Origin of the sequence: Citrobacter sp. Cpo126 (assembly GCF_030332445.1) — a bacterium.
Lineage (GTDB): Bacteria > Pseudomonadota > Gammaproteobacteria > Enterobacterales > Enterobacteriaceae > Citrobacter > Citrobacter portucalensis.
The window spans coordinates 113547-228889 of sequence record NZ_JAOWHT010000032.1; the positions used below are offsets into that span (position 1 = coordinate 113547).

Here is a 115343-nt window from a genome sequence, read left to right on the forward strand (position 1 = left end):
CCCTTGCCGGAAGAACTCATTACCGGCTTCACAATGCAGGGATAGCCGATTTCGGCAACGGCTTCACGAAATCGTGTTTCGGTGTCTGCAAAACGGAAAGATGATGTGGGTAAAGACAATTCTTCGGCTGCGAGGCGACGGATTCCTTCCCGGTTCATGGTCAGTTGGGTCGCTCGTGCGCAAGGCACAACGTGTTGACCTTCCTGTTCCAGTTTGATCAGCATATCCGTGGCAATCGCCTCTATTTCCGGCACGATGTAATGTGGTTTTTCACGTTCGACAAGCTGGCGTAATGCCTCGCCATCCAGCATGTTAATTACGTAGGAGCGATGGGCAACGTGCATGGCTGGCGCGTCGGGGTAACGATCCACGGCAATGACTTCCACACCCAGGCGTTGGCATTCAATCGCCACTTCTTTACCCAGTTCACCTGAACCTAATAACATCACTCGCGTTGCTGCGGGACGCAGCGCTGTGCCTAATAACGTCATAAATTAATCCCCTGTTTTATCTGGGCGCAGTATATACGAAAACGTTTGCGTCTGTCTTTATTACCAGGTTGATTTCAGGGCTTAAAAAGAATATACTGTACATAAATACAGGTAATTTAAGAGGCTGCAAAAATGGCGGTTGAAGTTAAATACGTAGTCATTCGGGAAGGTGAGGAAAAAATGTCGTTTACCAGCAAAAAGGAAGCCGATGCGTATGACAAAATGCTGGATACAGCAGATCTGCTCGACACATGGCTGGAGCAATCGCCGGTAGCGCTCGAAGACGAGCAGCGTGAAGCGCTTTCCCTGTGGCTGGCTGAGCAAAAAGATGTGCTGAGCGCCATTCTGAAAAACGGCAAGCTGCCTTCGCCACAGGCTGTCGAAAACGATGCACACACTGAGGATGATACTCAGGCTGCCTGAAACGACTTGCGCTCCTGACGTTTTGTACCATGCTTTTCCCTGAATCATTGTGCAATCCCTGACGTAATTTCACGTTGCCGCAGGCAACCTGAAGGATGAAGGGGAGATTAAGGAGAAAAGAATGTATAAAAAAAGAGCGTTATTGAGCCTGCTGTTATTGTCTGCCAGCGTATCGGTATTTGCGGCAAATATGGAAAGCAAGAATGTTCAGTTCCCCAAGTGCGAAGGACTGGATGCTGACGGTATTGCGGCAAGCGTGAAACGTGACTATCAGCAAAATCGCATCGCGCGCTGGGCTGACGATCAAAAACTCGTCGGGCAAGCCGACCCTGTCGCCTGGGTCAACACGCCCGATATTACGGGCAAAGACGGGAAATGGTCAGTTCCCCTGACGGTTCGCGGTAAAAGCGCGGATATTCACTATCAGGTAAAAGTCGACTGCAAAGCCGGAACGGCGGAATATCAGCCGCAGTAACTCAGGTATTTGCACATCTTTTGATGACCTGAACACTTCCTGACATCCCCTCGGGTACGCTTTGATGATTATTCGTCTGTACTTGAGGGGCAAAATGGCTAATTGGCTGAATCAACTACAATCTCTTCTTGGGCAAAAAGGATCCTCCACGTCATCTTCTGGCGAGCAAGGGCTGAGTAAACTTCTGGTTCCAGGCGCGTTAGGCGGTCTGGCAGGATTACTGGTTGCCAACAAATCTTCACGTAAATTACTGAGTAAATACGGCACCAGCGCGCTTCTGGTGGGCGGCGGTGCGGTTGCTGGTACCGTGTTATGGAACAAATACAAAGATAAAGTTCGCGCTGCGCATCAGGATGAGCCGCAGTTCGGCGTACAAAGCTCACCGCTGGATGAGCGAACCGAGCGTCTGATCCTGGCGCTGGTTTTTGCGGCGAAAAGCGACGGTCATATTGATGCTAAAGAACGAGCGGCCATTGAGCAGCAGCTTCGTGAAGCGGGCGTGGAAGAGCAGGGCCGCGTTCTGATTGAAAGAGCCATTGAACAACCGTTAGATCCCCAGCGCCTGGCGCAAGGGATCCGCAACGAAGAAGAAGCGCTAGAAATTTACTTCCTGAGCTGTGCGGCGATTGATATCGACCACTTTATGGAGCGTAGCTATCTCAATGCGCTGGGCGATGCGTTGAAGATCCCGCAGGATGTTCGTGAAGGCATTGAACAGGATCTCAAAGAACAAAAACAGGCTTTACCGGGTTAATTACTTACCGCTAAGGCGCATGTTTCGCTTGCATCATTGCTGTCTTTTGCCACCCTTATAGGATGTTTAAGCAAAAGAACAATGACATGCTACCAAAAGCTTCTCGTATTCCCCGCGCCATGACGCAGCATGGCGATACTCGTGTTGATAATTATTACTGGCTGCGAGATGACACCCGCTCGCAGCCAGAAGTGCTGGATTATCTGCAACAAGAAAATGCGTATGGCCGCCAGGTTATGGCCTCGCAGCAGGCTTTGCAGGATCGCGTCCTGAAAGAAATTATCGACCGTATCCCGCCTCAGGATGCTTCCGCCCCCTATGTGAAGAATGGTTATCGCTACCGGCATATTTATGAACCGGGGTGCGAATATGCTATTTATCAGCGTCAGTCTGCTTTCAATGAAGAGTGGGATGATTGGGATACTCTGTTGGATGGGAACCAGCGCGCGGCACACAGCGAGTTTTATACGCTGGGAGGACTGGCGATATCTCCGGATAACACCATCATGGCGCTGGCAGAAGATTATCTCTCTCGCCGGCAATATGGCGTGCGTTTTCGCAACCTGCAAAGCGGTAACTGGTATCCGGAAGTGCTCGAAAACGTCGAAGCGGATCTGGTCTGGGCGAATGATTCTCAGACTTTCTATTACGTGCGCAAGCACGAAACAACGTTATTGCCGTATCAGGTGTGGCGACATACGGTTGGCTCGCCATCGTCACTGGATGAGCTGGTGTATGAAGAAGCCGATGATATGTTTTATGTCAGCCTGCATAAAACCACCTCGCTACACTATGTGGTTATTCATATCGCCAGCGCGACCACCAGTGAGGTTTTACTGCTTGACGCAGAACTGGCGGATGCCGAACCGTTGGTCTTTTTAGCGCGACGCAAAGACCATGAATACAGTCTCGATCACTATCAACACAATTTTTATCTGCGCTCCAACCGTCAGGGGAAAAATTTCGGCCTGTATCGTACCCGCGTTCGTGATGAGCAAGCCTGGGAGACGCTGATCCCTGCGCGCGACAACGTGATGCTGGAGGGCTTTACGCTATTCACTGACTGGCTGGTGGTAGAAGAGCGTCAGCGCGGCTTAACCAGCCTACGACAGATTAATCGTAAAACGCGCGAAGTGGTCGGGATCGCCTTTGACGATCCGGCTTATGTGACCTGGCTTGCCTATAATCCAGAGCCGGAGACATCGCGCCTGCGCTATGGCTATTCCTCCATGACCACCCCGGACACGTTGTTTGAACTGGATATGGACACCGGGGAACGTCGTGTGCTTAAGCAGACGGAGGTCCCCGGATTTGATGCGGCGAATTACCGTAGCGAACACCTATGGATAACTGCGCGTGATGGCACCGAGGTTCCGGTTTCGCTGGTTTATCATCAAAAGTATTTTCTGAAAGGAAAAAATCCGTTACTGGTTTATGGCTATGGATCATATGGCGCCAGCATGGATGCCGATTTCAGCAGCAGCCGTTTGAGCTTACTGGATCGTGGCTTTGTTTATGCTATTGCCCATGTGCGTGGTGGTGGTGAATTAGGACAACAGTGGTACGAGGACGGTAAGTTTCTGCACAAGAAAAATACTTTTAATGATTACCTCGACGTCTGTGATGCGTTGCTAAAAATGGGCTATGGCGCGCCTGAGTTATGTTATGGCATGGGCGGAAGCGCCGGAGGCATGTTAATGGGCGTCGCCATTAATGAGCGCCCGGAACGCTTCCATGGTGTTATTGCTCAGGTGCCGTTTGTCGATGTGGTAACCACAATGCTCGATGAATCAATTCCCCTGACGACCGGTGAGTTTGAAGAGTGGGGTAATCCGCAGGACGAAGAGTATTACACCTATATGAAAAGCTACAGCCCGTATGACAATGTAACCGCGCAGGCATACCCACATCTGCTGGTCACGACGGGATTACACGATTCCCAGGTGCAATACTGGGAGCCAGCAAAATGGGTGGCAAAACTGCGTGAGCTGAAAACGGACGATCGTTTGCTGCTACTTTGCACGGATATGGATTCCGGACACGGCGGTAAATCCGGGCGTTTTAAATCTTACGAAGGCGTGGCCCTTGAGTACGCTTTTTTGATTGGACTGGCGCAGGGAACACTGCCTGCTCAGGCGTGATCCAAATAGTGTTTTAGCGTTAATCGCAGTTCCGGGCTCATATTGTCAAGGTTATTAAATAACCAGCGCAGATAGCCCGGATCGCGTTCAGCTACTTCTGATACCGGTTTTCCGCGGTACTTACCAAAAGTGAAAGTAGTGAGTAACGCGGGACGGCCGGTAATATCGACCATTTGATCGGCTGTCCAGCCTGACGTCTGCATGATGTCGATCAGCAGTGCCGCAGTAATGTAGCAATCGTACAGGGCGCGGTGATGGTGGAGACCTGCTGGCGTCTGGACGCTCAGCTTGCGCGATTTATACAGCGCCATGTTGCTGTATTTGATCCCCGGCCACAACCGACGGGAGAGCTTCATGGTGCAAATCCATTCCCCGGGCATATCGGGCAATACGCGGCGGTCAAAGCTGGCATTGTGCGCAACGTACCATTCGCTGCCGTAATACTGTGGGATGACGTCTTCAATCCATGGCTTATCGGCCACCATTGCTTCAGTAATGCGATGTATAGCCATCGCCTGTGGGCTGATGGGGCGGTCAGGGCGTACCAGGTGGCTCATGGGGTTGACTATTTTTCCGTCAACCACGTCGACAGAAGCAATTTCAACAATGCCTCCCTGTAGACCACAGGTTTCTGTATCTATTATGCGCAACATGCCATGCTCCTGACCCAAAACGACTAGCGTAATGGAATGATATCACCTTGCCAACCCCGTGGCGTGCGTTGGCCGGTTAACAGCAACGAACCGCTGTCTGCGCGAACAATCAATCGACCTCGTTCATCCCATAACGCACTGCTACCCCGCGCATTGGCCATTAATACCGCGATGGCAAATTTATGTGAGAAACTTTGTAGGCGAGATGTAGAGGAGAGCAGTTCCGGTTCACTGACTGACTGGCAGCTGGTGAATAGCGAATAAGCCGGGTCGATATCAATGCCTTCCGGTTGGCTATCTACAACGCTGATGGCATTTCGCTGTCTGGCAATACAAGCCCCGTGGCTCTGATGGAAGGTTAATGGCGAAGTCATCCAGGGAGAGAAAAGCGCAATACCTTTCACGAACCGGTTGTTATGTTCTACCGGTAGTCCCGCAATTATCGTCATGCGATAAGTCGCGGCGGCATGTGCGAGAGGTTCTAACAGCGCTTCATCGGGTGGGGCAGGAAGCGCGTCATTCTCATCAACACAACCCAGCAATGAGAGGGAAGGGAAGACCAGCAATTCACATTGGCATTGAGCTGCCGCATGAATGAATTGCAGGTGATGCGCGACATGTTCGGTAACTGAGGTGTGAAGAGGTTCGTATTGTGCTGCTGCGATTTTCCAGTATGACATAATGATTTCCTTTTCATAGTGTCTACAACCATCCTTAATGTGTGGATTAAGAATATGCTTATACTGTAGCAGGCGTCATGTAAGGAATCGTAACGTAATATAAGTTTTATTTAACTTTAGGCTCGTATGGTAAACGTGAAAGCGAAACGGATGCCAGGCGGTGCGCGATGAGTCTTTCGCGGAACCAGTCGCGTAAATGCTCTGGCTGTTCGCGTTCAACAACTTCTGCAACAACGGGCATATTGTATCGCTCCTTAAATGCCACTCCAGCCGCAGCCAGATCGACATTGACCTTATCCATTTCCGCTTGCTCAAGTTTGGCCAGATTGATGTTCATGGGCTTCTCCTTTTCTCTGTCTTTCGGCGCGCAAAGTTACTAAGAGTGTGCGTTAATGGCAAGACAGAAATGATGATTCTCGACTCGACCATTGTAGAAGGTTATTCTCTACAGGTTAGACATAACAAAAAGGAATAGTTGAAATGGCTTCATCTGCATCTATGCTTCGCAACGCGCTCATCGTACTCGCCAGCGTTCTGGCAACACCTGCGGCATTGGCGCATGCCCACCTCACAAAACAAAGTCCGGCGGCTAACGCTGAAGTGACGGCATCTCCTCAGGCGTTGACGCTGAATTTTTCTGAAGGCGTAGAGCCGGGATTCAGCGGTGCAACGCTGACCGGTCCTAACAAAGAACAGATCAAAACGGGCAAGGCATCGCGCAGTGAGCAGGACAAAACGCAGCTGATTGTTCCGCTTGATCAAACGCTTGAAGCAGGAAAATATACGGTCGACTGGCACGTTGTCTCCGTGGATGGTCACAAGACGAAGGGGCAATATACCTTTAGCGTGAAATAACCAATGCTGGCATTTACCTGGGTTGCGCTACGGTTTATCCATTTTACCGCTTTGATGCTGGTGTTTGGCTGTGCGCTTTACGGCGCATGGCTGGCCCCCGTTTCGGTTCGTCGTTTAATGATGCGTCGTTTTTTACGTCTGCAACGGCATGCTGCGACGTGGAGCTTTATCAGCGCGACGCTGATGCTGGCGATTCAGGGTGGGTTAATGGGCTCAGGCTGGCGGGATGTTGTCTCTACTGATGTTTGGCTCGCCGTGTTGCAAACGCAATTTGGCGGCGTCTGGTTATGGCAGATTATCCTCGCGTTGGTCACGCTGGTGGTGACCATCATGGTGCCGCGTAGCATGCCGCGACTGCTGTTAATGCTGACAATTGCGCAGTTTATTTTGCTGGCTGGCGTCGGACATGCGACGCTGCACAGCGGTATCCCTGGCGCAATCCAGCAGGTTAACCACGCCTTACATTTGGTATGCGCTGCCGCCTGGTTCGGCGGTTTGCTGCCCGTACTTTACTGTATGCGAATGGCGCAAGGTCGCTGGCGGGAACAGGCCATCAGTACCATGATGCGCTTCTCACGCTATGGGCATCTTTTCGTTATCGGTGTTTTACTAACCGGTATTATGAATGCGCTGTTTATTGTCGGTTTTTCTGTTCCCTGGCACATGGCTTACGGGCGACTGCTTTTGTTAAAAGGTGCCCTGGTCATGTTAATGGTGGCGATTGCGCTGGTGAATCGGTATGTTCTGGTACCACGCATGCGGCAGGATAACCGCGGCATGACTCTCTATTTTATTTGGATGACCAAGCTGGAATGGGGCATAGGAGCCGTTGTGCTGGCGATTGTCAGCTTGTTTGCAACCCTTGAACCTTTCTGATTGATGGACTGGCGAAACGCATGAAAAAAATCATTATCTCTTTATTACTCCTGGCAAGCTCCGGAGCCGCGCTGGCTGCGCCGCAGGTCATTACCGTCAGCCGTTTTGAGGTTGGCAAAGATAAGTGGGCGTTTAATCGGGAAGAGGTGATGCTGACCTGCCGTCCAGGTAACGCGCTGTATGTCATCAATCCCAGTACGCTGGTGCAATACCCGTTGAATGATGTCGCCAGACAGCAGGTGGAGAGCGGAAAAACCACGGCAAAGCCGATCGAGATTATCCAGATTGATGATCCGGCGAAACCGGGCGAAAAAATGAGCCTGGCACCGTTTGTAGAGCGTGCAGAAAAGCTCTGCTAATTGTCAGATGTAGCGCTCTGATTTCCAATAAAAAACCGCAAGGATCTCGCAGGAGAACTTGCGGTTTTTGCGTTTGGATGCGTAACAAACGTCCTTTTTTTCCGGCCACTTTAGTCGCGGACTGGAAAACCTGGCGCTGTCATCTATTCTTAAATGGCAGGGTAACTTAGCCTGCATTAATGCCAACTTTTAGCGCACGGCTCTCTCCCAAGAGCCATTTCCCTGGACCGAATACAGGAATCGTATTCGGTCTCTTTTTATGTGGCGAATGCGATGCCATCCAGGGCAAAACACGGCGTATCGCATGCTGCATTCTCCATAAACCATACCATACTCCTGCCCACGATCGTCCAGGCTTTTTTGCCATCATTGCTAAAATTATAACCAGGTACCCTTGTATTCTGGAGGCGACATGGGACGACCTGGCAATATCTATCAACGAATCGACGGTACGCAGTGGCGCCACGTTTGGGTGGTTGGGGATATCCACGGATGCTTCTCGATGCTGATGGCTAAACTTCGCCAGTACCGTTTTGATCCCTGGCAGGATTTGCTGGTTTCAGTGGGGGATGTTATCGACCGTGGACCAGACAGTTTGCGTTGTCTGAAACTACTGCGTAAACGCTGGATTGTCGCGGTCAGGGGGAACCATGAACAGATGGCGCTGGACGCGCTGGCGACGGGGGATCAATTCATGTGGTTTATGAATGGAGGCTCGTGGTTCGAGCAGGCGGAGCAACCGGCAGCGAAATTTGCTCTTGAAGCGTGTTGGCAGTTACCCTGGATTCTGGAGCTGCATTGTCAAAACGGTATACACGTTATTGCTCATGCCGATTACCCGGATGATGATTATCAGTGGCTAAAAGAGATCGATTTACAGCGCGTGCTGTGGGACCGCTCGAGGCTGATGCGCAATGGTTGTGGGATTCACGGCGCGGATCACTTCTGGTTTGGCCACACGCCGTTGCGCCATCGGCTGGATCGCGAGAATCTACACTATATTGATACCGGTGCTGTATTCGGCGGCGAGTTAACGCTGGTACAACTGCAATAATCAAAAATCGCTGTATTCCTGGGCCGGATGCCAGAAACTGTCGATGTAGTCGTCCGCAGGTAAACATCCGCCGTTACGAATACGTTGATCGTCCATCGATATCAGGCACTGCTGCTCAGTTTTGTAGACATCAACCACGATATCTTCACAACCGCCATCCAGATAGCACACAAAAAGAACCAGCGTGAACATTCCATCCTCAAATGGTAAAGCCATACCTGTAGTGTAGAAGATGTTGATAGATGAGGGAAATTAACCAAGAAATAACCCGTCTGGCGACGGGTTCTTTTTGAATCAGGCAAGGCGCATGATCCAGGCATCTGACTTACGATCGTAGTGTTCGCGAAATAGTACTGAATGTTCTCCGTTCAACAGGGCCGGGACGCTGGTGTCGGCATCCCAGGCATCCAGTTGCATACATAAATCCGGATCGGATTTACACGGAATGGTTAACGTTCGGTCCCCCGGCGATTCGCCATGTAACTCGGCGTCGTCGATTTCAAAAGCGCCAATGCGCACACTGGTTTTCATCATCGTGCTCTCCGTTAATTTGCTGGTTGTGGTACGACCAGTTAGGCCGTCCATTTTTCAGCGTAGTCAACGTTAGCAAAAGCGCCAGTAAAAACGTGCGTTATCCCGTAAAGAGTTTGCCATCCCGGACAAGATCGCGCGGGTAACTATTCTTCAGTCGCGATCCAATGCGTTTTGCCAGACCGATCGGCTGATGCTGGAACGTAACCAGTACGTCGTCACTCGTCGGTGCGGTTTGCGGGTAAACATCTCTACCGCGATACCACTCTTCCGCTTCGGCAAGGGTCAGTTCGAATGCATGGCTGTGGTTCGGGTCGGCGAGGGCGATAACGGCCTCATGCTGCCAGCGATACCCTTTATTGTGGGTTTCGGCCAGTTTGATCCCGAGTCGAGAAAAGCGAACCTTGCCAATCAGAGGTTCAATTTCAGTCGGGAACAGCCAGATCTCTTTATCGCGCTGCCACAGGCGCAAATTATCTTCCCACTGCAGTCCACAAGCGCTCGCGGCTTGCGTGACAAGCGCAGATTCGCGTCCTTTAAGCGGGCTAAACGGGAAGTTTCCGACTTTGTACTTCGGCGCAGGTAGTGCAGGGATTGCAGCTGTTTTGCGTAAACGCGCAACGAAGAAACCTTCGCAATCGTAAATCTGCGGGAATACATGCAGGAATCCTTCCGGCGTCAGGGCGCGTTCGGCCTGCGGAAATAAATCGCCCAGAGGTAAAAACTCGACGGCATCAGGGTAGGTCTCTATCAACCACTGCATGATATTTTCATTTTCGTCACGATTAAGCGTACAGGTCGAGTAAACCAATGTGCCACCGGGACGCAGGGCGTGGAAGGCGCTGTCGAGCAGTTCGCGCTGGGTTGCGGCAATTTCCAGATTACTTTCTACGGACCAGTTTTTTAGCGCATCGGGGTCTTTACGCACCACGCCTTCACCGGAACACGGTGCGTCGAGCAATATGGCATCAAATGATTCCGGCAACGCAGCGCCAAATACGCGTCCGTCAAAATGGGTCAGGGCGACGTTGGCTATCCCGCAACGGCTGATATTGGCATGCAGGACTTTGACGCGACTGGCAGAAAACTCATTCGCCAGAATGGCGCCTCGATTATTCATTTTTGCGGCAATTTGCGTGGTTTTGGAGCCGGGGGCTGCCGCAACATCCATTACGCGTTCCGGGGTATTGCCTTCGGCGAACAGTGCTGCGACTGGCAGCATTGAACTGGCTTCCTGAATATAAAACAGGCCACTTAAATGTTCTGCGGTGCTGCCGAGCGGCACTGACTCTTCATCATCACGCTCGATCCAAAAGCCTTCAGCACACCAGGGAACCGGAGTGAGAGACCAGTTGTAAGGTGCTGTCAGCGCGAGGAAATCGGCAACGGAGATTTTCAGCGTATTGACGCGAATGCTGCGGCGCAACGGGCGCTGACAGGCAGCGAGAAATTCATCGAATGAGAGCGTGGAAGGCATTGCTTCACGCATTTGAGTCAGAAAGGCGTCGGGAAAATAAGCCACTTGGTACCACCGGCAAAAAAACAGGTGCGCAGTGTAGCATAAGTGCTCCGGCGCGCGTACGCCGGAGCAAGTGGAGAGGTTAACGTGGCAGGGCGGTTCCCCATTCACGCCACTCTTTAGGTTCACTTTCCAGCAACAGGAAGTGTTTACCTGCCTGCGCTTTCGGAGCCAACGGTGTACCCGGTGGAGTCGCGAAGGCGATGCCGCCGCGGATGAACTGATTGAAGGTACCGGTCTTCACGACACCGCCGGTCAGGCCGAAGTCGAGATTGTAGCCGGATGCCAGCCAGAACACGGAGTTGTTGCGTACCAGATGCTGATAGCGTTGGCTAATGCGCATGGCAACCATCACACGATCGGAAAGCGAGCCCAGCGTCAGCCCGGTGACGGTCCCCACTTCAATACCTCTGAACAACACCGGGGTTCCGATATTCAGCGAACCTGCTTCTGGTGCTTCAACCACAATACTCAGACCATCGAGGTAACGAGAGTCGGTAATGGTGGCTTCCTGCAGCTCAAAATCACGGCGCGGATTACCGCGTCCTGGTTCAACGTTGATATATGGCTGCAGGATTGTATCCAGATGCTCCACGCCCGCTGCCGAAATTTGCGGGGTGATCACGGAGAAACGGGTACCGCTTCGCGCGAAGGTCTGCACGTATTCCGGGTACAGAACCGCTTTTGCCTGAACTTCATTACGGGCGGTGATCAGCTCAAGCGTCTGGATCTGTCCGATATCGATTCCCAGGTAGCGAATTGGCATGCCAGCAGCGAGTTTACCGGCATCGAACGCATGCAGCGTTATCTGGCCGCCGACCGCACGCGCGGCGGTTTCCGAAGCATACAGAATACGCTTGTCACCTTTACGTTGACTGGCGCTGGCTCCGCTTAAATTATCGAAGCTAATCGCCCCTTTCAGCGCGCGTGAAAGGGGAGATGCCTGTACGGTTAATCCGCTGCCGTTAAGCTGAACTTTTGCTCCGCCTTCGGCCCAGAACACGCTGTTGCTGGTCAACAGGTTGCGATATTCCGGTTTGATATGCAGATCGATATCAAACGCATCGGCGCGAGGACGAACGCTAATCACTTCACCGACCTCGAATTTGCGGTAAAGCACCACCGAGCCAGCCTGTACATCAGGTAGCGTTTCGGCGCTCAGGCTGACCGTAGTGGTTGGCAGATCGCTCAGACTGTTTTCAATCGCTTTCTCCAGGTTAGCGTAAAGCGGGTAGCTTTTTTTCATTTCACCTTTAGTACCGGGCAAAATACGAATGCCGCCGCTGAGCCACTCACTGGCGCTGGCGCCAAGGAACTCCACGCCATCAAGTCCGACTTTGACATCCACGCGGCTGTTCACCACGAACTTACTGTCACCCTGCACCAGGTCACGATGCTGTGGTTCAACAGCAACGGTAAATGAGACGCCTTTGCTGGAAAGCGTACGCTCAATCACCTGACCGACCTGTACGCCGTGAAGAATTAGCGGTTGGCCAGCATCAATACCGTAACTCTCCGGCGCGGTCAGCGTAAACGTCATGACGCCTGGGTCGTGTAACAACGACTTCTCAGCGGGAATAACGACAAACTGGTTACGCGGCTCGCCTTCGCCAGGTACTAGCTCGAAAGTTTTACCTGTTAGCAGCGAACTGAGATTCACATCGCTTAACGATAATTTAGGGCTGTGTAACTCAATTCGTGTGTTGTCACGCAGCAGCGTTACGACGCTGGGATCGACTGTCATTTCGCCGGTGACTTTACCGCCTGGGTTTAAATCCAGTTTTGTGAGCTGACCGACTTCTAATCCTTGATACATCAGCGATGTTGAGCCTGCTTTGAGTCCATCTCCGCTGGGTAAATCAAGCTTGACGATTACTCCACGCTGGCTGTGCGCGAGATCCTGATATAGACCAAACGTGTCGTCTGCCGCAGCAGGTTTTGAGTCTTCGGGTGAATCAAAAGCAATGGCACCGTTGACCAGCGCCGCCAGACTCTCCAGTTTTACCTTCGCACCGCTAAGGCTGACATCCGCATTTACACCGGAGACGTTCCAGAAGCGGCTGCCTTTTTTCACCAGATTGGTGAAGCGACGTTCAATCAATACATCGATGGTTACGCCCTGATGGTTCGGGTTGATGGTGTAGTCATAGACCCTGCCCACCGGAATCTTACGGAAATAAACCAGTGAACCGCTATTAAGCGATCCGAGATCAGGGGCGCGCAGATGCAGCATTAAATCGCCATTATCCAGACGATACTTGGGCTGGGTGTCGAGGGCGACGAAATGATCCTCGGCCTCGCCAGTACCGGGCATCATGCCGATATAGTTGCCGCCAACCAACGCATCCAGACCAGAAACCCCAGCCAGCGACGCCTTCGGCGTGACCAGCCAGAACTGGGTATCTTTGCGCAGAGCATTTTTCATGCTCGATTTGATGCTGACGCGGACTTCAATTTTGCGCAGATCTTTGCTGAGGTTGATATCCTGCACCGTGCCCACTTCAACGCCCTGATAACGAACGGGAGTACGGCCTGGCACAATGCCGTCCGCAGACATAAAGTCAATGGTCACGGTATTGCCGCGATCTTCATAGCTTCCCCAGATAAGCCATCCTGCGATCATCAGCGCGATGAACGGCAGCAGCCAGAACGGGGATATACGGCGTTTTGTTTTAATCTGCGCTTCAGTCTGCGAAGCGGGCGTTTCCTGACTCATGTGCATCCCAAAGTAAGCGGCTGTCCAGCCATTCCACAGCAAGAATAGTCAATATTACCGCTGCGCCGAAATAAAACGCAGCCGGTCCCATAGTGAAAGCAAGTATCTGATCGCGATTTATCAGCGACATGGTTAACGCGATAACAAAGAGATCGAGCATTGACCAGCGGCCAATCCAGGTCACCATACGCAGTAGTTTTATACGGGTGCGCAACCCTTGTTCACAATTAAAGTGGATGCTGAATAGCAACGTAAACATCACAATCACTTTGGTGAATGGCACTAATATACTGGCGATAAACACGATCGCCGCTACGCCGACATTACTGTTTGCCAAAGACATTATGCCTGACAGGATTGTGTCTTCCTGCCGGCCGCCGTTGACATAAATTATCGAGATGGGCAGCAGGTTAGCGGGCAAAAGCAGGACAATCGAGGCCAGCAGTGCCGCCCAACACTTTTGGATACTTTGATTTCTGCGCCAGCGCAACGGGATATGGCAGCGAGGGCAGCGACCGCGGGCATCCGGATAACCTGTAAAATGGCAGCCGAGGCAGACGCGGAGCTTTTCATCGGGCCGACGAGCCGGTCTTTGCGGGTAGAAACGGTCCCAAAGCTGCTCAACGTTAAGATGCGACAGCGTCAAAATACTGAGGATCACCAGCGCAATAAAAGCAAACAGCCCCACGCCAGGCTGCAAAAAAGCATAGTCCTGAACCTTGATTGATGCGACGCCGATACCCACCAGGTAAATATCGAGCATCACCCACTCTTTGAGCCTTTCCAGCATCAGCAGCACCGGGCGCAGGTTCATCCCGAGAATATTACCAAACCACAGATAAGCGATTGAGGTCACGAGAATTAGTGGCGCACCAGCGACGCAAAAAAGCACGAAGGAGGCGGTGAGGGGATCACCTTGTCGGGTCATTTGCCAGATGCCTTGCATCACATTGGCATCAATGCGCACACCTAATAAATAGATGTGCAGGAGTGGCTCTCCCCAGGCAAAGGGCATCAGCAGCAACATGGTGAAAGCCATTGCCGCCAGTCGCGTTAACGACCAGTCGCGTCCGTCACGAATTTTTGCCTGGCAGCGTGGGCAAAAGGCACTTTGGTGCGAACGAATTTTAGGCAAGCTAAATATCAGGTCACATTCAGGGCAGCGATGATAATGTGCACGAGGTAGTGCCTCACCGATGGACCTGATGGCTATTTTTTTAGTTGGCGTGATGCGTGGTGTCGTTAAGGCCATGTATCGCGAATCAAATTGTTGAAGTAATGTTATCTTAACTCATGACGGGAATGATCTTGAGCATTAACGCATTTAATGTTTATTTTAGTAGGCTGCAGTTTTAAGTAAGACAACTAAGTGATTATATAATGAACAAAATAGAGCTATACACGGATCTGAACCGTGATTTTCAGGCATTGATGGCAGGTGAAACCAGTTTTCTGGCAACGCTGGCGAATACCAGCGCATTGTTGTACGAGCGTCTTGCAGAAGTGAATTGGGCCGGTTTTTACCTGCTTGAGGACGATACGCTGGTGCTTGGTCCCTTCCAGGGCAAAATTGCCTGCGTGCGGATCCCGGTAGGGCGCGGTGTGTGCGGTACCGCAGTGGCGCAGAACCAGGTTCAGCGTATTGAGGACGTACATGCTTTTGATGGGCACATCGCCTGTGATGCCGCCAGCAACGCTGAAATCGTCCTGCCGATCGCTGTCGACAATCAGATAATCGGTGTGCTGGATATTGATAGCACGGCATTTGGCCGCTTTACTGAAGAAGATGAACAAGGTCTGCGTACGCTTGTGGCACAGCTTGAAACCGTGCTTGCAACGACGGATTACAAAAAATTCTTTGCGCGCGTCGCAGGATAATCAACGGATAACGTAGCAATTACTGATGACGTCATTATAATGTCGCCTGTTCATGCCTGCGCTTGTTGGCTACGTCCGTTGTAATCAGGAAATTTCATGGAAAATCAACCTAAGTTGAATAGCAGTAAAGAAGTCATCGCGTTTCTGGCCGAACGCTTCCCGCAGTGTTTTAGTGCGGAAGGCGAAGCGCGCCCACTGAAAATTGGCATTTTTCAGGATCTGGTAGAGCGTGTTGAGGGTGAAATGAACCTCAGCAAGACGCAGCTCCGTTCTGCCTTACGTCTCTATACTTCAAGCTGGCGCTATCTGTATGGCGTTAAATTGGGTGCAACGCGTGTTGATCTCGACGGCAACCCTTGTGGTGAGCTGGATGAACAACATGTTGAACATGCTCGCAAACAGCTGGAAGAAGCTAAAGCCCGTGTTCAGGCGCAACGCGCAGAGCAACAGGCGAAAAAACGCGAAGCGGCCGCTGCCGCCGGTGAAAAAGAAGACGCCCCGCGTCGCGAGCGTAAGCCGCGTCCTGCACCGCGTCGTAAAGAAGGTGCTGAGCGTAAACCTCGCGCTGAAAAACCAGCAGCAAAAGCACCGCGTGCTCCTCGCGAAGAACAGCATACCCCGGTATCTGATATTTCAGTACTGACGGTAGGGCAGTCTCTGAAGGTGAAAGCAGGAAATAATGCGATGGATGCCACCGTATTAGAAATCACCAAAGATGGCGTCCGTGTACAGCTGAATTCGGGTATGTCTTTGATTGTACGCGCAGAACACCTGTTGTTCTGAAACGGAGGCCAGGCCTGGCATGAACACTTTTTTTAGGCTTACTGCGTTAGCTGGTCTGCTTGCATTAGCAGGCCAGGCACTTGCTGTGGAAGACATCACGCGTGCCGATCAAATCCCCGTTTTAAAGGAAGAAACCCAGCATGCAACGGTAAGCGAACGTGTGACGTCGCGTTTTACGCGATCACACTATCGCCAGTTCGATCTGGATCAGGCGTTTTCGGCAAAAATTTTTGACCGCTATTTGAATTTGCTCGACTACAGCCACAACGTGCTGCTGGCTAGCGATATCGAACAGTATGCAAAAAAGAAAACGGTCCTCGGCGATGAACTGCGCACCGGCAAGCTGGATGTCTTTTACGATCTCTATAATCTGGCGCAAAAACGCCGATTTGAACGTTATCAGTACGCATTAAGCGTACTGGCACGTCCAATGGATTTCACCGGTAACGACACCTTTAACCTCGACCGAAGTAAAGCGCCGTGGCCGAAGAGCGAAGCAGAGCTTAATGCGCTGTGGGACGGCAAGGTTAAATTTGACGAACTCAGCCTGAAGCTGACCGGTAAAACCGATGCGGAAATCCGCGAAACGCTGACGCGCCGCTACAAATTTGCGATTCGCCGTCTGGCGCAGACCAACAGCGAAGATGTGTTCTCACTGGCGATGACAGCGTTCGCCCGTGAAATCGACCCGCATACTAACTATCTCTCTCCGCGCAATACCGAGCAGTTCAATACTGAAATGAGCTTGTCTTTGGAAGGTATTGGCGCGGTTCTGCAGATGGATGATGACTACACCGTCATTAACTCCATGGTAGCAGGTGGTCCGGCAGCCAAGAGCAAAGCGATCAGCGTTGGCGATCGTATTGTCGGCGTCGGGCAGACGGGCAAGGGCATGGTCGATGTGATTGGCTGGCGTCTGGATGATGTCGTGGCACTGATCAAAGGGCCTAAAGGCAGCAAGGTACGCCTTGAAATTCTGCCTGCCGGTAAAGGTACCAAGACACGCACTGTGACGCTAACGCGTGAACGTATCCGTCTCGAAGACCGTGCCGTTAAAATGTCCGTGAAAACCGTTGGCAAAGAAAAAGTCGGCGTACTGGATATTCCTGGTTTCTATGTTGGTCTGACTGATGATGTCAAAGTCCAGCTGCAGAAACTGGAAAAACAGAACGTCAGCAGCATCATCATCGATCTGCGTACCAACGGCGGTGGAGCACTGACTGAAGCGGTTTCGCTTTCCGGTCTGTTCATTCCATCCGGCCCGGTGGTTCAGGTTCGTGACAATAACGGTAAAGTGCGTGAAGACAGCGATACCGACGGCGTTGTGTACTACAAAGGCCCGCTGGTGGTATTGGTCGATCGCTTCAGCGCCTCAGCATCAGAGATTTTCGCTGCGGCAATGCAGGATTATGGCCGAGCGCTGATCGTTGGTGAACCAACCTTCGGTAAAGGCACAGTTCAGCAGTATCGCTCCCTGAACCGTATTTACGATCAGATGCTGCGTCCGGAATGGCCAGCGCTGGGTTCTGTTCAGTACACGATCCAGAAATTCTACCGCGTAAACGGTGGCAGCACGCAGCGTAAGGGTGTTACGCCAGATATCATCATGCCGACAGGTAATGAAGAAACTGAAACCGGCGAGAAGTTTGAAGATAACGCGCTGCCGTGGGACAGCATTGATGCGGCGACCTACACCAAGTCAGATAATCTGACGCCGTTCGGACCTGAATTGCTGAAAGAGCACAATGCACGTATTGCGAACGATCCTGAGTTCCAGTACATCATGAAGGACATTGCGCGTTTCAATGCGATGAAGGATAAGCGCAACATCGCTTCTCTGAATTACGCTCAGCGTGAAAAAGAGAATAACGAAGATGACGCAATGCGTCTGGCGCGTATTAACGATCGGTTCAAGCGTGAAGGCAAACCGCTGCTGAAGAAACTGGACGATCTACCGAAGGATTACCAGGAACCGGATCCATACCTGGATGAAACGGTAAAAATCGCGCTCGACCTGGCGCATCTTGAAAAAGAAAAGCCAGCGGAACAGCCCGCAACCAGTCAATAACCTCGAACAGGCACAAGAAATTGTGCCTGTTTTTTTAACAAGTGCATGAAGACGTCAGTCTGATACGATAAAATGTAAAGTTGTGTCTTTCTGGTGACTTAGCACCTATGGATGCTTGAAAATAGTCATAAGACCCATACGATATGGGTAATCGCATAGTGCGTTTTGTTAAATTGAGGTTAAAAGAAAATTATGATGCGAATCGCGCTCTTCCTGCTGACGAACCTGGCTGTGATGGTCGTTTTCGGGCTGGTATTGAGCCTGACAGGGATTCAGTCAAGCAGCGTTCAAGGCTTGTTGATCATGGCACTGCTGTTTGGTTTTGGTGGTTCCTTCATTTCGCTGCTGATGTCCAAATGGATGGCGTTAAAGTCCGTTGGCGGGGAAGTGATCGAACAGCCTCGCAATGAAAGAGAACGCTGGCTGATGAATACAGTCGCGAACCAGGCCCGCCAGGCCGGGATCGCTATGCCGCAGGTTGCAATCTACCATGCGCCAGATATTAACGCGTTTGCTACCGGTGCGCGCCGGGATGCCTCGCTGGTGGCTGTAAGTACTGGCCTGTTGCAAAACATGAGTCCGGATGAAGCCGAAGCGGTTATCGCGCATGAGATCAGCCACATTGCTAATGGCGATATGGTTACCATGACGTTAATTCAGGGTGTGGTGAACACTTTCGTTATCTTTATCTCACGTATTCTGGCGCAGATTGCCGCTGGGTTTATGGGCGGCAACCGCGATGAGGGAGAGGGTAGCAACGGTAACCCGTTAATCTACTTTGCGGTAGCGACGGTACTGGAGCTGGTATTTGGTATTTTGGCGAGCATTATTACGATGTGGTTCTCACGTCATCGTGAATTCCATGCGGATGCAGGCTCAGCGAAACTGGTGGGTCGTGAAAAAATGATCGCCGCGCTACAGCGCCTGAAAACTAGCTATGAGCCGCAGGAAGCGACCAGCATGATGGCGTTCTGCATCAACGGTAAATCCAAATCGTTGAGTGAGCTGTTTATGACTCACCCGCCGTTGGACAAACGTATTGAAGCGCTGCGCAGCGGTGAATACCTGAAATAATTGGCAGCAGACTTAAAATAAAAAGCGCGTCGACAGACGCGCTTTTTTTATGCCTGAACTCGCGGTTGTGTGATACGTAAGCCACTCACGATTGCGGCTAGCGAAGCCAGAATACCCGCTGTTATCAACGAGACGTGTGTTCCGCTGTCGCCAAACTGATTTAGCATCAGCGCAACCAGTGCGGCCCCGGTACTCTGGCCCAGTAAACGTGCCGTTCCAAGCATACCGCTCGCGCCTCCGCTACGATCACGCGGCGCGGAGGTGATGATGGTGTGATTATTCGGTGACTGGAACAAGCCAAAACCCGCACCGCACAAAATCATTGGCCAGATGATATTAAAATCAGAAGGTGATGCGGGCAGCAACACCAGCGAAAACAGCCCACACGCCATTACTGCCATGCCCAGCGCGCCCAGCAGACCCGCATGAACACGTTCAATCAAATATCCCGCCAGTGGGGCCATCACCATGGTTGCCAGCGGCCACGGCGTCAGCAGCAGGCCCGTTTCAACCTCGCTGCGCCCGAGAACCGTTTGCATGAAAAAGGGGAGAGAAACCATCGCCAGCATCTGTGCGCTGAATGAACAGATTGAGGTACAAATAGAGAGTGAAAACAGCGGAATGCGTAGCAGATCAACCGGTAATAACGGTACTGGCAATGCGAGTTGGCGGCGGATAAAGAAAAACCCTACAACGAGAAGCCCCACAAGTTCAGCGCCAATCAGTTTTAGCGACTGTCCCTGTGCAAATCCGCTTAGTGCCGTGATTAACAAACCAAATGTTAAGGCGTTCATCACTGCGCTGGGCAGATCGAAGCGCGGTTTATTGCTACGTGATGAATTGGGTGGCAAAAAACGCATAGCCAGTAGCAGGGCGATGATCCCCAGCGGAACGTTAATCAGGAATAGCCATTTCCACGAGGCAATAGAAAGAATAGCCGCCGCAATAGTCGGACCCGCTGCCGAGGATACAGCCACGATAAAGGAGTTAATACCCATTCCGCGGCCAAGCTGGCGCTGAGGATAAATGAGTCGGATCAATGCCGTATTAACGCTCATCAGCGCCGCGCCGCCAAACCCCTGAGCCACGCGCGCTAACGTCAGCATATGCAGCGAGTCTGATAATGCACAAAACAGCGACGCCAACAGAAACACGACCAGACCACACTTATAAATGCGTCGGTAGCCAAACATATCACCTAAAAAAGAGAGCGATAACAGCGAAACAACGATCGCAATTTGGTAGGCGTTCACAATCCAGATTGAGCTGGCGGGTGAGGCCTGAAGATCGGTGGCGATAGTGGGGAGGGCAACGTTCGCTATTGCGCCGTCGAGTACTGCCATAGAGATGCCAATAACAATGGTTAAAATTGCGCCATATCGCTGGGGCAATGGCAGACCATCGGTCTGAGTTTTTTCCATAGGAAGTCAATATTGTCGGAATTTATGATGAGAATAATAATTTTAGCATTGATATTCAGGCGTTAGGTCGCAGATTTGTAACTAAGTAAGCAAAGAGCGATTGCGAGGGCTGATACGTGAAATTATAATAAAAACCGGTTCTGATTTTTATAAAACACTCGAAAGGGGTGATAAATGGCAATCGCAGATCTGGATAAACAACCTGATTCTGTATCTTCCGTGCTGAAGGTTTTTGGCATCCTGCAGGCGCTGGGTGAAGAGCGCGAAATTGGTATTACCGAGTTGTCGCAACGCGTCATGATGTCGAAAAGCACCGTTTATCGCTTTTTGCAGACCATGAAAACGCTGGGCTATGTGGCACAAGAAGGGGAGTCTGAGAAATACTCACTGACCCTGAAACTATTCGAGCTGGGTGCTCGCGCGTTACAAAACGTCGATCTTATCCGTAGCGCTGATATTCAGATGCGCGAACTTTCGCGCCTGACCAAAGAGACAGTACACCTTGGCGCACTGGATGAAGACAGCATCGTCTACATTCATAAAATCGACTCCATGTACAATCTGCGCATGTATTCTCGCGTAGGTCGCCGTAATCCACTGTACAGCACGGCTATCGGTAAAGTTCTACTGGCATGGCGTGACCGCGATGAAGTGAAGCAAATTCTGGATGGTATTGAGTACAAACGCAGTACCGACCGTACTATTACCAATACTGATGAATTGCTGGTACTGCTGGATAAAGTCCGTGAGCAGGGCTACGGTGAAGACAACGAAGAACAGGAAGAAGGTCTGCGCTGCATCGGTGTGCCGGTGTTTGACCGTTTCGGTGTGGTGATTGCAGGCTTGAGTATTTCATTCCCGACGCTGCGTTTCTCAGAGGAACGTTTGCACGAGTATGTGGCGATGCTGCATACGGCTGCGCGTAAAATTTCAGAACAAATGGGTTATAACGACTATCCGTTCTAATCTGGCGTAATAGCGTCAACTTAAAAACCCCAGGTATTTTTGTATCTGGGGTTTTTTATGAACAGTCATAACGTTAGTTGATGCAAATAACGTAGCGTATGTATTGTTGCTATATTAACCGTTATCAATAATGACCGTACTTTTTCTTAACAAGGGACAATCCGACAGGCCAATGATACCGCTGTTTGTGTGGACGTATTGTGCGGTGCTGGTTCCGCGGGCGGTCAGATATTGGCATTGCAAGCCCAGACCCGCTGCATTCTCCTTACTTCCAATCAAAATTCCGTAGCCGCTCAGTAATAAACCGATCCAAACCAGAGCTAACAACACAATAGCGCGGATTATCAGACGCATTACAACCTCTTATCTTTTCTCGTTATTATTAGATTAGCCTGTACATGGGATGAAACAAGTGAATCATTCCTAAAAAGATTGAATGCCGATACAGTTAACGCTGGGTTTAGGTAACGCATGATAATTTATAGGCATAAGATGTAGATTCGAAGAGTGGAGCTGGAGTGAAAAAAATTCGCTGGGTAGTGCTGATAGTTGTCGTGCTGGTATGCATACTGATGTGGGCGCAAGTGTTCAACATCATGTGCGATCAGGATGTACAATTTTTCAGCGGTATTTGTGCCATCAATAAATTTATTCCCTGGTAAGCGCATTTTTGCCACAGTTGATTACCTTCTTGTGCGGCAGTGGTAAACTACGCTGTCTACATTGAGGTGGTGAAATGAACGAAGTTTTGAATTCTGGCGCGTTGAGTTTGGCGTCTTTGGCTGTATCGGTGGTGATTCTGGTTGTCGGGCTTGTACTGTGGTTTTTCGTCAATCGGGCAAGTTCGCGTACTAATGAGCAGATTGAGCTGCTTGAAGCATTGTTAGATCAGCAAAAAAGACAGAACGCATTGCTCCGTCGCCTTTGCGAAGCTAACGAACCTGAAAAAGCAGCAGAGCCTGCTGCGGTCACAGCGAAGGATGAAGATGATGACATCATCCGCCTGGTAGCTGAGCGGTAAAAACGGTATGACAGGGTGAGGATCTGTTGCTTTTGTTCTCAGATGTTTCATCCTGTCACCAACGTGCCAGATTATTTTCTTCTGTACATGTCGTGTAATTAGCACTCTGATACGCGTGTAAACTCAGTATTTTCAGATGCTCCAACCAATTAATATCTTATCCCCGGTCTGATATAAATATAATTTCCCATACGATAAAAATATGATTATGTCATTTTTGTGATAGCGATCGTTTTATTAACAGCGAAACGTTTCTCTTACTTTTTTTGTGCATTGTCATCATTCTTTCATTATTTTGGTGCAAAAGCAGAAGGCGGATCTCATTTTTACGCTTGTGACATTTTATGCATTACTAAGCATAAAAAATGATATCCGGCACACCCTGTAACAGCTAATCTGGAACAACCGAAGCTATTGAGCTATGGTAGAAATGTCCCGGCTATGGTGCAAGCCAGGCGGGGGATGGGGCGAGCGGCGGGAATATAACACTACTCGGTGTGGCGCATAACTGTGCAGTTGCTGTTTGATGAACGACGGGATTTGTGCGACCGATCGAGACACGTTTAAAAATGGCTTGCCATTATTAACGTTGTATGTGATAACACGTTTTGGGTTAAACGAGGTACAGTTCTGTTTATGTGTGGCATTTTCAGTAAAGAAGTCCTGAGTAAACACGTTGACGTTGAATACCGCTTCTCTGCCGAACCTTATATTAGTGCCTCAAGCAGTAATGTCTCAGTTTTATCTATGTTATGCCTGCGGGCGAAGAAAATACTCTAAGGAATTTTGCAAATGGCAAAGATTAAAGGTCAAGTTAAGTGGTTCAACGAGTCTAAAGGTTTTGGTTTCATTACTCCGGCTGATGGCAGCAAAGACGTGTTCGTACACTTCTCCGCTATCCAGGGTAACGGCTTCAAAACTCTGGCTGAAGGCCAGAACGTTGAGTTCGAAATTCAGGACGGCCAGAAAGGTCCGGCTGCTGTTAACGTAACAGCTATCTGATCGACACCACTGATTTGAAGCGCATATGCGCAACCATCTCAGATATAAAGCCTCGCCTATGTGGGGCTTTTTAATTCAAAATACGTCTAAATATTTCTAAATGCCCTTCCATTAGCGCTTTGTTGCAAAGGCGTGATGTTCGTAGCATAGTTTTCCCCGCTTTCTTACGACATTTCTCGTTAAATCAGACACCTGAAAAACTATCTTGCTGGAGACCAGGTGAAAAAGAAAAACGACGGCGACGCGCGCAATTTTACTCCCGTACGTTTTGCCCTGCTTTGTGTGGCAATATTATTGAGTCTGGGATTGCTGCTGGGTCGGGTTGCGTGGCTGCAAATTGTCACGCCGACGAGTCTGGTGAAACAGGAAGACATGCGTTCGTTACGTGAGGTAACTATTGCCTCGCCGCGCGGGATGATTACCGACAGAGAAGGGCGACCGCTGGCGGTAAGTGTTCCGGTTAACGCCGTATGGGCCGATCCTAAGACCATCATCAGCAAGGGAGGCGTGGGTTACAACGAACGCTGGCAGGCTCTGGCAAGGACTCTGCATTTGTCACTGAGTACGCTGGCGGAACGCGTTAACAGTAATCCTGGCGGACGTTTTATTTATCTGGCACGACAAATTTCCCCTCAGCAGGCTGAGTGGGTCGATGATCTTAATCTCCCGGGCATCAACCTGCGCGAGGAATCCCGCCGGTTCTATCCCGCAGGCCACGTAGCGGCGAATCTCATTGGTTTTACCAACATTGATGGACAAGGCATTGAAGGGCTGGAAAAGAGCTTTAATAACCAGCTGATGGGTAAACCTGGCTCCCGTCTGGTACGTAAAGACAAATTTGGCCATGTCATCGAAAATATCACCGAAGTTACGCCTGTACCTGCACACGAATTACAGCTCAGCATCGACGAGCGTCTGCAGACGGTCACCGAAGATGCGTTGGACAATGCCGTTACGTGGAATAAAGCAGAATCAGGAGCCGCAGTGCTGGTCAACATTGCTACCGGTGAAATACTGTCCATGGCGAGCTTTCCTGACTTCAACCCCAATAATCGTGATGGCGCGGTACTGGATGATTTTCGTAACCGTGCAATTAGCGATACGTTTGAACCCGGTTCAACCGTTAAACCGCTGGTGATCATGACTGCACTCCAGCAGGGGATAGTACAACCCGACAGCGTGATTGATACCCATCCTTTTTACCTTGATGGACATCGCATTCGCGACGTCGGATTTTACCCGGAACTGTCGCTGACCGGGATTTTACAGAAATCGAGCGATACCGGCGTGTCGCACCTTTCATTGGCTATGCCTGTCCAAAAATTGCTGGATACCTATAAAAGCTTTGGTTTTGGCGATCCAACCGGACTGGGATTAACCGGTGAAAGCAGCGGTTTGATGCCTCAGCGCCGCTACTGGAGCGATTTGGATCGCGCGACCTTTGCATTTGGTTATGGGTTAATGGTAACGCCGCTGCAGTTGGCGCACGTATATGCAACCATTGGTAGTTTTGGTATCTATCGGCCCCTTTCGATTACCCGTATTGACCCGCCGGTAATCGGTACCCGAGTGATGCCGGAGGCGCTGGTTCACCAGGTTGAACATATGATGGAAAGCGTTGCGTTACCCGGTGGTGGGGGAACTAAAGCCGCGGTCAGGGATTATCGCGTGGCGGTTAAAACAGGAACGGCAAAGAAAATTGGTGATGACGGTAAGTATGTCGATAAATACGTGGCCTACACGGCAGGCGTTGCACCAGCGAGCGACCCGAAATTTGCACTGGTGGTCGTCATCAATAATCCGCAAAACGGTGCTTATTATGGTGGGGCTGTCTCTGCGCCTGTCTTCAGCCAGATAATGGGTGATGTCCTGCGTCTGGAGAACGTTAAACCGGATGGTATGCCTGCTGACTCCGATCATCTGCTGGTGATGCACGGCAGCAACGTATCCTCGCCGTCGTTGTAAGTTATTTTCCCAGGGCGCAATTCGCGTTACACTTGCGCCCTTAAGTCACCTGCCGGAGTTGTCATGTCGTTTTCCTGTCCTCTTTGCCACCAGCCTCTTACTCAAGCGAATAACAGTTTTGTCTGCCCCGGGCGGCACCAGTTTGACGTGGCGAAAGAAGGGTATGTCAACTTACTGCCGGTTCAGCATAAACGATCGCGCGATCCGGGTGACAGCGCTGAGATGATGCAGGCGCGACGGGCATTTCTTGATGCCGGGCACTATCAACCGTTGCGTGATGCGATTGTGAATGTGCTGAAAGAGAAGTCGACTTCAGAAGATGCAGCAATCCTGGATATTGGCTGTGGGGAAGGGTATTACACCCATGCGTTTGCCGACGCGCTGACAGGTTGTACAACCTTTGGTCTTGACGTCTCCAAAGTGGCAATTAAAGCTGCAGCCAGACGCTATCCGCAGGTGACCTTTTGCGTTGCCTCCAGCCATCGTCTGCCGTTCGCAGATGAGTCAATGGATGCCATCATCAGGATCTACGCGCCCTGTAAAGCGCAAGAGCTGGCACGCGTGGTTAAACCGGGGGGATGGGTTATCACCGCCACGCCGGGACCGCGTCATTTAATGGAACTGAAAGGGCTTATTTATGATGAGGTGCGTTTGCATGCGCCGCACACAGAGCAACTGGACGGTTTTGTTCTGCAACAGAGTATTGCGCTGGGGTATCAGATGCAGCTTCAGGGCAGCGAGGCCGTTGCGTTACTGCAAATGACGCCGTTCGCCTGGCGGGCAAAGCCGGAGGTGTGGGAAACGTTAGCGGAGAAAACGACGTTTGACTGCCAGACCGACTTTAGTATTCATGTCTGGCAGCGTCTGAATTAACCGTGGAAGTGTGCCCAGAGGATCTGGGCACCGATACCAATCAGCACCACCCCACCCAAAATTTCTGCTCGTTTGCCCAGCATCGGGCCAATGAAACGACCAATCATCATGCCGAGCGTGGACATAATCAATGTGGCGCAGCCGATGGCCAGCGCAGTGGCAATAATATTGACCTGCAGGAAAGCCAGACCCACCCCGACGGCCATTGCGTCGAGACTGGTGGCAATGGCGGTGGTAACCAGCAGCCAGAAACCATGACGGCGCTGCGGTTCTTCATCCTCATCACCGTTATCGCGAAAACCTTCGATTATCATTCGCCCGCCTAAAAAGATCAGCAGAATGAAGGCGATCCAGTGGTTCCACTCCAGCACGAATTTGCTGGCCAACATACCCATGCCCCAACCAATCAGCGGCGTAAGCGTTTCAACTGCGCCGAATATCAGACCTGTGCGCAATGCTTCAGAAAATTTGGGTTTATGCAGGGTGGCACCTTTGCCAATTGATGCAGCGAAAGCATCCATCGACATGCCGAAAGCGAGAAGAACGGTAGCGGTGAGATTCATAACAGCGTCCTGACCGGGGTATCCATAAAACACATCACTGCCCCCAGTAACCATGCATACAGGCCGGAATCACTGTAAATACAGCGCCATTCAGATATGCATTGCAGTTGATGTGCCTATGGTCTCGCCTGACTGAACCTGTAAATTCAGTCCGTACGCGCCACGTTTTTCAACGAGTATGTTGACACGTACATTTCCGGAGTCTGGAAATCGGCTACTCCCCAACGACGGGCGCAACCTTAACATATTTTGAGAATATAAAACAAGAAACGCAGAAATAATATTTGACTTCTAATTGAAAACGATTTTCATTTAGATTTATTTATAAATAAAACGTTAAAATAAATAACATTGTGGACAATTAAATATAGCCTTGGCTATGTTAGTTTTTATACTGATATATAAAAAACATAGTTCAGGCTATATTTATAAGTTATTGATTTGAAATTAAAAGTTTATATATCTTCTCAAGAACGTCTATATTTCGTACGCGGATCAACAATCTTCGATGTTCTAATTGCATCACTAATACACCGTCTTCAGATAAATTCATCTCTTTAATGCGGTTATATTCAATCCAGACGTTGGCGAAGAAAAAACCTTTCTGCTTGAAGATGATTTTTGGCGTACGGATCCAGAACAGATACAACCCCATCAATACCAGTGCACATAATAACCATGTGGTAAATTGCGCGCCGTGGCTGGTGATGTTGTTGTAGATAAGAATAGCTACCAAGCCAAGGAAGATAACGCTGTCGACTCTGCTGCGGGGAAGCAGGGCGACAGTAAGCAGAGTAGGGCCATTACGGCGGGGCATGATGAACTGATCGTAAATGGCATACGCCAGCAGCGAAAAGATAAATAGAACCAGCACCAGGTCCGTGATAGTCATGAATCCTCAACCCTCTAAATAGAAAAACCGGGGGCAAGCCCCCGGTGATGTACAACAGTCTTACAGGCCGAGCAGTCCGACAGCGTAGCCCGCGATACCGATGACGAAGAAGCCAACGATGATCCACAGCGGGTTCACTTTCTTACGCAGCAGCCACATACAGGCGAATGTCAGCAGCAGAGGAACCAGACCCGGCATCAGTTGGTCAAGGATAGTCTGCACGGTGGTAACACGAGTCTGACCATCCTGACCGGTGATAGTGGAAACCACCAGCGGGATGTTTACGTGCGTCCACTTGTTAACCAATGCCCCCATGACAAACAGGCCGAGGATTGACGCCCCCTCGGTCAGTTTCTGCAGGAAGCCGCCGCCCATATCTTTAACGATATCGACACCTTTACGGTAGCCATATGCCACACCGTAGTAGCGGGTTGCCAGACGAACCAGGTTAAACAGGATGAAGAACAGCAGTGGCCCCAGCAGGCTGCCGCTCATCGCGATACCTGCGCCGAGTGCGGCGAAGACCGGACGTACGGTACCCCAGAAGATCGGGTCACCGACGCCTGCCAGCGGACCCATCAGACCAACTTTGATACCGTTGATGGCACCATCGTCAATCTCTGCGCCGTTTGCACGCTGTTCTTCCATTGCCAGCGTAACGCCCAGTACTGGAGCCGCTACGTACGGATGGGTGTTAAAGAATTCCAGGTGACGCTTAATCGCTTGCTTACGTGCATCGTTGTTTTCCGGGTACAAGCGGCGGATAGCCGGTACCATGGAGAAACAGAAACCCAGCGCCTGCATACGTTCGAAGTTCCATGAACCCTGAAACAGGTTAGAACGAATGAACACGCCACGAATGTCACTCGGAGTGAGTTTTTTCTCGGTGGTAGTTTTAGTCATATCAACCATTTCGCTCACCTGCTAGTCCAGTTCGTTATCGAGATCGTTATTGCCAGCCGCCGCAGCAGGTGCACCGGCTATGCGGTTATATTTCGGGCTCAGCTGAATGTAGAGGATGGCCATGACTGCGCCAATCACACCCAGAGCAACCAGGTTGAAGTTAGTAAATGCCGCGGTGACGAAGCCGAGGTAGAAGAATGGCATCAGATAGCCTGCGCGCATCATGTTGATGACCATCGCATAACCAACCACTACGATCATACCGCCAGCGATGTTCAGACCACCGGTCACGACTTCCGGAATGGCGTTAAGCATGCTCTGAACTTCACTGGTACCAACAGAAATCGCTACGATTACCGCCGGGATAGCGATACGCATAGCCTGCAGGAACAGCGAGGATACGTGCAGCCAGGAGAGCGCAGTCAGGTTACCGTTTTCGGCTGCCTTATCCGCTGCGTGCTGGAATGCTACGGTGATTGTACGAACGATAATGGTCAGTACCTGGCCTGCTGCTGCCAGTGGGATAGCCAGCGCGATACCGGCACCAATGCTTTGGTGACCCGCGATAACCAGAACGGTAGAGATAATTGAGGCCAGTGCGGCATCTGGTGCAACCGCAGCACCGATGTTCATCCAGCCCAGGGCGATCATTTCCAGGGTACCACCGATGATGATACCGGTTTTCATATCCCCGAGAACGGCACCAATCAGCGTACAGGCCACCAACGGACGGTGGAACTGAAATTCATCGAGTACCGACTCCATACCCGCGATACATGCGACGATGAACACCAGCACAATCTGAAGAGTGGTAATCTCCATTGTACTTCTCCTATTGCTATACAGACTTAAGTGTGAAAACTAAGTAAATGCCAGAGAATTATTTCACCTTGGCAATCAAATCCATCATTTTCAGTTTCTGATCGGTAGAAACCTTACGGGCCTCAAGCTCAATACCGCGTTCGTTGAGTTTCTTGAAGGCTTCGATGTCTTTGTCATCGACAGAAATTGCGTTGTTTACCTGCGTTTTACCCTGACGGAAAGCCATACCGCCAATGTTTACGGAGGTAATTTTCACACCACCTTCAACGATACGTTCTACGTCGGTTGGGTTGGTGAACAACAGCATCACACGCTCACCTGCATATTTCGGGTTGTTGTAGACGCGGATCATTTTCGCGACATCAACCACATGCGCCGTCACACCCGGAGGTGCTACCTGAGTCAGCAGCGTTTTACGCACGGTATCGGCGGCAACTTCATCACTGACGACGATAATGCGCGTTACGTTGGTTTCTTTGGTCCAGCGAGTTGCCACCTGACCATGGATTAAGCGGTCATCAATACGCGCCAGGCCGATCTGCATATAATCGTTCGGCCCCATCGGTTTCGCGGGGGTTGCTGCTTTCGGTGCCGCGACGGGGGCAGGAGCGGCTTTTTCCACCGGTTTTGCTTTCAGCGCTTTCACGCCTTCGCTGCCGGTTTCAACGGCCAGTGCCACTAATTCATCAAAGCTTGGGTTGTCATCACGCGCCATGAAGGTCTCAACCAGCATGGGAATGTTCACACCGGCGATTACTTCGTAATGCTCTTTATCGACGACAATGCGGCTCGCAGCGTTAAACGGGCTGCCTCCCCATGTGTCAACGAGAAACAGCACGCCTTTACTGGTATCGAGTTTTGCCAACTGAGCGTTGTACTTTTCGATCAGCGTTTCAGCATTTTCGCCTGGAACGAAATCGATCCAGCCGACGTTTTCCTGCTCGCCTAACAGCATCTCTGCCGTCTTAAGTAACTGCTCTGCAGCCCAACCATGTGTGCCTATTACAATAGCAATGGTCACTTGCTACCTCCTTTATTATCGTTAACACATCAACGTGAAGATGTATTTGAATCGTCGTCCGCAATCGAATCGATTCAGATAAGGGTTACAAAGAAAAACCTATGATTTTCGTGAATTATTTTAGATATCGAAAAAAATATTTTATGTGATGAAGATCCGTAATTTAACTTCCGATAAAAAGAAATTTCGAAGGGTAAAATATCTCCGAAACAACTTATTGCAAAGGAAGGTAAATCTTTGCTAAAAACAGCTTCTCTCTGTTATGTTTAGCATCTGTTTAATTACTCAGGAGTATAGGGCAGTAGCCCACCATATGGATCGTCACCGACGTCATTTCACCTTCAGGCCGTATCAAGCCTGTCAGATTGGCACTTTTTGCCACAAATTTTCTCTGCATATCGCTTTAACGCCTGAGATCCTCAGCGCGCAGTTTGGTCATTCCTTAAGCAGGAGCTTGTCATGGAATTATTAATGGACCCGCAGATTTGGGTGGGTTTGCTCACGCTTGTCGTTCTCGAAATTGTTCTGGGTATTGATAACCTGGTCTTCATTGCGATCCTGGCTGATAAGCTGCCGCCGAAACAGCGTGATAAAGCGCGTTTAATCGGTTTGTCACTGGCACTGATTATGCGTCTGGGCTTGTTGTCCGTGATTTCGTGGATGGTGACGCTGACAAAGCCGCTGTTCGCGGTAATGGACTATGCGTTCTCGGGGCGCGATCTGATTATGCTGCTGGGGGGTATCTTCCTCTTGTTCAAGGCTACGACAGAGCTGCATGAGCGGCTGGAAAACCGTGAACATGATACCGGGCAGACGAAAGGGTATGCGAGCTTTTGGGTTGTCGTAACGCAGATTGTCATCCTCGACGCGGTGTTCTCGCTGGATGCCGTGATTACAGCGGTCGGTATGGTCAACCATCTGCCAGTGATGATGGCGGCAGTAGTGATTGCCATGGCCGTGATGCTGCTGGCCTCTAAGCCGCTGACACGATTTGTGAACCAACACCCGACGGTGGTGGTGCTGTGTCTGAGCTTCCTGTTGATGATTGGTCTGAGCCTGGTTGCTGAAGGGTTTGGCTTCCATATTCCCAAAGGTTATCTGTATGCGGCGATTGGTTTCTCGATCATCATCGAGTTGTTTAACCAGATTGCCCGTCGTAACTTTATTCGCCACCAGTCGACGCTGCCGCTGCGTGCACGTACTGCCGATGCAATCCTGCGTCTGATGGGCGGTAAACGCCAGGCCAGCGTGCAGATGGAATCCGATAACCCGGTGCCGGTTCCTGTCCCGGAAGGCGCGTTTGTGGAAGAAGAACGCTATATGATCAACGGCGTCCTTTCCCTGGCGTCGCGTTCGTTACGCGGCATTATGACGCCTCGTGGTGAAATCAGCTGGGTTGATGCCGACCTGAGCGTGGCAGAAATTCGCGAGCAGTTGCTCTCTTCACCTCACAGCCTGTTCCCGGTGTGTCGTGGCGAACTGGATGAAATCATCGGTATCGTGCGTGCTAAAGAGCTGCTGGTGGCGCTGGAAGACGGTGTGGATGTGGCGGCGATTGCCTCTGCTTCTCCGGCTATTGTTGTTCCGGAGACGCTGGACCCGATCAATCTGTTAGGCGTACTGCGTCGTGCCCGCGGTAGCTTCGTTATCGTCACTAACGAGTTTGGCGTAGTACAGGGTCTGGTCACGCCGCTGGACGTATTAGAAGCCATTGCCGGTGAATTCCCGGATGCCGATGAAACACCTGAAATTATTGCTGATGCAGGTGGTTGGTTGGTCAAAGGCGGTACCGATCTGCATGCGTTGCAACAGGCGCTGGACGTGGATACGTTAGTGAATGAAGACGAAGACATCGCCACGGTGGCAGGTTTAGTCATTGCGGCTAACGGCCATATTCCACGTGTCGGTGATGTTATCGAGGTTGCACCGCTGAGCATTACGATTGTCGAAGCGAATGACTATCGTGTGGATTTAGTTCGCATTGTTAAAGAACAACCCGCTCACGACGAAGACGAGTAATCGGGTTTAGCGAAACGGCATGACGGGCATACTGTGTCGCCCGTTATGTCGGGTGGGCGGCGGCGTGCTGCCCGCCAGCCATTTTGGGAAATCACGCAGCGGCATTGGCTTTGCGTACAAAAAACCTTGCAACAAATGTACGCCGTGTCGGCGCAAATGCTGAGCCTGCGCCTGGGTTTCAACGCCTTCCGCCACCAGTTCTATATTCAATTTTTTCCCCAAAGCGATAATGATGTCTGTGACGGTTGAGTTCACGGCGTCTGTTCCTATTGCCGAAGTAAATGATTTATCGATCTTCAGCACATCCGGGCGGAGTTTTTCCAGCCAGGAGAGCGAGCTATTGCCGGTGCCGAAATCATCAATTGCCAGTTTTACGCCAAGACGATTTAATTCGCGTACGACCCGATAATCCACATCCAGTAACGCATCGCGTTCGGTCAGTTCGATAACCAACTGCTGGATTGGGTGCTGGCTGAACCAGTACTGATTAAGATCTTTTAGCAGCGTGCCGTTACGAAAATGGCTGGCGGCGACATTAATCCCAATATGAAACTGACTGCTCATCGGGAAAACGTGTCTTTGCTGAATGGTTTCTGCGATGACATGACGGGTTAGCGGCACAATCAGGTTGTGCTCCTCAGCGATGGGAATAAACACTTCCGGAGAGATCCAACCCTGGCGTGGGTTATTCCAGCGTAGAAGAATCTCCACGCCCATGCATTGCTGGGTTTGCGCATTAAGCAGCGGCTGGCAAAACAGCTCGAATTCCCGAGCAGCAAGGGCCAGATTAATCTCCCAGGAAAAACTCATTCTGCTGGCAGTCGCCAGCCATGCCAGGTAACCCACTAATAAACTTAGGATCACCGCCAGCGGCAGCTGTGTTGGCAGATGTTTAATCGCCAGTTCACTGGGACCGGGGCCGGTGACGCTAATGGTAAACGGGAAATGTTGAGATGACAGCTGGTAGCGTTTTTCATCATTTAGCTTAGGCAGAGTATCGACCACACCTTGATCATACAGTAGATGCCGATTACCAACGGTTAAGCTGGCATCGGTGATCTGCGGCGGCTGGGGTTCAAGCAACATAGACGACAATAAATCAATATTGACGATTTCCAGCACGCCATCTTCACCATCGGCAGAGGATGGATACCATTGCGTCAGAATCGGGCTGCCTTTTATCAGCGAATGGTCAGTAGACAGCAGCAGTTGCGGTTCCCTGCTGGGTAATTCGGGCTGTAGTTGACGAATGGGGACATTGCGATACCCAAAAATGCTGGAGCAATAGAGGATCCCGCTTTGAATCAGATTAATAGAACGCACCGTTTGCAGTCTTGCGGCATGTTTGCTTAACGGTAAACGTGCCACTGAGCAGGGGAGGCCAATTAACGGCAGCAATACATCACGTCCGGTCTGCAAGGGTAAAAGTACGTCATCCAGTTCTTCTACAGCATGGTTGGCAAAGGTGACGATATTTCGGTGATTTAAATTACGCTCCGAAATAAATCGAACAGTTAATGTGAGGATGAGCGTCAGTAGTGCACATACTGTGCAAACGATTAAGCGATTCCGGCGATAATTTTTAATGATCCGTTGTGCTGTTTGCATGCGGGCCGCCCGATAAGCCGTTGGTCACAGAAGCCAACAGCAACAGAGCAAGTGTAGTGGGGAAAATTACAGTAGACGAGGGAGAGGGGGCAAATTCGCCCATCCGTCGCAGATGGGCGAAAACTAAGTATTAGTCACATTGAACTTTGATTGCCAGGCCACCGCGTGACGTTTCGCGGTATTTGGCGTTCATGTCTTTACCTGTTTCGTACATGGTCTCAATGACTTTATCCAGCGAGACGCGCGGCGCGCTGGTACGGCGCATTGCCATACGCGCAGCGTTTATCGCCTTCACTGAAGCAATGGCGTTACGCTCAATGCATGGAACCTGTACCTGACCGGCAACCGGATCGCAGGTTAAGCCGAGGTTATGTTCCATGCCGATTTCGGCAGCAACACACACCTGCTCAGGGCTCGCGCCCAACAGTTCAGCCAGACCAGCGGCAGCCATGGAGCAGGCTACGCCCACTTCACCTTGACAACCTACTTCTGCACCCGAGATTGAGGCGTTCATTTTGTACAACGCGCCAATTGCACCGGCCGCCAGGAAATAGCGGGTATAGATATCCGGGCTGACGGACTCGATGAAATGATCGTAATAGGCCAGTACCGCAGGCACGATACCGCAGGCACCGTTGGTTGGCGCTGTCACTACGCGACCGCCCGCGGCGTTTTCTTCGTTAACGGCCAGGGCGAACATGTTCACCCAGTCGATCACGTTCATCGGATCGTTGGACAGCTTATCGCTGGAAACCAGCATACGACGCAGAGCCGAAGCACGACGAGGAACGCGCAGCGGACCCGGCAACACACCTTCGGTGTTCATGCCACGATCGATACAGGCCTGCATGGTTTGCCAGACGTGGCCAAAGTACTCTTCAATCTCTTTTTTGCTGTGCAGAGCAAGTTCGTTCTGCATCGCCATGCCAGAGAGAGACAGGCCGGTGCTGTTGCAGTACTCCAGCATTTCAGTCGCGGATTTGAACGGATAAGGCACGCTGACCTCGCCCGCGGCATCCTGACCAAAATGTTCTTCATCAACGATGAATCCACCGCCGATTGAGTAGTAGGTTTTGCTATAAATGACGGTTTCGCCATTGTACGCATGGATCTGCATTCCGTTTTCATGCAGCGGCAGGTTGCCGTTGTGAAAACGCATCCCGTCATTCTGCGGGAAATCCACTTCGTGCTGACCTTGCGCAAGCAGCAGGCGTCCACGCGTTTCTACGTCGCGGATAAATCCGGGGATGCTATCAATATCCACGGTAGCAGGCTCATTGCCCGCCAGACCCATAATAATGGCGATATCGGTGTGGTGACCTTTACCCGTGAGCGACAGTGAACCATACACGTCGACGGCGACACGAGTAACGCTGTCCAGTAATCCTTTTTCGACCAGGTCATCGACGAACTGTTTACCCGCCTTCATAGGCCCTACGGTATGGGAAGATGAGGGACCAATCCCCACCTTAAACATGTCGAATAGACTAATCACGATAATACTCCTACAGGGCGACTGGGCTTTCCAGTAACGATGTTATAACTGCGCATAGTGTAAGAGGGAACGCGGCGATCGGCTTAACTATTCACATGAATTAAACTAATAGATAACCGCGGTTTTACTAATGTTGTGACCTGAGTTTCAAGTTGTCTATGGAGTGCGTAAAGATAAGTATAGTCAGGGCTTGACGCCAATTTGCAGCGCCAGCTCACGAATTATTCCGGCGGTCATTCCCCAGACGAAATATTGCTCATACCAGGAAAGCCATACACGATGTGAATCGCCGCGGCGGTAGATATCCAACGGGTGATAACGACCTAAATGCAGGGCCTGCGCCAGCGGCATTTCGAACACGGCGGAAACTTCGTCTTCACTTGCGCGATACGGCAAATTTGGCGGGATAATCCCTACCACCGGTGTGACCTGGAAGCCGGTCACGCTGTCGACCGGTGGCAGAACGCCAATCACCTCAACGCAAGAAGGGGGGATCGCCACTTCTTCCTGCGCTTCGCGAAGGGCGGCGGCAATCAACGAGGCGTCGCTGCTATCCACCGCGCCGCCGGGAAAGGCGACCTGTCCGGCGTGCTTGCGCAGATGAACGGATCGCTGGGTTAACAGCAACCCAGGCTGTGGACGACGCACGACGGGGATCAGTACGGCGGCCTGGCGCTGGTTTAACGCGGCATGGTTGACCTGCGGGCGCAGGAGTTGGAAGCGCGATAAAAAATCATCAAGCGTCAGGCTGCTGTATTCCACGTCTCAGTTCTCCAGTTGGTGCAAAATACGATTCACTTTATCAAACGTTTCCTGATATTCAGCGTCTTCCTGACTGTCCGCCACTATGCCGCCGCCAGCGGAACAATAAATTTGTCCGTTTGTGGCTGTCAGCGTGCGAATGGTGATGCAGGTATCCATATTGCCGCAGAAACTCAGATAACCGATGCTGCCGCACCAGGCATTACGTCTTTGTGGCTCCAGTTCGTCAATAATTTCCATCGCCCGCACTTTCGGCGCACCGGTAATAGAGCCGCCAGGGAAGGCGGCGCGCAGCAGGTCGGTGGCGTGTAATGACTCTGGCAGACGCGCGGTAATGGTGCTGACCAAATGATGAACAGCAGGGAACGGTTCGACCACAAACAGCTCCGGAACCTGTACCGAACCCGGTACGGCAACGCGGCCAATATCATTACGCATCAAATCGACGATCATCAGGTTCTCCGCACGATCCTTCGGCGAATTCGCCAGCCGCCGGGCCTGCTCACGATCGGCATCGGCACCTTCAAGCCTGGGCAACGTACCTTTAATAGGACGGGTCTGGATATGCTGGTTCTCCAGCAGAATAAAACGTTCTGGCGAAAGGCTGAGGATAACGCCTTCCTCAAGACGAATAAACGCGCTGAACGGGGCGCGGTTAGCGTGATTGAGTTTGACAAATGCCTGCCACTCATCCCCCTCGTAATGCGCTTGAAAACGCTGCGCGAGGTTGACCTGGTAACAATCGCCGCTGTGCAGATAGCCCTGTACCTGGCGGAATTTTTCGCCATACCGGGCGCGGCTCATATTGGACTGCCACGCCGAGGTCAATGTAAACGGCTCACGCGTTGGCGGTTGTTGCGCGTCGAGCCATTTCAGGCGAGCCTCGACATCGGTATGGCTGAGCAGCGATACGGTCTGCAACTTGTGGTCAACAATCAGCGCCCAGTCGTAAATGCCAACGGCCATATCCGGTAGCGTAATATCGCGCTCAGCAATAGTCGGCAGAGATTCAAAGCGTCGGCCAAGGTCGTAGCCAAACAGACCTAACGCGCCGCCCTGAAACGGCAGATCCGGGTGATACTCGGGGTGAATCTTGTGTGCAGCTAGCGCGGAATGTAATACCGTCATTGGATCATCAAGCGAGCGCGTGATTGCGTGCCCGTCCTGCACTACGGTCTCTTCAGCACGTGTAACCAACGTGGTGACGGGATCCGCCACCAGAATATCAAAGCGGTTATGCGGATGGTCGGCTTGACCTGAATGCAGCAGCATCGCCCAGGGCAGATGGCTTAATGTTGAAAAATAGCGTTCAGCGGCGTCCTGACGCCAGGGTAATGTGATTACTGCGGGAGATAACGTCTTCATCAGTCCTGACTCGTTGCTACTCTACTGGCTAACTGCCCGGTAGCATGAAATAATTAGCGCAGACAATTTAGCAGGAGTTAACAATGTTTGCAGGTTTACCTTCACTCAGTCATGAGCAGCAGCAAAAAGCGGTAGAGCGTATTCAGGAGCTGATGTCGCAGGGGATGAGCAGCGGACAAGCCATTGCTCTGGTTGCTGAAGAGTTACGCGCCAGTCATACCGGCGAGCGGATCGTGGCGCGTTTTGAAGATGAAGACGAATAACGCCGCTTAAACTGCAGCGATTATCTTAATCTCAACTTTGTATTTCGGGTTCATCAATCCGGCCTGAACGGTACAACGTACCGGCGCGTGGCCAGCAACGACCCACGCGTCCCAGGCTTTGTTCATGGCGGCAAAATCGTTTTTGTCTGCCAAAAACAGGGTGGCATCAAGAATACGTGACTTGTTGCTGCCTTGTTTTTCCAGCACCGCATCAATTTGCGCCAGCGTATTTGCCGTCTGCTCAAAGGCGTCTGCATCCAGATTTTCCGGCACGCCGGTGTAATACAGCGTGTTGTTGTGGATTACCACGTCAGACCAACGCGCTTCGGCATCAATGCGCACAATCGTCATAAATCATTCCTCGTTTACGTTTTTTCATAATAGCTTTGGGTTGCGCCAAGACTGCCATAATGTTGTGCCCACGTCACCTCTTCAACTGGCGAAAGACCCGCTGGCCTGACATAATCCCTGTTCAAATGAACAGGGGGCAGTGTGACGGACGATTTTGCAGCAGACGGTCAGTTGGCTAAAGCGATACCGGGTTTTAAACCGCGAGAACCACAGCGGCAGATGGCCATCGCCGTCAGTCATGCCATCGAAAAATCACAACCGCTGGTGGTAGAGGCCGGAACCGGAACGGGTAAAACCTACGCTTATCTTGCCCCAGCGCTGCGTGCCGGAAAGAAGGTCATTGTCTCCACGGGCTCGAAGGCGTTGCAGGATCAGCTATACAGCCGCGACCTCCCGACCGTCGCGAAAGCACTGAAGTTCACAGGTAAACTGGCGCTGCTGAAAGGGCGTTCAAACTATCTGTGCCTTGAGCGTCTCGAACAGCAGGCGCTGGCGGGTGGCGACTTGCCGGTACAAACGTTAAGCGACGTCATTCTGCTGCGCTCCTGGTCAAATCAAACTCTTGATGGGGACATCAGCACCTGCGTCAGCGTGGCGGAAGACTCTCAGGCCTGGCCGCTGGTGACCAGCACTAATGACAACTGTCTGGGCAGCGACTGCCCGCTGTATAAAGAGTGTTTTGTAGTTAAAGCGCGTAAAAAAGCGATGGATGCGGATGTTGTCGTGGTTAACCATCATCTGTTTCTCGCCGATATGGTGGTAAAAGAGAGCGGGTTTGGCGAACTGATCCCGGAAGCTGATGTGATGATCTTCGATGAAGCGCATCAGTTACCGGATATCGCCAGCCAGTACTTTGGTCAATCACTCTCCAGTCGCCAGCTGTTAGACCTGGCGAAAGACATCACCATTGCCTATCGCACCGAGCTGAAAGACACTCAGCAGCTGCAAAAGTGCGCCGATCGCCTTGCACAAAGCGCTCAGGACTTCCGCTTGCAGCTTGGTGAGCCGGGCTATCGCGGAAACCTGCGGGAACTGCTGGCCGACCAGCGCGTACAGCGCGCGTTTTTGCTGCTCGATGACACGCTGGAGCTGTGTTATGACGTGGCGAAGCTGTCTCTTGGGCGTTCGGCATTGCTGGATGCCGCGTTTGAGCGCGCCACGCTTTATCGTGCGCGTCTGAAGCGCCTGAAAGAGATCAACCAGCCAGGCTTCAGCTACTGGTATGAATGCACCTCCCGCCATTTTACCCTCGCGCTGACACCGCTTACGGTGGCGGATAAATTCAAAGAAGTGATGGAACAAAAGCCGGGCTGCTGGATTTTTACTTCCGCGACGCTGTCGGTAAACGATGACCTTCATCATTTCACTGCACGACTGGGTATTGAAGATGCCGAGTCGATGCTGCTGCCAAGCCCATTTGATTACACGCGCCAGGCGCTGCTGTGCGTACCGCGTAATCTCCCGCAAACCAACCAGCCGGGGTCTGCGCGTCAGCTGGCATCCATGCTGCGACCTATTATCGAAGCGAACAACGGTCGCTGTTTTATGCTGTGCACTTCGCACGCGATGATGCGCGATCTGGCGGAACAATTCCGCGCTACTATGACGCTTCCCGTACTGCTGCAGGGCGAAACCAGCAAAGGACAACTGCTACAGCAGTTTGTCAGCGCAGGTAATGCGCTACTGGTTGCCACCAGCAGCTTCTGGGAAGGCGTGGACGTGCGCGGCGATACCCTGTCGCTGGTAATAATCGATAAACTGCCGTTTACCTCGCCGGACGACCCGCTGTTAAAAGCCCGAATGGAGGATTGTCGACTGCGCGGCGGCGATCCGTTTGAAGACGTCCAGTTGCCGGATGCGGTAATCACCCTGAAGCAGGGGGTAGGGCGTCTGATACGTGATGCTGACGATCGCGGCGTGCTGGTGATTTGCGACAATCGTCTGGTTATGCGGCCATACGGCGCCACCTTCCTGGCGAGTCTTCCACCTGCGCCGCGGACGCGTGACATCGCTCGCGCGGTTCGCTTTCTTGCCATACCAACGACTGAGTAATTTGTTACGGAGTGTGGTAAGATGCGCGCCAAATTTATTGATCTGATCACAAACACCCATGCGAATTCTGGCTATCGATACCGCCACAGAGGCGTGCTCTGTTGCCCTGTGGAATGACGGTACTATCAAGGCTCTCTTTGAGCTTTGCCCACGAGAACACACCCAACGAATTTTACCGATGGTTCAGGAAATCCTGGCCGCTGGCGATCTCACGTTAACCGATATCGACGCCCTGGCGTTTGGTCGCGGTCCCGGCAGTTTCACCGGCGTGCGTATCGGTATTGGCATTGCTCAGGGGCTGGCGTTAGGCGCAAACTTACCGATGATCGGCGTCTCCACCCTGGCAACCATGGCGCAGGGCGCCTGGCGTAAGTCGGGCGCGACTCGCGTGCTGGCGGCGATTGACGCGCGAATGGGCGAAGTCTACTGGGCCGAATACCAGCGTGATGACAACGGTAACTGGCACGGTGAAGAAACCGAAGCGGTGTTAACCCCCGAGCAGGTACATGAGCGCTTATTGCAGCTGTCTGGCGACTGGGTGACGGTCGGGACGGGCTGGCCGGCATGGCCTGAGCTTGGTAAAGACAGCGGGCTGACGCTCAGCGATGGTGACGTGCTGCTTCCAGCGGCTGAAGACATGCTGCCCGTCGCCACGCAAATGCTGGCTGCGGGTGAGACCGTAGCGGTCGAACACGCTGAACCGGTTTATTTACGTAACACCGTGGCGTGGAAGAAACTTCCCGGTAAAGAATGAATCTTAGTAGTAGAACCCCGGCTAAGACGTACAGTCGTCAGTGCACAGCATTGTGAACAGGCCGGGGCAGAAGCTAAGAAAAGGGAGTCACAATATGGCGGTGCAAAAGCAGTTATTGAAAGGTGTGTTGGCGGGGGCCTTAGCGTTAATGCTTAGCGGCTGCGTCACCATCCCGGATGCGATTAAAGGTTCGAGCCCGATGCCGCAGCAGGATCTGGTGCGGGTGATGAATGCGCCGCAGCTGTATGTCGGACAGGAAGCGCGTTTCGGCGGCAAAGTGGTGGATATTCAGAACCAGCAGGGAAAATCCCGTCTGGAAATTGCCACCGTTCCGCTCGATAGCGGTGCACGCCCCGTGCTGGGTGAAGCCTCTCGTGGGCGGATTTATGCTGATGTAAATGGCTTTCTCGACCCGGTAGATTTCCGTGGTCAGTTGGTCACCGTCGTCGGCCCGATAAGCGGTACGGTGGACGGAAAAATCGGTAATACGCCGTATAAATTCATGCTGATGCAGGTAACTGGTTATAAACGTTGGCATATTACTCAGCAGATTGTCATGCCGCCTCAGCCTATCGACCCCTGGTTCTACGGTGCGCGTGGCTGGCCTTACGGCGGCTACGGCGGATGGGGCTGGTACAATCCCGGCCCGGCACAGGTTCAGACCATAGTAACAGAGTAACTCTTTGTTTTATTGGTAAAAGAAACAGCGGCTCGTCCGCTGTTTCTGCATTAACGTGGATATAAGAAAAATAAATAGTGACGTGCTTCGCAACCTTGTCGTTGTGTAATAAACAAACTGGTACGCTGAGTTAATATTATGTTAACAGTTTGTTTGTTGCCTGGGGTTGTGATGACGACGAATACGCATTTTAGAGGTGATGTATTGAAAAAGGTTTGGCTTAACCGTTATCCCGCTGGTGTTCCTGCGGAGATCAATCCTGACCGTTATCAATCCCTGGTGGAACTCTTTGAACACTCAGTAAGACGCTATGCCGATCAGCCCGCGTTTGTAAACATGGGGGAGGTGATGACCTTCCGCAAGCTTGAAGAGCGTAGCCGTGCGTTTGCCGCTTATTTACAACAGGGGCTCGGGCTGAAAAAGGGCGATCGCGTCGCGCTGATGATGCCGAATCTGCTGCAATATCCGGTCGCACTGTTTGGGATTTTACGTGCCGGCATGATCGTCGTGAATGTGAACCCGTTGTATACGCCTCGCGAGCTGGAACATCAGCTCAACGATAGCGGCGCGTCGGCGATTGTCATCGTGTCCAACTTTGCCCACACGCTGGAAAAAGTGGTCGACAAAACGTCGGTGCAACACGTGATCCTGACGCGTATGGGCGATCAGCTGTCGACCGCCAAAGGAACGCTGGTTAACTTTGTCGTGAAGTACATCAAGCGCCTGGTGCCGAAGTATCACCTGCCGGATGCCATCTCGTTTCGCAGTGCGCTGCAAAACGGCTATCGCATGCAGTATGTGAAACCCGAAGTGGTGTCGGAAGATCTGGCGTTCCTGCAATATACCGGCGGGACAACCGGCGTGGCGAAAGGCGCGATGCTCACGCACCGCAACATGCTGGCTAACCTGGAGCAGGTTAACGCCACCTACGGCCCGTTGCTGCATCCGGGCAAAGAACTGGTGGTAACGGCTCTACCGCTGTATCACATTTTTGCGCTGACGATGAACTGCCTGCTGTTTATTGAGCTGGGTGGTCAAAACCTGCTGATTACTAACCCGCGTGATATCCCAGGACTGGTCAAAGAACTGGCGAAGTATCCGTTTACCGCGATGACCGGCGTCAATACGCTGTTTAACGCGCTGCTGAATAACAAAGAGTTTCAGCAACTGGACTTCTCGTCACTGCACCTTTCAGCAGGTGGCGGAATGCCGGTTCAACAGGCAGTGGCTGAGCGCTGGGTGAAGCTGACAGGGCAGTATCTTCTGGAAGGTTATGGCCTGACGGAGTGCGCGCCGCTGGTGAGTGTTAACCCTCACGATATTGACTACCACAGCGGAAGTATCGGTTTACCGGTTCCCTCCACTGAGGTCAAGCTGGTGGACGACGACGACAACGAAGTGCCGCCGGGAGAACCGGGTGAGTTGTGTGTGAAAGGTCCACAGGTGATGCTGGGCTACTGGCAGCGACCGGACGCCACTGACGAAATCATCAAAGACGGCTGGCTGCACACCGGCGATATTGCGGTGATGGATGATGAAGGCTTCCTGCGTATTGTCGATCGTAAGAAGGACATGATCCTGGTATCCGGCTTTAACGTCTATCCGAACGAAATTGAAGACGTGGTTATGCAACACCCTGGCGTGCAGGAAGTGGCTGCGGTTGGGGTTCCGTCCGGCAGCAGCGGTGAAGCGGTGAAAATTTTCGTAGTGAAGAAAGATGCCTCGTTAACCGATGAAGCGCTGGTCACTTTCTGTCGTCGTCACCTGACGGGCTATAAAGTACCAAAGCTGGTGGAGTTTCGCGATGAGTTGCCGAAATCTAACGTTGGTAAAATTTTGCGACGAGAATTACGTGACGAAGCGCGTGCCAAAGTGGACAATAAAGGCTGAGCGTTAAGTCAGCCAGTAGAAAACGCCGGGAAATCCGGCGTTTTTTTTGGCGCAAACCTAAGAGAGCACGATTTGAATTATCAAATGATCACCACGGACGACGCGTTGGCCACGCTGTGCGAAGCCGTCCGTGAATTTCCGGCGATAGCCCTGGATACAGAATTTGTTCGCACGCGTACCTATTATCCGCAGTTGGGGCTGATCCAGCTGTTTGATGGCAAACACGTTGCTCTGATTGATCCGCAGGGGATCACCGACTGGTCGCCGCTGCGCGATATTCTGCGTGATACTGCCATCACCAAATTCCTGCATGCAGGTAGCGAAGATCTGGAAGTGTTTCTCAACGCTTTTGGCGAACTGCCGCAGCCGTTGATTGATACACAAATTCTGGCTGCTTTTTGCGGTCGTCCGCTGTCGTGGGGGTTTGCCGCGATGGTGGAAGAGTTTACGGGGGTGGCGCTGGACAAAAGCGAATCCCGCACCGACTGGCTGGCCAGACCGCTGACCGAGCGTCAGTGTGAGTACGCGGCGGCTGATGTCTGGTATCTATTACCGATCACCACAAAACTGATGGTTGAAACTGAAGCCAGCGGCTGGCTGCCAGCCGCACTGGACGAATGTCGCTTAATGCAGCAGCGTCGCCAGGAGGTTCTGGCGCCTGAAGACGCATGGCGCGATATCACTAACGCCTGGCAGTTGCGTACTCGTCAGTTGGCCTGCCTGCAACTGCTTGCCGACTGGCGACTGCGTAAAGCGCGTGAGCGCGATCTGGCGGTGAACTTTGTGGTGCGTGAAGAACACCTGTGGGCGGTCGCTCGTTATATGCCAGGGAGTCTGGGTGAACTGGACAGCCTCGGCCTTTCCGGTAGTGAAATTCGCTTCCACGGCAAAACGCTGATTTCTCTGGTAGAAAAAGCGCAGGCTTTACCGGAAGAATCACTGCCGCAACCGCTGCTGAATTTGATGGATATGCCTGGATACCGCAAAGCGTTTAAAGCTATTAAGGCGCTGGTTGCCGAGGTGAGTACTGAGCATAATCTTAGCGTCGAACTGCTGGCTTCACGCCGTCAAATCAACCAGCTACTCAACTGGCACTGGAAATTAAAGCCGCAGCAGACCCTGCCGGAGTTGGTTTCCGGTTGGCGTGGCGAACTGATGTCCGATCGTCTCAACGCGCTGCTGCAGGAATATCCGCAGTAAGTCACCAGGCTCGCCGGGTTGCGCCATTGCTAACCCGGCCTGCGCAACACTACAAATCAAGCACCAGGCGCTTACCTTTGGCGCGTGAGCAGCAAATAAGCATGCTTTGCTGGCTGGCTTTTTCGTCGTCGCTGAAATACTGATCGCGGTGATCCGCTTCCCCTTCAAGAATCGTCGTTTCACAGGTGCCGCAAACACCTTCCCGGCACAGGCACTCAACGCGCGCGGCTTTGTTATTTTCGATAACCTGCAAAATGGTCATCTCTTCCCGGACCACAAACTCGCGTCCGGAACGCGCCAGAATCAGGGTAAAGGCATCTCCGCTTTTATCTTCCAGCGCAAATTGTTCGAAATGTAGCGTATTGCTGTCCAGTCTATGGAGGGAAGCCGCTTCTCTGACGGCATCGTTGAGCACTGCTGGCCCGCAGGTGTAAATATGTGTGCCGGGTTCGACATCGGCCAGCAGGCGAGATAAATCAAGGCGGGTCCCTGCGCTTGACAGATGCAGATGAATACGATCGACGCTGGGGTGCTGCAGGAGTTCGTCATAAAACGCGCAGTTGTCCTGACTGGGAGAGCAATAATGCAGTTGCCATTGCGCCTTAGAATGTTCCAGCTCCGGGATATGCGATAAAAACGGTGTGATGCCGATACCTCCAGCAATCAACAGATGTTGTTGTGCCTGAGGAGCGAGGGCGAACAGATTGTTTGGTGTGGAGATCGTGAGCGTATCGCCGGGTTTCACGTTTTGATGCAGATATCGTGAGCCGCCTTTGGATGCTTCCTCCAGTCGTACGGCGATTTGCCAGGCGCTCGTATCAAAGGGTGAACTCATCAGCGAGTAAGCATTGCTGTACAGATTCTCGCCATCGCGCATCTGCACGATAATATGGCTGCCACCCTGAAACGCGGGCAACGGCTCGCCTGATGTCGCCGTTAAGGTAAAGCGTTTTACCTGCGCTGTAATCGTCTCAATCCGGCTGACCCGGACTTCTTGCATTTGATAATCAGACATTGCGGCACTCCCTAAAAAATCTGTCCGGCGCGGCTTGACGATGCGCCGGAACCTGTCGTTACAGCCTCTGGTTATTCCTGAAACACCTGCGCGACCAGATTATGGAAATGGGCAATGCCATGTTCGGAGATACCGCTGCCGCTGGTGTCGGCCATAATGCGGCCCTGACCGCGATACCCGCGCGATTTCAACCCTTTTTGGACGCTTTCAACCAGACGTAAATCTTCAGGGCGGAAGACGTTGCGATACCATTCGATCAGTTGTTTCTGCTCTTCGGTCAGCTCTTCGTTGGTGAAGTAGATGTCATAGTTTTGCAGCGTAGTTTCTGCATCCACTGGAAATTCGTAGATAACGGTCATCATGCCTTTGATTGGCGTAACGTTGAGCATGGTGCACGGCCACAGCCAGAAACCGTGGAAGGCGGCATCAACACCTTCTTCGAACTTAAATGACTGCTCTGACGGTTTGGCGAAACCGTATTGTAGCGTCCAGTTGCCGTGCATAGTATGCCAGTAACGATCAACCTGAACCGAGTCGGAAAAACCAGGGTGAGCCGGGCCGCAGTGGTAGCACTCCAGATAGTTATCGACAATATTCTTCCAGTTGGCTGGAGTTCGGGTCGTAAAGCGCGCCGCCAGCTTCAGGTCATGCACATCAGGGCAGGCTTCGATAACTTTGTCTGCAAGACCTGGGAGTTGCTCTTCCACGCTGCCCGCGTTCGGATCCATGTTGATAAACACGAATCCGGCATATTCTTCCAGCCGTACCGGGGTGAGATGTGCTTTCTCACTGTCGAAGTTGGCAACGTTTTCGCAGTTACGTGCATGCGCCAGGTTACCGTCAAGCTTGAATGCCCAGGCGTGGTAAGGGCAGGTAATCACATTTTTCGCTTTCCCTTCGCCGCTCAACAGCTGATGACCACGATGCGGGCAAACGTTGTAGAACGCGCGCAGCACGTTATCGCGACCACGTACCAGCACGATGTTCTCGCCAATCACTTCCCGGGTTACATAGTCATTGGGTTTCGCCAGTTCGCTACTGTGGGCGACGCAAATCCAGCTCTTAGCGAACACTTTCTCCTGCTCGTGCTCGAAGGCCTGATGGTCGGTATAGAACCGGGCAGGGATAGTCCAGGCGTCCTGTGGGTTGGCACAGAAATTTTGCGGCAGAATAAACTCAGGGCTCAGATTGCTCATTGGAATACCTTTAATTTGTGAGTAAGAGGATTTTTTACTGGCGCTTAATTGTCGCCTTTGAGTAATGTCCCGGCCGGTGGTGTGACGGGGACGTCCACTGGCGTTTCGGGGAGATGACCTTCAATTTGATGTGCAGGAACGTGGGCATAGTCCTGCCGTACCCAACGAAGAAAACCGCCAACCTTCACCAACAGAATGGCGAGGAAGGGAAGTGCGGTCAGAACCACCGTGGTCTTCATGGTTTCCAGGGACGCGCCGGTGAACAAAATTGATAATGGGATCAGGGTGATGACCACGCACCAGAACAGACGTAAGCTACGCTGCGGATCTTCCCCTTCCTGCAGGTTACGCGTGCTGGTGGCCGCCATGGTGTAGGCGACGGCATCCATATGCGAGGCGAGAAAAATAATCATGATCGCCAGATACGCCACCAGGAACAGTTTCCCGGCAGGCAACGACATCAACACTTGCTGTACGGCTGTTTCGCCGCCTAACGTGGCCATAACCTGCGGTACGTCGATCACACCGTTCACAAATTGGTGAATGGAGTAGCTTTCCATCACGCCAAAGAAGAACCAGCAGCCAACGGTACTACCCAGGATTAACGCCCAGATAACCTCTTTGATTTTGCGACCACGGGATACGCGAGTGACAAACATTGCCACGCCAGGGGTGTAGGAGATCCACCACAGCCAATAGAACACCGTCCAGTTGCGGGTGAACTCACCGTTGCCGAGCGGGTCGGTGAACAGACTCATCTGCAAAAAGTTTTGTGTCGTCAGACCGATGGCGTTAATGATGTTGTTGGTGATGAACTCGGTCGGGCCGACAATCAGCACCAGCAGCGGCAGTAAAAACGCCCCCCAGCCGACCATTTTGCTCAGACGTTGCAAGCCGTTGTTGATGCCAATCCAGGAGCTCAGACAGAAAATGCCGCCAGAGAACAGGATAACAAACGCCTGTACGGTGAAGTTGTCCGGTAAACCCGTGAGAGCAGATAAACCACGGGTAAAGGTGGCGGCGGTGACAACCAGAGAGATGGTTAACGCGCCAACTGTGGCGATCAGGAACATCAAATCAACCAGCCGGCCCCAGACGCCCTGCGGATGCACGCCGGTGATAGCGGCGATTATTCCGGACAGGCTCAGCCCTTTGTTTTTCCGCACATGAAAGTGGTAGGCCATGGTTAATGAAGCCAGCGTATAGGTCGCCCAGGCGCTGATTCCCCAATGGAAAAAAGAGTAGGGTAAGCTGTATTCCAGCGCTTTTTGCGAGTGCGGAGCGATATTCAGACCCGGGGTCTGGTAATAATAGGCCCACTCAGCAACGCCCCAGTAGAGCGTGGAGGATCCTAGTCCGGCACAAATAAACATAAACAGCCAGGACAGCGTGCTGTATTCCGCTTTTCCTTCTCCCAGACGAATGTTGCCGTATTTGCTGGTGGCCAGCCAGACGACCAGACCCATCGCCATCAGAACGAGGATCTGCACGGCGGAACCCAGCATCCGGGTAACGCCGTTAAAAAGGGTATTTGCGACTTGTGCAGACTGCTGAGGGAAGAGACTAAGTGTGGCGGCGATGAAAAGAATAGCCACCAGACTGATGGCTATCAGCGGCATGTCTTTTTTCTTAACGTTGCTCAACATGGGATCTCCTGGGCACAGTTGCCCGCGTATGGCATTAGCCTGTCGTTGTTATCATGCTGTAGGGAATCAGTGACTTTGTATTTAACAATTTTATTATTTGTTCTTTACATGAATTAAACAATTGCTCGATGCGTGAAGTAATAAAACACGGAACGGAAATAATAAAAGGTGAATTGGCGCAGGTTATTGGCGCCATAAAAAGCATAAAAAAGCCGCGTCAGTGACGCGGCTCATATTCCGTGGTTTGACCTCTAACGCAATGCCCGAGAGATGGCCTCACCAACCTGTTGCGTGGTGGCAGTGCCTTTCATATCCGGTGTTTTCGGGCCGCTGGCAATAACCTGCTCAATTGCCGCCAGAATACCGTCGTGGGCGGCTTTATAGTTAGCATCACCGTTGCCAAGGAAATCGAGCATCATGGCGCCAGCCCAGATAGTCGCTATAGGGTTGGCGAGGTTCTTGCCGTAGATATCGGGGGCCGAACCGTGTACTGGCTCGAACAGAGACGGGAAGGTGCGTTCCGGGTTTAAGTTGGCTGAAGGCGCAATGCCAATCGTTCCGGTACAGGCTGGACCGAGATCGGAGAGGATGTCGCCAAACAGGTTGGAGGCAACCACCACGTCAAAACGCTCCGGCTGCATCACAAAGCGGGCGCAGAGTATATCAATATGCTGTTTATCCCAACGGATCTCGGGATAGTGAGCCGCCATTGCTTCCACGCGCTCGTCCCAGTACGGCATGCTGATAGCCAGGCCGTTGGATTTGGTCGCCGAGGTCAGGGTTTTGCGCGGGCGATTTTGTGCCAGCTCGAAAGCGTAACGCAATATACGATCGACGCCGCGACGGGTGAAGACCGACTCCTGGATAACCACTTCGTGTTCTGTACCTTCGCTTACGCGTCCGCCGAGTGAAGAGTATTCTCCCTCGGTGTTCTCGCGCACCACGTAGAAATCGATGTCGCCAGGCTGCTTACCTGCCAGTGGGCAAGGTACGCCCGGAAACAGGCGTACCGGGCGCAGGTTGACATACTGGTCGAATTCGCGGCGAAACTTAAGCAGCGAGCCCCATAATGAGATGTGGTCCGGTACGGTTTCCGGCCAGCCAACGGCACCAAAATAGATAGCATCGAAGGATTGTAACTGCTCGTGCCAGTCATCCGGCATCATCTTCCCGTGATGGGCGTAGTACTCGCAGCTGGCCCATTCCATTTGCTCAAAGCTGAGTGACAACCCCCAACGCTCGGCGGCTGCCTGCAACACCTGAATGCCTTCAGGCAGGACTTCTTTACCAATGCCATCTCCGGGGATAGCGGCAATACGACAGGTTTTCTTCATAGCAGCTCTCACTTGTACGCCATCAAAATTGACTTTCCCCGTATCCTATAATTGACTGATTAATAGTTAATCCCCCTAACTGGTGAAACATAAAACACAGATCATGAATAATCTGCCTCTGCTAAATGATTTACGCGTCTTTATGCTGGTTGCCCGTCGTGCGGGATTTGCCGCCGTTGCCGAAGAGCTGGGCGTATCTCCGGCTTTTATCAGTAAGCGCGTTGCCCTGTTGGAGCAAACGCTGAACGTGGTGCTGTTGCACCGAACAACGCGGCGCGTAACCATCACGGAAGAGGGGGAGCGGATCTACGAATGGGCACAGAGGATCCTGCAGGATGTCGATCAGATGATGGACGAGCTGTCCGATGCCAGGCAGATCCCGCAGGGGATGCTACGAATTATCAGTAGCTTTGGTTTTGGCCGCCGGGTGGTCGCTCCGGCGCTGTCTGCGCTGGCAAAAGAGTACCCGCAGTTAGAACTGAGGTTCGATGTTGAAGACCGTCTGGTCGATATGGTCAATGAGGGCGTCGATCTCGATATTCGTATCGGGGATGATATCGCGCCGAACCTGATTGCCCGCAAGCTGGCGACTAACTATCGTATTCTGTGCGCCTCGCCGGAATTTGTGGCGCGGCATGGAGTGCCGAAACAACTGAACGATCTTTCTACTTTCCCCTGCCTGGTTATTAAAGAACGTGACCATCCGTTTGGTATCTGGCAAATGCGTAATAAAGAGGGCGCACACTCAATAAAGGTTACGGGGCCGCTGTCGTCTAACCATGGCGAAGTGGTACATCAATGGTGTCTGGATGGGCAGGGAATTGCTTTGCGTTCGTGGTGGGACGTTTGCGACAACATTGCCAGCGGACATCTGGTGCATATATTGCCTGAGTATTATCAACCCGCCAATATATGGGCGGTTTATGTCTCCCGGCTGGCGACGTCGGCAAAAATCCGTATTACGGTTGAGTATTTACGCCGCTATTTTGCCGAAAACTACCCAAAGTTTACTTTGGAATAAATGCTCGATAGGTTAGTCAGAGACAGAAAATAAAAAAGGCAGAATAATCTGCCTTTTTCGTAACCATGATTTAGCGACAAAAGAGCTTATTTAGACTCTTCCGCTTCAGGTAATGTCACGTTAAGTTCGAGGATCGAAATATCGCCGTCTTTTTGTTCAAGTTGTACTGTGACCATTTCGGGATCAATTTGTACATACTTGCAGATAACGTCGAGAATATCCTTGCGCAGCTGCGGTAAATAATGTGGCTCGGCGTCACTACGACGACGTTCCGCAACAATAATCTGCAGTCGCTCTTTAGCGATGTTCGCTGTGCTCTTTTTCCGCGAGAGAAAAAAATCCAGTAATGCCATAACTTATCCTCCGAACAGGCGTTTGAGGAAACCTTTCTTCTCTTCTTCAATGAAGCGGAAAGGACGTTCTTCTCCCAACAGACGGTCTACGGTATCAGCATAGGCTTTACCGGCATCAGCATTGATGTCGAGAATAACCGGCTCACCCTGGTTAGACGCGCGCAGGACTGACTGATCTTCAGGAATCACGCCAACCAGCTTGATTCGCAGAATTTCCAGTACGTCTTCCATGCTCAGCATGTCACCTTTATTAACGCGGCCAGGGTTGTAGCGCGTCAGCAACAAATGCTCTTTAATTGGATCTTCACCGTTTTCCGCGCGACGAGATTTCGACGCCAGAATACCCAGTATACGGTCAGAGTCACGTACAGAGGAGACTTCCGGGTTGGTGGTAATAATCGCTTCATCGGCAAAATACAGGGCCATCAGCGCACCGGTTTCAATACCCGCCGGAGAGTCGCAGACGATGAAGTCGAATTCCATCGTTTTCAGATCGTCCAGAACTTTCGCGACGCCTTCACGCGTCAGCGCGTCTTTATCGCGAGTTTGTGAGGCCGGAAGAATAAAGAGATTTTCGGTACGCTTATCTTTGATTAGCGCCTGATTTAACGACGCATCGCCCTGAATAACGTTGACGAAGTCGTAAACGACGCGGCGTTCACAACCCATAATCAGATCAAGATTACGCAGGCCGATATCAAAATCAATAACGACAGTTTTCTTTCCCTTCTGGGCCAAACCTGTAGCGATGGCCGCGCTGGAGGTGGTTTTGCCAACGCCCCCTTTACCCGAAGTAACAACAATAATGCGTGCCATAGAAATTCCTTGTTAAAAAGGGATCAATTCAACGGTTGAACTGTCAAAGCGTTCTCTGCTAATTGCAGACGTGCCGCTTTGCCATAAAATTCTGCTGGGATTTTATCACTCAGCCAATAAACACCTGCGATAGACACCAGTTCTGCCGTCAGATGGGTACAAAAAATTTGCGCTTCCCGGTCACCGCTTGCGCCTGCCAACGCACGGCCTCTCATCATTCCATAAACATGAATATTGCCATCAGCGATAAGCTCTGCGCCTGCACTGACGTGGCTTGTAACAATCAGATCACATTGTGGTGCATAAATGCGCTGACCGGAACGAACCGGCACATTTATTAATCGTGTTTTTGTGATGGGAGTAACGTTTTGTGGCGGAGCGAAGGGAGCCGGGGCCTCAACGGGCGCAGGACGAATAGCTTTTTCTTTACCTTCAGTCAGTAAAGGAAGACCCATTTCGTCGATTTCAGCCTTGAGTCTGGCGTCTTTGCATCCGCTAACGCCGATAATGCGCAATCCGGTAGACGCGACAACCTTCTGCAGCGCTGACCAGTTTACCGGGCTTTCAAGACCACTCACGTTAACCACTACGGGAGCATGTTTTAAAAAAGCAGGTGCCTGCGCGATTTTGTCTTCCAACGCCTGACGAATAACCTCGGGTTCTGCTTCATGTAAATGAACCACTGATAAGGTGAAGCTACTGCCTTTAAGCTCGATTGGCGTGTTTGACATCCTGGCCTTACTCAATTTGCTATTTATCATCCCCAGCGCGGGGTGATATTCCGAAGACTATAAGGCATGTTATAGTCAGTATTATATTGAGGCAAGCCACCATTCCGTGAATTCAGAGTAAAAGATATGTTTTGTGTGATCTACCGAAGCAGTAAACGTGACCAGACCTATTTATATGTCGAAAAAAAAGACGATTTCTCGCGAGTTCCTGAAGAACTGATGAAAGGATTTGGTCAGCCGACGCTGGCAATGATGTTGCCGCTTGATGGCCGTAAAAAGCTGGTTAATGCCGATCTGGAAAAAGTAAAACAGGCACTCACCGAGCAGGGCTATTATTTACAAATACCACCGCCGCCAGAAGATTTACTTAAACAGCATCTGGCCGCGACGAAACAAAATACACCAGACGATAAACGTTAAACTGCATCCGGCAGCAGTACGCCCCATCGATGCAGTACCTGAAATTGATAACTACGTTAGGGGAAAGTAATGTATCAACATCATAACTGGCATGGTGCTCTGCTGGATTATCCGGTGAGTAAGGTGGTTTGCGTAGGGAGTAACTATGCTAATCATATTAAAGAGATGGGCGGAAGTACCCCGGAAGAGCCGGTGCTGTTTATTAAACCGGAAACCGCGCTGTGCGATTTACGCCAGCCGCTGGTGATCCCATCTGATATGGGTTCGGTTCACCATGAAGTTGAGCTGGCTGTGCTAATTGGCGCGACCCTACGTCAGGCGACGGAAGAACATGTGCGCAAAGCCATCGCGGGCTATGGCGTCGCGTTGGATCTGACCCTGCGTGATATTCAGGGCAAAATGAAGAAGGCGGGGCAACCGTGGGAAAAAGCGAAGGGCTTTGATAACTCTTGCCCGCTGTCAGGGTTTATTCCGGTAGCGGAATTTAATGGTGATCCTCAGGATACGATGCTCGGGTTAACGGTTAACGGTGAGCAGCGCCAGCACGGCACCACGGCGGATATGATCCATCACATCGTGCCTTTGATTGCCTACATGAGTCGTTTCTTTACCCTCAAAGCGGGCGATGTTGTGTTGACGGGGACGCCAGCGGGCGTTGGGCCGTTAAACAGCGGTGATGAGCTGGCTATCAGTTTTCATGGTCAAACGCTGACGACACGCGTGCTGTAATCTCTTCTTGCCGCCTTTTCGGGCGGCAAAACTTGCATCAGCGTGCCAGACTGGTTATAAGGTGCAGCTTTATTGCAATAGCGGATACCCTGATGAGCGACATACCTTTCTGGCAAAGTAAAACCCTGGATGAAATGACCGATGCCGAGTGGGAGTCATTATGTGACGGGTGTGGTCAATGCTGCCTGCATAAGCTGATGGATGAAGACACCGACGAAATCTATTTTACTAACGTCGCGTGTAAGCAGCTCAATATCAAAACCTGTCAGTGCCGTAATTACGAACGCCGATTCGAGTACGAGCCTGACTGTATCAAACTGACGCGCGATAATCTGCCTACCTTTGAATGGCTGCCGATGACCTGTGCGTATCGTCTGCTAGCGGAAGGTAAAGGGCTGCCGGAGTGGCATCCACTGCTGACGGGATCAAAAGCGGCGATGCACGGTGAACGTATTTCAGTACGTCATATTGCGGTGAAAGAATCGGAAGTGCGTGACTGGCAGGATCATATTCTGAACAAACCTTCATGGGCGGACTAAACCGCCCATCGATTAGCAGGCGTTTAGGCTTAAGACTTTTTCGCCTGATACATCTCATCGCCATGGTTGTCATCTTCAACCCAGAAATTGATGTTGAATTGGGCGTCGTCGCTTAATTCAACGCGATGCCAGTACTGCGGCGGACTGGTCGCAAACTGACCGGCATTAATCACCACTTTTACTTCAGGCTCTTTTGCGTCTTCATTGGCAAAGCCGTAATACGTTACCGTACCTTCCATCACGCAAAGCTGGCCAAAAACGCCTGCAGCAGTGTTATGGTGAGAAAGAAGTGCTGCCGGGACGTTGTCTTTCGTGAAGAAGGGAGTAGAGCGTTTAACTTTCCAGTTTGCCGGGATGCGTAAATGGGACATAAGACATCTCCTTGGTGTGGCATCTATAAGATGTATTTAATATACATCTTATAGATGCCAGCAGGCAATGAATTTAAGGCAAAAAAAAACGCTCCCGAAGGAGCGTCTCTGTTAGCGACCGAAGAGGTCACGTTTTTTCGGTTTGAACGGCTGTGCTATCACTACCAGCACGGCGACTACCAGGTAGGCGGCGAAGATCCCCAACAGCCACTGCGGCATTTCCAGGGTTAAAAAAGACCACTGGCGCTCAGCACAGTCACCGGACGCTAAAAACACCTGCGGCAGCCATTTGTCCAGCGGCAGCCAACTTGGAAAGCGTGCGGCAAAATCACAGGTCATAAACGGGGATGGGTGCAGCTGAATCATGGTGTGCTCATACGCTAACTGAAGTCCGCGCCAGGCACTGTAAATCCAGATTATCATCGCCACATAGCGCAGCGGTGTTTTTGGTGCGATAGCACCCACCAGCCCTGCACCCATCACGCCAAATAATGCGCTACGTTCGTAAATACACAACACGCAAGGTTTTAGCAGCATGACGTGCTGGAACCACAGCGCGACGAGCTCCAGCGCAAAGGCGGTTAACGCCAACAATAACCATGCTCCACGACCTCGGGAGCACTGGTTTAAAAATCGCAACATAATCATTTCCCTGCAACATGCGTAGAGACCGCAGTTTAAACCAATTCACTTTATGCGCCACTAGCGGGAATTGAAAATTTGCGTAATCGGATATTTATCATGCAAAAAGTCAAACCGGGCAGTGATTTGCCCGGTTAATTGTTATGAAAGTGTAGCTAACCAGCCCGTTTGGGTCATCCACTCGGTCACCGGAACTAGTGTGAACTCGACGCAAAGCAGGCCGACGAGCGTCAGGACGAGAGTATAAGGCAGGGCCATCCACACCATGCGACCATAAGAGAGGCGAATCAACGGCGCCAGTGCAGAGGTCAGCAGGAACAGGAATGCAGCCTGGCCGTTTGGCGTGGCCACCGAAGGCAGGTTGGTCCCGGTATTGATCGCCACCGCCAACAGCTCAAATTGGTTAAGGCTGATGGTCCCATGTTCCATCGCGGCTTTGGCTTCATTGATATAAATCGTACCAACAAAAACGTTATCAGAGATCGAAGATAGCAGGCCGTTGAAGAGATAAAACAGCGTCAGTTGTGCATGTTCAGACGACTGCAAAACAAACTGAATAATCGGCGAAAAGAGCTGTTGATCGATAATCACCGCGACAATAGAGAAGAACACGGTCAGCAGCGCGGTGAAGGGTAGCGACTCGGTAAAGGCTTTACCTATCGCATGTTCGTCGGTGACGCCGGTCAACGAGGTTGCCAGAATGATGACCGACAAACCGATCAATCCGACTTCTGCCAGATGCAGGGCCAAAGCAACGACCAGCCAGACGCCAATAATCGCCTGGACAATCAGTTTGATTTTGTCTTGGCGGGTACGTTGTTGGCGGCTCTGATCGTCAAACTGTTGCAGGACATCACGGACGGTCTCCGGCAGCGTTTCGCCATAGCCAAACCAGCGCAATTTCTCGACCAGCACACAAGTTAACAGGCCGCAAATCAGTACCGGGACGGTAACTGGCGACATACGCAGGAAGAAGTCGCCAAAATGCCAGCCAGCCGCTTTGGCGATAATCAGGTTTTGTGGCTCACCCACCATGGTCATCACGCCGCCTAACGCCGTACCGACCCCCGCGTGCATCATCAGGCTACGCAGAAAACCGCGGAACTGCTCAAGAACGACCTTATTGTGCTGATCGATATGGCTGTCATCGAGCATGTTGTTGTCTTCCGCGCGAGAAGAAGCAACGCGATGGTAGATACCATAAAAACCGACCGCAACGCTGATTACCACGGCAACGACGGTCAACGCATCGAGGAACGCAGAGAGAAAAGCGGCTGCAACACAAAAAGACAGTGACAGCAGCGTCTTGGAGCGAATAGTGAGCAGCAGACGAGTGAAAATAAACAGTAATAGCTGCTTCATAAAGTAGATGCCTGCCACCATAAACATCAGCAGCAATAACACCTCAAGATTTGCGGCAACCTCTTCACGCACATGCGTGGCGCTGGTCATGCCAATAATTACAGCTTCAATAGCCAACAGCCCGCCTGGCAGCAGTGGGTAACATTTTAACGCCATCGCCAGCGTGAAAATGAACTCGGCCACCAGCAACCAGCCGGCGATAAAAGGGTTGATGAAAAAAATAATCGGGTTAACGACTAAGAAGACAAGCAGTGCAAGTTTGTACCAGTCTGGTGATTGGCCTAAAAAATTGCGCCACATAGCGCGGCCCCATGATAGCTCCATGGTGATTTCCCTACCTTTAAAAATGAAATCATGTTTTTATGTTTGACCGCAAAGCTTAGCGGGAGGAGGGAGTACAGGCAAGCTATTCACGAGACTGGCAAGTTTGGCTGTGCTGTAGCGTTATTTGGAAAATGAAGCCTTGATCCACTTTTTCTTCATTGCGTCAGCTATCAGCTAAGATACCCATCTGGTATGATGTGTGTAACTATGTTTTGCTGTGTAATGGAATTTTTACTATGGTCATTAAGGCGCAAAGCCCGGCTGGGTTCGCGGAAGAGTACATCATTGAAAGTATCTGGAATAACCGCTTCCCACCTGGCACTATTTTGCCCGCTGAACGTGAACTCTCCGAACTTATTGGGGTGACACGTACCACGCTACGCGAAGTATTGCAGCGGTTGGCGCGAGATGGCTGGTTGACCATTCAACACGGCAAACCGACGAAGGTGAATAACTTCTGGGAAACCTCCGGGCTGAATATTCTTGAAACGCTGGCGCGTCTCGATCACGAGAGTGTCCCGCAGTTGATTGATAATCTGCTGTCCGTGCGTACCAATATTTCGACGATCTTTGTTCGCACTGCGTTTCGCCAGCATCCTGATAAAGCACAGGAGGTTCTGGCGACGGCAAATCAGGTGGCCGACCACGCTGACGCATTTGCCGATCTGGACTATAACATTTTCCGCGGCCTGGCATTTGCCTCCGGCAATCCGATTTACGGTTTGATCCTCAACGGTATGAAAGGATTATATACCCGCATTGGTCGTCATTATTTTGCCAATCCGGAAGCGCGCGCGCTGGCGCTGAGCTTCTACCGTAAACTGTCAGAACTCTGCGAGCAGGGCGCTCATGAGCAGGTGTATGAAACGGTGCGCCGCTATGGTCACGACAGTGGCGAAATTTGGCATCGCATGCAAAAGAGCCTGCCGGGCGATTTGGCGATTCAGGGACGTTAATCGCTCAAAGCCGGATGGCGACGCCAAAGCGTCTTATCCGGCCTACAATACGTGCACTTCGTAGGCCGGATTAGGTGTTTACACCGCCTCCGGCAATAAGATTTACAGACCGTTCATCCTTGGCGGGCAACGCTCCAACAGCTCCACGCTGCCATCTTCATTCTGTTGCTCCAGCATCACGTCAAAACCCCAAAGCCGGTGTACGTGCTTGAGCACTTCTTTGCGTCCTTTATCCAGCGGTGCGCGGTTATGCGGAATATAGCGTAAGGTGAGCGAACGGTCGCCACGCAGATCGACATTCCAGATTTGAATATTCGGCTCCAGGTTGCTGAGGTTGTATTGCGACGACAACCTGTTGCGGATCTCACGATATCCTTCCTCGTTATGAATCGCTGAAATCTCCAGATAGTTGTGACGATCGTCATCCAGCACGGTGAACAGACGGAAATCACGCATCACCTTTGGTGACAGGAACTGGCTGATAAAGCTCTCATCTTTGAAATCGCGCATCGCAAAATGCAGGGTTTCCAGCCAGTCAGAACCCGCTATGTCCGGGAACCAGTATTTGTCCTCCTCGGTCGGCGACTGACAAATACGTTTGATATCCTGGAACATGGCAAACCCCAGGGCATAAGGGTTTATCCCGCTATACCACGGGCTGTTGTAGGGCGGCTGAAATACCACATTGGTATGGCTATGCAGAAACTCCAGCATAAACCGTTCGGTGACTTTACCTTCATCATAAAGGTGGTTCAGGATGGTGTAATGCCAGAAAGTGGCCCAGCCCTCGTTCATCACCTGCGTCTGTTTCTGCGGATAAAAATACTGGCTGACCTTGCGTACAATGCGCAGGACTTCACGTTGCCAGGACTCCAGCAGCGGGGCGTTCTTCTCCATGAAGTACAGCAGGTTCTCCTGTGGCTCAGAGGGATATCGCCGGGCTTCCGCCACGGTTTTCTCTTCCTCTTTCTTCGGCAGCGTGCGCCACAACATATTTACCTGGCTTTGCAGATACTCTTCACGGCTTTTCTGACGGGCTTTCTCTTCCTGTAGGGAGATTTTTTGCGGGCGTTTGTAACGGTCAACGCCGTAGTTCATCAGCGCATGGCAGGAGTCGAGCAGCTTTTCGACTTCATCCACGCCGTAACGCTCTTCACACTGGGTAATATAGTTTCGCGCGAAGATCAGGTAATCGACAATGGAACTGGCATCCGTCCAGCTTCGGAACAGGTAGTTGTTTTTGAAAAAGGAGTTGTGTCCGTAGCAGGCATGCGCCATCACCAGCGCCTGCATGGTGATGGTGTTCTCCTCCATCAGATACGCGATGCACGGATTGGAGTTGATAACGATCTCATAGGCCAGCCCCTGCTGACCATGCTTATACAAGCGCTCGGTTTCAATAAACTTTTTACCAAACGACCAGTGAGGATAGTTGATCGGCATCCCGACGCTGGAATAAGCGTCCATCATCTGTTCGGAGGTGATCACCTCGATTTGGTGCGGGTAGGTATCCAGTCTGTAGAGTTTCGCCACGCGGTCTATCTCTGCCAGATAGACATCCAGCAGATCAAACGTCCAGTCGGGTCCATCGCTTAACCGTGTGCTGTCCTTGTTCATGGAATCAATCGTAGCCATTCGCGCACCCTCATTGTTGGCGGCACTCTCTGTCTGGAGTACCTCATGTCAAGCATAGATCATGGTGTTAAAAAACGTGCTGCGGCAGAAATTTTTTCTTTGCGATTTCACGTTAGCGAGGCGTCGAAAAATGGCATGGCCGCAAAATTTTATGCTGGATAAAAATAACGCACAGCAGGAGATGCCAAAGCGGAGAGTCCCCAGCCATCACCGCTATATGTGAGGTAAGTCACCATAAAAAAGCCATATGTTGAATAATATTTTCAACTGAGTTATCAAGATGTAATTAGATGATTGTTCTTTTACTGTTAACGGAGTGGCTATGCGAGTTGTCATACTGGGAAGTGGTGTCGTTGGCGTGACCAGCGCTTGGTACTTAAGTCAGGCTGGACACGATGTCACCGTCATTGATCGTGAGCCCGGTCCGGCACTGGAAACCAGTGCGGCGAACGCGGGGCAAATCTCTCCAGGTTATGCTGCACCATGGGCGGCACCAGGCGTACCGCTAAAAGCAATTAAGTGGATGTTTCAGCGCCACGCTCCGCTGGCCGTCCGTCTTGACGGAACCCAGTTCCAGTTGAAATGGATGTGGCAGATGCTGCGCAACTGCGACACCAGCCACTACATGGAAAACAAAGGACGCATGGTGCGACTGGCGGAATACAGCCGTGATTGCCTGAAAGCGCTGCGCGCCTCTACCGGTATCGAGTACGAGGGGCGCCAGGGCGGAACCCTGCAACTTTTCCGTACCGCTCAACAGTATGAGAACGCTACCCGCGACATCGCCGTGCTAGAAGATGCGGGCGTGCCATATCAACTGCTGGAAGCAAACCGTCTGGCGGAAGTCGAACCCGCACTGGCAGAAGTGGCGCACAAGCTGACCGGCGGTCTGCGTTTACCGAATGATGAAACCGGCGACTGCCAGCTGTTTACCCAGCGTCTGGCGCAGATGGCGGAGCAGGCAGGCGTTAAGTTTCGCTTTAATACCCCGGTCGATAAGCTGCTGAGCGATGGTGAGCAGATTTATGGCGTCCAGTGCGGCGAAGAGATAGTTAAAGCCGATGCCTATGTGATGGCGTTTGGTTCGTACTCCACGGCAATGCTGAAAGGGATCGTTGATATCCCGGTCTATCCGCTCAAAGGCTATTCGTTGACCATTCCGGTGGCGCAAGACGACGGTGCGCCGGTTTCTACTATCCTTGATGAAACCTACAAAATCGCTATTACCCGCTTTGACAATCGTATTCGCGTTGGCGGCATGGCGGAGATTGTCGGCTTTAATACAGAACTGCTACAACCTCGTCGTGAAACGCTGGAAATGGTCGTACGCGATCTCTTCCCGCGCGGCGGTCATGTGGAGCAGGCAACCTTCTGGACCGGACTGCGTCCGATGACGCCGGACGGAACGCCGGTGGTGGGGCGCACCCGCTTTAAGAATCTGCTGCTCAATACCGGCCACGGCACGCTGGGTTGGACCATGGCCTGCGGCTCCGGTCAGCTGCTGAGCGATATCCTTTCTGGCCGCACGCCAGCCATACCTTATGACGATCTGAGCGTGGCGCGTTACAGTCCGGGGTTTACCCCCTCCCGTCCACGGCATTTACATGGCGCACATAACTGATAAGGACGTGAGATGACCCGCCCGATACTGGCCAGCATTGACCTGCAGGCGTTGAAACAAAATCTGACCATTACCCGCCAGGCCGCGCCGGACGCTCGCGTCTGGTCGGTGGTGAAAGCCAATGCGTACGGACACGGCATTGAACGCGTCTGGAATGCGCTGGGCACAACCGATGGTTTTGCCATGCTCAATCTTGAAGAGGCGATAACCCTGCGCGAGCGCGGATGGAAAGGCCCGATACTCATGCTGGAGGGTTTTTTCCACGCCGAAGACCTGACGGTATATGACAATTATCGACTCACCACCTGTGTACACAGTAACTGGCAGCTAAAAGCATTGCAGAATGCGCGCCTGAAGGCACCGCTCGATGTTTACCTGAAGGTGAATAGTGGTATGAACCGCCTTGGTTTTTTACCGGAAAGAGTTCCCACGGTCTGGCAACAGCTGGGGGCTATGCCCAACGTCGGCGAAATGACGCTGATGTCGCATTTTGCCGATGCAGAGCACCCGGAAGGTATCCAGGAGGCTATGGCGCGTATTGCGCAGGCGACTGAAGGGCTGGAGTGCAGACGGTCACTATCGAATTCGGCCGCCACGCTGTGGCACCCTGAAGCGCATTATGACTGGGTTCGTCCGGGCATTATTTTGTATGGTGCGTCGCCTTCGGGACAATGGCGGGACATCGCCAATACCGGCCTGAAGCCAGTGATGACGCTGAGCAGTGAGATCATCGGCATACAAACGCTGAAAGCTGGCGATCGGGTGGGCTACGGTGGACGTTACACTGCCAGCGGTGAGCAGCGCATTGGCATTGTAGCGACCGGCTATGCAGACGGTTATCCACGCCATGCGCCAAGCGGAACGCCTGTGCTGGTGGATGGTGTACGTACCGGGACGGTGGGGACAGTCTCAATGGATATGTTGGCGGTAGATCTGACACCGTGCCCGCAGGCAGGGATCGGCACGCCGGTAGAGCTGTGGGGCAAAGAGATTAAAATTGACGATGTGGCCACCGCCGCAGGTACGGTAGGCTACGAGTTAATGTGTTCTCTGGCGCTGCGCGTGCCAGTTGTGACGGTGTAACTTTATATTGCATTGCCTGATGCTGCTGCGTTTATCAGGTCTTCAGAGTCAGTGCATTTTGTAGGCCGGGTAAGGCGCAGCCGCCACCCGGCAAAACATCCGTTTTACTCATCCTCATCTTCAGCAACGCGAACACCGACCTTCAGCACTGCATTATCTTCCTTCTCGGCCACAGTCCAGATCATACCCGCGAATTCCACCTGGTCACCGACGACGGGCGCGGCACCAAGCAGATGCTGGACAATTTCACCCAACGTTTGCTGCTTATCACGATACTCGGTGCCATCTTCCAGGCCATAAATCAGCGCCACATCGGCATATTTTGCGCTGGCTTCAAGAATAAAATCACCGAAGAAGCGCTGGTCTAACGACACAGGTGGCGACTGGCTGAACAGCTTGCCAAGAGCCGGGAGATCGCGCTCGCGGCCAATAACACACAATACATCGCCTTCGCGAAGACGCGTACTGCCGGAGGGGTGAAACAGCACGTTGTCACGAAACAGGGCGGCTATTCGCGTTTCTTCCGGCATATGCAGGTCGCGCAGTGCGGCGCCCACACACCACTTATCCGCGCTGAGCTGATAAACAAACTGCTCCCACGGGTTATCCGGATGAATATCCAGACCAATGCGCGACACGGGCCAGCCGACGGGAGGGACCACCACTTTGGCTTTTTTAGCAGCCCATGAAAGCGACGTTCCCTGAAACAGCAACGAGATAAGTACCACGAAGAAGGCGACGTTAAAGAACAGGCGCGCGTTCTCCAGACCCGCCATCATTGGGAAGACGGCGAGGATGATGGGTACCGCACCGCGCAGACCCACCCAACTGATGAAAATGCGCTCGCGCAGATTAAAGCCACGAAACGGCAGCAGTCCCGCGAAGACCGAAAGCGGGCGGGCAATGAATATCATCCACGCAGACAAAATCAGTGCCGGGATTGCGATAGGCAGCAGGTCGGATGGCGTAACCAGCAGTCCGAGCACCAGGAACATGGCGATTTGCGCCAGCCAGGCCAGACCGTCGAAGTTTTGCAGAATGCCAAACCGGTTGCGAATAGGGCGATTACCCAGCAGGAAACCACACAGATAAACCGCCAGAATACCGCTGCCTTCCAGCGCAGTGGTCAGGGCAAAAATCAGAATCCCACCGCTTAACGCCAATAGCGGATACAGTCCGGCAGGCAGGGAAATGCGGTTAATCATCTGCTGGAGCATATATCCACCGCCCAGACCGATAGCGATGCCTAAGCCAAACTGCTGGATAATGTGCACCGCGAACATCCAGCTTAAACCGGTTTCGTGGTTTTGGATCATGGCGATGAGCGTGATGGTCAAAAATACGGCCATCGGGTCATTACTGCCGGATTCAATTTCCAGCGTAGAGCCAACGCGTTCGTTAAGCCCCTTACCGCCAAGCAGGGAAAAGACCGCCGCGGCGTCGGTTGAACCAACAATCGCGCCAATCAGGAGTCCTTCGATAAGATCCAGATGAAACAGCCACGCGGCCATCATGCCAGTGAGTCCGGAAGTAATCAGCACACCGACCGTCGCCAACGATAGCGCCGGGCCTAACGCAACGCGAAAAGAGCTGGCCTGGGTGCGCATCCCGCCGTCGAGCAGGATAACTGCCAGTGCCAGGTTACTCACCATGTAGGCGAATGGATAGTTATCGAAAGGTATGCCGCCTATACCATCTACGCCCGCTAACATACCGATAGCGAGAAATATCACCAGGATAGGGATACCAAGGCGTGATGAGAATGAACTGAGTAAGATACTGCAGGTGACGAGAACGGAACCCAAAATAAAAAGGCTAATAATTGCTGCGGCATCCAACGTTCGGTTACTCCTGAATTACGCTGTTTCGTATTAATAAACCCTACCATAATAACGACAGAAACAGCGTTTTGCTTAGCCCCATTAGCCGCTTTTTTTACGATTTTAGTACCGGATGCCCACTTAAGGTGAGCTGAGTGCCGTTTTTATCATTTTTCAGCACCGCATTGGCTCCCAAAGGCAGGGTGACAGTGCGTTGTTCATGGCCAAAATCGAGGCCGCAGATCAACGGTACTGACAATCTGGCGCGTAGAAAATCACAAACTGAATCAAGATTGTAACCGGCATCGTAATCATTGGGAGCGCTACCGCTAAAACTGCCGAGAATAATGGCGTTTTGCTGGGCCAGTATTCCGGCGTGGTACAGCTGCAGCAGCATGCGCTCGACACGGAATGGATGCTCGTTAATGTCTTCCAGCACCAAAATGCCGTTTTTGATGGCCGGCATCCACGGTGTACCCATCAACGAAATGATCATCGCCAGATTTCCGCCCCACAGTGTACCTTCAGTTGCGCACTGTGGACCGTCACCCTGCCATTCGAGGGTAAATTGGGCATTACGCAAAGCCTGCCAGAAATGGTGCTCGGTGAATGCGTTCATTTCTTCGGCGCCGAAGTTCGCCGCCAGCATCGGGCCGCTGAAGCTAATCACATTCCCCTGTGTCAGCAGACCACACTGGATCGCCGTAAAATCGCTGTGTCCGCACAGCAGCAGCGGATCTTGTTGCTGGCGGGCTGCCAGCCCCTGCCAGTCAATTTCTTCCAGTAAACGGCTCGCGCCATAGCCGCCGCGTACCGCCATCACAATGGTATCGGGGGTTTTCAGATTAACGAGCGAGTTCACATCAGCAAGCCTTTCTGCCTCTGTCCCCGCAAAACGCTGGCAGCGGCGTGCAATGACCGCTGAATTGTCGACCTGATGACCGGCCTCAGTAAGACGCGCAAGCCCACGTAAGGCAGCCTGCTGATTGATACAGTAGCCCGACGGGGCAATTAAGTGAAACCGGGACATGGCATTTCCTTGCTACAACTAAAACCAAATGTATATCATGCCGCGTAGGTATGTCGTTGTCACCTCAGCGACAGGTTCCGGCTATAAGGATAGATGACGTGAAATTGAGATGGTTTGCTTTTTTGGTTGTATTACTTGCGGGCTGTAGTTCAAAACAGGATTACAAAAACCCGCCGTGGAATGCTGAAGTTCCGGTTAAACGCGCAATGCAATGGATGCCGATCAGTGAAAAAGCCGGTGCGGCCTGGGGTGTCAGTCCACAATTGATTACCGCTATTATCGCCATTGAATCAGGCGGAAATCCGAATGCGGTCAGTAAGTCCAATGCGATTGGTCTGATGCAGTTGAAAGCCTCAACTTCAGGACGCGATGTTTATCGCCGCATGGGCTGGAGCGGAGAGCCGTCGACCAGTGAGTTGAAAAACCCTGAGCGCAATATCTCGATGGGGGCCGCATACCTGAGTATTCTCGAAACCGGGCCGCTGGCCGGGATTGAAGATCCGCAGGTGATGCAGTACGCGCTGGTAGTATCGTACGCCAACGGTGCGGGCGCACTGTTACGCACGTTCTCATCCGACAGGAAAAAAGCGATCAATAAAATCAACGACCTCAGCCCGGATGAATTTATTGAACATGTTGCGGACAATCATCCGGCGCCGCAGGCCCCGCGCTATATCTGGAAGCTTCAACAAGCGCTGGATGTGATGTAGTTCGTGTGAGTTTACTCGCGCACCTTATTCGATTTTTCCCGGGCCTCGCGTTCAAGGGAAAAAATAATCCGCTGTAAGTTCCGCTCCACCGCCGGGCCGACGTTGAGAAAACGAAAGCTCAAGCGGGGAGTGGTAATCGTTTCGTTTTTCCCATCGATAACCTTGCGCTCACTAATGGAAATAAGCTGGGCGTCAACGTGATACACCCCCCATTGCTCCATATTTAGTTCAACCTGCGAGAAGCGCATACCTTCTGCCAACCCCTCTGGTTTTGCCACTTCTAACAGCCCGCCCATGCCACCGAGAGACAGATCGAATAAGCGAAAATGCAGAATGCTGTTGTCTGGCATTTTTGCCGTGCAGCGATAGGGAGGATGCAGCGGAGCGCCGATGCGGAAATATTCCCGACGCTGCACAAACCACAGAGAAGGCGGCAAGGATGAAATAAAGGCCGGCAGTTGCTGATACTCGCCTTTTTTCAGCTGTGGCAGGGTGAATTCTACTTTGGCTCCCTGCGTTTCGGCGATAATTGAGATCTGGCTGGCCCGCTGTACGGCCTGGTTTTCATATTCCTGGCTGCCAAAATCCATGATCAGTTCATCGGGACTGACGGTCAGAATTTTGCTGATGAACTGGCCGCCTGACCAGGAGATACGCAGTGGAACCTGCTGCGACTTCAAGTCCCGAAGTACACCTAACACCGCTAACGGATTTTGCTTCAGGAACTGCTCATTGTAGTTACTCACACCTAATGACTCCTGGATGCCTGGTTTGTCGTTGGGTTATCGGCATTAATCTACGGAACTTAATACAAATGGATGAAATTTTTTACCAAACCCAATGAATTAAGTCTGAGTGATAAAAGCATGTCGCGATGGCTTGCCTATACTTTAAGTGCTGGCGCAGGAATGTCTTGCGCGTGCGTTCACTGGAAAGAGGGCCTGAAAATGGGAATTATTGCCTGGATTATTTTTGGTCTGATTGCGGGGGTTATCGCCAAACTGATTATGCCGGGGCGCGATGGCGGGGGATTTATCCTGACTTGTATTCTGGGTGTCGTCGGTGCTGTGGTCGGTGGATGGCTGGCAACGATGTTTGGTATTGGCGGCGATGTCAGCGGATTTAATCTCCATAGCTTCCTGGTGGCCGTGGTCGGCGCGATTGTTGTGCTGGGTGTCTTCCGGCTTGTACGACGAGATTAATCGAACGGCCCCTGTGCGGTAATGCCGTTCAGTTAAGCATGTAAGGTGAACATGTGATTCTTGTTCAGGGTTCCGTTCACCTCAACGGTGTCATTTCTCTGAAGCGCAGATACCCGTGAACGTGCAAGGGAGGCTTGCCGCCGCCTCCCTTGCAACCCAGGCTCCCGGCGGGATTGTAAAGGGCGTGACGGAGAACGCCCTTTACACGTTCACAGGAATCGGCGTTTCAGAGAAACTATGAACAGGAGGTGAACGGAACCCTTTTTCTGAGAGTGCATATTCAAAACTTCTACCCACACCGGCGATACTTTCTGAAACTAAGGCGTTAACTGAAGAGCATTACTCCGAGTGGGGCCGTTTCTTTGCATCGTTAAATCAGAACTGATACTCAATCCCCGCCCAGTAATTACGGCCTTCTTCGATAAATCCTTCGCTGTACACGTATCGTGTATCGAACAGGTTATTGACCGAAGCGTTGACGCTAAACCCGTGACCGATGGCGTAGTCGGCGCGTAAATGGGTAATGGCGAAACCTGCGGCTTTCTGCGAGCCGTCGCTATTGCTATAGCTCGATGAGCGGGCCTCTTCAGACAGCGTAATGCTCAGCGGATCCCACGGTTTCAGCGTCATCCATGCGGTGAGGGTTTGCGTCGGCAAATCGGTTATTTTGCCAATGTCGCTGCGTTTGACGTCCGCATGAATCAGGCCATAGCTCAGCCCAATATCCAGCATATCAAAGACTTTACCTTTAACGCCTGCATCCAGACCGGTGTAATCCACCCGGCCGCTGTTCTGATTCTGGATGGTATCGGCATCAATATTGTGTGAAAGAATGGCATCGCTGATGCGGTTGTAATAGACGCTGGCTTCGAATCCCCAGTCTTTACCAAGTGAACCATTCCAGGTCAGATCCACGCTGCGGGCGCGTTCCGGTTTAAGCTGCGGATTGACCAGCGCCACCTGGTTATAGGCCGGTTTCGAGGTGGTGTAGCGCTCTTTCAAAGTCGGGAAACGTGTTCTGTCAGAGTAGGACAGCGCTAATGTGTCTGAATTTTCAAAGTGATATTTGGTCATCATCTGCCAGTTGAAAGCTGACTGATTGTTGTCATCATAGTGGGTGACGCTGCCATTTTTCTCGTGCTTCATGCCTTCCAGACTGTCGCGCCAGTCATAGCTTATTCCCGCCACGACATCGACGTTATCCGCCGCTGCCCACTGGTATTCGCTGGCAACGGACCAGGTGCGGTCTTCGTAGCGATCGTAAGCCGCATTCGGAGCGCCTTTCTCGCGGTGAACATCATCTTTCCAGTTCACGGCGAAAGAGAGCAGGTCGTTTTCTCGCATTTCCGCAGCGAGCTGCAGGCCAGCGCCATCGCTGTAGTCTGAATAATGACTGTAGTTGCCTTTCTTGTTTTTCAGATCGGCAAGTGAGTTGTACATCATCAGCGTATTTTCAAAGGTGTCGCGATACAGACGGCTTTTCAGGGTGAAACGATCGCCCAGATAGGTGGTGCCCTGATAGTAATAGCTTTCTTTATCGTACTGTGGCCATTGCCAGTAGCGTGATTTCTGACTGCTGGCTCCAGCGTACGGCGGGTTATCTTTTTCACCGTCCTGATTAATATAGGTCAGCACATATTCGTCATTACCACGTGGGGTAAAGCCCAGCTTCACGATACCGCGTTTGTCATCGGCGGAGGAGTTAATCATCTTGCCGTTGCTGCCCGCAATAGGGTTGTCCACACCGTGCGGTAAGCCAAGGAAATCCTGCTTCAACTGACTGCCGCTGAGCTGGATGTAGCCGAGATCGTTGCTGGCGCCAAATGAAGCGTGCATATCGTGGGCATTGTCTTTGCTACGACTCCAGCCCTGGCGATAGCCAATGCTGCCTTCAATCGGTTTGGTGGGCTTTTGGGTGGTGATATTGATGGCGCCGCCCATCTGGTTCGGCCCTTGTAACAGCGACGAGTAGCCTTTGGAGACTTCAACCGAAGCGATATCGGAGGTCAGAAAACGGCCTAAATCGAGGTTGCCATCATAGGGGATGTATACCGGCACGCCGTCAAAATAGACGGGAACCTGACGGCTGTCAAAACCGCGAACTTTCACCTGCTGTTCATTGCGGTTGCCTGACTTTTGCAGCACGACGCCGGGGACAACGCTCAGTGCCTGCGCCACGTTTTGCTTATCCAGTTGCTGCATCGTTTCCTGGCCGAGAACCGTAGTGGTTGCGGCGGAGGCCGGACTTGACCAGACGGTCATGGTTTCGCTTTCCTGCCCAGCAAAAGCACTGTGCGCGAAAGCAAACGACAGGGCTGTGTAAAGACAACTTTTGTTGAAATTCATTATTTTTAGTCCATTTATTAATGTTATATGCCACGTGCGTCCGGGCTCAGGCTAACTTTGATATCCGCGGGCGGAGCGTAGTAAGGCGCGGAAGTGATGAAAAGTCTGATGCCACAGTCGAGATAACTCGCCAGCGAGGCGAGGGTAATGCCGCCAGTCAGCGCCAGCGTACAATGGGGGGCCAGAGAAGGGGCCTGGCGGACAATTTCTGTTGCTTGCTCAGGGGTAAATTTGTCGAGTTGCAGGACATCGGGCGCGGCGCGTAGCGCGGCTAATGCCTCATCTGGCGTATCTGCTTCAACCACGATCTTTTTTTCTGGCGCATGGCTGCGTAAGCGCGCAATCGCGCCTGTCCAGTCGTTTGGATTGGTAAGAAAATGGCGGTGATTAGCAAACAGCAGTACCGTTTCGGCGCATCCTCCGCGATGGATAATGCCTCCCGCGGCGAGTATTGCCTGAGTCGCCAACAAACGCGTGCCGGGAATGGCTTTTCGGGTACAGGCAATCTGCCCATCAGGATAGCGTTGGCGCAGTTGGCTCAACATGCACTCAAGATAGCCCGAAACCCCACAGCTCCACTCCAGGACATTTTGTACCGCTTTCCAGCCCTGGTGCAGCGCCGCCGCATTCCCATGTGCGCAAATCAATCGCTGTCCTGCACTTACCTGTTCACCATCGGCAACCATGTCGCTGATGGTCAGCCCTAATGAGGCGAGCATTTGCCTGGCGACGGCGGTGCCGCTAACGCACCCGCCCTGGCGATGGTAAAATTCCATAACGCCCGGCTGTGCGCCAATACCCAACGCGCGGGTAGTCAGGTCGCCGCCCTGAATATCTTCCAGCAGCAGCGCGTCGGTTTGCGCCTGCGAAAAGTAGATCATCGCAGCGCCTCCCGCGGAACGCTGTCCCACCAGATAAGCGCCCAGTCACGGCTGGCGGGGGCAATCGCGCGTGGATCCTGCTGTTGATACCAGGTTTCCAGACGTTCGACCTCGTCGGCGCTCAGTTCACCCATACTCCAGCGCACGTTTTCCAGAAAACGTGTCCAGGTGCTGTTGTCCTGCTGGCAGTTGGGTCCGCGGATAAAATCAACATGCGCGTGGATCCCCATCTGATACAGGACATTAAGCGCATAGATATAGTTGGGAAGCTCAATCACTTCGCGGCCCAGTGCACGCTGAATGGTGGGGGAAACGAAAGATGAACTGACGAGATGAGTGGTGTAAACCCGCAGTCGGGCCTGATTATTCAGTTTGGTCATCGCCTGGCGCATATCGGCAACCAGCGTAGAGCGCGAAGCGACGGCGATATCGCACTGGGGTAAATCATCCCAGTGTTCCTCCCAGGCCCGCTGCACCCACTGCACGTGACGGGCGTTCATTTGCGCAGCGCGGCGGGCAGCTACGCTAAGCATGCCCTGGCTATAATCTACGCCGTAAATTATTGGCATCTTTTTAGCCAGCGCCAGCGAGACGGTACCGGGACCGCAACCCATGTCAAACAGCGACTCCGCCCCTTTCAGGTCGATTTTCCCCAGCAGTTGCAGCAGATAGCTGTCGGTTAATGAGGCGCAATTTTCCGCCATTTTTTCCGCACGTTTATCCCAGTGCTCCGGCTTTTTCTCGGTTCTGTTCGCCAGCTGTAACTGTTTACGGTAAAGATCGGCAAAATCAATGTCGTCAATGAGCATTCTTATTCCTTAGTTATGTGAGCCAAAGAGATGGTGAGCGATTTGTGACGGTGTAACGCGATACAGTTCCGCCAGACGATCGGCAGCAAGCTGATGTTCAGGAAGCCCTTGTGACACTTCGCCATCCGGTTCAACGCGTACCACGCTGTCGGCGATTGCCCGGGCGTGCAACGGATGATGCGTCGACATTAGCAGGGCCATACCTGAATTTTTCAGCGTCACCAGCGTGTCGAGCAGACGGATCTGATGCCCAAAATCCAGGCTGGAAGCAGGTTCATCCAGCAACAAAAGGCGTGGGCGTTGCGCCAGCGCGCGGGCAATTAACACCAGTTGCCGCTCTCCGCCGCTCAGCGTGTTCCAGCGTCGGGGCGCCAGGTGAGAGATTCCCAGCATCGTCATCTGCTGGTGCGCATTTTCACGCTCTTTAGCGCCGGGAACCGCAAATGCCGCCAATTGCGGGGCCAGCCCCATCATCACCATGTCCAGCGCAGTGAAGGCAAACGCGCCGTCATGTGCCTGAGGAACCCAGGCAATAGCGGCGGCGCGTTGCCGATCGCTGAGATGATTTATGGCGACGCCATCAAGCAGAATGTCACCGTGAAGCGGCGAAAGAACGCCGAGAATGGTGCGCATCAGGGTGGTTTTTCCACTGCCGTTGGCCCCAATCAGACAACAGACGGAGCCGGGCGAAACCTGAAATGAGACATCGCGTAACACGGGCTGGTGACTGTGGTATCCCAACGACGCATGGCGGAGGGTCAGAAGCGTCATGGGCGATTTCCTCGAAGCAAAAGCAGCAAAAAGAACGGTGCGCCAATAAATGCCGTCAGGATCCCCAGCGGGATTTCTGTGCTGCTCAGCGTGCGGGCAAGAGTATCGGTGAGCAGCAGCAAAATGGCGCCGATCCCCATAGAAACGGGCAGCAACTGCTGGTGGTTATTGCCACTGAGGAGTCTGCCGATGTGCGGTACAACCAGCCCAATCCAGCCGATAATGCCCGCGATGGCAACGGTACAGGCGGTGATTAACGTTGCGCAGACGATCAGTCCCAGTCGTAATCGCGAGACGTTGATCCCAAGCGATCGTGCTTCATCATCCGACAGGGTGAGCAGGTTCATGCGCCAGCGCAGCAGCAATAGCGGGATCAGTCCTGCGAAGATCAGCGGTGCCGAGAACCACAGATCGTGCAGCGTGATCGTCGATAAACCGCCAAGCAGCCAGAAGGTGATAGACGGGAGTTGGGTATACGGGTCGGCCAGCGTTTTGATGAGCGAAATTCCCGCACCGCATACCGTACCCAGCGCAATCCCGACCAGCACCAGCGTTAACACCGGGTCGTGACGCTTGACTCGCCGGGTAATCAACCAGACACCGGCGACCACGAATAAACCGCCCATGAACGCATACAGCTGAATGAACAGGATCGGTAAACCTAACAGGATTGCTAAACAGGCACCTAAACCCGCACCCGCCGCCACGCCGAGAATATCCGGCGAGACCAGTGGGTTGCGGAACATGCCCTGATAGGTGGTTCCTGCGCCCGCCAGCGCCGCGCCGAGCAGCAATGCAGCCAGTATGCGTGGCAGGCGGATTTGCCAGAAGACGATTTTGTCCTGCATTGGAACGCCATCTGTACCGGCCACGAGATTCAGAACCTGCTGTGCATCCAGGCGATACGCGCCTGATACCGCAGCGACGCTCGCGCAAAGCACCACCGCAGCACTCATCAGAAAACCGAGGGTTGATGTTTTCATCAGACTGCCACCAACCTTTGATACTGTGCGTCGCTTAGCGTGGTGTGCCAGAACAATTCACTGTAGCGCTGCATATCGGCTTTAAAGCTCGCGTTAACCTGAGGATCAAGCCAGGCATGCAGGCGGCGTAACCCCAGTAAACGGTTGATGCCAGGAGGTGCATCCAGCCAGCCAAACGGCAGACCGCTGAGAAACAGAATGCGCCGGTCAGCAACAGCTTTGACCCCTTGCCAGAGCGGATCTTCTCGTAGGAACTGCGCTGTCACCGCATCCTGCACCAGGATAATATCCGGCTGCCAGCTGAGAAGATTTTCCATTGAGACCTGTGTGAGCCCCTGTCGTCCGGGGATGTGCGCCACATTGTGCAACCCCAGTAGTTCTGCTGCTTCGGTATGCAGAGAACCTTGTAAACCAGTCTCCAGTCCTCTGGCACCGCGCGCGGCATAAAAACGCAGATTCGCCGCGGGTGAATGCGAGAAAGCTATTGCATCATCGATAAATCGACGGGCCAGCGCGGCCTGCATTGCGGTTCGCGAGACGACGCCCAATACTTCACCGACTGCGCGCAGCTGTTCTGGGGTATGGCGCAATTCGCCGTTAATCAGCAGCCAGGGAATCTGTGTTTGTGTGCTCACTTGTCTGGCCTGAGAAAGCCAGGTTTCATCGGCATTACCGCAGTCAATAACCAGGTCAGGTTTAAGCGCCAGGAGTGCTTCAAGCGAGAGCGTGCTGGCGCGCCCCGCCAGCCTGCCGAGTTTCGGCAAAGTCCGAATGTTATCGTTAAACGGGATGGCGGTCTGGCGAGAGAAATCAAAGGAGGAAAGCCCCACCAGTTTTTCCGGTGCGACGGCCAGCAGCAGCATGTCAGCAGGTGCGCCCGCGCTGACCACGCGTTGGGTCGTTTCTGGCTTAGGAGAGTCTCCAATGGCCACAGTCAGCGAGGTTTGAGCAAACGCGGGAAGATGGCGTAGCAGCAGTGCAGATGCCACGAGTTGGGCAAACATCCGTCTTGTCAGTGGCATTATTGTTATCCTGAAGGTTACAAAATCGCTATATATTTACATATATAGCGAATAAAAACATGTTCAGAATCAATTTCTCACGGATGAAAACCCCGGATACCCCATAAGGGCTAGAGGCCATAGAGACAGCTGGAAGGGGGAAATATAAGAAAGAAAAATCCGCGACGAAGCGCGGATTCAGGAAGTAAAACGGCTCAGGCTATGATGTTATGGCGTCGGTTGAGTCTGTTTTTTAGACTCGACTGGCGCTGTACTTGCCGGGGTAGGTCGTGATGCGGGTACGTTGTCACAGGGCTTTTCTTTGGCGCAAATCAGGTCGAGCATTTTCAGCGTTACGCCGTTGGTCCAGCCGAAACCATCCTGCAACGGATACTCACCGCCGCCACCGCCGGTTCCAGTGGTGCTCACGTCATACTTCTCAACCAGCTTTTTCTCGCGATCGTAGGTGTGTTGAACATTCGTGAGGAATCGCCAGGTCACGTCCATGGCGACAGTATCCTGACCGTAATTCTGTAACCCGGATGCTGCTACCCACTGGAGCGGGGCCCAGCCATTGGGGGCATCCCACTGCTGGCCGCTTTTCACCGACGTGGTAGCAAGGCCGCCCGGTTGCAGCAGATGTGCCTGGGTGGCCGTGGCGACTTTACTGGCGCGATCTTTTGCCGCTGCATTGACATATAGCGGGAACAGGGCGGCAGCCGTGAGCTGGTTGCGTACTTTGTGGCTTTTCAGATCGTAGTCGGCATACCAGCCTTCTTTGTCGTTCCACAGGTACTTCTCGATCCCTTTTTGTCGGGCATTAGCGAAGCCATCGTACTGCGCCGCTTTGGCATCATCACCAGCAGCCTTGCTGGCGAGGGAGATCATTTTTTCCATTTTGTACATCAGCGCATTGAGATCGACCGGAACGATGCTGGTGGTGCGCAGAGTGCCCAGCTGATTAGGATTGTCCATCCAGCGGGAACTAAAATCCCAGCCGGACGCGGCAGCTGAACGCAGGTCGCGGTAGATTTCTGTGGCCGGGCGGTTTGGGTTGCTTTTAGCGGTGGCGATATCCTCTACCCACGACTCTGGCCGAGGCGAATCGCGCTCATCCCAGTAGCGGTTCAAAATGGTGCCGTCATCCAGTTTAACTACGCGCTTATTTTGCTGACCGGGCTGGAGTGTTTCGACGCCTTCCATCCAGTAGCTGTACTCTTTGAGCATCTGCGGGAGGTATTTTTTCAGCGCGTCATTCCCGTCGTGCTGCGCCAGTAGTTCAACCATAAAGGCAAAGAACGGCGGTTGCGAACGACTCAGGTAGTAGGTGCGGTTGCCGTTAGGAATGTGTCCCCAGGAATCAATCTCGTAAGCGAAGTTTGCCACCATATCCGAGACCTTATCCCAGTGATTGCTCTCGGCAAGCCCCAGCATGGTGAAATAGCTGTCCCAATAATATATTTCGCGAAAACGCCCGCCAGGTACCACATACGGTTCCGGGAGCGGCAGCAGCGAATCCCATTTTTCAGCGTCGGTTGTCGAACGGGTGAGTACCGGCCACAGGCCATCGATATGTTCGCGTAATGATTGCCCGGCCGGGGGCACGTATTTCTCGCCGTCTTTCGGCAAGGTGAAATTCACTTGCACAAAATGGCGTAAGTCGAATCCGGACTGGTTTTTCTGCATCCGGTAATCGGCAAGGATCATTAATGGATCGCTGTTTGGCACCGCGTCCGCAAAGGTTTTCTGGTCAGGAAACAGTTTGGCTGTTTGTACATCGTTAAACAGGGGGCCAAGCAGAATATCAGGCGGCGCAGGCGTAGCGGCTGGTGCGTCCTCGGCGTTGACGGTAAAAGAGGAAAGGGCAAAAAAGGTGCTTGCGAGCGTCAGTTTTATTGAAACAGAGAGCAGGCCAGGATGGCGAGTTGCTGGCGTTATCATCGGTTAATCTCCTTAGCGGCGTGCCGAAGTAGCGGCATTTACCATGAGAAAACCTTAGTTCAGGAATGACCGTTGCGCGTGATCGGCTCCCCATTTTGCGAATAAACAGACATTTCCCGACGCGAATAGAGAAGAAGCACACCCTTTGTTGGAAAGGGTGTGCTTCGGAATCAGTTTGCGCGGGTTATCCGCTGTGTGACACAGTCAATGGTCAGAGTATCGCCCATCTTGATGCTATCGAGAGCCGCGCCTTGCTGACACATCCAGCACAGACCCATTTCACGAGCGATAATCGCCGGATGCGAGGCTTCGCTGCCGTCCCGCAGGCAGATACCTTTGATGGTCTTCGGATCGAGTTGCAGGACCGTAGACGGATAAATGACATCAGCGACCAGGATAGTGGGGCGCAAGAACGCGGGAATTTGTGCGCTCTCTCCCGTCAAATGCTGCAGTGAACGGGACAGCAAATCTTCAATATCAATGTATCGCGCCTGCAGATAAGGATCATCGAGCTGTAAATACTGCTGGCTGAGATCGCTCAGCACCTGATGCCAGGCCCAGGCGGCGCTGCACTGCTTTTCGCGCATTACATCGCAGGCCATTTCAAACAGTTCAGGATCGTCCAACAGCGTATGGTGACCGGAGAAGATGGCGGCGATATCTGCGGAATATCGTTCTTCAGCAAGTGCGGTGAGTTCGCTCAGATCGTTCAGCGTACTTTGGATGGCGGTCTGTAATCGCTGCTGCTCAGCCTGGAGTGATGCGGCTGGCTGCGGGTTTACCTCGGGTGAGAACGGCGTGTAACAGAATGCCGTCCCCGTGACTTTTGAGGGAGCCTGAGCTGCCTTGTTATCAGCATTAGCGGACTCGAGCGATTCACCAAAATTCTCTGCTGCCAGCTGTTTAAATGCGGCCAGCGCATCCTCTGCCTGTTCGCCTTTGGCAATCAGGCGCAGCGTGTCATTACAGCGTACCTGCAGCAGAGCTATCTGATTCAGGCTATCAGGAACCACACACTTGCCGTTTTTCTCCAGCCACATGTCGGCGTTAAAACCAGACAACGCGGAAACCAGCCGCGAAGCCGGGCGAACGTGGATGCCGTTAGGGTTTTTCACCACAATGGCAACAGAACGGGCATCTGCATCGGGAGACAGTGCAGCAGATGCGGGTTTCGCTGCGGATGGCGAAGGTAAACCCAGTTGCTCACATTTGGCGTCGAGGGCGTTCATGGCATCACGGATGACCCGATCGATATCAGCACCCGCGGCGGCGCTAACCGTCGCGGCCAGTGTGCCTTCAACCAGTGGTGCTGCGCACAAACGCACTTTGGCGGCAATGCCAGGGTCGAGCAGTTCCAGCGCGGTTTCCGCACTCAGTAATGCACTACCGATATCCATCATCACCAGCACGTGGTCCGTATCGGCCACGGACTCGATGGCTTCCATCACCTTGATCGGATCGGTGCCAATCGGATTCTCAGGATCATCAATGCCTGCGGCAATGGCGATTTTGCAATCACCGCCCATTAACATCTGCCGGGCCAGCGCACCGACGCCTTCGCCCAGTTGGGCGCTGTGAGAAACAATAACCAGGTTTACCATCGCTTTATCCTTACTCTCTGGACGCCTGAGCTAGCATTTGCATCATAAACATGACCGACGTTGCGCCGGGATCCTGATGCCCAATACTGCGCTCACCAAGATAGCTGGCACGGCCTTTGCGGGCCTGCATGGTGATGGTGCTTTGCGCTGCGGCTTCCGCTTGCTGGCTTGCCGCTTCCAGCGCTGCCTGTACGCTTAACTTTTGCTCGCAGGACTGACGTAAGGATTCGACAACCGGTAGCCAGACGTCGCACATGGTTTTGTCGCCAGGTTCAGCCTTACCGCGGCTAATCACACCTTCTGCGCCATCACGCATCATTTGATACAACTCTTCAAGCGTCAGGCTTTGATGAGCCTGAGTCACCTGGGCGGCGCGAATAAAAAAGGTGCCAAACAGCGGTCCACTGGCCCCGCCGACGCTTGAGAGCAGCACCATACCGGTGTTTTTCAAAATAAAGCCGATGTCTTTGTCTGCGATGGACGGCAGCTTTTCAACGACTTTGCTGAAACCACGATGCATGTTCAGACCGTGGTCGGCATCGCCGATCTCCCGGTCAAGTCCGGTGAGAAAATCACTTTCTGTGGTGAAGATCTCGCCGCAACGATAGAGCCAGTTAACAATTTGCGTTCTGTTGAGGGACATCATGAATCTCCTTATTTACCCCAGTTGAGGGCAGGGGTGTGAACCGGTGCATCCCATAAGCTCAGCGTTTCGTCATCTACCTGTAACAAGGTGATCGAGAAACCGGTCATATCCAGAGAGGTACAGTAAGAACCGATCAGGTTGCGCTCAATGACGATGCCTGCATCCTGACAACGGCTTTCCAGGCGGTTATACACGCCGAAGAGTTCAGACAACGGCGTCGCGCCGAGATTATTGACCAGCGCAATAACGCGATCGCCACTTTGTAACGCACGCTTGCTTTCTTTACCTTCCTGCCACGCGCCCTGGACGTTGTCCCAGTGGCGGAGTGTACGGCTGTAGTTACCGTTTTCCAGCAGGGTATCGAACATTTCATCAACGGTCTGATCGAGAGAGGTGAAGGGGCGACGGTCAATGCCGGGTTCCCCGTGGATACCTACGCCAAACTCCATTTCGTTATCCTGCAGCGTGAACGACGGTTGTCCAGCGGCTGGAACGGTACAGGCGCCAATGGCTATGCCAATGGAGTGGCCCTGGTTATTCAGCTTACGGCCCAACGCCGCACAGGCTTCCAGCGAATCACCGCGTTCGGCGGCCGCGCCGACCAGTTTTTCGATCAATACGGTATTCGCCACGCCACGTCGACCGGCGGTATACAAACTGTCTTTCACCGCCACGTCGTCATCCACCACCATGGTGGTGACTTTGACACCGCTTTCATGCAGCAGCTCGGTGGCGGTTTCGAAATTAAGAATGTCGCCGGTGTAATTTTTGATTATCAGCAGCACGCCTTCGCCACCGTCAATTTGCATGGCGCATTCGAACATTTTATCCGGCGTGGGTGAGGTAAAAATCTCACCTGGACAGGCGCCAGAGAGCATGCCCTGACCAATGTAGCCGCAGTGCATAGGTTCGTGTCCGCTGCCGCCACCGGAAAGCAGAGCCACTTTGCCCATCACCGGCGCATCTGCGCGGGTGACATATACCGGATCCTGATGCAGTGCCAGGGAAGGATACGCTTTCGCCAGTCCGGCGAGTTGTTCATTCAGTACGTCTTCAACACGGTTAATCAATTTTTTCATTATTTATGCTCCGCAGACAGTCCTGGATGGCTGCCAAATTCGGGCAGGCATCTGATGTAGGGTATCGGTTGGTTCAACGTCACGGCGACCGCTCGCTGCCGATAAGGTAATTTTGCACACGGGTAGTCAAAAGAAAATTGATGTGATTGGTGTTTCAATACGGAACATTAGCATCTTTTAATGTTCCATATTGAAACGTGGTGGTGCATAAAACAGCGGAAGTGAGAGATGCGGCAAAGTTTATGCTGACGGCATCATGAGTAAAACGTTATTCCTTACTCTTCTTTGCCATTAAAATCGAAAAACCAGAACAAGATAAAACCAATAAAACCAAAAATTAGCAGAATAGCCAGGGTATAGACTTCATATCGCGCGGCATCTGCAGCAATCGCCTGTAACTTGTCCATTGCTGGGGCTGGCTGCTCTTTGAATAGCATGAGTTGCCATTCATAAAGGTTTGTTGTTTTTATCTCTTTAATCGGTTCCCAAATATGGTTAGCCGCCGCGCCGAGTGCTAAAGCAGAAAACAGTGCGCCGTAAATACGTTGGCGTTTTTCCTGACGCTGACTAATAGCCTGGCGCATGAGCTGATCCAATTGCTCTATCTGCGTCATGAGCTCCTGACGTTGCTCAGACAATCCCCACTGCCGAGAGAGATCTTCACTCAGCTGGTTATGTAGGGCATCGTTGCCGACTAAAGCACCTTTATTCATGGCTTTTAGCGCCTGGGCTTTGGTTTCCAGCATCATTTCGGACCAGTCAGATAGACGACGAATTTTTCCCTTTCGGTTGTGTTTTTGCTGCGACTCGAGCAGATCCTTGAGCCACTGTTCAATCTGTTGGGCTGAGTTCGCCAGAAAATTTTCATACTCATGGCTTACATCCGCTACAGAAATGGCCGCTTTAATCAGTATCGCCAGATGTTTATCCTCTTCTTCGCGACAGAAGATTGTGACGCCATGACGGTGAGCGACAACCAGAATATTGCTGTACCATTGGCAGTGGTACTCGCTGGTGGGGGGGAGATCCGCAGGACTCCTAACGACGCGCGTGCTATCGCTCTGTGCTGCCAGCCAGGCATGAAAGGTGGGGGTATCGATCATTCGCATCAGCGGGACGATCGTAATATCACCACCCTCCGGGATGCGATGCTGATAGACACGAATGCATTTACCTTTTGTGCGGCAATCAAGTTCGGGTAAAGCTATTGGCACAATGGCGTTATCAAGATAACGGGTAAAATAATTTTCCCAGATTGCGGGCAAAACGTCTTTTTGCCAGGTCAGTTTCGAGCCGGGCTCTCCGGGCGCAAGCTGCTTCGGTGCCGCAATTAGCGTCATTCTGCCTTGATCGTCGTACCAGGGTTGGTTCGGTGCGCCTGGGATCAATTTATCGCTTCCGGCCAGGCGATAGCTTTCGAGAAAACGCGGAGTATCGTGCGGGCGTAGTCCTTGCCAGGCCACATCTTCACGTTGTTCCAGAGCGGACCACAGGGCATCAAGGCGTGTCCCCTGAATCGGGTTGAGCGAAATAACGATATCATTTCCCGTACCCACTTCTCGTGGTCGATAAATGGCCAGCAACCCAAATCCATTGTGCGTCCAACTGCGTTCTTTATCGCAGCGCGCGAGAATTTTCAACATCCCAGAAGGGAGCGTTTCGGTAATAAACAATGCATCAACCACCGTTTGCCGCCGGCCTGTGCCGAGATCCAGCAGGAGTTGGCAGGTAACCGAACGCTTGATCACGTGTTGGTAAATCTGTTGCTCATACGCCAGACTTGCGACCGCACTTGCATAACATTGCGTGTGCATGGGCATAATGCCTGCGGTGGGGTCTGGGTTGGCTATCATCATATCGCTCAACAGGCGAAGGCAGGCCAGCATGTTGTGGCGAACAACGACAGTATCATCCATGGATTGCTCGCACAGGCCGCTATGCGCGAGTGCGGATAACAAGCAAGCGGCAGAACGAGTTGTATCATCACCGTCCAGATAAATACCGCTTTCCCATGCGGTGACGTATTCCAGCCACGGATGTGTTGATAGCGACAGCGAACCAGCGGCATCGAGATGGTTCAAAAACAGCAACAGCGTAAAACAGGTATCCAGAGAGAAATCTTCGATAACGATTCGTTGTATTCCCTGGACACTTGAGAGTTTACTGCGCCATATAGACCATTGACGATCGTCGGCATTTGCCACCAGTTCACTCACCGAATTGTAGTGACCTGCACGGTATCCTTTGTTATTGAGCGCGACACCCTTATGGCTTTCCGTATCATTGCCGTCGCCCAATCCGATCAGTAGGCTGCCTGCCGGTGCATCACGCTGCGACGGATTGAACTCGAAAGTAAACAGCGGCCATGCATTATTGAATGCGAGCATATAATTCTCTTTCGATGAATGTGTTGTTGGATCGCTCATTATTTGACTACGTTATAAATGACCCGTTGTGAGCGACTCCAGTTATCGCCAATCGCAATATTGGGTTCATGGTTTTCTTGTTTTACGCAGTAGTTCTTAACCAGGCTTTTTAACTCTGCCTCGTTGAGTGTGCCGAACATCAGACGCGTATTCAGTTCTTTCAATAACACATCATGGAGTGAATAAGTGGTCGGTCTTTGCAGTGAAAATTGCGACGCGTCAGCCAGTAACTCACGCGCATTATCGGCCATCAGACGGCGCTCACAGCGACCTGCAGGTTCATTTTTGGCCATTTCTTCATCGTAAGCTTTCTTCTGGGCTTTCTCAAAATTAAGCGCTCTGTCGAGTTCCGCTTTAATACCCTGAACATCCTTGGCAGAAGAACAGAATGTTTTTAAATAACGAATCTGTATGGGGGTCAGCGTGCCATTGTGGTCCGCTTGCTGACGTAATTTACTGGCCATTCTGAGGCAGCCGTTTTTTTCATCCATCAACGATGCTGATTGTAATAGGGCATTCAACGTTTCCTGGCGATCTTCCAGTAATGCGGCTTCGGCATAATACAGTTTCCAGCGCATGCCTCCGGCAAGAAACAGATTGACAACCTGGGTATCACCGCGATCGATAGCGGCGCGAAGATTTTTTTCATCCCAGGCAATGCCGATATTCGCCAGTTCTTTACGCGGATCGTTACTGGTTTCTTTTTTCGCCCCAGCAACCGTTTTACCCACTTCCCCGAGATCGCTACGGATGGACTCCGTATTCACCAGCGTCTTGGTTGAGGTTCCGAAAGTCAGTACTGAGCCAACAATAATGACGACGATACCGCCCAGCACCCAGGCTACTCGATTGCGAATGATGCGCGTATCAATTTTGATTTTTCCAATATCCTGAGCCTGAGCCACCAGATCATCCTTTATTTCCTGAACGTCACCGCCGAGATCTTCAATTTTTTTGGCTGTCTGTTCGAAATAGTGAGCAACCTCAGCATTGCTGTCATCAAAAAAGCGATCAGGGTTAACTTTTACCCGGCCTTCGTCGAAGGCCTCCTGTACCGGCTCAGTAATTTCTTGGTAATAGTAATTCACCAATGTTGTTTGGACGGAGGTTACCCGCTTATGATGCGCCAGACGGTTGCGAATTACGCGAATATCGTCAAGAAAGGTATTCAGTGTTCTACGTTTATCGTTAACAAAGCTGAGCAAAGGGGTATATTGATAAAGTGGAGAGTAGTGGATGGGATATTCGTCTTTATCAATAAATAGTGAGGCGAGTTCACTGAAAAGGGTACCGCTCAATACGTCATCACGATCGGCAACGTTGAGCCATTTTTTTACACGTTCCTGACCAAATAGTTTGTTTAGGTGCTCAAGTAGGGCTTGTTGGTTATTGTACGCTTCATTAATTAAACTACGAATGGTCAGCTCTAATGCTCGTACCTGCTGCAAACTACGTAACTGCTTTTCTTCGCCTTCGTTATGCAGCGTCGTTGAATAAGTTAATTGAGGCTGTTTTTCTCGCAAATATTCGAGCTGCCACAAAAAACGCAACGCGGCAATGGTCAGATTTCTGTCGGCAGGCTGGCCATCTGTATTTCTGCCGAGCCATTTGTTCAAGGTGCGTAATGCCGCAAGAAAGCTCGCCATTTCCTGCTCATTATAGTTAAACCGGGCCGCTACACTGCTCCAGTTGCCCAATCTCTCTCGGGCTTTATCAAGTGAATAATAAAACGTATCAGGCGAAAGTTGCGTGGGGGCTGGCATATCCAGCAGGGATAAGATTTGTGGAAATGCGCTGTCGAAAAGAGACAGGCAACGAGTAAAATCGTTGTGCTCAGAAGCAGATGAATGATCGACCATTATATTCTCACGTGGTTATTCGCTGAGTTTTCCCGGCCCGATCTAATCGCACTGTGTCAGGCAACTTTCCCTGCAGCCAGAATGCCATAATTCGACAATTATTCGGGATTTTTAATCAGTTCGTCAATATATATGGGGGGCGTAATATTGGTAGTAGACATTGCAACCAATAATGCGTTGCTATGGGTTCTTAACGCAAATTATGGTTGCAGCGATGGAATTTAATGTTTATTGGCTAACAAAATGCGCAGATATTGGGTAAGTAAAACGCAGAAAGCGGGGCAGATGAATCAGGCTACTACACGCCAATAATGCCACAAATAATGCAGCATTATTGGCGTAACTCACGACTGGCGTTTATCGTCGGTCAAAAACGTTGGCGTATCTGCCGTCGTATTAGCCCGGATAAATTCCGCGATCTTTACGTGCCAGCAGAATGCGTTCGCAGGCAACAATGTAGGCTGCGGTACGCAGGGAGCAGGATTTCTCAGCTGCTTTTTCCCATACGTGCACCATCGCATCAGTCATGATTTTGTCCATGCGATTGTTGATCTCTTCTTCACTCCAGAAGAAGCTTGCCATGTCCTGGACCCATTCGAAGTAGCTGACGGTTACGCCGCCTGCGTTACATACGACGTCAGGTACCACGATGATACCGCGGCTTGCCAGCATATCATCGGCATCCGGGTAAGTCGGGCCGTTAGCGCCCTCAAGTACCAGTTTGCAGGTCAGCATTTCTGCACGCTGACGGGTAATCTGTCCTTCCAGCGCGGCAGGGATCAGGATATCCATTTCCACGCTCCAGAAGGCTTCGCTGGCGATGGTTTCAGCGCCTGGGAAACCGGCAATCTGTTTGTGCTCCAACTGCCAGGCAGACAGCGCGGTCATGTCGATACCCGTGGAGTTAAACAGCGTTGCGGTGTGATCCTGAATAGCGACGACACGCGCACCCGCTGCGGCGAACAGGCGGGCGGCTTCGCTGCCGACGTTACCGAAACCTTGTACCGCCACGCGAGCGCCTTCAACTTCAATGTTCGCACGACGCGCGACTTCCAGACCACTGACGAAAACGCCGCGACCGGTGGCTTTATCACGGCCTAACGAGCCGCCGAGGTGAATAGGTTTACCGGTGACCACACTGGTCACGGTGGTGCCGTGGTTCATGGAGTAGGTATCCATCATCCAGGCCATGACTTTTCCGTTCGTACCTACATCCGGCGCAGGAATGTCTTTCTGCGGCCCAATGATAATGCCGATTTCGCTGGTATAACGGCGGGTTAAACGCTCCAGTTCACCTTCAGAAAGTGAGAACGGATCGACGCGCACACCGCCTTTGGCTCCGCCGTACGGCAGGTTCAACGCTGCGCATTTGATGGTCATCCATGCAGACAGGGCCATCACTTCATTAAGATCAACATCAGGATGATAACGCACACCGCCTTTGCCCGGACCGCGGGAGAGGTTATGTTGCACGCGATACCCTTCAAAATGACGGATAGTGCCGTCATCCATCTGCACCGGGATATCGACAATCAGCGCGCGTTTTGGGTGGCGCAGGGTATCCACCCAATGGGAAAGTTCGCCCAGGTAAGGGGCCACACGCTCGATTTGTTGCAGGTAGGTATTCCAGGCAGATGTGCTGCTATCTGAAGCGTAAGATAACTTATCCATGATAAACCTTAGTTTTAAAAGTAATATGTTCTTAATTTGGCCGTGGTATACAGTGAATCTCACCATATAAACCTAAATTTAACATTTTTTTCATAGAACAGCCTGTCTGGCTAACACGGATTATCAGTATGAGTAGTGTGGGTTTTGGCTTGGTGGTGAATAGTTATTCTTAGTTTTGGCTTTCATCGCGGTTGTTTTGCGGTTTGTGTAGTTTAATATGCATAAATTGTAAAAATCGCAATTTGTCAGATTTATGACGCACCTCTAAAAGTAAATAATATGATAATAAAATGTGTTTGCTTTATTGCTGTTAAGCTGGGCGTCAGTAGGTCACTGCGATGGTGACAGTATCGGCATAGTTGTCTGGCGTGTAGTTTGCGCTGGGAACGGTGGCGTAAACCGGGTAGGTAGTCGTTGTCCCCGTGCCGCTGCCCGCAACGGTATTGAGCGATGTATTGCCCCACACCATACCGGAAGGACCTGGCGTCGAACTAAGCTGGTAGGGGACTTTATCCGTATTTGACCCCGAGCCTGCCATCACGCCGCTGCCTGCCGTATTGCCGTTGGAGGGTTGAAGTCCGATGGTGTAAGGCGTGTTATTGGAACAGGCTACGCCTACGTTATTTGACGCCGTGAGATTACGACCCGTTCCGCTGGTGGGAGCAAAGCTGATGTTAGTCGCGGAGGTGATATTACACTGTTTGCTGACAGCAGCTGTGACGGTGAAAGGAAACCTGGCGGCAACGGTATCACCACAGGTGGTTGGCGGGAAAAGCAATCCGGGATTGAGGGTGACAAGGGCTGTTGCCGTCGTATAGCTATCCTGATAATTTCCGGGGACGGCTGCCGTTTGTGGCGTGACGATCTGCGCCGATACCGTGAGTGAACCCGTCACTGGCGTCAGATTCAGCAGGTTAAGCTGTACCATGGGAAAAGTGGTTCCTGACTGATACTGGCTGCCCCAGACTTTGGTGCGCCCGCTATCCTGGTAAAGCTGGTATGCCAGCGTTCTGGCGGGGTTTCCGCTTAACGACATATTTCGGGTTGTCACCTGGCCACTGACGGCCGAGGCGCCAATATTAAAACAGAGATTGATCCCTGCCAGCACGTCACCAAGCTCTTTGGTGCAAGTGTAACTGAACGTCATTGATGACGTTGCGCCTGTCGCAGACAGTGGATTGACCGAACCTAAATTTATGGGTTGCACATTGCTCACCGAACAGGTTACCGCATGGCTAATTGCCGGACAAAAAAGTACGGCAGCGATGAGTAGCAGATGTCTTAACCTCATGAGCGCACTCCTGTTAGTGTGGGCGACAAACCAGTGGGCCTATTTGCACAATCCCCTTTGCTGACGCGGGATAATCAAATTGCACGCGACAACTACCGGTGTCCGTATCAACGCGCAGCGTGTTGTGCTGCTCAAGAGTGTCGAACCATGTCATTCCATCAAAGCCAACGACAGACGATTGTCCTTTTTCGTTGATGGCGTAAGCCATGCTGCCTTCAGGAATTGGCTTACCCTGATTGTCGACGAGGATAATCTGCGCAGCGCGGACGGGGGTGATGCCAAAGCTAACCAAAGTACCGGAACGATCGGCTGGCGTGGCATTCGTCTCAACGCGTGCGATCCGCATATTGGCAGGGAGATCCATCGGGTCAATACTGATCAGGTTTTTTTGATAACTGTTGAGCGGTGTGACCAGCAGTAGTCCCTGGTCATCGCTGCGACCGATCAGGTTATTTTGCAATTTGACCGGAACATCAGGCACGCCGTCAGTTGAGACGACGGCAAAACCATTATTGATTTCTCTTGCTGCAAACAGGCCGCCTCCCATGGTCACCAGCGATCCGGTTGCGCCGGCATAACCGTAATGGTTATCCGGTAAACGGCTGAATCCCGCGTACGCTTTACCATAACGTCCCAGATATCCCACTTCTCCTTGGCCACTTTGCCGGGAAGCCTGCTGACTGGCAGCCAAATTCCAGCCCCAGCCGCCGTCGGCAGGGGGCGTCAGGCTGGCGTTGAGCTGGTAACCGCTTTCGTCGTTGGTACGTTGTAGGGTGCTGCTGGCGCTCAGATTGTTGTCGGTCGTGATGGTCACCATCAAATAGAGACTGCGATCGCGGTTGTCGTCAATGTTCTGGTTGAATCCGGCATTCAGTGAGATGTTGTCGGTGAGAGATTTAAACCAGCTGGCATTGGCGTAGCGCACCGCATTTTCGTGTGGATAACGAAACTGCAAATAGCTCAGGCTGACATTTCCAGCTGCTTCCAGCGAATAACCAATAACCGTGTTGCTGTTAAGCGTGGGGGGCGGCTCACCGTAATGGGTGGCGACATCGCGATAATCGCCGGAAGTTGCCGTGGTACTGGTACTAAAATTAAACCGTTCGCCGGACCAACGGTAACCAAAACTGTACAAAAACCCGTTCTTTCCTGAGTCGGTACTTGCGGCAAGTGAGGTCGAAAACGTGCCGCTGCGGGTTCCTGGGATCCAGTCGTTACTGAAGCCCGCGTTAATCAGTCCATCGCTGGTTTCCGCGTGAGTCCCGGCGGTGAACGTATTGCTAAACCCGCGACGCCACGTAGCGCTCAATACTGGTGCGCTGGCATAATCAAAAGAGGAGTAACCATAATTTTCGCGTACCGTGCCTAATTCTGCCGACCAGGCGGTTAATCCTTCCCGCAGGAGTTGCTGATCGTTGTAGAACGAGAAATTTTGTACGCTCGTTCTGCCCAACGCATCTGTCATCATCACCTGACCCGTTCCCGCGCCGCTGATGTTAGGCATTGTGTTGATCTGAAAGCTACCTGCGGGGACTTCTCCGTTGTAGTACCTGACGCCGTCGACGTACAGCTCAACGTTTGACGGTAACGTCGCGGATCCCAGATATGCTGGAAGCGGGGTGGTTGGCATATAGGGCTGTAACCCAAAATCGGTGCCTATCTGAATGCCGCCGATTCGCGTCGGTCGGGACCAGATGAGTGAACTAGTCAGGGTATCGCCAACGGTTAACGCCAACATCGAATCAGGAAATGACGTACGCCAGCTGGTGTCGAGGCGCTCAACGCTGTTATCGGCATATTCCTCGGTAGAGTACTGCGTCAACTGAGTGGTGCTGAGCACGCCGGTCGCATTGAAGGCGCGAATTTCGCTGAAGGTATTGATTGCGCTTTCATCCCCCTGTTGCGTATAGATATCATAATTGAGCAGCGCCCCGCGTGATGTTGTTGCCGTTGGCGCGGTTTCGGTGGGCGAGTTAAGCTGCGTGGTCGCAAGATCGAGTGAACTGAGCGGCGCAGTAAGCGAGAGCGTTTGCAACTGAACGTTGTAGTCAATGGTTAGCTGGGGGATATCGTTCAGGCAGACGGCGTTAGTGGCGTCTGGAGCAAAGCGAAAGCCCATTTTACGCAGAGTATCTGCTCCTGCATAAAGCTTTCCATTATCGTAGCCAAAATGAACCAGCCCAACGGGATTCCCATTTAAGGTGACGTCGAGATACAAATCGACTCCCGTAATCTGCGAGGCGCTATTAATAACACCATTTTCGTTCTGGTTATTATTCAGCGTTTGTGCGCAAACCATTCCCGATATTAATACTCCATTGAGAAAGCAATATTTCACCAGAAGCCAGGATCTGTTACAGATCTTGTACTGTTTTTTGGCCATTGATTGTGACTTCAACTTTCCCGCCGTAATGATTATTCCTGGCTGACGGGGAAACTATCCAGCGCATTGTTGATCCGGGTAAAACGTAGCCTAATAGTCCGGGTGTAATGACTTTTTTAGTACCGTCAGGGCTTATAAATGTTGCAGCAGATAACTGTGCATGCCCATTTCCCTGATTACTGACTTCAATAAATTTTTTGCCATCCAGTTGCTGTAATTTCCATTGCAGTTTTGCCTGCGTTTGTGCCGCTGATGTTGGTTGAATGAAAACGGGAACAGAATAATGCAGCACAAACTGAAGCTTGTTTTTTTCTACTTTTGCAGGCGGTAACTCATCTATCGACAAACGATAAGCGTCTTCGGCATGTGCCGAGGGAGGGCTTGTACGAATAACACGAATCAACTGACGTTCTCCAGGGGCTAATGCTAACATCGGCGGGCTAATCACCAGCCCCTGAGAGGGAGAAAGTTTGTCGTCATAAGCGCTTTGACTCCAGCGAAAAACCCGAACCTGGGCATTGAGCACATTTTCACCCGCGTTACTCAGCCAGATACCATCGGCATTTTGCGTCGCTTGCAACGTTAACGTGACCGGGGCTATTTGCAGTCCGCTGGCGGTGGCAAGATTGACGCTCGCAACCATCCCTAGCAGGCATGCGCAGGCACACTGCTTTACAGGCAGTTTTACTCTCATATGGCTTCCTGAAGTTAGTAGTTAACGTTAACCGTTACCGTGTCGGCATAGTCGTCAGGAGTGAAGTTGGCGCTCGGTGCGGTGGCATAAACAGTATACGTTTGCGCCAGACCTGTACCCGTCGCCGCTACCCCATTTCCAGGTGCGGTGTCGGTGGCGGTATTCCCCCACACCGGACCTGTTGCTGATGTACGATTTAGCTGATAGGGCACTTTGTCGGTATTGGTGGCAGCGTTAGCTACGGAGGACATGGCGCCAGATCCTGTTGTCGTCCCTCCATTGGCAGCCGACGGTGCCAGACCGATAAAATAGGGCGTGGTTTTTGAGCAATTAATTGAAATAGTGTTGCTTGCACTGGTATTTGTCGCCGTGGTATTCACCGGACCAAGTGTAATATTTGAAGCCGAACCGGCAGTTACGGTACAGGCCTTTTGAATCGTCATCAGCACCTGAAATGTTCCGTTAACGGTTGCTGCATTTGCCACAGAAATAATGGAAAAGGCGCAGCAACAAAGAATTAAGCGTTTGTCTAAGACTAGAGCCATATCCTTTACCTTTTTCAAATAACCACATTTATTACTTTAGAAAAACAATAATGTGGCACAAGAAGACATAATTTAACCCTAGAATAAGTATTAGACGTACGCCAGTTGATCTAATGAATTTTACTTAGGAAAAAGGTGATGTCGTCTGCAAAAAAATAATACCAATGGGTTAGTATATTGTTTTATTTTTATGCTATGGCCGGGGTTAAGTCAGGAGGATAGAGGGCAACATATTCCTTGGGTGGTACTCAAAATAACCAGCCAAAAAATGAGAGTTGTATGATTTATCTTACACGTATTACGTGTAGGTTACGGGCTGTGGAAGATGACCTTATAACCTTGTTCATTCCAGTGTTGGAGCAGTTCATTTTGTCTGCGGGTTGGCGTAATACCGGTCCAGACAAAAAGGGTTTGCCCAGGGAAAAGTTCAGGTCTTGGCGATTCAATGGGTTCAGCCAGAACGGCAATATGCCAACCAGATTGCGATAAGCGCCAGGCTTCGAGCCACAGACGGGTTCTGTCTTCAACATCCCAGGCCATCAGGAGGGCATCCTTTCCTGACTTGCGCCGCGTTTCAGACAGCAGTGTGGCAACATATTCAATCAATGCGCCATCAAGCATGCTGTTCATTATGCGGGATGTATTATGGTCAAGTATCAGCCGTTGACGTACGGGAAGATAAACGTGATCGATCAGCGCATCTACGGGGTGAACGCGACCGAGTGCAGTAATTTTGGCTCGCAGCTTCGGTGGATGCGCCATGCGAAGAATGCTCATCATCTCTTCTTGTAATTGATTCCAGTCGTCGTCAGCTTGACGGGTACTGGTTTCCAGCAATGCCTTAACTTTCCCAACAGGTATGCCATTGCTAATCCAACGTTTTATTTCTTCAATACGCTGAATATCTTCTTCATCAAAGAGTCGGTGGCCACCTTCACTGCGTTGAGGTTTGAGTAAACCGTAACGTCGTTGCCATGCCCGAAGGGTGACAGGATTTATCCCGCAACGTTCTGCGACATCCCCAATGCTGTAATAAGCCATAGTTCCCCCGGACACTCCTGATTCTCCGTCACCGATATGCGGTTCCTGTTACTTTGTACAACATGCATCAAATTGTACAAAACATACAGAGGATTCTAGCAAAATTAAGATTTACTTTACTATCACGCAGGGAGTAAATGCTGAATTTTTATGTTCAGCATGAGGGCGGTTGTGGTGATTGTTTATTTATAACAATGCGTTAGTTATTTTGACGCTGAGAAATCATTTTTCTCTGGCCATGCAACAGACGGAATACCATTCAGGCAGGCTTGTGCAAAAAGGTTACCCTGGAAGATTTCAATACCTGCGGACTCAAGCCACATCCACTCTTCAGGTTTTTCAACGCCGACTGCGGAAATCATGATTTCCAGTGAAGTGCAGCATTTTATAATTGCCTGAATGATGGCCTGTCTTGGTCCACTTTTATGCACATCCGTGATCAGCTCGCGGCTTATCTTAATTCGGTCGGGTTGAAAACGAGACAGAAGCTGAAGCCCGGCAAAACCTGCCCCAAAATGATCTATCGCCACACAGATCCCCGCAGCCTTGAGTGACTTTACGGCCTGCGCGAACGTATCAAAGCGCGATATAACTTCGCTTTCGGTAAACTCTACAATGATTTGTTCAGGCACCAGTCCGTGCGCCGCGATTTCGTTTATCAGAAAGCTGACTGCATCGGGTTTGTTTACCAGGGTCATAGGGAGCAGATTGACTGACAGCATTTTGTCGTTAAGTCCCAGCGCGCTTGCCATTGCAAAAGCAGTCTTTTTGCTCTGCAGATCCGCGGTATACAGTTCTTCAGGATTTAAGTTGCCAAAATAAGTTGCGGGCGTTTCACCGTCTCTACCACGAATAAGTGCTTCCAGAGCAATGACGCGCTGCGACATAGGATCGATAATGGGTTGAAAAGCAAAGCTGAAATCGATATTGGACTGGAGTGTGCTTCCATCCAGGAGAGTACAAGAGTTGTCGGCAATAAAACTCCAGTAATCAGGCGCAGGTATTTCAAAATAACTCGATTTTTCCGTCGCAAGGACAAATGTGCGGAAAAACTGTAATGCCCGGTCATCATAGGTGAGCTGAAATTTTGATGTTCCCTTGTTAAGTACCGCTTGCAGGACGTCATTGCGTTCATGTTTTTGTAAATCAAATAACTCCATTCCCACCTTTCCGAATCTTCTCGCAGGCGCGTAATCACACATCAGCTCAACGATATTGTGGTGCCGTGGGTCGTTACATATACAACGATAAATCTCTTTTACCTGCTCCTCAGGTCCTTCAAGCAGTTGGAAAAAGTGGCGGCCATTAAAGAGTAAAATTCCCGTAACATCGGAGCGCCGGTTTTTTAGATTTGCGGCTGTCACCATATCCTCAAGCGCTCTGAGGGGGGCGTCATCACGTAGATGGCTACGGTAAATAATGGTCGTGAGCATGGACAGTCCGGGATCAAGGGAAGGGAAGATATATGGACAGTATCAAACAAACCATCTTATGTCCTGATTTTAATACATTATTCTAACTTTATTTTTACAAACAAAGGCCCTTAAAAAGATCGAATTCATTCGTTAAACGAAGTGGATTGTACAACTGAATTTGATTTTATGTAGTTTGGTATTGATATAAATTACTGATTATATTGATTTAGCACTTTTTGATAAAAATTGATGGTTCGCGTTGTACACATTTTTGGTACAACTTTGCTACTGTTATAAAACTTAATATTCACCAGCATTTTGTTACAGGAGCATGACATGCAGCAGCATACCGTTCGCACTGATACTGCAAGCGCGATTTCTCGTTACTTTGCGAAGGCGCATCTGCCAACTCAACAGGAAACATTGGGAGAAATCGTCACTGAGATACTCAAGGATGGACGAAATCTGAACCGCAAATCACTTTGCACCAAGCTTCTGTGTCGTCTTGAAAAAGCATCTGGGGAGAAAGAACAGAAACATTACAATGCGTTAATTGGTCTGCTTTTTGAATAAAATAAACCCCTTACTTATAGGGGTAAGTAGTGAAGGAGTTATGAAGAAAACTGATAGTGAACGCCTGAAACATGAAATTACAGGTTTGGCTGTGCTAGAAATTTTGCGAATGCATACAGACGTTTCGTTAGCCGCAGTGATTAAGCAATTGCGACTTATGCAGGCCAGTGAAATAGATGGCACACGCAAGCAATTAATTGACAGCGTTATCAATGATTTTACAAACATTAATCCGGGGAAGATAAGTAGAAAACCGGATAAAACCAGAGATGAGAGTGCTTTCAGTGCCAGCAAAAACCCTAAATTACATTAAAGATAATCTTCCAGACTATACAAGCGAGGTTACCATGCTTCATGAAATTAATGTCCACAGTGTAATGACGGATAAAGCTTTATCAAGTTACTTCCATAATGCAGGTGAGCTATTAGCAGATGAGTCTGTGGTATTGGGACAGGCGGTAACAAATGTAATTCTGGCAGGTGATAATGTTAATAATAAAAACATCATTTTAAGCCTGATTAGTTCTCTGGAATCAACAGTCGACGTTGTCCAGGCAGATGTTATCAGAAAAACCCTGGAAATAGTGCTGCGCTACACAGCTGACGACGTCTAAAAGTCTTCATGTTAATATAATATGTACAGTACCTTTGTTATATGCTGAAAGCACTCATGCTGAGCATTTTTTTGATTAAGACTATACATAGCACCCTCTCTAGAACAATTGTGATTTTTCATTGAGGCCATAATGATGAACATCGTTCAGGAACACACTGGAAACGCAGATTTATGGATTGATGATATTTTTATCAGGCAAGGGCTAAAGAATATTCTTGCAGATATTGTTTTCGAAGATGATAAGACGCATCTGGTTTTTTTCACCGCCAATCACTTTGAGGCGGTAAAAAGGCAAAATTACGATCTGAAAACGCATCGTCTGGTACTGCTGATTGATGGTCATCTGTACAGATATCTCAATGATTTATCACTTTACAGACTGCCAATAGATGTTAGCGTTGCCACATTCAAAAAATTTATTATTGATATTACTCGTTCTGGCGGTATACACGACAATCAGTCAGAACTAAATATTTCGCTGACTGCGCGAGATAAATATATTCTAACGCAGTTAGGAGAAGGTCGAACTATTTTTGAGATATCCGCCTTGTTAAATCTACATTTGAAAACGATTTACCAGGCCAGGCAGAATCTGATCAAGAAGCTTGGTTGTTCTGGGCTGATTGATTTTCAGGGAATACTGCGAGCGAAAATATTCCGCAACTGGCTGGAACATGCCTGAATAAATCGACAGTTCGTACTTACTTTTGGGGGATACGGCAGGGCCAATGGCCCTGTCCGATATATTTTAAACTTCGCTACTCTGTCACCAGTTCATTTCCCATCTTCTGCTGATGATGTTTTTTGCTCAACGAGAAGTAGCCAAATATTAGCGTTATTACCACAATGCTGGCCATAATCAGGAAGATTTCCTGATAGCCCACTTTATCAAACAACTTACCGACAGGCAGTGACAGCACGATAATGCCAATGGAACTGGCGATATTGAAGCCAATAAGATATATCGTTGATGACAGGCGTTTATCAAAATTTGCTACGCTGAATTTAAACACTGAAATAACAAACAGTGGGACTTCCAGCGCATGAAGCATTTTAATCAAGGAGATAATATAGATATCGGTGAACAGTGCTGAACCCAGGATTCGACAGGTCATGATTGTGCCACCCAGCAGCAATGCGGATTTAGGCCCGATGCGGTTAATCAGGAATGGAACCAGCGCCATACCGACGGCTTCCATAAAGACCTGTACCGAGTTGAGGTAGCCGTATACGCGTGGTGCCAGTTCGGGATCGTCAAATAAGCTGGCGTAAAACACCGGGAACATCTGCTGATCGTAGATGCTATAGAACGACCAGGTGCCGACGACAAAGATAACGAAAAACCAGAACTGCGTATCTTTAAAGATAGTGAGAAAATCATTTCGGGTCAGCGCGTCAGGTTCAGGAGAACGCGTTTTTACAGAAGATGGGGCGGGTGAGTTGGTTTTGAACAACACGTTAATCAACAGGAATAACACCCCCATTACCGATACGCACCAGAAGTTAATGTGTGGGTTGATGCTGAAGAAGATACCGCCAACAAATGTCCCTGCGGCGTAGCCAAGCGATCCCCACAAGCGGGCGGTGCCGAATTCAAAGTTGAATTTGCGGCTCACTTTTTCGACGAAGCTTTCTACCAGACCACAACCCGCGAGGTAGCCAAGGCCAAAGAAAATGGCTCCCAGCGCCATACCAAGTTTGAAGTTGGAGGTCAGCAGCGGTTCGTAAACATAAATCAGGAACGGGCCGCTGAGCGTGATGACTATCCCCATCAGCCAGATAAGGTGTTTACGGGTGCCGAGCTTATCCTGCAGAAAACCGTAGACCAGCATAAACAGCATGCTAAAGAACTGGTTTACGGCATACAGCATTCCCAGCTCCGTTCCGGACAGGCCAAGTTTATTTTTTAGCCATATCGCATAAAAAGACCACCACAACGACCAGGCGGCAAAGAAAAAAAGCAGATACCCGGACGAGTACCGATATTTGTCATTACTGAACGGCATATTTATCTTCATGATTTTTCCAATCCAGATCAGGTCATTGTAAGGTCTTTCTGATACGACGTAACGAGTGCGCTTTATTACGGGGTAATCGTCCTCCGTAGCGACGGTTGTGACTGAATAAAGCTGCTCAGGTGTTGGTTGTCGGGAAACGCGCTTAGCGCGCCACGCCGGGTGGTCGCCAGAGCACCACAAGCGCTGGCCTGCTCGATAAGTGGAAGTAGCGTTGACGTCGATTTGGGCCAGCCTTCCTCGGCGAGTGCCGCCAGCAACCCGGCCATAAAGGCATCACCGGCGCCAGTGGTATCGATACTTTCGACGTTATAGCCGCTTAAAGTTAGCCTGCTGTTTTGCCAGAAAGCGATAGCGCCGTCGGCACCGCGGGTGACGATTTTCAGGCGTGCAGGAAAATCAACCAGACGTTCGCAGGCGCTACTGAGACAGTTGGTCTGCGTTAGCCACAGCAGCTCTTCTTCCGACATCTTCAGAATGTCGCTCTGCCGGGCAAACTCGTTGACAAGGTCAAACATCTGCATCTCGTTGCTCCACATCTGCGGACGCAGATTGATGTCAAAGCTCAGAGTGCCGCCGGTCTGTCGCAATGCGGCCATAGCCTGGGCGAGGGTGGCGCGGCAGTCAGGGGCAACCAGCGCCAGCGAGCAGAAGTGCAGAATATCGGCGCCAAAGTCGGGCAGGCTCGCCGGGCTGAGAAATTGATCGGCAGACGGATTGACCAAAAACTCAAACTGCCGCTCGCCGTTGGGAGCCAGTGAAACCAGTACGGTACTGGTGTGCTGATGTGCATCAAACTCCAGACTTCCTGTATCCACCTGCGCTGTTTCCAGAGTCTGATGCAGAAATCGACCAAAAGTGTCATTGCCCACACGGCCAATAAAACCGCTGGCGCGGCCAAGGCGAGCCACGCCGAGTGCCACATTGAAGGGAGCGCCTCCCGCGCAGGCTTCAAACTGCATATTGTCGCGCGGCAATAAATCCACCACAGCGTCTCCGAGCGTCCAGATAGTCATTATTTTTCCCCAAAGCAGTAAGACGGATGTTTATTTGGCGCTGAGCGGCCAGGCATGCCCTTGATTAAAAATGGCGTGTCCGTTCAGGCTGAATAAGGTCAGTTGGCGATCGTCCGGTTCAGGATAAATACGACTGCTAAGGGTATATTCACCGTGATTGACAAATACCTCTACCGAGGAGCTGTCGATAAATAAGCGCAGATCCAGCCGGTCACCAACTGGCAGCGGCACGCTGCGATAACCAGAGAGACTATGCTGCGGGTAGCGGCGATCCAGCACCAGACGCTGTGCCTGAGCATCGACGTAGACCCGTAGTCCATCACCCAGCGCGATACCATATTCTTCAGCACTGCTGCGGGCGATATCGATGCTCAGTTCGACTTCAATAGCGTGCGCCTGCTCCTCTACCATCAGGATGCGATTGTGCAGTTCGCTGACCGGCCAGACATGAAGCTCACCGCGTAATAATTCCAGCTCTTTCACCGGGTTCATACGCAGCCGCTGATCGGTATCGAGCGTCACCTCGCGGGGGAGGGTAAGCATGCCCGCCCAGCCTTCGGCTTGTTCTGGCATTGGCGATTCCCACATCGACAGCCAGCCAATCACGATGCGGCGCCCATCCGGGGTGGTAAATGACTGGGGGGCGTAAAAATCATGCCCGTGATCCATCTCCTGGAAGGCGTGGGTGACGTGAAAATGGAGATTATCCTGCCATTCGCCGACCATATAGCCGCTCTGGAACAGGTTACGGCAATCGTATCCGTCTGCGGCGATGCCCTGAGGCGAGAACATGAAGACGAGCTTATCGTTGAGTGGGAAGAGGTCTGGGCACTCCCACATGTAGCCCATGCCGTCATCGGCCCTGCCGAGCGTGCTGGCAAACTGCCAGTGCTGTAGATCTTGCGAGCGATAGAGCTGCACTTCGCCCACGTCATCGACCCGGGCGCCCACCACCATGTACCAGTTGTCTCCCTCTTGCCAGACTTTCGGATCGCGAAAATGGTGTACGCCTCGCGGGGTATCCAGAATCACGCCCTGGCGTTCAAAGTGAATCCCGTCGGTGCTGGTGGCCAGGCACTGTACCTGATACAGGTTTTCATCTTTCGCCTCGCCGTCAAACTTATGTCCGGTGTAGATCAGGGCCAGCTTATTACCTTCAACCACCGCTGAACCGGAAAAACAGCCGTCTTTATCTTCCGGCCCTTCTGGTGCCAGTGCGATGGGTAAGTGCTCCCAGTTCACCATATCGCGGCTGCGCGCATGGCCCCAGTGCATTGGTCCCCAGACCGGCTGCCACGGATAGTGCTGATAGAACGCATGGTAGTAACCATCGAACCAGGACAGACCGTTGGGATCATTCATCCAACCCGCCGGTGGCGCCAGGTGATAGCGTGGATACCAGCGCGGGTTTATAAGGTCTTTCTGCTGGCTTAAGGCTTCGTTGGCTTTGGAAAGTAGTGACGTCATTTGCTTGTCCCTGTAAGTGAATTGTTCAAAAGATAACGTTAACATTCTCGGTTTTCTCGCAGATTTGATGGTAATATCGATGTTAATCACAAAAGTTAACGTTAACATTTTGCAGGTGTTATCGAGATCGCATTTTCAGACCCCGGCAAAGTGAACACCGGCGAAGGAGAGGGTATGGCATCTTTAAAGGATGTGGCGCAGCGGGCTAACGTCTCGTTAATGACCGTATCGCGGGCGATTAACGAGCCCGAACGGCTACGGCCTGAAACCTATAAAAAGGTGATGGAAGCGGTAGATGCGCTGGGGTATGTCTCCGATCTCTCCGCTAAAAAAATTCGTGGCGCGAAAACCACGGCTAACACGATTGGGGTGCTGGCGCTGGACACCATGACTACGCCATTTTCCGTGGAGATAACGCTCTCTATCGAAGAGACCGCGCGGGCACACGGTTGGAATAGCTTTGTGGTGAATATGTTCAGCAATGACAAGCCAGAGAAAATGGTTGATCTGCTGCTGGCGCATCGTCCGGACGGTATTATCTACACCGCGATGGGGCTGCGCCAGGTACCGGTACCGGAAAAGCTGCATAAGTATCGCTGCGTGCTGGCGAACTGCGAAAGCACAAGCGGCCCTTTCCCCACCTATATTCCCGATGATGAACAAGGGCAATATCTTGGCGTGAAAGCGCTGCTGGCCGCAGGCTATCGCCGACTGCTGTGCATCCACCTGCCGAAAGGAATTGTGGCGACCGATCGCCGTCGGGCGGGAATGGAAAGGGCTTGTCGTGAAGCGGGTGTCGACCCTGATGCAATGTTCCACCACTATCTTCCGCCGGGCGAGCGCCACCATATTGATGCGGCGGAGATTGTCGGGCATTACCTGAGCGGCGCGCGCCCGATGTTCGATGCGGTGGTGTGCGGTAACGACCGCGTGGCTTTTGTTATCTACCAGCTCTTGCTGGGGCGAGGGCTGCGCATTCCGCAGGACGTCGCTGTGCTGGGCTATGACAATATGGTGGGCACCGGCGAGCTATTTTTGCCGCCGCTCTCAACGGTACAGCTGCCGCACTATGAAATCGGTCGTCTTAGCGCGCTGCATCTTATCCAGGGGCTCGATCACCGGGATACCGTGCGGGTAGACAGCCCCTGGCTTCCGCGCGCCTCAATATGATTAACCTAACTGCTTCGTTTCATCAACCGGAGGGATGTGTGAATTATGTGGGGGGGGTCGCTAATTTGCTGGTGGATGTTACAAAACTGAAACGTGGGGGTACTGCTAAGTCACGGTTTAGCGCGCAAGGCTCAAAGTTGGGGCGTGTATTAAGCTCTCGTCGTAATTTAGGGTTTCAATAAAATAACCGTTATTTATTAATGTTAACGTATCAATACATCGTAACTTACGAAACGTTTAGATTTTAGTTCGTACTTACCCATCTATCGCTCTTCTCTGCTCATTCTGCTTCTGTAACTTCAGCGGGACGCACAAGCGTCCACCACATTAACCACATGCAATAGTTCAGCTCAGTGACATCGGATTCTACGGCGGTTATAGGCTTTTACGTCCCTTTTTTAGCCTACAGATAAACCGTGAAAATTGTGATCCCGTACTCAGATAGTGCATTCCGTGGTTGCCTTTTAACCACAGACTTTTATTGTATTCTCATTGTATACAATTAAAATACAGGAGGGTGAGTATGAAAGTGATTGATACCCATAACCATGTTTGGCATTGCCAGGGAGAGCATTTTGCCTGGATCACAGACGATCTGGCGGCAATTCGCCGTGATTTTCTTATTGACGATTTGCAGGCCGTATTGGCTGAAAACCACATCGAAGGCGCCATTTTAGTACAAGCCATCCCTTCAATTGAGGAGACCGAATGGCTGCTGGAAATAGCTGAGCATCACGATGAAGTAAAAGGTGTTGTGGGATGGGTGGATATAAACCGCGGGGCTGGGATCGCAGAGGATTTGCAGAGACTGCAGAGAAAATCCCGCTATCTGAAAGGGATCCGCTATATGTCTCAGGGCTTGCCTGAGAGCCATTTAGTGACCCCGCAATTTATCCAGGGGGTACGTTGCGTTGGAGAGCAGGGGCTGGTGTATGAACTGCTGGTTACGCACCAACAGCTGGAGGCGGCAAGCCAGCTTATCTCTGTTTGTCCGGAAGTGACCTTTGTTATCGAACATGCGGCAAAACCCGCAGTTCGCGACGGAGAAATTACCCGCTGGCGTGAACAGTTAATGTTGATTGGTGAGGCTTACAGCAATGTTTTTTGCAAACTATCAGGCCTGGTCACGGAAGCAGATTATGCCCGCTGGACGGGACCTGGGCAGGCGAGCCAGGAGCTTGAACCTTATTTTAGCTCGGTTTTTGCCGCATTTGGTGATGAGCGAGTAATGTATGGATCCGACTGGCCTGTTTCTCTACTGGCATTACCGTATGCCGACACTTTAGGGCTTTACCAGAACTACCTGCAATCTCACCAGGCTCTTTCCAGCGATAACTTTTTTTATCGCGTGGCAGAGAAGGTTTACTCATTAAAGTAACAGGGGGGCACTTATGGAAGTCGTTCAATATATCCTCGGATTTGGCCCGGCAGTGGTCATTCCAATGATTATGTTTTTATTTGCCGTGCTATTTGGCGCGAAACTTGCCGATGCGGCGAAAAATGCAATGACGGTAGGTATTGGTTTTCTCGGTCTTTCGTTGCTGATCGGTTTTATGGTGACATCACTTAGCAGTTCGACAGAAGCGATGGTAAAAAACCTCAATCTTCATTATGAAGTATTGGATCTGGGCTGGCCGTTAATTAGCGCCTTCAGTCTGGCTGCGCTTTCTCTCCCGATTGTTTATGCGTTATGTTTTGCCACTAATTTGTTGATGATTTCAACCAATACCACCAAAACTCTTAACGTTGATTTTTGGAATTACTGGCACTTTGTATTTGCCGGAATCATCGTTGAACAGGTGACGGGTTCATTTTGGATGGGGATTTTTGCAAGTTGGATCACATTTATTATTACGCTAAAAATCGCCGATTACATTGCCCCACATGTGCAGAAATTCTGTGACACGCCAAACGTGACCATTACTCAGGCGGAGATCGTCGCATGGGCTCCGCTGGCATTTTTAATGGACCGTGTAATTGATCGCATTCCGTTGATTAACAAAATTGACCTTAATCTCAGCAAAATTGAAGCCAAACTAGGGTTTTTTGGTAGTCCGTTAGCGATGGGGGCCATTCTTGGGGTGATCATCGGTATGCTTGGCGCGCTACCGTTCAGCGATATTATTAAGAGTGGAATGAATTTTGCTGCGGTCATGGTGTTATTACCGACGATGGCGGGAGTGCTGGTCAGTGGTCTGGTACCGATTACTGAAATTGCTTCTGAATGGGTAAAGAAACGTTTTCCAACAAAGTCACTTTATTTTGGTATCAGCGGTGAAATTGCTTTTAAAAATCCTGCGGTATTGTCTGTAGGTATTTTGATGGTGCCACTCACGATCCTGATTAGTACTATTTTGCCTTTTAATACCATGATGCCATTCGCCGATATTCCTTATCTGCCGATATTTGTTGTCTTTGGCACGGTTGCATGCAACGGAAACATGTTCCGCGGATTAATTAATGGCATTGTCATCGTGTGTGGGATCCTGTGGTTTGGTTCGGATCTCGCGGTTGTGTCGCAGGCTTTGGCCGAAAAGGCGCAACTGAATGTGCCAAAAGAGATGATGGCCTCATCAATTGATGGTGGCTCACACGCTATATCTTATATCTTCTACAAAATGTTCGAGCTGTTAAAAGGAATGAATCCTGCACTCTTGTGTCTTTTTTCTATCGTAGTGACTGGGATTATTATTTATGTGCTGAAGTTGATTTTTAATATTAATAATAAATCAACGACCGCGGCCTCATTAACTGCTAACAAAGTTGACTAAGAATACTGATAAACATCAGGGGAATATTATGATCACTCAGAATACAATTAAAAGTGTAGGGCTTAGTGTACCTTCTTTAACCTTCGGCGCAGCCAGCCTGGCTAATTTATTCAGAACGCTGAGCAATAACGAAGCCATGGACATTGTTGATAAGGCCATTCAGGTTGGCTGGCGCTACTTTGATACTGCACCACATTATGGCAGCGGACTTTCTGAGTTGCGTTTAGGTTTGGGATTACGTGGACTGGAGCGTAGCGAATATGTTTTGTCCACCAAGGTTGGTCGTCTGCTGCAATCCCGGAAACAAGAGCCAGGCCTTGAAGCAGGAGAATTTTTTTATGATGAGAACCCTTTTAACCGACAGGCTGATTACTCCTATGAGGGCATCATGCGCTCATACGAAAACTCTATCCAGCGGCTGGGAACCCGTTATATCGACATTCTCTATGTACACGATCTCGGCACTTATACCTACGGCAATACGGAACTGGAACGCAAACATTTTAAAACCTTCTGTGAGTCAGGGCAGAAAGCACTAGAAGAGCTTAAGCGCAATGGCGATATCAAAGCCTGGGGCGCAGGCGCGAATGAAGAGGCAATCCTGATGGAGGTGATGGATAACGCTGCCCCGGATATCTTAATGCTCGCCAACCGCTACAACCTGCTGGAAACAGACCGCCAGGCGTTCTTTGCCAAATGTGAAAGCAACAATGTTTCGGTGGCTGTTGCTGCACCTTTCGCTACCGGAGTTTTAGTCGCGAAAGATAAATCTAAGGCGTTGTATGAATACGGTTCCGCGCCAGCGCAGGTTATTGAAAAAGTAAATGCGATAGAAGCGCTATGTGCAAAACATGCCGTGCCGATTGGTGCTGCGGCGCTGCAATTCCCATTAAGAAACCAAAATGTGGTCACCGTAACCTGCGGCGTTCAATCCGTAGAACAAGCGTTGACTAATTTTGCCTGGGCTAACTGGGATATTCCGCAGGAATTGTGGGATGAACTGGCCAGCATTGGTATTCAGTAAGCATCATTTGTAACTTTGCGAAAAAATTAACAGATATTGAGGATGTAATGAAAATAGTTAAAGCCGAAATCTTTATGGTTGATTTGAAACCTAAAGTAAAACGTGTCGATGCGATTCAGTCTTTTGTCTCACAAGAGACGCCGATTATTCGTTTAACAACATCGAGTGGAGAAATTGGTGAGGGCTATACCTACACAATTGGCACCGGCGGCTCATCTGTGGTTGCGCTGTTACGAGATCACCTGTTACCGAAATTGATTGGTCAGGATGCGACGATGATTGAGGGCATCTGGGAATCATTGCTGTTCTCAACTCATGCGACCTCGGTTGGCGCCATTACGTCTCTGGCACTGGCAGCCATTGATACCGCATTATGGGATTTGAAGTGTAAGCGCATGAATTTGCCGCTGTATAAAGTCGCAGGTGGTGCGAAGTCGCGCATGAAGTTATACACCACCGAAGGGGGCTGGCTGCATTTAAGCACTCAGGAATTAGTTGATGATGCGCTGGCTGTTAAGGCGCAGGGATTCTGCGGTTCTAAAATCAAAATTGGTTCTGAAAATCCGGTGCGTGATATCGAGCGTTTGACTGCTGTACGTGAAGCGGTGGGTGATGAGTACGTGATCATGACTGATTGCAACCAGGCGTTTAAATTCTCGGAAGCCAAACAGCGCGCAGCGTTGTTGGAACATATTAATCTTTCATGGATTGAAGAGCCGTTTCTGGCACATGATGTTGATTCTCATCAAAAATTGTGTGAGTCAACCACCATTCCTGTCGCGGTGGGTGAGTCCATTTATTCTATCCAGCACTTCAAAGAGTATTTACAGAATAATGCCGCAGATATTATTCAGGTTGATGTGGCTCGTATTGGTGGTATTACACCATGGCTTAAAGTTGCACATATGGCGGAATGCTTTAATAAAATTGTCTGTCCGCATTTCTTGATGGAATTGCATATATCATTATGTTGCGCCATTACTAATAGCCGTTGGTTGGAATATATTCCACAGCTCGATAGTGTTACTCTAAATAAAGTGAATATTCGCGAAGGATATGCTTTCCCACCAGAAGAACCTGGTTTGGGTATTCAGTGGGACTGGCAGAAAATACAGGCTGATACTGTTGTTTACCATGTCATTGAATAAAACAATTTTTATTTTCTCAGGAATATATTATGTCTGAAAATCATGCTCAATTTCACGGTGCATGGTGCCCATCAATTACGCCTTTTGATCAACAAGGAAATATTGATTTATCGGCACTGCAGCAGCATTTGCGACGTTTGGAAGAGGCTGGGACTCATGTCGTATTGCTAATGGGAAGTATTGGGGAGTTCACCGCATTAACGCTGGATGAACGACTGATGCTTATCCGTGAGGCACGGAAAATGTCATCGCTGCCGCTGGTGGCAAATATCTCAGCTACCTGTATGGCGGATATGATACGTCTGTCAGAAGAGGCCTGGCATTGCGGGTATCAAGCAGTGATGATTCTACCTCACTACTATTTTCAACAAACGCCGGCCCAACTATTGGCATACTACCGCGGTCTGGGGCAGCGCCTGAATGGAAAATGGTTCGCATACAACTTTCCTGCCCGAACTGGATGCGACCTGGACGCGGTACTGGTAGCGCAATTAGCGGCAGAATTTCCCAATTTTGTGGGTGTTAAAGATACTGTTGATTGTCTCTCTCATACTCGCGCAATTATTCAGAAAGTCGCGTCCGTTAGAGACGATTTTGTTGTTCTGTCCGGTTATGATGAATATCTTATCCCAAATCTTCTCGCAGGTGGCGCGGGAGTTATTTCAGGATTAAATAATATTTGCCCCGAACTTTTTGTGCAGGCAATTAAAGCTTGGGATGAAAATGATCTTACCCAGCTTACTGGCATACAGCGTGAGATAAGCCGACTTTCTGCCATTTATAATATTGGTAATGATTTTGTTACTACAATTAAAACCGCGGTGGCTCATAAGTTTCAGTATTCTGGAGAGAAATCAAGAAGCTTTGCGGGGGAACTAACTCGTCAGGAATCGCAACAGATTGACATAATGTTCAGTATCCAATAATCAAAAATCAATAACAGCATACATTATGCTACGGCAATGCTGTATTGCTGTTATACCTCTCTGTTATAAGGTATAGAATATGTCTTATAGAATGATATTAAATGAAACCTCATATTTTGGCGTGGGTTCAATTAACGCTATCGTTGATGAAGTTAAAAAGCGAGGTTTTAAAAAAGCGCTGGTAGTTACTGACCACGATCTTATCCAGTTTAATGTAGCGACCAAGGTACTTGATATTCTTGATAGCGCAGGGTTGCCTTACCAAATTTTTGATAAGGTCATACCTAACCCTACGATTGACGTCGTGCAGCAAGGTGTTGAGGCATTTCGTCAGGCGGGGGCAGATTACCTGGTCGCTATTGGTGGCGGTTCACCGCAGGATACGTGCAAAGCGGTAGGGATAATCATTAACAACCCTGAGTTTGCCGATGTCCGCAGCCTCGAAGGTGGGGCTGACACTAAAAATGCCGCTGTACCGATGATTGCCATTCCAACGACCGCGGGTACGGCAGCTGAGGTGACTATTAACTATGTGATTACCGATGTAGAGAACCGACGTAAGTTCGTTTGCTACGATCCTCATGCTATTCCGGTCGTTGCCATTATTGATGCTGACATGATGGCCAGCATGCCGCCCAGTTTAAAAGCGGCAACCGGTGTTGACGCACTGACTCATGCAATCGAAGGATATATTACGAAAGGGGCATGGGAATTAACCGATACGCTTCATTTAAAGGCGATTGAGATGATAGGGCGTTCGCTACGCGGTTCGATACAGGGAATCGCCCAGGACGCTGAAGGCATGGCGGTGGGGCAGTATATTGCCGGGATGGGCTTTTCTAATGTCGGATTGGGCCTGGTGCATGGGATGGCCCATCCTCTGGGTGCATTCTATGGTACGCCACACGGCGTCGCCAATGCAGTGCTATTGCCGCATATCATGGCATACAACGCCGAGTTTACAGGAGACAAATATCGCCAAATTGCACAGGCTTTGGGCAATACTCAGGCCATGGTGATGCCGATCGAAGAGGCGCGTCAGGCGGCCGTTGAAGCCGTGGCACAGCTTAACCGCGACGTAAATATTCCCGCCCGACTGCGCGATATCGGCATGAAATATGAAGATATCGATGCTCTGGCAGCCGCGGCAATGGCGGACGTCTGTACAGGTGGAAACCCTCGAGATACTTGTATTGAAGAGATTAAGGCGTTGTACCGACAACTCTACTAATTTTTAACTTTCCACATGACCGGTAGAAATACCGGTCATGTTATATGCATAGCCTATTTAAAGCTGGAGAACAGGCGGTTGTAGGAGTTGTTGACGTGATGGGCAATGGCCTCACGGGTTTGTTCTATATCGCGGGCAATAATACCGGCGCAAATTTTCAAATGTTCTTTGGATGAATCAATAATTGAATCATTTTTCATTTTGTCTGAACGCAGCATGCGTAACCGGTCATACATGAAGGTCAGCGTTTTAGTCACAATAGCGTTGTGGCAATCGGATAGCATTTGTTCATGTAGCTCGTTATCAGCTTCGAGTAATAAAGACACATTCGAATCATGAAAACCGACTTCAATTTTATCTTTAATTGTCTGGTAGCGTTGCGGGTCCTGGTTCTCCCATGACAAATTCAATACCATAATTTCAATGTCTTTTCGGATCTGGAAAATATCACGTATTTCACTGAGCGTAATGGGTTTAATGGTTTTCGTTTTATTTTTGGAAGGCTCAATCCAGCCTTCAGTCATCAGGCGAAACAAAGCTTCGCGCAGCGGCGTACGGCTGACATTAAGTTCCTGACATAGCTCATTTTCTGAGATAGCCCCCACCAACTCATTGGCGATGATTTTGGCCTTCAATTGATGATATGTTTTTTCGCTGATGTTCATAGTCTGGCTTTAATGAGGGTCATAATCATGTTTAATGAGATACAAATTAGCCCCTTGTCACTATGAAATCAATGGGTAAGCCCGGTTGTACAACGAATTAGCTCGTGTTTCAACGACTCAGTCAGCAGCACTAACAGCTGCCAGCGCGTCCACATCCTTCTGCAGATGATGTTTTTTTACTCAGCGTGAAGAAACCAAATACCGGCGTTCATACCACGATACTGGCCATCATTAAGAAACTCTCCTGACAATCCACCTTTGCAAACTCAACGTTGAATTTGGCTTAGTGGAAGAGATAGCCGTTAGCCAGTTTGATGAGGATGTATGTAGGTGGTCTTTTGGGCGCCATGTCTCTGGCATTTACTCCTGATGAGGAGCGCTTTTTGTCCCTAAAAATTGTCCAATGCGACTAATGGTCAAATAAATTGTCGATTTCTCTAAAAAAAATGATCAGCGTGCCGATACACTGACAGGATATGTCAGCATTTTATATATAATTCATGTCAGGAAAACAGAAAAGTAGGTGCTTATGGCTGATTCAGCAAGGAGTTGCTCAGCAGAACGTTTAGTCGATATCCTAATAGAGCTGCAAACTTGTGGCGTAGTGAATCGCTATCAGTTGATGAAGAAATTTAATATCACTGAACGAACGGTCTATCGTGATCTTAATATGCTTTCCTCCTTTATTGAGGGGTGTGGTGGAGGAGAGTATCGATTGATACCGATTCGCGCGCAGAATAATAGCGCCTATGCCCTTCATGACCCACTGGCAAAGCTGCTGGACGCCGACGCGGTTTTTCCTGATAGAGATGAGGATTTTTGGCTTAGCTTAGAAAAACGAGCGGTAGAACAGCATGTTAGAGTTCAGTTTGGTCGCCCTGAACATTCAGTCAGAAATGATTTGCGAAAGTATTTTAACTTATTAGAAAAAGCGATTCAGAAAAACAGTGTCTGTCATATTTTATATAAAGACAAAACGCGCACCGTTCACCCTTATAAATTAGTTAACCAGAAAAATATTTGGTATCTGCAGGCGACCGAGGACGGAAAGCTAAAGTCTTTTTCGTTAAGTAAAATTCGGTGGTTGGATATCCGGAAAGAGCATTTTACGGTCGATACACCCACACTGTCATTAATTGATGAGCATCGCGATCCTTGGGTAAGTGAAGAGACGTTTGAGGTGCGGGTGCGTATTAAACACAGCATTGCAGGCTACTTCGCAAGACGAGATTTACTGCCTCAGCAAGAATTAGTGCGTGAAGAGAATGATGGCGTGACTTTGCTTTGCAAGGCAGCACATCAGAATCAAATTATTCCACTAATTCTATTCTGGTTACCGAATATAGAAATTCTGGAACCTGAATGGTTGAAAAAAACGGTCATCAACATACTGCATAACTACATCACTGGCGATCGCGACTCTGTTCCTGTTCTGGAATGTGATGTGTAGCGGGTAACAACGACTTATTGCACAGGAGATTTTTATTTATGGCATTACCTTTCATTATTCTGGGCGTCGCGGCAGCGGCAACGGCGTTTGGTGGCAAAAAAGCTTATGATGGCTACCAGAAAAAATCAGAAGCCGACGATGTTTTAGATCGCGCGCAGCGTCGCTTTGATAAGCATAAAGAGAGCTTTGATCTGGCGAATGAAACAACGTCGAAAAAACTGGCCGAGCTGGGTGAAAAAGAACTGAAGATCGGTAAAGATTTCAATGAATTTAAAACGATTGCCGACGATCTGTTGGCGCGAATGGCTAAGGATGGGCATAAAGATCTTCGTCTGAAGGTACCGCAGCACAACATCAATAAAATTCAGAGTCTGGCGATTTCCGCCACGGAATATCTGACGACGGTCGTCGGTGCCGGGGTGTCCGGTGCTGCCGCTGGTTTTGCCGTGTACAGCGGCGTGATGGCGTTTGCCGCAGCGTCTACCGGTACGCCGATTGCCGCCCTGTCTGGTGCGGCGGCGTATAACGCCACAATGGCGGCTATTGGCGGCGGTTCTCTGGCCGCAGGCGGCTGGGGAATGGCGGGCGGTGCGATGGTACTTGGCGGCGCGGTAGTGGCTCCGTTGATTGCTATCGCAGGCTGGGCTTACGATAGCCATGCCGAAAAGGCGCTTAACAATGCTTATCAAAGCTCCCGTGAAGTGACAGCTGCGGTGGAAAAAATGAATGCGGCTGAAGCGCAGCTGACGAAGGTGCAGCAGTATGTAAATAGCATTTATGAATCAATAACCCGTATGCATAGCGTCTTTGTTCAACACTACTTTGAACCGCTGAAAGCGATGCATGCCATCATTGTTGAACGTCATGAGAAGAATATAACCACCGAGATTAGTGAGTCGGAAGAGATCATGGCGATTATCGACCATGGTTATGAATTAGCCGCCATCATGACCGACGTGATCACCACGCCGCTGTTCAAGCCGGTGACGCAGGAAAACGGTGAAGCTGTTATCGAAGATGGCGTGATCCAACTGCAGACCGACAGCAACGGTATGAACCTGCTGAACAAAGAGATTCTGGACGAAAAACTGGCGGTTTCTGCTTCTGAGTTTGACGCATTTTCTTCTCGTATTTAATCGACGCGCCGGGCGAATCTGCCCGGCATTGCTATGGGCGAGCACAATGAACACAGCCAGGTTTGACTGGGGTGAAGAGTTACATCAGACGGTGGTTAAGAGTCTGACCACCTCTTTTGGGTTGGATTTTCTCTTGCTGGAGGATAAACACGGCGGCGATGTGAATACCATTCATAACGCTCGCGAGGGAGTGTATGCCACCGACGCCGAGCGTCAACGGTACGAGCTTCGTGAAGGGTATGATTCTCATCATTACCATAGCCACGAAAACTACATTGCCACCAACCGGGCGGGAAAAAAGGCGCACGAGGCCGGTACGTTGACCGATACCTACACCGGTGAGAAATTTGCGGCTAATGATAAAAAGAACCTCGACCATATTATTGCCGCCCATGAAATTCACAACGATCCAGGGCGTATCCTTGCCGAATGCGATGGTGCCGATCTGGCTAATGATTCATCAAATCTGACCTTCACGAATGAGTCGCTGAATAAGGCGAAGAAGGCGAAAACGATGGATGCCTTCGTGCAAACGCTACAAGAACAGCATGCTGTGACCACGCAGGAAATTGCCCGTTTACGCAGCCAGGCAACGCTTTCCGAGCAAGAGCAAAAACAGCTGAATAAGCTGGAAAATAAAGCCGCCGCCGATTTTGAACGGATGAAAGAGGCCGACAAAAAGGCGCGGGCAAAATACAACAGCACGATCAATCGGGAATATTACACCAGCAGTAAGTTTGCGAAGAATGTCGCCACCGCCACAATGAACAATGCGTTTCGCATGGGAACGCGGCAGATGTTGGGGCTGATTCTGGCAGAGACCTGGTTTGAGTTCCGTGAGCGTATTCCCGTGATGTTTGAGAAGCATCGTCATTCATTCGATGCCGGAGACTTCCTGCAAGATGCGGCGGAGGCATTACGCGCAGTCTGGCAGCGAGTGCAGGGTAAATTCAGCACTTTCCTGACGTCCTTTAAAGACGGTGCCATCGGTGGCGTGCTCTCCAGCATTACAACGACGCTGTTCAATATATTCTTTACGACTAAGAAGATGATGGTGCGCCTGATTCGTGAGATGTGGAACAATTTGGTACAGGCCTTTAAAGTTATGGTCTTTAACCCTGAAGGCTTAGCGCCGGGGCAGCTCGCTAAAGCGGTAAGCAAGCTGGTGGCTGCGGGTGTTGCCGTGGCTGCTGGTGTGGTGGTTAACGAAGCTTTAGCCAAGATGCTCGTCTTTCCTTTTGGTCCGGAACTGGCCGCTTTCTGCGGTGCGCTGGCGACAGGTATTCTGACGCTGGTAATGAACTACTTCCTGGAACACAGCGCATTGATGAAAAAGGTCTGGGCGTTTCTGGATACGTTTAAAGATAAGTATCAGAAAGCACTAGAGTATTATCAGCAGGTGAATGCTGAACTCGATCGTTATCTACTGGAGCTTTCGGCGTTAGAGTTTGCTATTGATACGTCAGCGTTATCGCGTTTCTCGCTGCATCTTAACGCGGTGAACAGTGAAATTGAGCGTGGTTTGTTGCTGCGTGCAGAGGTTGAGCGCCGAAATATTGCGCTACCGTTTGAAGCAGGGAATACCCGTTCTGTGCGTAGCTGGTTAAGTAAGCTATGACGCTCACGCCCGCGTTTCCCTGTAACCAGTGTGGCGCTTGTTGTCGCCACGTCGATCGCGCCAGTGAAACGCAATTTCTTGATCGCGGTGACGGCATTTGTCGTCACTATCAGATGGAGACAAAGCTGTGCGCGATTTATGAAACACGTCCGCTTATTTGCCAGGTAGAAAAGCAGTATCAGCTTAACTACCAACAGCAATATAGCTGGCAGGAGTTCATTACGCTTAATCGTGAAGCGTGTTTAATTCTGGAGAAAATGTAGGGCGGTGTGCTTCACGAAGGGGTCAGGGTCAATATGTACTCATTATGGAGTTGGCTCGCTTTCGTAATGCGAAGGTCGTAGGTTCGACTCCTATTATCGTGCCATTTAAATCAATAGGTTACAGTTTCTTATTTGCATATAATCTTACTGTTTTCTCTCCCGCGTACTTACTGGTGTACTTATTTAGCATGTCATAGCTGAGTGTCATGTTCCCGTTCTCAAATAAATTCAGACCCTACAAACTATTCCCTTCATAGGCTACTAAGAAGCCAATCCAACAGAAGTATCTAACTGAAAACTCATTGCGTTTACATGAAAGTGGTCAAATGCTTGATATACCTCATTGGACGTCCCATGATCTGTGCCGTACTGTACGGACAGGGCTATCTCGTTTGCAATGTCCAAACGAGGTAGCTGAGGCTATATTGGGGCATATGCGTGGCGGCGTTGAAGGTATTAGGATTTACTGACACATAAAAGTGATGGTGAAAAAATGTTGCCTATCAGATATGCATTTTGAAGTTTTGATACATGCATTCGTTTCTCTGGTTCAGAGCTATCGTAGATGGCTTTAGTAAAAAAATCATCAGGCATTGTGTCAGCTGATTTCTTTCTCAGTCGTGCTTCAGAAAGCCTTACGGTGCCAGAATCTAGCATCACGTATTCAAACGCAATGGTACGCTGGACGCTACTTTTCCCAACGCCATGCTCTCCTGTTTCCGTAACGACACCAGAAAAATCAACCTCACCGGATCCGTCTTTATAAATCTGAACGTATACACTGCCATTGAATTTCACCCCATGAGGTAATTCTGGCATCGAGATCGTCGATACACAGTTGATGCTTATCCCATTATTGGGTGCCCAGTCAGCGATTCCTGTCGCGCGAACAGCAATTGCTGAAATAAACGCAATTGCTGAGACGCTTATCAGTGTTTTTTTCTTATTAATTTTCATGGATATAGATATCCTTGCAACCTGCAAATTTAGTTTGTTCTTTGTTATTCCAGGTGCAGCGGGACAAAAATACGCGTCCTTTTTCACCGTAGGTGTATAGATCGTCAGGCTGGAAGAAGTAGGTCGCACCCTGAATGCACGGAAGGTAAGTGTTTGTTAACAATCTGGCTTTTTCGAGTTTGACGGACATCATTTCTGGGGAATTGTTATAAAAAGTATACACAGGGCACTGATCAATCTTACCGAGTTTCCAAGTCTTTATAGCTGAAATCATATCAGAAGCACCATTTTGTAATGGGTAAAAGGCTATAACCAGTGAACTCAGCAACAAAGTCATTACCAAAATCCAGATTTTTGCCGATACTTGCGTTTTTTTTATTTGCACCGATGCCTTAACATTTAATGAATTGATTTCACGGTAGTTATCAGTCTCTCTGATAGATATAGAGTCATCAGGAACCAAGAAGCCCACCCGGGGTATAGTCTGAATGACTTCCTGATTACAGCCGAGATCGTGGAGTCCTCTTCGTATAAATGAAATGTACTGGCTCAGAGAGTTATTCGAGGCCTGAAACCCATTCTTATCCCAAACATTAACTAAAAGATCCTCACGGGAAACGACCTTGCCTCGTTGCTCAAGCAGGAACGAAAAAATACGATTCGCCGTGATGGAAAGTACAACCGAATTTTCGGGTGATGAAAGACTGGCAAGGACACCATCATCAGTTCTGAATGTTACTTCGTTGTAAATTTGGTAAAGCATATGTGTATTCATCTGCATATGATTGTTCCTCTCTATTTTAGCTGATATTTCACGTTTTGACATTGTGCTCTATCACGCATACGCATTTTGCAGTTAGATATTTTATAAAACTATTTCTTCTATTGATTTATCAGAATATCTACCTATATGACATGACATTACTTCTATAGATTCCTGGGTAAGGTGTTGTTGTATTATTATTTTCGTCTCAAACCCTCCCAGTAACGAGGCTCTTCGTGAAGGTTCTGTCAATTAATTTTGATAACATCATGAAGGGCATTATCAGGATTTACTCATGATGGATAGGCAAACATTCATGGTCATCACGCATGATACTTTTCTTCGTCAGTCTATTTTCGCTTTAATGAAACAAATTTGTTGTGAAAATAGAATATGTTTCATTGATGTCGATTCATTTAACTCGCTTGGAGAACTGAATGACACCCTATATCACTTTTCCAAAGAGGATGAAATTCGAACGATTTTGATCTCTCGCGGGTTATGGATCTCTAAGGTTATCTCATCTCAAATTGATTTATCTGTGTATGATGATTTAAACAAATGGCGACACCTTATAACGATAGCTAAACTAAAATCGGTGAGTAATGTAATTGAAAAAATTGAATTCTTCAAGGACTTCAAAGGAATGAGCCAATGTGAAGTTAAAACAATTCAATCACTAAAACTTTCAGAGAGTATTTTCTTGGCTGCAAAAAAATCAGGCGTAAGTTATAAAAACTTTTTGAGAAGTACACTCGCTATAGCAAAGAGGTATAATCTTAAAAACACCGCCAACCTGCACTTCTTTGTTTACAGGTTTAATAAATAGGATTACTCTCAAAAAAGTTTTTCCAGGGTGGTAATCCCCCCTGGAGCTTTTTAATCATGAAGCTATTAGTTAACGACATGCTGAAAATATATATCGATAATATGTACTCACCAGAATGTATCCTTCCGCTAACCAATAAAATGTCGTGTAACACCATTTAAAATTCAGCACGATAATCTTTAAAGATTTATTTTTATAGATGATGTATCTATAAATAACGCATTATTCATTATATATACCCTAGAAGAGGGGCGGCAAGTAAAATCACTCACGAAACGCCTGAGCTAAAAATCAGGCACTGATAATTTTGGCCCAAATTCACCTGTGAAGTAATCGCGAAAGAAAATGGGCTGTTAAAAGCGAGTGAGATGATGAACAAAGTATTTAAGGTTATCTGGAGCGTAGCCCGCTCGTGTGCCGTTGTTGTTTCCGAACTGGCACGTGGAAACGTACAATCAAGCAGTTCTTCGCTTATTACGGAAGAACAATACAGCGCAGAATTCCAGAATGCATATGTTTTTCGAATGGCACCTGTCGCTTTATTAATGC

At 50.8% G+C, this 115343-nt stretch carries 113 protein-coding genes, 1 tRNA gene and 1 pseudogene (2 of these 115 cut by a window edge); 55 read left to right on the forward strand and 60 right to left on the reverse strand.

Going from position 1 to position 115343, the window contains the following annotated elements; all coding sequences use genetic code 11:
• Positions 1-491: the beginning of a formate-dependent phosphoribosylglycinamide formyltransferase gene (gene purT / locus OGY17_RS09820; protein WP_079934737.1), read on the reverse strand. The gene continues 688 nt to the left of window position 1, outside the view; only the first 491 of its 1179 coding nucleotides appear in the window; the start codon lies at positions 489-491; its stop codon lies off the left edge, out of view.
• A gap of 132 nt (positions 492-623) precedes the next feature.
• On the opposite strand from purT, the gene yebG reads away from it, so the two are divergent.
• The 4 genes from yebG to ptrB all read left to right on the forward strand — a co-directional run bounded on the left by yebG (position 624) and on the right by ptrB (position 4284).
• Complete coding sequence (gene yebG / locus OGY17_RS09825; RefSeq protein ID WP_032943780.1) at positions 624-914, forward strand: DNA damage-inducible protein YebG; 291 nt, start codon at positions 624-626, stop codon at positions 912-914.
• A 121-nt stretch (positions 915-1035) separates the two neighbouring features.
• Positions 1036-1389 (forward strand): protein YebF, encoded by a 354-nt coding sequence (gene yebF, locus OGY17_RS09830; protein WP_020996626.1) that lies wholly within the window; start codon positions 1036-1038, stop codon positions 1387-1389.
• 94 nt (positions 1390-1483) lie between these two features.
• Positions 1484-2143 (forward strand): tellurite resistance TerB family protein, encoded by a 660-nt coding sequence (locus OGY17_RS09835; protein ID WP_048235202.1) that lies wholly within the window; start codon positions 1484-1486, stop codon positions 2141-2143.
• 86 nt (positions 2144-2229) lie between these two features.
• Positions 2230-4284, forward strand: coding sequence for an oligopeptidase B (gene ptrB, locus OGY17_RS09840; protein WP_188110089.1), 2055 nt, complete (start codon positions 2230-2232; stop codon positions 4282-4284).
• Here the strand turns inward: ptrB and exoX are convergent.
• The 3 genes from exoX to OGY17_RS09855 all read right to left on the reverse strand — a co-directional run bounded on the left by exoX (position 4275) and on the right by OGY17_RS09855 (position 5954).
• Positions 4275-4937, reverse strand: a complete 663-nt coding sequence (gene exoX, locus OGY17_RS09845; RefSeq protein ID WP_003833802.1) for an exodeoxyribonuclease X — start codon at positions 4935-4937, stop codon at positions 4275-4277. The genes ptrB and exoX overlap by 10 nt on opposite strands.
• Before the next feature lie 23 nt (positions 4938-4960).
• Positions 4961-5617: a carbon-nitrogen hydrolase family protein gene (locus tag OGY17_RS09850; RefSeq protein WP_008785043.1), complete on the reverse strand. Its 657-nt coding sequence runs from the start codon at positions 5615-5617 to the stop codon at positions 4961-4963.
• A gap of 106 nt (positions 5618-5723) precedes the next feature.
• The gene (locus OGY17_RS09855) at positions 5724-5954 is read right to left on the reverse strand and encodes a DNA polymerase III subunit theta (RefSeq protein WP_003034925.1); all 231 of its coding nucleotides are present in this window, start codon (positions 5952-5954) and stop codon (positions 5724-5726) included.
• Positions 5955-6097: 143 nt separating this feature from the next.
• Here OGY17_RS09855 and yobA point away from each other — a divergent pair, with 143 nt between their 5' ends.
• The 4 genes from yobA to pphA all read left to right on the forward strand — a co-directional run bounded on the left by yobA (position 6098) and on the right by pphA (position 8761).
• Positions 6098-6472, forward strand: a complete 375-nt coding sequence (gene yobA, locus OGY17_RS09860; protein WP_286607111.1) for a CopC domain-containing protein YobA — start codon at positions 6098-6100, stop codon at positions 6470-6472.
• A gap of 3 nt (positions 6473-6475) precedes the next feature.
• A complete protein-coding gene (gene copD, locus OGY17_RS09865) occupies positions 6476-7348 on the forward strand; it encodes a copper homeostasis membrane protein CopD (RefSeq protein WP_008785042.1) in 873 nt (290 codons plus the stop codon).
• 20 nt (positions 7349-7368) lie between these two features.
• Positions 7369-7707, forward strand: a complete 339-nt coding sequence (locus OGY17_RS09870) for a YebY family protein (RefSeq protein WP_003833793.1) — start codon at positions 7369-7371, stop codon at positions 7705-7707.
• A 412-nt stretch (positions 7708-8119) separates the two neighbouring features.
• Positions 8120-8761 (forward strand): protein-serine/threonine phosphatase, encoded by a 642-nt coding sequence (gene pphA, locus OGY17_RS09875; RefSeq protein ID WP_111465450.1) that lies wholly within the window; start codon positions 8120-8122, stop codon positions 8759-8761.
• On the opposite strand, the gene OGY17_RS09880 is transcribed toward pphA, so the two are convergent.
• From OGY17_RS09880 to yebS, 5 genes are all read right to left on the reverse strand, one after another.
• Entirely contained in the window at positions 8762-8953 is a 192-nt protein-coding gene (locus OGY17_RS09880; RefSeq protein ID WP_003034941.1) for a YdfD/YebW family protein, read from the reverse strand.
• Positions 8954-9055: 102 nt separating this feature from the next.
• The gene (locus OGY17_RS09885; protein WP_029139506.1) at positions 9056-9292 is read right to left on the reverse strand and encodes a YebV family protein; all 237 of its coding nucleotides are present in this window, start codon (positions 9290-9292) and stop codon (positions 9056-9058) included.
• 100 nt (positions 9293-9392) lie between these two features.
• Positions 9393-10814, reverse strand: coding sequence for a 16S rRNA (cytosine(1407)-C(5))-methyltransferase RsmF (gene rsmF / locus OGY17_RS09890; protein WP_071992550.1), 1422 nt, complete (start codon positions 10812-10814; stop codon positions 9393-9395).
• Between the two features lie 79 nt (positions 10815-10893).
• Positions 10894-13527, reverse strand: coding sequence for a PqiB family protein (locus OGY17_RS09895; protein WP_286607113.1), 2634 nt, complete (start codon positions 13525-13527; stop codon positions 10894-10896).
• Positions 13496-14779, reverse strand: coding sequence for a membrane integrity lipid transport subunit YebS (gene yebS / locus OGY17_RS09900; protein WP_286607116.1), 1284 nt, complete (start codon positions 14777-14779; stop codon positions 13496-13498). Before yebS ends, OGY17_RS09895 begins: the two co-directional genes overlap by 32 nt.
• Positions 14780-14907: 128 nt before the next feature.
• Here yebS and msrC point away from each other — a divergent pair, with 128 nt between their 5' ends.
• From msrC to htpX, 4 genes are all read left to right on the forward strand, one after another.
• Positions 14908-15405 (forward strand): free L-methionine (R)-S-oxide reductase MsrC, encoded by a 498-nt coding sequence (gene msrC, locus OGY17_RS09905; protein ID WP_003833782.1) that lies wholly within the window; start codon positions 14908-14910, stop codon positions 15403-15405.
• Positions 15406-15501: 96 nt separating this feature from the next.
• Positions 15502-16188: an RNA chaperone ProQ gene (gene proQ, locus OGY17_RS09910; RefSeq protein WP_286607118.1), complete on the forward strand. Its 687-nt coding sequence runs from the start codon at positions 15502-15504 to the stop codon at positions 16186-16188.
• A gap of 19 nt (positions 16189-16207) precedes the next feature.
• Positions 16208-18256: a carboxy terminal-processing peptidase gene (prc, locus tag OGY17_RS09915; protein WP_048235216.1), complete on the forward strand. Its 2049-nt coding sequence runs from the start codon at positions 16208-16210 to the stop codon at positions 18254-18256.
• Positions 18257-18448: 192 nt separating this feature from the next.
• A complete protein-coding gene (gene htpX, locus OGY17_RS09920; RefSeq protein ID WP_003034964.1) occupies positions 18449-19330 on the forward strand; it encodes a protease HtpX in 882 nt (293 codons plus the stop codon).
• Between the two features lie 47 nt (positions 19331-19377).
• Here htpX and OGY17_RS09925 read toward each other — a convergent pair whose 3' ends face one another.
• On the reverse strand, positions 19378-20751 hold the full coding sequence (locus OGY17_RS09925) for an MFS transporter (RefSeq protein ID WP_048216186.1): 1374 nt from the start codon (positions 20749-20751) through the stop codon (positions 19378-19380).
• Positions 20752-20925: 174 nt separating this feature from the next.
• Here OGY17_RS09925 and kdgR point away from each other — a divergent pair, with 174 nt between their 5' ends.
• On the forward strand, positions 20926-21717 hold the full coding sequence (gene kdgR / locus OGY17_RS09930) for a DNA-binding transcriptional regulator KdgR (protein WP_003833778.1): 792 nt from the start codon (positions 20926-20928) through the stop codon (positions 21715-21717).
• 114 nt (positions 21718-21831) lie between these two features.
• On the opposite strand, the gene OGY17_RS09935 is transcribed toward kdgR, so the two are convergent.
• Complete coding sequence (locus OGY17_RS09935) at positions 21832-22071, reverse strand: YobH family protein (RefSeq protein WP_003034975.1); 240 nt, start codon at positions 22069-22071, stop codon at positions 21832-21834.
• A 164-nt stretch (positions 22072-22235) separates the two neighbouring features.
• Here OGY17_RS09935 and mgrB point away from each other — a divergent pair, with 164 nt between their 5' ends.
• The 6 genes from mgrB (at position 22236) to rlmA (ending at position 26578) form a co-directional block, all read left to right on the forward strand.
• The gene (gene mgrB / locus OGY17_RS09940) at positions 22236-22379 is read left to right on the forward strand and encodes a PhoP/PhoQ regulatory lipoprotein MgrB (protein ID WP_003034977.1); all 144 of its coding nucleotides are present in this window, start codon (positions 22236-22238) and stop codon (positions 22377-22379) included.
• 74 nt (positions 22380-22453) lie between these two features.
• Complete coding sequence (locus OGY17_RS09945) at positions 22454-22738, forward strand: YebO family protein (protein ID WP_003833774.1); 285 nt, start codon at positions 22454-22456, stop codon at positions 22736-22738.
• Between the two features lie 636 nt (positions 22739-23374).
• On the forward strand, positions 23375-23518 hold the full coding sequence (locus tag OGY17_RS09950) for a DUF2627 domain-containing protein (protein ID WP_003034983.1): 144 nt from the start codon (positions 23375-23377) through the stop codon (positions 23516-23518).
• Positions 23519-23530: 12 nt separating this feature from the next.
• Positions 23531-23740 carry a transcription antiterminator/RNA stability regulator CspE gene (gene cspE, locus OGY17_RS09955; protein ID WP_001062678.1) on the forward strand — a complete coding sequence of 70 codons (210 nt, stop codon included), beginning with the start codon at positions 23531-23533 and terminating at the stop codon, positions 23738-23740.
• 219 nt (positions 23741-23959) lie between these two features.
• The gene (gene ftsI2 / locus OGY17_RS09960; protein ID WP_003833773.1) at positions 23960-25705 is read left to right on the forward strand and encodes a peptidoglycan DD-transpeptidase FtsI2/PBP3(PARA); all 1746 of its coding nucleotides are present in this window, start codon (positions 23960-23962) and stop codon (positions 25703-25705) included.
• A 63-nt stretch (positions 25706-25768) separates the two neighbouring features.
• Complete coding sequence (rlmA, locus tag OGY17_RS09965) at positions 25769-26578, forward strand: 23S rRNA (guanine(745)-N(1))-methyltransferase (protein ID WP_048235218.1); 810 nt, start codon at positions 25769-25771, stop codon at positions 26576-26578.
• On the opposite strand, the gene mntP is transcribed toward rlmA, so the two are convergent.
• From mntP to manX, 5 genes are all read right to left on the reverse strand, one after another.
• Positions 26575-27141 (reverse strand): manganese efflux pump MntP, encoded by a 567-nt coding sequence (gene mntP, locus OGY17_RS09970; RefSeq protein ID WP_020996621.1) that lies wholly within the window; start codon positions 27139-27141, stop codon positions 26575-26577. The two genes, rlmA and mntP, sit on opposite strands and share 4 nt — an antisense overlap.
• Before the next feature lie 433 nt (positions 27142-27574).
• Positions 27575-28033, reverse strand: coding sequence for a DUF986 family protein (locus OGY17_RS09975; protein ID WP_286607120.1), 459 nt, complete (start codon positions 28031-28033; stop codon positions 27575-27577).
• A 60-nt stretch (positions 28034-28093) separates the two neighbouring features.
• On the reverse strand, positions 28094-28945 hold the full coding sequence (locus OGY17_RS09980; protein WP_003833769.1) for a PTS mannose transporter subunit IID: 852 nt from the start codon (positions 28943-28945) through the stop codon (positions 28094-28096).
• A gap of 12 nt (positions 28946-28957) precedes the next feature.
• Positions 28958-29758: a PTS mannose/fructose/sorbose transporter subunit IIC gene (locus OGY17_RS09985; protein ID WP_286607123.1), complete on the reverse strand. Its 801-nt coding sequence runs from the start codon at positions 29756-29758 to the stop codon at positions 28958-28960.
• Positions 29759-29816: 58 nt separating this feature from the next.
• Positions 29817-30779 carry a PTS mannose transporter subunit IIAB gene (gene manX, locus OGY17_RS09990; protein WP_003833768.1) on the reverse strand — a complete coding sequence of 321 codons (963 nt, stop codon included), beginning with the start codon at positions 30777-30779 and terminating at the stop codon, positions 29817-29819.
• A 313-nt stretch (positions 30780-31092) separates the two neighbouring features.
• On the opposite strand from manX, the gene OGY17_RS23330 reads away from it, so the two are divergent.
• Both OGY17_RS23330 and yoaE read left to right on the forward strand, forming a co-directional pair.
• Positions 31093-31251 carry a protein YoaL gene (locus OGY17_RS23330; protein ID WP_370766360.1) on the forward strand — a complete coding sequence of 53 codons (159 nt, stop codon included), beginning with the start codon at positions 31093-31095 and terminating at the stop codon, positions 31249-31251.
• Positions 31239-32798 carry a CNNM family cation transport protein YoaE gene (gene yoaE / locus OGY17_RS09995; protein ID WP_286607126.1) on the forward strand — a complete coding sequence of 520 codons (1560 nt, stop codon included), beginning with the start codon at positions 31239-31241 and terminating at the stop codon, positions 32796-32798. The genes OGY17_RS23330 and yoaE overlap by 13 nt, the downstream gene beginning before the upstream one ends.
• 6 nt (positions 32799-32804) lie before the next feature.
• On the opposite strand, the gene pdeD is transcribed toward yoaE, so the two are convergent.
• The 4 genes from pdeD to pabB form a co-directional block, all read right to left on the reverse strand.
• The gene (gene pdeD, locus OGY17_RS10000) at positions 32805-34406 is read right to left on the reverse strand and encodes a cyclic di-3',5'-guanosine monophosphate phosphodiesterase PdeD (RefSeq protein ID WP_008785025.1); all 1602 of its coding nucleotides are present in this window, start codon (positions 34404-34406) and stop codon (positions 32805-32807) included.
• A gap of 130 nt (positions 34407-34536) precedes the next feature.
• Positions 34537-35901: an L-serine ammonia-lyase gene (sdaA, locus tag OGY17_RS10005; RefSeq protein ID WP_003833765.1), complete on the reverse strand. Its 1365-nt coding sequence runs from the start codon at positions 35899-35901 to the stop codon at positions 34537-34539.
• Between the two features lie 183 nt (positions 35902-36084).
• The gene (locus OGY17_RS10010; protein WP_003020991.1) at positions 36085-36663 is read right to left on the reverse strand and encodes a CoA pyrophosphatase; all 579 of its coding nucleotides are present in this window, start codon (positions 36661-36663) and stop codon (positions 36085-36087) included.
• 3 nt (positions 36664-36666) lie between these two features.
• On the reverse strand, positions 36667-38028 hold the full coding sequence (pabB, locus tag OGY17_RS10015; protein ID WP_286607131.1) for an aminodeoxychorismate synthase component 1: 1362 nt from the start codon (positions 38026-38028) through the stop codon (positions 36667-36669).
• Between the two features lie 83 nt (positions 38029-38111).
• Between pabB and OGY17_RS10020 the strand changes: the two genes are divergently transcribed.
• Positions 38112-38291: a YoaH family protein gene (locus OGY17_RS10020; RefSeq protein ID WP_003020986.1), complete on the forward strand. Its 180-nt coding sequence runs from the start codon at positions 38112-38114 to the stop codon at positions 38289-38291.
• Between the two features lie 6 nt (positions 38292-38297).
• On the opposite strand, the gene OGY17_RS10025 is transcribed toward OGY17_RS10020, so the two are convergent.
• The gene (locus OGY17_RS10025; RefSeq protein WP_003020984.1) at positions 38298-38642 is read right to left on the reverse strand and encodes a RidA family protein; all 345 of its coding nucleotides are present in this window, start codon (positions 38640-38642) and stop codon (positions 38298-38300) included.
• Between the two features lie 141 nt (positions 38643-38783).
• Here OGY17_RS10025 and yoaA point away from each other — a divergent pair, with 141 nt between their 5' ends.
• The 5 genes from yoaA to rnd all read left to right on the forward strand — a co-directional run bounded on the left by yoaA (position 38784) and on the right by rnd (position 45217).
• Positions 38784-40694 (forward strand): DNA repair helicase YoaA, encoded by a 1911-nt coding sequence (yoaA, locus tag OGY17_RS10030; RefSeq protein WP_286607133.1) that lies wholly within the window; start codon positions 38784-38786, stop codon positions 40692-40694.
• A gap of 58 nt (positions 40695-40752) precedes the next feature.
• Positions 40753-41448: a tRNA (adenosine(37)-N6)-threonylcarbamoyltransferase complex dimerization subunit type 1 TsaB gene (gene tsaB / locus OGY17_RS10035; RefSeq protein WP_057066805.1), complete on the forward strand. Its 696-nt coding sequence runs from the start codon at positions 40753-40755 to the stop codon at positions 41446-41448.
• 94 nt (positions 41449-41542) lie between these two features.
• A complete protein-coding gene (locus OGY17_RS10040) occupies positions 41543-42127 on the forward strand; it encodes a Slp family lipoprotein (RefSeq protein WP_003020975.1) in 585 nt (194 codons plus the stop codon).
• Positions 42128-42331: 204 nt separating this feature from the next.
• Positions 42332-44017 carry a long-chain-fatty-acid--CoA ligase FadD gene (gene fadD, locus OGY17_RS10045; RefSeq protein ID WP_122973804.1) on the forward strand — a complete coding sequence of 562 codons (1686 nt, stop codon included), beginning with the start codon at positions 42332-42334 and terminating at the stop codon, positions 44015-44017.
• Positions 44018-44101: 84 nt separating this feature from the next.
• Positions 44102-45217 (forward strand): ribonuclease D, encoded by a 1116-nt coding sequence (rnd, locus tag OGY17_RS10050; protein ID WP_057066803.1) that lies wholly within the window; start codon positions 44102-44104, stop codon positions 45215-45217.
• 49 nt (positions 45218-45266) lie between these two features.
• On the opposite strand, the gene OGY17_RS10055 is transcribed toward rnd, so the two are convergent.
• From OGY17_RS10055 to OGY17_RS10070, 4 genes are all read right to left on the reverse strand, one after another.
• Positions 45267-46232 (reverse strand): PDR/VanB family oxidoreductase, encoded by a 966-nt coding sequence (locus tag OGY17_RS10055; protein ID WP_286607135.1) that lies wholly within the window; start codon positions 46230-46232, stop codon positions 45267-45269.
• A 71-nt stretch (positions 46233-46303) separates the two neighbouring features.
• Complete coding sequence (gene yeaW, locus OGY17_RS10060) at positions 46304-47428, reverse strand: carnitine monooxygenase, oxygenase subunit YeaW (protein ID WP_003833746.1); 1125 nt, start codon at positions 47426-47428, stop codon at positions 46304-46306.
• A gap of 44 nt (positions 47429-47472) precedes the next feature.
• The gene (locus OGY17_RS10065) at positions 47473-49074 is read right to left on the reverse strand and encodes a BCCT family transporter (protein ID WP_286607137.1); all 1602 of its coding nucleotides are present in this window, start codon (positions 49072-49074) and stop codon (positions 47473-47475) included.
• Between the two features lie 251 nt (positions 49075-49325).
• Positions 49326-50408: a tartrate dehydrogenase gene (locus OGY17_RS10070; RefSeq protein ID WP_241176819.1), complete on the reverse strand. Its 1083-nt coding sequence runs from the start codon at positions 50406-50408 to the stop codon at positions 49326-49328.
• 103 nt (positions 50409-50511) lie between these two features.
• Here OGY17_RS10070 and OGY17_RS10075 point away from each other — a divergent pair, with 103 nt between their 5' ends.
• A complete protein-coding gene (locus OGY17_RS10075) occupies positions 50512-51429 on the forward strand; it encodes a LysR family transcriptional regulator (RefSeq protein ID WP_020996618.1) in 918 nt (305 codons plus the stop codon).
• An 86-nt stretch (positions 51430-51515) separates the two neighbouring features.
• On the opposite strand, the gene minE is transcribed toward OGY17_RS10075, so the two are convergent.
• Genes minE through minC form a run of 3 tightly spaced genes read right to left on the reverse strand, consistent with a single transcriptional unit; the run spans position 51516 to position 53329 of the window.
• A complete protein-coding gene (minE, locus tag OGY17_RS10080; protein ID WP_003833739.1) occupies positions 51516-51782 on the reverse strand; it encodes a cell division topological specificity factor MinE in 267 nt (88 codons plus the stop codon).
• A gap of 3 nt (positions 51783-51785) precedes the next feature.
• Positions 51786-52598: a septum site-determining protein MinD gene (gene minD, locus OGY17_RS10085; RefSeq protein ID WP_003020956.1), complete on the reverse strand. Its 813-nt coding sequence runs from the start codon at positions 52596-52598 to the stop codon at positions 51786-51788.
• Positions 52599-52621: 23 nt separating this feature from the next.
• Entirely contained in the window at positions 52622-53329 is a 708-nt protein-coding gene (minC, locus tag OGY17_RS10090) for a septum site-determining protein MinC (protein WP_286607141.1), read from the reverse strand.
• A 126-nt stretch (positions 53330-53455) separates the two neighbouring features.
• Between minC and OGY17_RS10095 the strand changes: the two genes are divergently transcribed.
• The 3 genes from OGY17_RS10095 (at position 53456) to ycgN (ending at position 55017) form a co-directional block, all read left to right on the forward strand.
• Positions 53456-53749, forward strand: coding sequence for a YcgL domain-containing protein (locus OGY17_RS10095; protein ID WP_003833735.1), 294 nt, complete (start codon positions 53456-53458; stop codon positions 53747-53749).
• 69 nt (positions 53750-53818) lie between these two features.
• Positions 53819-54478, forward strand: a complete 660-nt coding sequence (locus OGY17_RS10100) for a fumarylacetoacetate hydrolase family protein (RefSeq protein WP_048235224.1) — start codon at positions 53819-53821, stop codon at positions 54476-54478.
• Between the two features lie 92 nt (positions 54479-54570).
• Positions 54571-55017 carry a cysteine cluster protein YcgN gene (ycgN, locus tag OGY17_RS10105; protein ID WP_003020944.1) on the forward strand — a complete coding sequence of 149 codons (447 nt, stop codon included), beginning with the start codon at positions 54571-54573 and terminating at the stop codon, positions 55015-55017.
• A 29-nt stretch (positions 55018-55046) separates the two neighbouring features.
• Here ycgN and OGY17_RS10110 read toward each other — a convergent pair whose 3' ends face one another.
• The 3 genes from OGY17_RS10110 to nhaB form a co-directional block, all read right to left on the reverse strand.
• Complete coding sequence (locus tag OGY17_RS10110; RefSeq protein ID WP_003020940.1) at positions 55047-55388, reverse strand: TehB family protein; 342 nt, start codon at positions 55386-55388, stop codon at positions 55047-55049.
• A gap of 111 nt (positions 55389-55499) precedes the next feature.
• Positions 55500-56030 (reverse strand): disulfide bond formation protein DsbB, encoded by a 531-nt coding sequence (gene dsbB / locus OGY17_RS10115; RefSeq protein ID WP_003844060.1) that lies wholly within the window; start codon positions 56028-56030, stop codon positions 55500-55502.
• A gap of 141 nt (positions 56031-56171) precedes the next feature.
• Positions 56172-57716 (reverse strand): Na(+)/H(+) antiporter NhaB, encoded by a 1545-nt coding sequence (gene nhaB, locus OGY17_RS10120; protein ID WP_008785014.1) that lies wholly within the window; start codon positions 57714-57716, stop codon positions 56172-56174.
• Between the two features lie 236 nt (positions 57717-57952).
• Here nhaB and fadR point away from each other — a divergent pair, with 236 nt between their 5' ends.
• Positions 57953-58672, forward strand: coding sequence for a fatty acid metabolism transcriptional regulator FadR (gene fadR, locus OGY17_RS10125; RefSeq protein WP_003833559.1), 720 nt, complete (start codon positions 57953-57955; stop codon positions 58670-58672).
• Positions 58673-58774: 102 nt separating this feature from the next.
• Here the strand turns inward: fadR and OGY17_RS10130 are convergent, their stop codons facing one another.
• Positions 58775-60307, reverse strand: a complete 1533-nt coding sequence (locus tag OGY17_RS10130; protein WP_003833557.1) for a SpoVR family protein — start codon at positions 60305-60307, stop codon at positions 58775-58777.
• A gap of 322 nt (positions 60308-60629) precedes the next feature.
• On the opposite strand from OGY17_RS10130, the gene OGY17_RS10135 reads away from it, so the two are divergent.
• A complete protein-coding gene (locus OGY17_RS10135) occupies positions 60630-61928 on the forward strand; it encodes a D-amino acid dehydrogenase (RefSeq protein ID WP_003833553.1) in 1299 nt (432 codons plus the stop codon).
• Between the two features lie 12 nt (positions 61929-61940).
• Positions 61941-63011 carry a catabolic alanine racemase DadX gene (gene dadX / locus OGY17_RS10140; RefSeq protein ID WP_286607143.1) on the forward strand — a complete coding sequence of 357 codons (1071 nt, stop codon included), beginning with the start codon at positions 61941-61943 and terminating at the stop codon, positions 63009-63011.
• A gap of 104 nt (positions 63012-63115) precedes the next feature.
• Here dadX and OGY17_RS10145 read toward each other — a convergent pair whose 3' ends face one another.
• Both OGY17_RS10145 and ldcA read right to left on the reverse strand, forming a co-directional pair.
• Complete coding sequence (locus tag OGY17_RS10145) at positions 63116-64849, reverse strand: potassium/proton antiporter (RefSeq protein WP_079937487.1); 1734 nt, start codon at positions 64847-64849, stop codon at positions 63116-63118.
• Positions 64850-64946: 97 nt separating this feature from the next.
• Positions 64947-65861, reverse strand: coding sequence for a muramoyltetrapeptide carboxypeptidase (gene ldcA / locus OGY17_RS10150; protein ID WP_100272296.1), 915 nt, complete (start codon positions 65859-65861; stop codon positions 64947-64949).
• Positions 65862-65959: 98 nt separating this feature from the next.
• Here ldcA and emtA point away from each other — a divergent pair, with 98 nt between their 5' ends.
• Positions 65960-66571 carry a membrane-bound lytic murein transglycosylase EmtA gene (emtA, locus tag OGY17_RS10155; RefSeq protein WP_016153365.1) on the forward strand — a complete coding sequence of 204 codons (612 nt, stop codon included), beginning with the start codon at positions 65960-65962 and terminating at the stop codon, positions 66569-66571.
• Between the two features lie 11 nt (positions 66572-66582).
• Here the strand turns inward: emtA and ycgR are convergent, their stop codons facing one another.
• Positions 66583-67317 (reverse strand): flagellar brake protein YcgR, encoded by a 735-nt coding sequence (ycgR, locus tag OGY17_RS10160; RefSeq protein WP_008785008.1) that lies wholly within the window; start codon positions 67315-67317, stop codon positions 66583-66585.
• A gap of 201 nt (positions 67318-67518) precedes the next feature.
• Between ycgR and OGY17_RS10165 the strand changes: the two genes are divergently transcribed.
• Positions 67519-67773 carry a GlsB/YeaQ/YmgE family stress response membrane protein gene (locus OGY17_RS10165; RefSeq protein ID WP_003020908.1) on the forward strand — a complete coding sequence of 85 codons (255 nt, stop codon included), beginning with the start codon at positions 67519-67521 and terminating at the stop codon, positions 67771-67773.
• Between the two features lie 375 nt (positions 67774-68148).
• Here OGY17_RS10165 and OGY17_RS10170 read toward each other — a convergent pair whose 3' ends face one another.
• The 19 genes from OGY17_RS10170 to OGY17_RS10260 form a co-directional block, all read right to left on the reverse strand.
• Positions 68149-70119 (reverse strand): TonB-dependent receptor plug domain-containing protein, encoded by a 1971-nt coding sequence (locus OGY17_RS10170; protein WP_286607147.1) that lies wholly within the window; start codon positions 70117-70119, stop codon positions 68149-68151.
• Between the two features lie 23 nt (positions 70120-70142).
• Positions 70143-71000, reverse strand: a complete 858-nt coding sequence (modD, locus tag OGY17_RS10175; RefSeq protein ID WP_250672121.1) for a ModD protein — start codon at positions 70998-71000, stop codon at positions 70143-70145.
• Positions 70997-71809, reverse strand: a complete 813-nt coding sequence (locus OGY17_RS10180; protein WP_250672122.1) for a class I SAM-dependent methyltransferase — start codon at positions 71807-71809, stop codon at positions 70997-70999. The genes modD and OGY17_RS10180 overlap by 4 nt, the downstream gene beginning before the upstream one ends.
• 9 nt (positions 71810-71818) lie before the next feature.
• On the reverse strand, positions 71819-72580 hold the full coding sequence (locus OGY17_RS10185; protein WP_286607151.1) for an ABC transporter ATP-binding protein: 762 nt from the start codon (positions 72578-72580) through the stop codon (positions 71819-71821).
• A complete protein-coding gene (locus tag OGY17_RS10190; RefSeq protein WP_370633548.1) occupies positions 72577-73536 on the reverse strand; it encodes a FecCD family ABC transporter permease in 960 nt (319 codons plus the stop codon). Before OGY17_RS10190 ends, OGY17_RS10185 begins: the two co-directional genes overlap by 4 nt.
• A gap of 26 nt (positions 73537-73562) precedes the next feature.
• Entirely contained in the window at positions 73563-74585 is a 1023-nt protein-coding gene (locus tag OGY17_RS10195) for an ABC transporter substrate-binding protein (protein WP_286607153.1), read from the reverse strand.
• 207 nt (positions 74586-74792) lie between these two features.
• On the reverse strand, positions 74793-76505 hold the full coding sequence (locus OGY17_RS10200; RefSeq protein ID WP_286607155.1) for an alpha,alpha-trehalase: 1713 nt from the start codon (positions 76503-76505) through the stop codon (positions 74793-74795).
• Between the two features lie 170 nt (positions 76506-76675).
• Complete coding sequence (gene dhaM / locus OGY17_RS10205) at positions 76676-78106, reverse strand: dihydroxyacetone kinase phosphoryl donor subunit DhaM (protein WP_258735335.1); 1431 nt, start codon at positions 78104-78106, stop codon at positions 76676-76678.
• Positions 78107-78116: 10 nt separating this feature from the next.
• Positions 78117-78749, reverse strand: a complete 633-nt coding sequence (dhaL, locus tag OGY17_RS10210; protein WP_020996617.1) for a dihydroxyacetone kinase subunit DhaL — start codon at positions 78747-78749, stop codon at positions 78117-78119.
• 11 nt (positions 78750-78760) lie between these two features.
• Positions 78761-79831: a dihydroxyacetone kinase subunit DhaK gene (dhaK, locus tag OGY17_RS10215; protein ID WP_003833521.1), complete on the reverse strand. Its 1071-nt coding sequence runs from the start codon at positions 79829-79831 to the stop codon at positions 78761-78763.
• 275 nt (positions 79832-80106) lie between these two features.
• Complete coding sequence (locus OGY17_RS10220) at positions 80107-82218, reverse strand: hypothetical protein (protein WP_286607157.1); 2112 nt, start codon at positions 82216-82218, stop codon at positions 80107-80109.
• A 38-nt stretch (positions 82219-82256) separates the two neighbouring features.
• Entirely contained in the window at positions 82257-84116 is a 1860-nt protein-coding gene (locus tag OGY17_RS10225) for an STY4199 family HEPN domain-containing protein (RefSeq protein ID WP_234692011.1), read from the reverse strand.
• 396 nt (positions 84117-84512) lie between these two features.
• The gene (locus tag OGY17_RS10230; RefSeq protein ID WP_020996616.1) at positions 84513-85787 is read right to left on the reverse strand and encodes a Glu/Leu/Phe/Val family dehydrogenase; all 1275 of its coding nucleotides are present in this window, start codon (positions 85785-85787) and stop codon (positions 84513-84515) included.
• A gap of 322 nt (positions 85788-86109) precedes the next feature.
• The gene (locus OGY17_RS10235) at positions 86110-87078 is read right to left on the reverse strand and encodes a Csu type fimbrial protein (protein ID WP_057066769.1); all 969 of its coding nucleotides are present in this window, start codon (positions 87076-87078) and stop codon (positions 86110-86112) included.
• A gap of 13 nt (positions 87079-87091) precedes the next feature.
• On the reverse strand, positions 87092-89377 hold the full coding sequence (locus OGY17_RS10240) for a fimbria/pilus outer membrane usher protein (RefSeq protein WP_286607160.1): 2286 nt from the start codon (positions 89375-89377) through the stop codon (positions 87092-87094).
• Between the two features lie 55 nt (positions 89378-89432).
• Positions 89433-90155, reverse strand: coding sequence for a fimbrial biogenesis chaperone (locus OGY17_RS10245; protein WP_003833508.1), 723 nt, complete (start codon positions 90153-90155; stop codon positions 89433-89435).
• 14 nt (positions 90156-90169) lie between these two features.
• Positions 90170-90700, reverse strand: a complete 531-nt coding sequence (locus tag OGY17_RS10250; protein WP_003833507.1) for a Csu type fimbrial protein — start codon at positions 90698-90700, stop codon at positions 90170-90172.
• 309 nt (positions 90701-91009) lie between these two features.
• A complete protein-coding gene (locus tag OGY17_RS10255) occupies positions 91010-91741 on the reverse strand; it encodes a MerR family transcriptional regulator (RefSeq protein ID WP_008784993.1) in 732 nt (243 codons plus the stop codon).
• Positions 91742-91944: 203 nt separating this feature from the next.
• On the reverse strand, positions 91945-93174 hold the full coding sequence (locus OGY17_RS10260) for a diguanylate phosphodiesterase (RefSeq protein ID WP_111465468.1): 1230 nt from the start codon (positions 93172-93174) through the stop codon (positions 91945-91947).
• Between the two features lie 318 nt (positions 93175-93492).
• Here OGY17_RS10260 and ycgZ point away from each other — a divergent pair, with 318 nt between their 5' ends.
• The 4 genes from ycgZ (at position 93493) to OGY17_RS10280 (ending at position 95027) form a co-directional block, all read left to right on the forward strand.
• Positions 93493-93729, forward strand: a complete 237-nt coding sequence (gene ycgZ, locus OGY17_RS10265; protein WP_003833500.1) for a regulatory protein YcgZ — start codon at positions 93493-93495, stop codon at positions 93727-93729.
• A gap of 40 nt (positions 93730-93769) precedes the next feature.
• Positions 93770-94042: a hypothetical protein gene (locus OGY17_RS10270; protein WP_008784991.1), complete on the forward strand. Its 273-nt coding sequence runs from the start codon at positions 93770-93772 to the stop codon at positions 94040-94042.
• Positions 94043-94076: 34 nt separating this feature from the next.
• Positions 94077-94343, forward strand: coding sequence for a biofilm development regulator YmgB/AriR family protein (locus tag OGY17_RS10275; RefSeq protein ID WP_008784990.1), 267 nt, complete (start codon positions 94077-94079; stop codon positions 94341-94343).
• A gap of 132 nt (positions 94344-94475) precedes the next feature.
• A complete protein-coding gene (locus OGY17_RS10280) occupies positions 94476-95027 on the forward strand; it encodes a LuxR C-terminal-related transcriptional regulator (protein ID WP_048235241.1) in 552 nt (183 codons plus the stop codon).
• Between the two features lie 76 nt (positions 95028-95103).
• Here OGY17_RS10280 and OGY17_RS10285 read toward each other — a convergent pair whose 3' ends face one another.
• From OGY17_RS10285 to OGY17_RS10295, 3 genes are all read right to left on the reverse strand, one after another.
• Positions 95104-96363: an MFS transporter gene (locus tag OGY17_RS10285; RefSeq protein ID WP_003833490.1), complete on the reverse strand. Its 1260-nt coding sequence runs from the start codon at positions 96361-96363 to the stop codon at positions 95104-95106.
• Positions 96364-96428: 65 nt separating this feature from the next.
• Positions 96429-97376: a PfkB family carbohydrate kinase gene (locus tag OGY17_RS10290; RefSeq protein WP_286607163.1), complete on the reverse strand. Its 948-nt coding sequence runs from the start codon at positions 97374-97376 to the stop codon at positions 96429-96431.
• A gap of 30 nt (positions 97377-97406) precedes the next feature.
• Positions 97407-98843, reverse strand: a complete 1437-nt coding sequence (locus OGY17_RS10295; RefSeq protein WP_286607165.1) for a glycoside hydrolase family 32 protein — start codon at positions 98841-98843, stop codon at positions 97407-97409.
• A gap of 174 nt (positions 98844-99017) precedes the next feature.
• On the opposite strand from OGY17_RS10295, the gene OGY17_RS10300 reads away from it, so the two are divergent.
• From OGY17_RS10300 to fucO, 7 genes are all read left to right on the forward strand, one after another.
• On the forward strand, positions 99018-100013 hold the full coding sequence (locus OGY17_RS10300) for a LacI family DNA-binding transcriptional regulator (RefSeq protein ID WP_286607167.1): 996 nt from the start codon (positions 99018-99020) through the stop codon (positions 100011-100013).
• 523 nt (positions 100014-100536) lie between these two features.
• The gene (locus OGY17_RS10305; protein WP_195994712.1) at positions 100537-101391 is read left to right on the forward strand and encodes an amidohydrolase family protein; all 855 of its coding nucleotides are present in this window, start codon (positions 100537-100539) and stop codon (positions 101389-101391) included.
• A gap of 13 nt (positions 101392-101404) precedes the next feature.
• Positions 101405-102784: a PTS transporter subunit IIC gene (locus OGY17_RS10310; protein WP_053069329.1), complete on the forward strand. Its 1380-nt coding sequence runs from the start codon at positions 101405-101407 to the stop codon at positions 102782-102784.
• Between the two features lie 28 nt (positions 102785-102812).
• Entirely contained in the window at positions 102813-103808 is a 996-nt protein-coding gene (locus tag OGY17_RS10315) for an aldo/keto reductase (RefSeq protein WP_286607170.1), read from the forward strand.
• A 47-nt stretch (positions 103809-103855) separates the two neighbouring features.
• Positions 103856-104956, forward strand: a complete 1101-nt coding sequence (locus tag OGY17_RS10320) for a mandelate racemase/muconate lactonizing enzyme family protein (RefSeq protein ID WP_286607173.1) — start codon at positions 103856-103858, stop codon at positions 104954-104956.
• A gap of 29 nt (positions 104957-104985) precedes the next feature.
• Positions 104986-105882: a dihydrodipicolinate synthase family protein gene (locus OGY17_RS10325; RefSeq protein ID WP_195994711.1), complete on the forward strand. Its 897-nt coding sequence runs from the start codon at positions 104986-104988 to the stop codon at positions 105880-105882.
• A 79-nt stretch (positions 105883-105961) separates the two neighbouring features.
• Positions 105962-107113, forward strand: coding sequence for a lactaldehyde reductase (gene fucO, locus OGY17_RS10330; RefSeq protein WP_048224064.1), 1152 nt, complete (start codon positions 105962-105964; stop codon positions 107111-107113).
• 53 nt (positions 107114-107166) lie between these two features.
• On the opposite strand, the gene OGY17_RS10335 is transcribed toward fucO, so the two are convergent.
• Positions 107167-107778 carry a GntR family transcriptional regulator gene (locus tag OGY17_RS10335; protein ID WP_048216229.1) on the reverse strand — a complete coding sequence of 204 codons (612 nt, stop codon included), beginning with the start codon at positions 107776-107778 and terminating at the stop codon, positions 107167-107169.
• A gap of 529 nt (positions 107779-108307) precedes the next feature.
• Here OGY17_RS10335 and OGY17_RS10340 point away from each other — a divergent pair.
• The 6 genes and pseudogenes from OGY17_RS10340 to OGY17_RS23335 form a co-directional block, all read left to right on the forward strand.
• Complete coding sequence (locus OGY17_RS10340) at positions 108308-109228, forward strand: helix-turn-helix transcriptional regulator (RefSeq protein ID WP_103285325.1); 921 nt, start codon at positions 108308-108310, stop codon at positions 109226-109228.
• 38 nt (positions 109229-109266) lie between these two features.
• Positions 109267-110364 carry a hypothetical protein gene (locus OGY17_RS10345; RefSeq protein ID WP_048216231.1) on the forward strand — a complete coding sequence of 366 codons (1098 nt, stop codon included), beginning with the start codon at positions 109267-109269 and terminating at the stop codon, positions 110362-110364.
• 46 nt (positions 110365-110410) lie between these two features.
• A complete protein-coding gene (locus tag OGY17_RS10350) occupies positions 110411-111982 on the forward strand; it encodes a cobalamin adenosyltransferase (protein ID WP_286607175.1) in 1572 nt (523 codons plus the stop codon).
• A complete protein-coding gene (locus OGY17_RS10355; protein ID WP_048235250.1) occupies positions 111979-112245 on the forward strand; it encodes a YkgJ family cysteine cluster protein in 267 nt (88 codons plus the stop codon). The genes OGY17_RS10350 and OGY17_RS10355 overlap by 4 nt, the downstream gene beginning before the upstream one ends.
• A tRNA-Thr gene (locus tag OGY17_RS10360) sits at positions 112246-112347 on the forward strand.
• Positions 112348-112502: 155 nt separating this feature from the next.
• Positions 112503-112703: pseudogene (locus OGY17_RS23335) on the forward strand (tyrosine-type recombinase/integrase); the annotation flags it as partial.
• Here the strand turns inward: OGY17_RS23335 and OGY17_RS10365 are convergent.
• Both OGY17_RS10365 and OGY17_RS10370 read right to left on the reverse strand, forming a co-directional pair.
• Positions 112702-113202 (reverse strand): FidL-like protein, encoded by a 501-nt coding sequence (locus OGY17_RS10365; RefSeq protein WP_048235251.1) that lies wholly within the window; start codon positions 113200-113202, stop codon positions 112702-112704. The pseudogene OGY17_RS23335 and the gene OGY17_RS10365 overlap by 2 nt on opposite strands.
• Complete coding sequence (locus OGY17_RS10370; protein ID WP_231504598.1) at positions 113192-113983, reverse strand: winged helix-turn-helix domain-containing protein; 792 nt, start codon at positions 113981-113983, stop codon at positions 113192-113194. The genes OGY17_RS10365 and OGY17_RS10370 overlap by 11 nt, the downstream gene beginning before the upstream one ends.
• Before the next feature lie 277 nt (positions 113984-114260).
• On the opposite strand from OGY17_RS10370, the gene OGY17_RS10375 reads away from it, so the two are divergent.
• Complete coding sequence (locus OGY17_RS10375; protein WP_048216235.1) at positions 114261-114794, forward strand: hypothetical protein; 534 nt, start codon at positions 114261-114263, stop codon at positions 114792-114794.
• A 371-nt stretch (positions 114795-115165) separates the two neighbouring features.
• Positions 115166-115343: the beginning of an autotransporter outer membrane beta-barrel domain-containing protein gene (locus OGY17_RS10380; RefSeq protein WP_286607457.1), read on the forward strand. Its footprint extends 6788 nt past the window's final position; only the first 178 of its 6966 coding nucleotides appear in the window; the start codon lies at positions 115166-115168; its stop codon lies off the right edge, out of view.

Coding starts and splice junctions, on each gene's coding strand:
- yobA (WP_286607111.1), top strand. CDS start 6,098: ATGGCTTCATCTGCATCTATGCTTCGCAACGCGCTCATCGTACTCGCC.
- OGY17_RS10270 (WP_008784991.1), top strand. CDS start 93,770: ATGAAGAAAACTGATAGTGAACGCCTGAAACATGAAATTACAGGTTTG.
- OGY17_RS09935 (WP_003034975.1), bottom strand. CDS start 22,071: ATGCGTCTGATAATCCGCGCTATTGTGTTGTTAGCTCTGGTTTGGATC.
- OGY17_RS10095 (WP_003833735.1), top strand. CDS start 53,456: ATGTTTTGTGTGATCTACCGAAGCAGTAAACGTGACCAGACCTATTTA.
- OGY17_RS09895 (WP_286607113.1), bottom strand. CDS start 13,527: ATGAGTCAGGAAACGCCCGCTTCGCAGACTGAAGCGCAGATTAAAACA.
- ycgZ (WP_003833500.1), top strand. CDS start 93,493: ATGCAGCAGCATACCGTTCGCACTGATACTGCAAGCGCGATTTCTCGT.
- OGY17_RS10230 (WP_020996616.1), bottom strand. CDS start 85,787: ATGGATAAGTTATCTTACGCTTCAGATAGCAGCACATCTGCCTGGAAT.
- yebS (WP_286607116.1), bottom strand. CDS start 14,779: ATGGCCTTAACGACACCACGCATCACGCCAACTAAAAAAATAGCCATC.
- dhaL (WP_020996617.1), bottom strand. CDS start 78,749: ATGTCCCTCAACAGAACGCAAATTGTTAACTGGCTCTATCGTTGCGGC.
- OGY17_RS10320 (WP_286607173.1), top strand. CDS start 103,856: ATGAAAATAGTTAAAGCCGAAATCTTTATGGTTGATTTGAAACCTAAA.
- minE (WP_003833739.1), bottom strand. CDS start 51,782: ATGGCATTACTGGATTTTTTTCTCTCGCGGAAAAAGAGCACAGCGAAC.
- OGY17_RS10285 (WP_003833490.1), bottom strand. CDS start 96,363: ATGAAGATAAATATGCCGTTCAGTAATGACAAATATCGGTACTCGTCC.
- OGY17_RS10225 (WP_234692011.1), bottom strand. CDS start 84,116: ATGGTCGATCATTCATCTGCTTCTGAGCACAACGATTTTACTCGTTGC.
- OGY17_RS10185 (WP_286607151.1), bottom strand. CDS start 72,580: ATGACGCTTCTGACCCTCCGCCATGCGTCGTTGGGATACCACAGTCAC.
- yebG (WP_032943780.1), top strand. CDS start 624: ATGGCGGTTGAAGTTAAATACGTAGTCATTCGGGAAGGTGAGGAAAAA.
- rnd (WP_057066803.1), top strand. CDS start 44,102: ATGATCACCACGGACGACGCGTTGGCCACGCTGTGCGAAGCCGTCCGT.
- OGY17_RS10070 (WP_241176819.1), bottom strand. CDS start 50,408: ATGAAGAAAACCTGTCGTATTGCCGCTATCCCCGGAGATGGCATTGGT.
- exoX (WP_003833802.1), bottom strand. CDS start 4,937: ATGTTGCGCATAATAGATACAGAAACCTGTGGTCTACAGGGAGGCATT.
- OGY17_RS23330 (WP_370766360.1), top strand. CDS start 31,093: ATGGATCGTCACCGACGTCATTTCACCTTCAGGCCGTATCAAGCCTGT.
- dhaM (WP_258735335.1), bottom strand. CDS start 78,106: ATGGTAAACCTGGTTATTGTTTCTCACAGCGCCCAACTGGGCGAAGGC.
- dhaK (WP_003833521.1), bottom strand. CDS start 79,831: ATGAAAAAATTGATTAACCGTGTTGAAGACGTACTGAATGAACAACTC.
- OGY17_RS10355 (WP_048235250.1), top strand. CDS start 111,979: ATGACGCTCACGCCCGCGTTTCCCTGTAACCAGTGTGGCGCTTGTTGT.
- OGY17_RS10075 (WP_020996618.1), top strand. CDS start 50,512: ATGAATAATCTGCCTCTGCTAAATGATTTACGCGTCTTTATGCTGGTT.
- OGY17_RS10310 (WP_053069329.1), top strand. CDS start 101,405: ATGGAAGTCGTTCAATATATCCTCGGATTTGGCCCGGCAGTGGTCATT.
- nhaB (WP_008785014.1), bottom strand. CDS start 57,716: ATGGAGCTATCATGGGGCCGCGCTATGTGGCGCAATTTTTTAGGCCAA.
- OGY17_RS09870 (WP_003833793.1), top strand. CDS start 7,369: ATGAAAAAAATCATTATCTCTTTATTACTCCTGGCAAGCTCCGGAGCC.
- OGY17_RS10170 (WP_286607147.1), bottom strand. CDS start 70,119: ATGAATTTCAACAAAAGTTGTCTTTACACAGCCCTGTCGTTTGCTTTC.
- OGY17_RS10250 (WP_003833507.1), bottom strand. CDS start 90,700: ATGGCTCTAGTCTTAGACAAACGCTTAATTCTTTGTTGCTGCGCCTTT.
- OGY17_RS10290 (WP_286607163.1), bottom strand. CDS start 97,376: ATGACTATCTGGACGCTCGGAGACGCTGTGGTGGATTTATTGCCGCGC.
- cspE (WP_001062678.1), top strand. CDS start 23,531: ATGGCAAAGATTAAAGGTCAAGTTAAGTGGTTCAACGAGTCTAAAGGT.
- OGY17_RS10200 (WP_286607155.1), bottom strand. CDS start 76,505: ATGATAACGCCAGCAACTCGCCATCCTGGCCTGCTCTCTGTTTCAATA.
- pphA (WP_111465450.1), top strand. CDS start 8,120: ATGGGACGACCTGGCAATATCTATCAACGAATCGACGGTACGCAGTGG.
- fucO (WP_048224064.1), top strand. CDS start 105,962: ATGTCTTATAGAATGATATTAAATGAAACCTCATATTTTGGCGTGGGT.
- proQ (WP_286607118.1), top strand. CDS start 15,502: ATGGAAAATCAACCTAAGTTGAATAGCAGTAAAGAAGTCATCGCGTTT.
- OGY17_RS09855 (WP_003034925.1), bottom strand. CDS start 5,954: ATGAACATCAATCTGGCCAAACTTGAGCAAGCGGAAATGGATAAGGTC.
- fadR (WP_003833559.1), top strand. CDS start 57,953: ATGGTCATTAAGGCGCAAAGCCCGGCTGGGTTCGCGGAAGAGTACATC.
- OGY17_RS10040 (WP_003020975.1), top strand. CDS start 41,543: ATGGCGGTGCAAAAGCAGTTATTGAAAGGTGTGTTGGCGGGGGCCTTA.
- yeaW (WP_003833746.1), bottom strand. CDS start 47,428: ATGAGCAATCTGAGCCCTGAGTTTATTCTGCCGCAAAATTTCTGTGCC.
- yoaE (WP_286607126.1), top strand. CDS start 31,239: ATGGAATTATTAATGGACCCGCAGATTTGGGTGGGTTTGCTCACGCTT.
- OGY17_RS10020 (WP_003020986.1), top strand. CDS start 38,112: ATGTTTGCAGGTTTACCTTCACTCAGTCATGAGCAGCAGCAAAAAGCG.
- OGY17_RS10255 (WP_008784993.1), bottom strand. CDS start 91,741: ATGGCTTATTACAGCATTGGGGATGTCGCAGAACGTTGCGGGATAAAT.
- OGY17_RS10195 (WP_286607153.1), bottom strand. CDS start 74,585: ATGCCACTGACAAGACGGATGTTTGCCCAACTCGTGGCATCTGCACTG.
- dsbB (WP_003844060.1), bottom strand. CDS start 56,030: ATGTTGCGATTTTTAAACCAGTGCTCCCGAGGTCGTGGAGCATGGTTA.
- OGY17_RS09950 (WP_003034983.1), top strand. CDS start 23,375: ATGTGTGGCATTTTCAGTAAAGAAGTCCTGAGTAAACACGTTGACGTT.
- ldcA (WP_100272296.1), bottom strand. CDS start 65,861: ATGTCCCGGTTTCACTTAATTGCCCCGTCGGGCTACTGTATCAATCAG.
- OGY17_RS10130 (WP_003833557.1), bottom strand. CDS start 60,307: ATGGCTACGATTGATTCCATGAACAAGGACAGCACACGGTTAAGCGAT.
- OGY17_RS09880 (WP_003034941.1), bottom strand. CDS start 8,953: ATGTTCACGCTGGTTCTTTTTGTGTGCTATCTGGATGGCGGTTGTGAA.
- OGY17_RS09975 (WP_286607120.1), bottom strand. CDS start 28,033: ATGACTATCACGGACCTGGTGCTGGTTCTATTTATCTTTTCGCTGCTG.
- OGY17_RS10350 (WP_286607175.1), top strand. CDS start 110,411: ATGAACACAGCCAGGTTTGACTGGGGTGAAGAGTTACATCAGACGGTG.
- OGY17_RS09925 (WP_048216186.1), bottom strand. CDS start 20,751: ATGGAAAAAACTCAGACCGATGGTCTGCCATTGCCCCAGCGATATGGC.
- pdeD (WP_008785025.1), bottom strand. CDS start 34,406: ATGCAAACAGCACAACGGATCATTAAAAATTATCGCCGGAATCGCTTA.
- OGY17_RS10315 (WP_286607170.1), top strand. CDS start 102,813: ATGATCACTCAGAATACAATTAAAAGTGTAGGGCTTAGTGTACCTTCT.
- OGY17_RS10180 (WP_250672122.1), bottom strand. CDS start 71,809: ATGCTCATTGACGACATTGATTTTGCCGATCTTTACCGTAAACAGTTA.
- OGY17_RS10165 (WP_003020908.1), top strand. CDS start 67,519: ATGGGAATTATTGCCTGGATTATTTTTGGTCTGATTGCGGGGGTTATC.
- OGY17_RS09980 (WP_003833769.1), bottom strand. CDS start 28,945: ATGGTTGATATGACTAAAACTACCACCGAGAAAAAACTCACTCCGAGT.
- OGY17_RS10235 (WP_057066769.1), bottom strand. CDS start 87,078: ATGAGGTTAAGACATCTGCTACTCATCGCTGCCGTACTTTTTTGTCCG.
- OGY17_RS09835 (WP_048235202.1), top strand. CDS start 1,484: ATGGCTAATTGGCTGAATCAACTACAATCTCTTCTTGGGCAAAAAGGA.
- OGY17_RS09850 (WP_008785043.1), bottom strand. CDS start 5,617: ATGTCATACTGGAAAATCGCAGCAGCACAATACGAACCTCTTCACACC.
- htpX (WP_003034964.1), top strand. CDS start 18,449: ATGATGCGAATCGCGCTCTTCCTGCTGACGAACCTGGCTGTGATGGTC.
- minD (WP_003020956.1), bottom strand. CDS start 52,598: ATGGCACGCATTATTGTTGTTACTTCGGGTAAAGGGGGCGTTGGCAAA.
- rlmA (WP_048235218.1), top strand. CDS start 25,769: ATGTCGTTTTCCTGTCCTCTTTGCCACCAGCCTCTTACTCAAGCGAAT.
- OGY17_RS10280 (WP_048235241.1), top strand. CDS start 94,476: ATGATGAACATCGTTCAGGAACACACTGGAAACGCAGATTTATGGATT.
- prc (WP_048235216.1), top strand. CDS start 16,208: ATGAACACTTTTTTTAGGCTTACTGCGTTAGCTGGTCTGCTTGCATTA.
- msrC (WP_003833782.1), top strand. CDS start 14,908: ATGAACAAAATAGAGCTATACACGGATCTGAACCGTGATTTTCAGGCA.
- OGY17_RS10335 (WP_048216229.1), bottom strand. CDS start 107,778: ATGAACATCAGCGAAAAAACATATCATCAATTGAAGGCCAAAATCATC.
- OGY17_RS10260 (WP_111465468.1), bottom strand. CDS start 93,174: ATGCTCACGACCATTATTTACCGTAGCCATCTACGTGATGACGCCCCC.
- ycgN (WP_003020944.1), top strand. CDS start 54,571: ATGAGCGACATACCTTTCTGGCAAAGTAAAACCCTGGATGAAATGACC.
- OGY17_RS10190 (WP_370633548.1), bottom strand. CDS start 73,536: ATGAGTGCTGCGGTGGTGCTTTGCGCGAGCGTCGCTGCGGTATCAGGC.
- copD (WP_008785042.1), top strand. CDS start 6,476: ATGCTGGCATTTACCTGGGTTGCGCTACGGTTTATCCATTTTACCGCT.
- OGY17_RS10325 (WP_195994711.1), top strand. CDS start 104,986: ATGTCTGAAAATCATGCTCAATTTCACGGTGCATGGTGCCCATCAATT.
- ptrB (WP_188110089.1), top strand. CDS start 2,230: ATGCTACCAAAAGCTTCTCGTATTCCCCGCGCCATGACGCAGCATGGC.
- OGY17_RS10340 (WP_103285325.1), top strand. CDS start 108,308: ATGGCTGATTCAGCAAGGAGTTGCTCAGCAGAACGTTTAGTCGATATC.
- tsaB (WP_057066805.1), top strand. CDS start 40,753: ATGCGAATTCTGGCTATCGATACCGCCACAGAGGCGTGCTCTGTTGCC.
- OGY17_RS10245 (WP_003833508.1), bottom strand. CDS start 90,155: ATGAGAGTAAAACTGCCTGTAAAGCAGTGTGCCTGCGCATGCCTGCTA.
- OGY17_RS09945 (WP_003833774.1), top strand. CDS start 22,454: ATGAACGAAGTTTTGAATTCTGGCGCGTTGAGTTTGGCGTCTTTGGCT.
- mntP (WP_020996621.1), bottom strand. CDS start 27,141: ATGAATCTCACCGCTACCGTTCTTCTCGCTTTCGGCATGTCGATGGAT.
- OGY17_RS10295 (WP_286607165.1), bottom strand. CDS start 98,843: ATGACGTCACTACTTTCCAAAGCCAACGAAGCCTTAAGCCAGCAGAAA.
- minC (WP_286607141.1), bottom strand. CDS start 53,329: ATGTCAAACACGCCAATCGAGCTTAAAGGCAGTAGCTTCACCTTATCA.
- OGY17_RS10135 (WP_003833553.1), top strand. CDS start 60,630: ATGCGAGTTGTCATACTGGGAAGTGGTGTCGTTGGCGTGACCAGCGCT.
- yebF (WP_020996626.1), top strand. CDS start 1,036: ATGTATAAAAAAAGAGCGTTATTGAGCCTGCTGTTATTGTCTGCCAGC.
- modD (WP_250672121.1), bottom strand. CDS start 71,000: ATGATCTACTTTTCGCAGGCGCAAACCGACGCGCTGCTGCTGGAAGAT.
- OGY17_RS10110 (WP_003020940.1), bottom strand. CDS start 55,388: ATGTCCCATTTACGCATCCCGGCAAACTGGAAAGTTAAACGCTCTACT.
- OGY17_RS10100 (WP_048235224.1), top strand. CDS start 53,819: ATGTATCAACATCATAACTGGCATGGTGCTCTGCTGGATTATCCGGTG.
- OGY17_RS10065 (WP_286607137.1), bottom strand. CDS start 49,074: ATGTTGAGCAACGTTAAGAAAAAAGACATGCCGCTGATAGCCATCAGT.
- OGY17_RS10365 (WP_048235251.1), bottom strand. CDS start 113,202: ATGAAAATTAATAAGAAAAAAACACTGATAAGCGTCTCAGCAATTGCG.
- OGY17_RS10305 (WP_195994712.1), top strand. CDS start 100,537: ATGAAAGTGATTGATACCCATAACCATGTTTGGCATTGCCAGGGAGAG.
- OGY17_RS10055 (WP_286607135.1), bottom strand. CDS start 46,232: ATGTCTGATTATCAAATGCAAGAAGTCCGGGTCAGCCGGATTGAGACG.
- OGY17_RS09885 (WP_029139506.1), bottom strand. CDS start 9,292: ATGAAAACCAGTGTGCGCATTGGCGCTTTTGAAATCGACGACGCCGAG.
- OGY17_RS10240 (WP_286607160.1), bottom strand. CDS start 89,377: ATGGTTTGCGCACAAACGCTGAATAATAACCAGAACGAAAATGGTGTT.
- OGY17_RS10345 (WP_048216231.1), top strand. CDS start 109,267: ATGGCATTACCTTTCATTATTCTGGGCGTCGCGGCAGCGGCAACGGCG.
- OGY17_RS10275 (WP_008784990.1), top strand. CDS start 94,077: ATGCTTCATGAAATTAATGTCCACAGTGTAATGACGGATAAAGCTTTA.
- OGY17_RS10220 (WP_286607157.1), bottom strand. CDS start 82,218: ATGCTCGCATTCAATAATGCATGGCCGCTGTTTACTTTCGAGTTCAAT.
- OGY17_RS10375 (WP_048216235.1), top strand. CDS start 114,261: ATGATGGATAGGCAAACATTCATGGTCATCACGCATGATACTTTTCTT.
- dadX (WP_286607143.1), top strand. CDS start 61,941: ATGACCCGCCCGATACTGGCCAGCATTGACCTGCAGGCGTTGAAACAA.
- pabB (WP_286607131.1), bottom strand. CDS start 38,028: ATGAAGACGTTATCTCCCGCAGTAATCACATTACCCTGGCGTCAGGAC.
- OGY17_RS10300 (WP_286607167.1), top strand. CDS start 99,018: ATGGCATCTTTAAAGGATGTGGCGCAGCGGGCTAACGTCTCGTTAATG.
- OGY17_RS10025 (WP_003020984.1), bottom strand. CDS start 38,642: ATGACGATTGTGCGCATTGATGCCGAAGCGCGTTGGTCTGACGTGGTA.
- OGY17_RS10370 (WP_231504598.1), bottom strand. CDS start 113,983: ATGCAGATGAATACACATATGCTTTACCAAATTTACAACGAAGTAACA.
- kdgR (WP_003833778.1), top strand. CDS start 20,926: ATGGCAATCGCAGATCTGGATAAACAACCTGATTCTGTATCTTCCGTG.
- OGY17_RS09985 (WP_286607123.1), bottom strand. CDS start 29,758: ATGGAGATTACCACTCTTCAGATTGTGCTGGTGTTCATCGTCGCATGT.